This is a genomic window from Leisingera sp. ANG1 (assembly GCF_000203975.2).
Classification (GTDB): Bacteria; Pseudomonadota; Alphaproteobacteria; order Rhodobacterales; family Rhodobacteraceae; genus Leisingera.
In genome coordinates this window covers 1-111,253 of the sequence record NZ_AFCF02000006.1, presented here as the reverse complement: position 1 = coordinate 111,253, position 111,253 = coordinate 1, and the positions used below count along the sequence as shown (strand labels likewise).

At 62.6% G+C, this 111,253-nt stretch carries 113 protein-coding genes and 1 tRNA gene (1 of these 114 cut by a window edge); 30 read left to right on the top strand and 84 right to left on the bottom strand.

The annotated features are described in order from the left end of the window. On the bottom strand, window positions 1–3,034 hold the 5' portion of the coding sequence (locus tag GC1_RS09955) for a 2Fe-2S iron-sulfur cluster-binding protein (protein WP_019298070.1). Its footprint begins 164 nt before the window's first position; 3,034 of the gene's 3,198 nt are visible here — the first part of the coding sequence; it begins with the start codon at window positions 3,032–3,034; its stop codon lies beyond the left edge, outside the window. 16 nt (window positions 3,035–3,050) lie between these two features. Continuing rightward, window positions 3,051–3,503, bottom strand: coding sequence for a MarR family winged helix-turn-helix transcriptional regulator (locus GC1_RS09950; protein ID WP_019298069.1), 453 nt, complete (start codon window positions 3,501–3,503; stop codon window positions 3,051–3,053). A 168-nt stretch (window positions 3,504–3,671) separates the two neighbouring features. Between GC1_RS09950 and GC1_RS09945 the strand changes: the two genes are divergently transcribed. Continuing rightward, window positions 3,672–5,960, top strand: coding sequence for an arginine/lysine/ornithine decarboxylase (locus tag GC1_RS09945; protein WP_019298068.1), 2,289 nt, complete (start codon window positions 3,672–3,674; stop codon window positions 5,958–5,960). Window positions 5,961–6,033: 73 nt separating this feature from the next. Here the strand turns inward: GC1_RS09945 and GC1_RS09940 are convergent, their stop codons facing one another. After that, entirely contained in the window at window positions 6,034–8,418 is a 2,385-nt protein-coding gene (locus tag GC1_RS09940) for a transketolase (RefSeq protein ID WP_019298067.1), read from the bottom strand. 10 nt (window positions 8,419–8,428) lie between these two features. Beyond that, the gene (locus GC1_RS09935) at window positions 8,429–9,631 is read right to left on the bottom strand and encodes a methionine gamma-lyase (protein ID WP_019298066.1); all 1,203 of its coding nucleotides are present in this window, start codon (window positions 9,629–9,631) and stop codon (window positions 8,429–8,431) included. A 115-nt stretch (window positions 9,632–9,746) separates the two neighbouring features. Here GC1_RS09935 and GC1_RS09930 point away from each other — a divergent pair, with 115 nt between their 5' ends. Beyond that, window positions 9,747–10,205 carry an Lrp/AsnC family transcriptional regulator gene (locus GC1_RS09930; protein WP_029205017.1) on the top strand — a complete coding sequence of 153 codons (459 nt, stop codon included), beginning with the start codon at window positions 9,747–9,749 and terminating at the stop codon, window positions 10,203–10,205. A gap of 21 nt (window positions 10,206–10,226) precedes the next feature. On the opposite strand, the gene GC1_RS21925 is transcribed toward GC1_RS09930, so the two are convergent. From GC1_RS21925 to GC1_RS09870, 12 genes are all read right to left on the bottom strand, one after another. Further along, window positions 10,227–10,709, bottom strand: coding sequence for a prepilin peptidase (locus GC1_RS21925; protein WP_019298064.1), 483 nt, complete (start codon window positions 10,707–10,709; stop codon window positions 10,227–10,229). Further along, window positions 10,706–11,308: a helix-turn-helix transcriptional regulator gene (locus tag GC1_RS09920; protein ID WP_193748115.1), complete on the bottom strand. Its 603-nt coding sequence runs from the start codon at window positions 11,306–11,308 to the stop codon at window positions 10,706–10,708. Before GC1_RS09920 ends, GC1_RS21925 begins: the two co-directional genes overlap by 4 nt. Before the next feature lie 488 nt (window positions 11,309–11,796). Beyond that, a complete protein-coding gene (locus GC1_RS09915; protein ID WP_019298062.1) occupies window positions 11,797–12,798 on the bottom strand; it encodes a type II secretion system F family protein in 1,002 nt (333 codons plus the stop codon). A gap of 15 nt (window positions 12,799–12,813) precedes the next feature. Beyond that, window positions 12,814–13,806 carry a type II secretion system F family protein gene (locus tag GC1_RS21920; RefSeq protein WP_019298061.1) on the bottom strand — a complete coding sequence of 331 codons (993 nt, stop codon included), beginning with the start codon at window positions 13,804–13,806 and terminating at the stop codon, window positions 12,814–12,816. Then, a complete protein-coding gene (locus GC1_RS09905) occupies window positions 13,806–15,200 on the bottom strand; it encodes a CpaF family protein (RefSeq protein WP_152612417.1) in 1,395 nt (464 codons plus the stop codon). The genes GC1_RS21920 and GC1_RS09905 overlap by 1 nt, the downstream gene beginning before the upstream one ends. A 1-nt stretch (window position 15,201) precedes the next feature. Continuing rightward, window positions 15,202–16,431 carry an AAA family ATPase gene (locus GC1_RS09900; protein WP_019298059.1) on the bottom strand — a complete coding sequence of 410 codons (1,230 nt, stop codon included), beginning with the start codon at window positions 16,429–16,431 and terminating at the stop codon, window positions 15,202–15,204. A gap of 23 nt (window positions 16,432–16,454) precedes the next feature. After that, window positions 16,455–17,099, bottom strand: a complete 645-nt coding sequence (locus GC1_RS09895) for a TadE/TadG family type IV pilus assembly protein (protein WP_019298058.1) — start codon at window positions 17,097–17,099, stop codon at window positions 16,455–16,457. Beyond that, window positions 17,096–17,599, bottom strand: a complete 504-nt coding sequence (locus GC1_RS09890) for a TadE/TadG family type IV pilus assembly protein (RefSeq protein ID WP_019298057.1) — start codon at window positions 17,597–17,599, stop codon at window positions 17,096–17,098. Before GC1_RS09890 ends, GC1_RS09895 begins: the two co-directional genes overlap by 4 nt. Window positions 17,600–17,604: 5 nt before the next feature. After that, entirely contained in the window at window positions 17,605–19,059 is a 1,455-nt protein-coding gene (locus tag GC1_RS09885) for a TadE/TadG family type IV pilus assembly protein (protein ID WP_019298056.1), read from the bottom strand. A 30-nt stretch (window positions 19,060–19,089) separates the two neighbouring features. Then, the gene (gene cpaB / locus GC1_RS09880) at window positions 19,090–19,902 is read right to left on the bottom strand and encodes a Flp pilus assembly protein CpaB (protein ID WP_036762631.1); all 813 of its coding nucleotides are present in this window, start codon (window positions 19,900–19,902) and stop codon (window positions 19,090–19,092) included. Between the two features lie 181 nt (window positions 19,903–20,083). Next, window positions 20,084–20,281 (bottom strand): Flp family type IVb pilin, encoded by a 198-nt coding sequence (locus tag GC1_RS09875; RefSeq protein WP_019298054.1) that lies wholly within the window; start codon window positions 20,279–20,281, stop codon window positions 20,084–20,086. A gap of 229 nt (window positions 20,282–20,510) precedes the next feature. Further along, window positions 20,511–21,206: a GntR family transcriptional regulator gene (locus GC1_RS09870; RefSeq protein WP_019298053.1), complete on the bottom strand. Its 696-nt coding sequence runs from the start codon at window positions 21,204–21,206 to the stop codon at window positions 20,511–20,513. A 134-nt stretch (window positions 21,207–21,340) separates the two neighbouring features. On the opposite strand from GC1_RS09870, the gene GC1_RS09865 reads away from it, so the two are divergent. Both GC1_RS09865 and GC1_RS09860 read left to right on the top strand, forming a co-directional pair. Continuing rightward, entirely contained in the window at window positions 21,341–22,039 is a 699-nt protein-coding gene (locus GC1_RS09865) for an aspartate/glutamate racemase family protein (RefSeq protein WP_019298052.1), read from the top strand. A 22-nt stretch (window positions 22,040–22,061) separates the two neighbouring features. Next, on the top strand, window positions 22,062–23,429 hold the full coding sequence (locus GC1_RS09860; RefSeq protein WP_019298051.1) for an NCS1 family transporter: 1,368 nt from the start codon (window positions 22,062–22,064) through the stop codon (window positions 23,427–23,429). A gap of 69 nt (window positions 23,430–23,498) precedes the next feature. On the opposite strand, the gene pbfA is transcribed toward GC1_RS09860, so the two are convergent. The 4 genes from pbfA to GC1_RS09840 form a co-directional block, all read right to left on the bottom strand. Then, entirely contained in the window at window positions 23,499–24,845 is a 1,347-nt protein-coding gene (gene pbfA, locus GC1_RS09855; RefSeq protein WP_019298050.1) for a (R)-1-hydroxy-2-aminoethylphosphonate ammonia-lyase, read from the bottom strand. Window positions 24,846–24,924: 79 nt separating this feature from the next. Then, the gene (gene phnY / locus GC1_RS09850; protein WP_029205016.1) at window positions 24,925–26,373 is read right to left on the bottom strand and encodes a phosphonoacetaldehyde dehydrogenase; all 1,449 of its coding nucleotides are present in this window, start codon (window positions 26,371–26,373) and stop codon (window positions 24,925–24,927) included. Window positions 26,374–26,390: 17 nt separating this feature from the next. Beyond that, entirely contained in the window at window positions 26,391–27,635 is a 1,245-nt protein-coding gene (phnA, locus tag GC1_RS09845; RefSeq protein ID WP_019298048.1) for a phosphonoacetate hydrolase, read from the bottom strand. A 20-nt stretch (window positions 27,636–27,655) separates the two neighbouring features. Further along, a complete protein-coding gene (locus tag GC1_RS09840) occupies window positions 27,656–28,843 on the bottom strand; it encodes a 2-aminoethylphosphonate--pyruvate transaminase (RefSeq protein WP_019298047.1) in 1,188 nt (395 codons plus the stop codon). Window positions 28,844–28,959: 116 nt separating this feature from the next. Here GC1_RS09840 and GC1_RS09835 point away from each other — a divergent pair, with 116 nt between their 5' ends. Then, window positions 28,960–29,862, top strand: a complete 903-nt coding sequence (locus tag GC1_RS09835) for a LysR substrate-binding domain-containing protein (protein ID WP_029205015.1) — start codon at window positions 28,960–28,962, stop codon at window positions 29,860–29,862. Window positions 29,863–29,940: 78 nt separating this feature from the next. Here GC1_RS09835 and GC1_RS09830 read toward each other — a convergent pair. The 4 genes from GC1_RS09830 to GC1_RS09815 all read right to left on the bottom strand — a co-directional run bounded on the left by GC1_RS09830 (window position 29,941) and on the right by GC1_RS09815 (window position 33,716). Continuing rightward, window positions 29,941–30,017, bottom strand: a tRNA-Arg gene (locus tag GC1_RS09830). 91 nt (window positions 30,018–30,108) lie between these two features. Next, complete coding sequence (locus GC1_RS09825) at window positions 30,109–31,494, bottom strand: sensor histidine kinase (protein WP_019298045.1); 1,386 nt, start codon at window positions 31,492–31,494, stop codon at window positions 30,109–30,111. Window positions 31,495–31,509: 15 nt separating this feature from the next. After that, window positions 31,510–32,928: a dihydrolipoyl dehydrogenase family protein gene (locus GC1_RS09820; protein ID WP_019298044.1), complete on the bottom strand. Its 1,419-nt coding sequence runs from the start codon at window positions 32,926–32,928 to the stop codon at window positions 31,510–31,512. A 2-nt stretch (window positions 32,929–32,930) separates the two neighbouring features. After that, a complete protein-coding gene (locus GC1_RS09815; protein ID WP_019298043.1) occupies window positions 32,931–33,716 on the bottom strand; it encodes a TVP38/TMEM64 family protein in 786 nt (261 codons plus the stop codon). Between the two features lie 318 nt (window positions 33,717–34,034). Between GC1_RS09815 and rpmH the strand changes: the two genes are divergently transcribed. From rpmH to GC1_RS09765, 10 genes are all read left to right on the top strand, one after another. Further along, window positions 34,035–34,169, top strand: a complete 135-nt coding sequence (gene rpmH, locus GC1_RS09810) for a 50S ribosomal protein L34 (protein ID WP_008554144.1) — start codon at window positions 34,035–34,037, stop codon at window positions 34,167–34,169. Window positions 34,170–34,192: 23 nt separating this feature from the next. Beyond that, window positions 34,193–34,618, top strand: coding sequence for a ribonuclease P protein component (gene rnpA, locus GC1_RS09805; RefSeq protein WP_019298042.1), 426 nt, complete (start codon window positions 34,193–34,195; stop codon window positions 34,616–34,618). 56 nt (window positions 34,619–34,674) lie between these two features. Further along, a complete protein-coding gene (yidD, locus tag GC1_RS09800) occupies window positions 34,675–34,905 on the top strand; it encodes a membrane protein insertion efficiency factor YidD (protein ID WP_019298041.1) in 231 nt (76 codons plus the stop codon). Window positions 34,906–34,961: 56 nt separating this feature from the next. Beyond that, the gene (gene ttcA / locus GC1_RS09795) at window positions 34,962–35,849 is read left to right on the top strand and encodes a tRNA 2-thiocytidine(32) synthetase TtcA (RefSeq protein ID WP_019298040.1); all 888 of its coding nucleotides are present in this window, start codon (window positions 34,962–34,964) and stop codon (window positions 35,847–35,849) included. 66 nt (window positions 35,850–35,915) lie between these two features. Further along, window positions 35,916–37,457: a putative bifunctional diguanylate cyclase/phosphodiesterase gene (locus GC1_RS09790; RefSeq protein WP_019298039.1), complete on the top strand. Its 1,542-nt coding sequence runs from the start codon at window positions 35,916–35,918 to the stop codon at window positions 37,455–37,457. 145 nt (window positions 37,458–37,602) lie between these two features. Further along, a complete protein-coding gene (gene yidC / locus GC1_RS09785) occupies window positions 37,603–39,411 on the top strand; it encodes a membrane protein insertase YidC (RefSeq protein WP_019298038.1) in 1,809 nt (602 codons plus the stop codon). Beyond that, on the top strand, window positions 39,408–40,160 hold the full coding sequence (locus tag GC1_RS09780) for an MOSC domain-containing protein (protein ID WP_019298037.1): 753 nt from the start codon (window positions 39,408–39,410) through the stop codon (window positions 40,158–40,160). The genes yidC and GC1_RS09780 overlap by 4 nt, the downstream gene beginning before the upstream one ends. After that, the gene (gene yihA / locus GC1_RS09775) at window positions 40,160–40,807 is read left to right on the top strand and encodes a ribosome biogenesis GTP-binding protein YihA/YsxC (RefSeq protein WP_019298036.1); all 648 of its coding nucleotides are present in this window, start codon (window positions 40,160–40,162) and stop codon (window positions 40,805–40,807) included. Before GC1_RS09780 ends, yihA begins: the two co-directional genes overlap by 1 nt. A gap of 5 nt (window positions 40,808–40,812) precedes the next feature. Then, window positions 40,813–41,178: a DUF2946 family protein gene (locus tag GC1_RS09770; RefSeq protein WP_019298035.1), complete on the top strand. Its 366-nt coding sequence runs from the start codon at window positions 40,813–40,815 to the stop codon at window positions 41,176–41,178. Window positions 41,179–41,249: 71 nt separating this feature from the next. After that, a complete protein-coding gene (locus tag GC1_RS09765) occupies window positions 41,250–42,647 on the top strand; it encodes a PepSY-associated TM helix domain-containing protein (RefSeq protein ID WP_019298034.1) in 1,398 nt (465 codons plus the stop codon). A gap of 138 nt (window positions 42,648–42,785) precedes the next feature. Here GC1_RS09765 and GC1_RS09760 read toward each other — a convergent pair whose 3' ends face one another. After that, window positions 42,786–43,514 (bottom strand): SDR family NAD(P)-dependent oxidoreductase, encoded by a 729-nt coding sequence (locus GC1_RS09760; protein ID WP_019298033.1) that lies wholly within the window; start codon window positions 43,512–43,514, stop codon window positions 42,786–42,788. Between the two features lie 134 nt (window positions 43,515–43,648). Here GC1_RS09760 and argB point away from each other — a divergent pair, with 134 nt between their 5' ends. Further along, on the top strand, window positions 43,649–44,509 hold the full coding sequence (gene argB / locus GC1_RS09755) for an acetylglutamate kinase (RefSeq protein ID WP_019298032.1): 861 nt from the start codon (window positions 43,649–43,651) through the stop codon (window positions 44,507–44,509). Between the two features lie 101 nt (window positions 44,510–44,610). Here the strand turns inward: argB and GC1_RS09750 are convergent, their stop codons facing one another. Then, window positions 44,611–44,943 (bottom strand): GYD domain-containing protein, encoded by a 333-nt coding sequence (locus tag GC1_RS09750; RefSeq protein WP_029205014.1) that lies wholly within the window; start codon window positions 44,941–44,943, stop codon window positions 44,611–44,613. 238 nt (window positions 44,944–45,181) lie between these two features. Between GC1_RS09750 and GC1_RS09745 the strand changes: the two genes are divergently transcribed. The 3 genes from GC1_RS09745 to GC1_RS09735 all read left to right on the top strand — a co-directional run bounded on the left by GC1_RS09745 (window position 45,182) and on the right by GC1_RS09735 (window position 46,931). After that, on the top strand, window positions 45,182–45,883 hold the full coding sequence (locus tag GC1_RS09745; protein WP_019298030.1) for a hypothetical protein: 702 nt from the start codon (window positions 45,182–45,184) through the stop codon (window positions 45,881–45,883). After that, complete coding sequence (locus GC1_RS09740; protein ID WP_019298029.1) at window positions 45,880–46,377, top strand: SixA phosphatase family protein; 498 nt, start codon at window positions 45,880–45,882, stop codon at window positions 46,375–46,377. Before GC1_RS09745 ends, GC1_RS09740 begins: the two co-directional genes overlap by 4 nt. 101 nt (window positions 46,378–46,478) lie before the next feature. After that, the gene (locus GC1_RS09735) at window positions 46,479–46,931 is read left to right on the top strand and encodes a DUF411 domain-containing protein (RefSeq protein ID WP_019298028.1); all 453 of its coding nucleotides are present in this window, start codon (window positions 46,479–46,481) and stop codon (window positions 46,929–46,931) included. Between the two features lie 83 nt (window positions 46,932–47,014). On the opposite strand, the gene GC1_RS09730 is transcribed toward GC1_RS09735, so the two are convergent. The 39 genes from GC1_RS09730 to GC1_RS09540 form a co-directional block, all read right to left on the bottom strand. Then, a complete protein-coding gene (locus GC1_RS09730) occupies window positions 47,015–47,806 on the bottom strand; it encodes an amino acid ABC transporter ATP-binding protein (RefSeq protein ID WP_029205013.1) in 792 nt (263 codons plus the stop codon). A gap of 12 nt (window positions 47,807–47,818) precedes the next feature. Next, the gene (locus GC1_RS09725) at window positions 47,819–49,117 is read right to left on the bottom strand and encodes an amino acid ABC transporter permease (protein WP_019298026.1); all 1,299 of its coding nucleotides are present in this window, start codon (window positions 49,115–49,117) and stop codon (window positions 47,819–47,821) included. A 3-nt stretch (window positions 49,118–49,120) separates the two neighbouring features. Then, window positions 49,121–50,353, bottom strand: a complete 1,233-nt coding sequence (locus GC1_RS09720; protein WP_019298025.1) for an amino acid ABC transporter permease — start codon at window positions 50,351–50,353, stop codon at window positions 49,121–49,123. Between the two features lie 126 nt (window positions 50,354–50,479). Then, on the bottom strand, window positions 50,480–51,496 hold the full coding sequence (locus GC1_RS09715; protein WP_029205012.1) for an amino acid ABC transporter substrate-binding protein: 1,017 nt from the start codon (window positions 51,494–51,496) through the stop codon (window positions 50,480–50,482). A 231-nt stretch (window positions 51,497–51,727) separates the two neighbouring features. Beyond that, complete coding sequence (locus GC1_RS09710) at window positions 51,728–52,432, bottom strand: ATP12 family chaperone protein (protein ID WP_019298023.1); 705 nt, start codon at window positions 52,430–52,432, stop codon at window positions 51,728–51,730. Window positions 52,433–52,435: 3 nt separating this feature from the next. After that, a complete protein-coding gene (locus GC1_RS09705) occupies window positions 52,436–53,104 on the bottom strand; it encodes an HAD family hydrolase (protein ID WP_019298022.1) in 669 nt (222 codons plus the stop codon). After that, window positions 53,101–54,147, bottom strand: a complete 1,047-nt coding sequence (locus GC1_RS09700) for an RluA family pseudouridine synthase (RefSeq protein WP_019298021.1) — start codon at window positions 54,145–54,147, stop codon at window positions 53,101–53,103. The genes GC1_RS09705 and GC1_RS09700 overlap by 4 nt, the downstream gene beginning before the upstream one ends. Then, entirely contained in the window at window positions 54,144–54,524 is a 381-nt protein-coding gene (gene crcB / locus GC1_RS09695) for a fluoride efflux transporter CrcB (RefSeq protein WP_019298020.1), read from the bottom strand. Before crcB ends, GC1_RS09700 begins: the two co-directional genes overlap by 4 nt. Window positions 54,525–54,722: 198 nt before the next feature. Further along, a complete protein-coding gene (locus tag GC1_RS09690; protein WP_019298019.1) occupies window positions 54,723–56,045 on the bottom strand; it encodes a replication-associated recombination protein A in 1,323 nt (440 codons plus the stop codon). Beyond that, window positions 56,045–57,451 (bottom strand): trypsin-like peptidase domain-containing protein, encoded by a 1,407-nt coding sequence (locus GC1_RS09685; RefSeq protein ID WP_019298018.1) that lies wholly within the window; start codon window positions 57,449–57,451, stop codon window positions 56,045–56,047. The genes GC1_RS09690 and GC1_RS09685 overlap by 1 nt, the downstream gene beginning before the upstream one ends. A 233-nt stretch (window positions 57,452–57,684) precedes the next feature. Further along, entirely contained in the window at window positions 57,685–58,761 is a 1,077-nt protein-coding gene (locus GC1_RS09680) for a 3-deoxy-7-phosphoheptulonate synthase (protein WP_019298017.1), read from the bottom strand. Between the two features lie 296 nt (window positions 58,762–59,057). Then, entirely contained in the window at window positions 59,058–61,478 is a 2,421-nt protein-coding gene (locus GC1_RS09675) for a CHASE3 domain-containing protein (protein ID WP_019298016.1), read from the bottom strand. Window positions 61,479–61,649: 171 nt separating this feature from the next. Next, entirely contained in the window at window positions 61,650–62,078 is a 429-nt protein-coding gene (rplQ, locus tag GC1_RS09670) for a 50S ribosomal protein L17 (RefSeq protein WP_019298015.1), read from the bottom strand. Between the two features lie 136 nt (window positions 62,079–62,214). Then, the gene (locus GC1_RS09665; RefSeq protein ID WP_019298014.1) at window positions 62,215–63,231 is read right to left on the bottom strand and encodes a DNA-directed RNA polymerase subunit alpha; all 1,017 of its coding nucleotides are present in this window, start codon (window positions 63,229–63,231) and stop codon (window positions 62,215–62,217) included. 113 nt (window positions 63,232–63,344) lie between these two features. Next, window positions 63,345–63,734, bottom strand: coding sequence for a 30S ribosomal protein S11 (gene rpsK / locus GC1_RS09660; protein ID WP_019298013.1), 390 nt, complete (start codon window positions 63,732–63,734; stop codon window positions 63,345–63,347). Between the two features lie 14 nt (window positions 63,735–63,748). Next, the gene (gene rpsM / locus GC1_RS09655) at window positions 63,749–64,117 is read right to left on the bottom strand and encodes a 30S ribosomal protein S13 (RefSeq protein WP_019298012.1); all 369 of its coding nucleotides are present in this window, start codon (window positions 64,115–64,117) and stop codon (window positions 63,749–63,751) included. A gap of 225 nt (window positions 64,118–64,342) precedes the next feature. Next, window positions 64,343–64,738, bottom strand: a complete 396-nt coding sequence (locus GC1_RS09650) for a hypothetical protein (protein ID WP_019298011.1) — start codon at window positions 64,736–64,738, stop codon at window positions 64,343–64,345. Between the two features lie 71 nt (window positions 64,739–64,809). Further along, window positions 64,810–65,457: an adenylate kinase gene (locus tag GC1_RS09645; protein WP_019298010.1), complete on the bottom strand. Its 648-nt coding sequence runs from the start codon at window positions 65,455–65,457 to the stop codon at window positions 64,810–64,812. After that, a complete protein-coding gene (gene secY, locus GC1_RS09640) occupies window positions 65,454–66,818 on the bottom strand; it encodes a preprotein translocase subunit SecY (protein WP_019298009.1) in 1,365 nt (454 codons plus the stop codon). Before secY ends, GC1_RS09645 begins: the two co-directional genes overlap by 4 nt. Before the next feature lie 111 nt (window positions 66,819–66,929). Then, window positions 66,930–67,400, bottom strand: a complete 471-nt coding sequence (rplO, locus tag GC1_RS09635) for a 50S ribosomal protein L15 (protein ID WP_019298008.1) — start codon at window positions 67,398–67,400, stop codon at window positions 66,930–66,932. A 129-nt stretch (window positions 67,401–67,529) separates the two neighbouring features. Beyond that, complete coding sequence (locus tag GC1_RS09630; protein WP_019298007.1) at window positions 67,530–68,003, bottom strand: hypothetical protein; 474 nt, start codon at window positions 68,001–68,003, stop codon at window positions 67,530–67,532. Between the two features lie 552 nt (window positions 68,004–68,555). Beyond that, entirely contained in the window at window positions 68,556–68,771 is a 216-nt protein-coding gene (locus GC1_RS09625; protein ID WP_019298006.1) for a DUF1127 domain-containing protein, read from the bottom strand. A 265-nt stretch (window positions 68,772–69,036) separates the two neighbouring features. After that, window positions 69,037–69,249, bottom strand: a complete 213-nt coding sequence (locus GC1_RS09620; RefSeq protein ID WP_019298005.1) for a DUF1127 domain-containing protein — start codon at window positions 69,247–69,249, stop codon at window positions 69,037–69,039. A gap of 143 nt (window positions 69,250–69,392) precedes the next feature. After that, window positions 69,393–69,812: a hypothetical protein gene (locus tag GC1_RS09615; protein WP_019298004.1), complete on the bottom strand. Its 420-nt coding sequence runs from the start codon at window positions 69,810–69,812 to the stop codon at window positions 69,393–69,395. A 47-nt stretch (window positions 69,813–69,859) separates the two neighbouring features. Next, on the bottom strand, window positions 69,860–70,480 hold the full coding sequence (locus GC1_RS09610; protein ID WP_152612418.1) for a hypothetical protein: 621 nt from the start codon (window positions 70,478–70,480) through the stop codon (window positions 69,860–69,862). A gap of 103 nt (window positions 70,481–70,583) precedes the next feature. Then, a complete protein-coding gene (rpmD, locus tag GC1_RS09605; RefSeq protein ID WP_019298002.1) occupies window positions 70,584–70,772 on the bottom strand; it encodes a 50S ribosomal protein L30 in 189 nt (62 codons plus the stop codon). A 13-nt stretch (window positions 70,773–70,785) separates the two neighbouring features. Continuing rightward, complete coding sequence (rpsE, locus tag GC1_RS09600) at window positions 70,786–71,355, bottom strand: 30S ribosomal protein S5 (protein ID WP_019298001.1); 570 nt, start codon at window positions 71,353–71,355, stop codon at window positions 70,786–70,788. Window positions 71,356–71,469: 114 nt separating this feature from the next. After that, window positions 71,470–71,829, bottom strand: coding sequence for a 50S ribosomal protein L18 (rplR, locus tag GC1_RS09595; protein ID WP_019298000.1), 360 nt, complete (start codon window positions 71,827–71,829; stop codon window positions 71,470–71,472). 11 nt (window positions 71,830–71,840) lie between these two features. Then, the gene (gene rplF, locus GC1_RS09590; protein WP_019297999.1) at window positions 71,841–72,374 is read right to left on the bottom strand and encodes a 50S ribosomal protein L6; all 534 of its coding nucleotides are present in this window, start codon (window positions 72,372–72,374) and stop codon (window positions 71,841–71,843) included. Window positions 72,375–72,386: 12 nt separating this feature from the next. Continuing rightward, window positions 72,387–72,779 carry a 30S ribosomal protein S8 gene (rpsH, locus tag GC1_RS09585; protein WP_019297998.1) on the bottom strand — a complete coding sequence of 131 codons (393 nt, stop codon included), beginning with the start codon at window positions 72,777–72,779 and terminating at the stop codon, window positions 72,387–72,389. Between the two features lie 13 nt (window positions 72,780–72,792). Then, window positions 72,793–73,098 (bottom strand): 30S ribosomal protein S14, encoded by a 306-nt coding sequence (gene rpsN, locus GC1_RS09580; RefSeq protein WP_019297997.1) that lies wholly within the window; start codon window positions 73,096–73,098, stop codon window positions 72,793–72,795. A gap of 20 nt (window positions 73,099–73,118) precedes the next feature. Beyond that, complete coding sequence (gene rplE / locus GC1_RS09575; protein ID WP_019297996.1) at window positions 73,119–73,682, bottom strand: 50S ribosomal protein L5; 564 nt, start codon at window positions 73,680–73,682, stop codon at window positions 73,119–73,121. Then, window positions 73,682–73,987 carry a 50S ribosomal protein L24 gene (rplX, locus tag GC1_RS09570; protein WP_019297995.1) on the bottom strand — a complete coding sequence of 102 codons (306 nt, stop codon included), beginning with the start codon at window positions 73,985–73,987 and terminating at the stop codon, window positions 73,682–73,684. Before rplX ends, rplE begins: the two co-directional genes overlap by 1 nt. Before the next feature lie 2 nt (window positions 73,988–73,989). Then, window positions 73,990–74,358, bottom strand: coding sequence for a 50S ribosomal protein L14 (rplN, locus tag GC1_RS09565; protein WP_005621870.1), 369 nt, complete (start codon window positions 74,356–74,358; stop codon window positions 73,990–73,992). A 99-nt stretch (window positions 74,359–74,457) separates the two neighbouring features. After that, entirely contained in the window at window positions 74,458–74,688 is a 231-nt protein-coding gene (gene rpsQ / locus GC1_RS09560) for a 30S ribosomal protein S17 (protein WP_005621877.1), read from the bottom strand. Window positions 74,689–74,699: 11 nt separating this feature from the next. Further along, window positions 74,700–74,900 (bottom strand): 50S ribosomal protein L29, encoded by a 201-nt coding sequence (rpmC, locus tag GC1_RS09555; RefSeq protein WP_019297994.1) that lies wholly within the window; start codon window positions 74,898–74,900, stop codon window positions 74,700–74,702. 199 nt (window positions 74,901–75,099) lie between these two features. Then, the gene (locus GC1_RS09550; RefSeq protein ID WP_019297993.1) at window positions 75,100–76,143 is read right to left on the bottom strand and encodes a succinylglutamate desuccinylase/aspartoacylase family protein; all 1,044 of its coding nucleotides are present in this window, start codon (window positions 76,141–76,143) and stop codon (window positions 75,100–75,102) included. 50 nt (window positions 76,144–76,193) lie between these two features. Next, window positions 76,194–76,556: a hypothetical protein gene (locus GC1_RS09545; protein ID WP_019297992.1), complete on the bottom strand. Its 363-nt coding sequence runs from the start codon at window positions 76,554–76,556 to the stop codon at window positions 76,194–76,196. Window positions 76,557–76,598: 42 nt separating this feature from the next. Continuing rightward, window positions 76,599–77,219, bottom strand: coding sequence for a 2OG-Fe(II) oxygenase family protein (locus GC1_RS09540; protein ID WP_019297991.1), 621 nt, complete (start codon window positions 77,217–77,219; stop codon window positions 76,599–76,601). 207 nt (window positions 77,220–77,426) lie between these two features. Here GC1_RS09540 and GC1_RS09535 point away from each other — a divergent pair, with 207 nt between their 5' ends. Together GC1_RS09535 and GC1_RS21915 are read left to right on the top strand one after the other, a co-directional pair. After that, window positions 77,427–78,191: a hypothetical protein gene (locus GC1_RS09535; RefSeq protein ID WP_019297990.1), complete on the top strand. Its 765-nt coding sequence runs from the start codon at window positions 77,427–77,429 to the stop codon at window positions 78,189–78,191. Window positions 78,192–78,319: 128 nt separating this feature from the next. Next, entirely contained in the window at window positions 78,320–79,558 is a 1,239-nt protein-coding gene (locus tag GC1_RS21915; protein WP_082020127.1) for an adenylate/guanylate cyclase domain-containing protein, read from the top strand. Between the two features lie 88 nt (window positions 79,559–79,646). Here GC1_RS21915 and rplP read toward each other — a convergent pair whose 3' ends face one another. The 8 genes from rplP to GC1_RS09490 all read right to left on the bottom strand — a co-directional run bounded on the left by rplP (window position 79,647) and on the right by GC1_RS09490 (window position 85,689). Continuing rightward, window positions 79,647–80,060, bottom strand: a complete 414-nt coding sequence (rplP, locus tag GC1_RS09525; protein ID WP_019297988.1) for a 50S ribosomal protein L16 — start codon at window positions 80,058–80,060, stop codon at window positions 79,647–79,649. Between the two features lie 12 nt (window positions 80,061–80,072). Then, the gene (rpsC, locus tag GC1_RS09520; RefSeq protein WP_019297987.1) at window positions 80,073–80,783 is read right to left on the bottom strand and encodes a 30S ribosomal protein S3; all 711 of its coding nucleotides are present in this window, start codon (window positions 80,781–80,783) and stop codon (window positions 80,073–80,075) included. Further along, window positions 80,783–81,163: a 50S ribosomal protein L22 gene (rplV, locus tag GC1_RS09515; RefSeq protein WP_008557868.1), complete on the bottom strand. Its 381-nt coding sequence runs from the start codon at window positions 81,161–81,163 to the stop codon at window positions 80,783–80,785. The genes rpsC and rplV overlap by 1 nt, the downstream gene beginning before the upstream one ends. A 3-nt stretch (window positions 81,164–81,166) precedes the next feature. Further along, window positions 81,167–81,445: a 30S ribosomal protein S19 gene (gene rpsS / locus GC1_RS09510; protein ID WP_008554066.1), complete on the bottom strand. Its 279-nt coding sequence runs from the start codon at window positions 81,443–81,445 to the stop codon at window positions 81,167–81,169. 3 nt (window positions 81,446–81,448) lie between these two features. Then, window positions 81,449–82,291 carry a 50S ribosomal protein L2 gene (rplB, locus tag GC1_RS09505; protein WP_019297986.1) on the bottom strand — a complete coding sequence of 281 codons (843 nt, stop codon included), beginning with the start codon at window positions 82,289–82,291 and terminating at the stop codon, window positions 81,449–81,451. Between the two features lie 308 nt (window positions 82,292–82,599). After that, window positions 82,600–83,640, bottom strand: coding sequence for an ABC transporter substrate-binding protein (locus GC1_RS09500; protein WP_019297985.1), 1,041 nt, complete (start codon window positions 83,638–83,640; stop codon window positions 82,600–82,602). Further along, a complete protein-coding gene (locus GC1_RS09495) occupies window positions 83,637–85,025 on the bottom strand; it encodes a sensor histidine kinase (protein ID WP_019297984.1) in 1,389 nt (462 codons plus the stop codon). The genes GC1_RS09500 and GC1_RS09495 overlap by 4 nt, the downstream gene beginning before the upstream one ends. After that, entirely contained in the window at window positions 85,018–85,689 is a 672-nt protein-coding gene (locus GC1_RS09490) for a response regulator transcription factor (RefSeq protein WP_019297983.1), read from the bottom strand. Before GC1_RS09490 ends, GC1_RS09495 begins: the two co-directional genes overlap by 8 nt. A gap of 156 nt (window positions 85,690–85,845) precedes the next feature. On the opposite strand from GC1_RS09490, the gene GC1_RS09485 reads away from it, so the two are divergent. The 3 genes from GC1_RS09485 (at window position 85,846) to GC1_RS09475 (ending at window position 88,895) form a co-directional block, all read left to right on the top strand. Beyond that, window positions 85,846–86,823: a Bug family tripartite tricarboxylate transporter substrate binding protein gene (locus GC1_RS09485; protein WP_019297982.1), complete on the top strand. Its 978-nt coding sequence runs from the start codon at window positions 85,846–85,848 to the stop codon at window positions 86,821–86,823. Window positions 86,824–86,912: 89 nt separating this feature from the next. Beyond that, window positions 86,913–87,344 (top strand): tripartite tricarboxylate transporter TctB family protein, encoded by a 432-nt coding sequence (locus GC1_RS09480; RefSeq protein WP_019297981.1) that lies wholly within the window; start codon window positions 86,913–86,915, stop codon window positions 87,342–87,344. A 12-nt stretch (window positions 87,345–87,356) separates the two neighbouring features. Continuing rightward, window positions 87,357–88,895 carry a tripartite tricarboxylate transporter permease gene (locus GC1_RS09475; protein WP_019297980.1) on the top strand — a complete coding sequence of 513 codons (1,539 nt, stop codon included), beginning with the start codon at window positions 87,357–87,359 and terminating at the stop codon, window positions 88,893–88,895. Window positions 88,896–89,647: 752 nt separating this feature from the next. Here the strand turns inward: GC1_RS09475 and GC1_RS09470 are convergent. From GC1_RS09470 to GC1_RS09460, 3 genes are all read right to left on the bottom strand, one after another. After that, on the bottom strand, window positions 89,648–90,160 hold the full coding sequence (locus tag GC1_RS09470) for a nucleoside deaminase (protein WP_019297979.1): 513 nt from the start codon (window positions 90,158–90,160) through the stop codon (window positions 89,648–89,650). A gap of 115 nt (window positions 90,161–90,275) precedes the next feature. Next, window positions 90,276–91,349: a BMP family ABC transporter substrate-binding protein gene (locus tag GC1_RS09465; RefSeq protein WP_019297978.1), complete on the bottom strand. Its 1,074-nt coding sequence runs from the start codon at window positions 91,347–91,349 to the stop codon at window positions 90,276–90,278. Between the two features lie 71 nt (window positions 91,350–91,420). Beyond that, window positions 91,421–91,891, bottom strand: coding sequence for a nucleoside deaminase (locus GC1_RS09460; protein ID WP_019297977.1), 471 nt, complete (start codon window positions 91,889–91,891; stop codon window positions 91,421–91,423). 121 nt (window positions 91,892–92,012) lie between these two features. On the opposite strand from GC1_RS09460, the gene GC1_RS09455 reads away from it, so the two are divergent. Next, window positions 92,013–92,918: a LysR family transcriptional regulator gene (locus tag GC1_RS09455; RefSeq protein WP_019297976.1), complete on the top strand. Its 906-nt coding sequence runs from the start codon at window positions 92,013–92,015 to the stop codon at window positions 92,916–92,918. Between the two features lie 379 nt (window positions 92,919–93,297). On the opposite strand, the gene GC1_RS09450 is transcribed toward GC1_RS09455, so the two are convergent. The 4 genes from GC1_RS09450 to GC1_RS09435 all read right to left on the bottom strand — a co-directional run bounded on the left by GC1_RS09450 (window position 93,298) and on the right by GC1_RS09435 (window position 97,822). Then, a complete protein-coding gene (locus GC1_RS09450) occupies window positions 93,298–94,683 on the bottom strand; it encodes an aspartate aminotransferase family protein (protein WP_337589016.1) in 1,386 nt (461 codons plus the stop codon). Next, window positions 94,646–96,055 carry an aldehyde dehydrogenase family protein gene (locus GC1_RS09445; protein WP_019297974.1) on the bottom strand — a complete coding sequence of 470 codons (1,410 nt, stop codon included), beginning with the start codon at window positions 96,053–96,055 and terminating at the stop codon, window positions 94,646–94,648. Before GC1_RS09445 ends, GC1_RS09450 begins: the two co-directional genes overlap by 38 nt. Window positions 96,056–96,123: 68 nt before the next feature. Beyond that, on the bottom strand, window positions 96,124–96,738 hold the full coding sequence (locus GC1_RS09440) for a TetR/AcrR family transcriptional regulator (protein WP_019297973.1): 615 nt from the start codon (window positions 96,736–96,738) through the stop codon (window positions 96,124–96,126). 136 nt (window positions 96,739–96,874) lie between these two features. Then, entirely contained in the window at window positions 96,875–97,822 is a 948-nt protein-coding gene (locus GC1_RS09435; protein WP_019297972.1) for a phosphotransferase, read from the bottom strand. Window positions 97,823–98,095: 273 nt separating this feature from the next. On the opposite strand from GC1_RS09435, the gene GC1_RS09430 reads away from it, so the two are divergent. The 5 genes from GC1_RS09430 (at window position 98,096) to GC1_RS09410 (ending at window position 104,733) form a co-directional block, all read left to right on the top strand. Next, window positions 98,096–99,043 (top strand): tripartite tricarboxylate transporter substrate binding protein, encoded by a 948-nt coding sequence (locus GC1_RS09430; RefSeq protein WP_019297971.1) that lies wholly within the window; start codon window positions 98,096–98,098, stop codon window positions 99,041–99,043. 54 nt (window positions 99,044–99,097) lie between these two features. Then, window positions 99,098–99,658 (top strand): tripartite tricarboxylate transporter TctB family protein, encoded by a 561-nt coding sequence (locus GC1_RS09425; RefSeq protein ID WP_019297970.1) that lies wholly within the window; start codon window positions 99,098–99,100, stop codon window positions 99,656–99,658. 9 nt (window positions 99,659–99,667) lie between these two features. Next, window positions 99,668–101,155 (top strand): tripartite tricarboxylate transporter permease, encoded by a 1,488-nt coding sequence (locus GC1_RS09420; RefSeq protein WP_019297969.1) that lies wholly within the window; start codon window positions 99,668–99,670, stop codon window positions 101,153–101,155. 66 nt (window positions 101,156–101,221) lie between these two features. Next, window positions 101,222–103,672 (top strand): GcvT family protein, encoded by a 2,451-nt coding sequence (locus GC1_RS09415; protein ID WP_019297968.1) that lies wholly within the window; start codon window positions 101,222–101,224, stop codon window positions 103,670–103,672. 77 nt (window positions 103,673–103,749) lie between these two features. Continuing rightward, window positions 103,750–104,733, top strand: coding sequence for a GlxA family transcriptional regulator (locus GC1_RS09410; RefSeq protein ID WP_082009017.1), 984 nt, complete (start codon window positions 103,750–103,752; stop codon window positions 104,731–104,733). 4 nt (window positions 104,734–104,737) lie between these two features. Here GC1_RS09410 and GC1_RS09405 read toward each other — a convergent pair whose 3' ends face one another. The 4 genes from GC1_RS09405 to GC1_RS09390 all read right to left on the bottom strand — a co-directional run bounded on the left by GC1_RS09405 (window position 104,738) and on the right by GC1_RS09390 (window position 110,740). Beyond that, the gene (locus tag GC1_RS09405) at window positions 104,738–106,462 is read right to left on the bottom strand and encodes a Na/Pi cotransporter family protein (protein WP_019297966.1); all 1,725 of its coding nucleotides are present in this window, start codon (window positions 106,460–106,462) and stop codon (window positions 104,738–104,740) included. Window positions 106,463–106,493: 31 nt separating this feature from the next. Beyond that, window positions 106,494–108,500 (bottom strand): putative 2-aminoethylphosphonate ABC transporter permease subunit, encoded by a 2,007-nt coding sequence (locus GC1_RS09400; RefSeq protein WP_019297965.1) that lies wholly within the window; start codon window positions 108,498–108,500, stop codon window positions 106,494–106,496. Continuing rightward, window positions 108,497–109,594, bottom strand: coding sequence for a putative 2-aminoethylphosphonate ABC transporter ATP-binding protein (locus GC1_RS09395; protein ID WP_019297964.1), 1,098 nt, complete (start codon window positions 109,592–109,594; stop codon window positions 108,497–108,499). Before GC1_RS09395 ends, GC1_RS09400 begins: the two co-directional genes overlap by 4 nt. Before the next feature lie 123 nt (window positions 109,595–109,717). Beyond that, window positions 109,718–110,740, bottom strand: a complete 1,023-nt coding sequence (locus GC1_RS09390) for a putative 2-aminoethylphosphonate ABC transporter substrate-binding protein (RefSeq protein ID WP_019297963.1) — start codon at window positions 110,738–110,740, stop codon at window positions 109,718–109,720. Window positions 110,741–111,253: the final 513 nt, after the last annotated feature.

Sequence of the window (111,253 nt, the reverse complement as noted above, 5' to 3'; positions counted from 1 at the left end):
CATCCACGTGGATGCCGCTGTCTGCCAGCGCTTCTGTGGCAGTCTGCTCTGCCGGAACCAGGATTTCCCGGCCTGATTTAGCAAGCTTCAGAGTGAAGGGATGGTTTTCGTATTCGGGCTGTTCGGGAACCGAGAAGTATTCCATATGGCGGGCCTCTTCCGGGAAGCCATTGGCTTCTGCCGCCTCCAGCACCGCCTGCATATAGACCTCCGGCCCGCAGGCATAGACGTGGCTGCCGGGCACGTATTGCAGCACTTCGTTCAGGTCTGCGCGGGTGCCCTGATCGGAGAAATGCAGATGCACTTTGTCTGCCCAAGGGAAGTTCTGCAGGTCTTGCAGGAAGCCGGCATTCGTCATTTTCGAACAGGAATAGCGGAATTCGAAATTCCGCCCCAGCGCGTGCAGGCGGTGGGCCATGGCGATCATCGGCGTCACCCCGATACCGCCCCCCATCAGGTAGGATTTGGCGGCATCCTCCACCAGCCGGAAGTGGTTGATCGGCTTGGAGATGAAGACCATGCGCCCCTCCTCGAAGATGCGGTGCATCAGCTTGGAACCGCCGCGGCCCTGATCCTCGCGCAGCACTGCGATCTGGTATTTCGAGCGGTCCGCCGGGTCGCCCGACAGCGAGTACTGGCGGAAGAACTCCGGCGCGACGACCACGTCGATATGGGCACCGGCTGTTGCAGGCGGCAGCAGAGAACCGTCCGGGAGGGAGAACTCATACTTGGTGACGGCCTCCGTCACGTGCTCGACCTTCGACAGACGCACCCGCATGACCGGCGCAGCACCCTGATCGGCAGAATAGACATGCTCCGGCGGCAGGCCCTGCGCGCGGCGGCGCTTGTGCTCCGCTGCGGGTATCATCGCCTGATAAGCCGCGATCCCGGCCTCTCGGTCCATCGGGGCGGGCCAGGCATAGGGCGGCGGCGCCAGCGGTGCGGGATAGACCGCCAGGGTCTGATCCTCGAACTTCAAGTCCAGATTTTTGGAGAGCTTGCGGGCATTCACCGGATGCTGCGAAGGGGAATAAGGCCCCTCTTCCACCATCTCCAGATCCCACCACCATTTCTTGGCCGGGTTCACCTCGCCGTTGCCCAGCGCGTCGTCGAGTTTTGCCAAGAGCGGCGCACTGCCGGGCACATTCATCGCGGCCCAGCGGAACGGCGCCTCGGCAAACAGGCCCTCCAGGTTCCAGGGACAGGTCTTCATGCAGCGGCCGCACATGGCGCCGCCGGGCACGGTGACCCGGTAGGTGGTGCATTTCTGGCTGTCGGATTTCCAGATCTCGTAGCCGTTGAACATCAGCTTAGGGCCCGCAGTGATAGCGCCGGAAGGGCATTCGCGGGCGCATTTGTTGCAGGCCTCGCAGAAGCGCTGCAGGCCGAAGTCGACAGGTTTGTCATGGGTCATGGGCAGATTGGTGGTCACGGCACCGGATTTCAGGCGGGGGCCGAGGAAGGGGTTCAGGATCACCTCGCCGATGCGGGAGACCTCGCCAAGGCCGGACAGCAGCAACAGCGGCGGCTGCAGCACCTCGCCGTCCATCACCGAATGCACCCGGGCGGTATAGCCGAGGTTGCGGATTTGTTGCGCGATCACCCCGCCCAGCAGCGAAAACCGCAGGTAGGCGCGCATCGACTGGGCGCAGGCGATCCAGTCGTCGCCGGAGGCGCCCTCCATCGTCTCATGGCCTTGGTCGATGATGATGCTGATGGCGTTTTCGTGGTAGGGGGCCAGTGGTTCGCCTGCAGCGTCGTGGGAGTAGTAGGCCCAGTCAGGGCAGCGTGAGATCCCCACAGCGTCGCAACCGAGGAAATAGGCCGCAGCCTTGATGTTGGCGGCGTTGCGTTCAGCATCGGCGGCGCTGGGGTCAACCTGCGGCGCGGGCTCGCCGTCCTGCAGCAGCACGAAGGCCGCAAGCGAGGATCGGAAGGCAAAGGCGGAGGAGGACTTGCGGACGTAATTGCCGTTCTTCGCCGCTTCCTGCGGGCCTTTGCCAAGGTCGCCGAACAGGGAGCGTGCGAACATGTCGGCGCGCTTTGGCACGCGCGCCACGTTCACCTCGTCAATATAGGTGGTGGGGTCAGCCACCCGCTTCAGGGTCTCGAACGGGTGCGGGCCGTCCATGAAGCGGCGCTTGGCATAGGGGTCGCGGCTGGCAGCGCTTTTGGCGTGGCTACCAAGGCCCAGCCGGTATTTGAGGCCCGGCGCCTGCCCCGGCACCAGCGGCAGATCGGCGGCCAGTTCCAGGGTGGTGGTGACGGCGGCGATGCCGAAGCGATTGCCAAGGAACGGGTTTGTCAGCACGCCATCCTCGCAGGTGGCAAGCCCCGCCTGCACCGCCAGCTGGCCCAGATGCACATCACTGGCGGCACCGGTATGCGCGCGCGCCTCCCACCCCAGCAGGCGGATGTAATTGGCCAGCGTCACCACGGTTTCCGCCGCCCGCAAGCAGGCGCGCTGATCCTGTGCATCCGCCAGCCAGCCGGTGCCGTCTTCACCGGCTTCAGGATCACGCGGGAACTCGTAGATGCAGACCAGCGCATGCGTGTGGTGGCGGCAGTCCGCGGGCGGGGCCTGCATCGCCTCGCGCAAGGAAGCCATCACCACGTCGATGCCGGAGGCGAAGGTTTTGGTCTGCTTGCTGCGCAGGGTTTCCGAAAGCGCCGCCACATCCGGGTTCACCAGCGGCGCCTCCAGCCAGGCGCCGGAAGGCACCGCGCAGGCACCGGCCAGAGAGGCGTCGCAGAAGTAGCCGAAAGCCTTCAGATGATCGGTGCGCTCCTGCGGGTCCGAAGGGATTTCTGCGCGTTCCTTTTTCACCAGTCCTTCGCGGGTGGCGTCCAGCATCGCCTGGTAGTCGCGCATCGCATTGACGAGGGAGAGCGGTGCATCGGGGCGGCGGAAACTGACCTGCTCCTGTGGCGGCAGCGCGTCCAGCCCTTCCGGCCCGGCCTGCCGGTTCAGGGTCTCCATCGGGTACGGCCCCAGGTGCACGGGCCGGTTGCGGTAGGAAAACAGTTTGCCCATGGATGGCCCCTTTGAGTTACAGCTTGGCGACGATGCGCGGCTCGTCCTGCAGCAGCTTGACGGCGGACTGGCGCAGCTCGGAAAGCTCTTCGCCGCTCAGCTTGGCCTCGAAATGCGCGGCGTTCTCCTGCGCGATGGGCAGCACCGCCTGCAACGCCGACTGGCCTGCCGCGGTCAGCATCACCCGGATCGAGCGCCCGTCGCCCTCTCCGCTGCGGCGGGTGATCAGCCCGCCCGCCTCCATCTGCCGCAAGGCGCGGGAGGTGGCGGTGCGGTCGATGCCGATGAAATCCGCAATCTCCGAAGGCGTTGCCAGTCCCTCCTCCCCTGCAGCCAGCAGCACGCACCAAGTCACGCGTGTCAGCCCGTGTTCCGCGATGCGCTGTTCAAAGCGGCGTTCGATCACACGCGCCAGCATGGTGATCTGGTAGCCAAGGGAGTGATGCAGGTGAAAGCGTGTCTGGGTCATGATAATTGACAATGTCAACTATCTGCCCGTCAAATGCCAGCGAATTCTGCACATGCCCTCTTGGCGGGCTTTACGGTTGAGCGTAACGCGAACTGCGCCCTGCCGCGGGCGTTGCATCAGCGCGGACAGCCTGTATCGTCAAATCAGGCATGCTTCCAGGAGAACAGCATGAAATTCCGCTTTCCCATTGTCATCATTGACGAAGATTTCCGCTCCGAAAACTCCTCAGGCTCCGGCATCCGCGCCTTGGCGCAGGCCATCGAGGACGAAGGGTTCGAGGTGCAGGGCGTCACCGGCTACGGCGACTTGTCGCAATATGCGCAGCAACAGTCCCGCGCCAGCGCCTTTGTGCTGTCGATCGACGACGAGGAGTTCACACCCGGACCGGATCTGGACCCCGCGGTAGTCGCCCTGCGCACCTTCATTGAGGAAGTACGCTGGAAGAACGCCGATGTGCCGATCTATATCTACGGCGAGACCAAGACCAGCCGCCACCTGCCCAACGACATCCTGCGGGAGCTGCACGGCTTCATCCACATGTTCGAGGACACGCCGGAATTTGTCGCCCGCCACATCATCCGCGAGGCGAAGAGTTACCTGGAAAGCATCCAGCCGCCATTCTTCAAGAAGCTATTGGATTATGCCGAGGACGGCTCCTATTCCTGGCACTGCCCGGGGCATTCCGGCGGCGTGGCATTCCTGAAAAGCCCGGTCGGGCAGATGTACCACCAGTTCTACGGCGAAAACATGCTGCGGGCCGATGTCTGCAACGCGGTGGAGGAGTTGGGGCAGCTGCTGGACCACAACGGTGCGATTGGCGCCTCGGAACGCAACGCGGCACGGATCTTCAACGCCGATCACTGCTATTTCGTGACCAATGGCACCTCGACCTCCAACAAGATGGTCTGGCACCACACGGTGGCGCCGGGCGATGTGGTGGTGGTGGACCGCAACTGCCACAAGTCGATCCTGCATTCGATCATCATGACCGGCGCCATCCCGGTGTTCCTGAAGCCGACCCGCAACCACTGGGGGATCATCGGCCCGATCCCGCATTCAGAGTTCGAAATTGACAGCATCAAGGCCAAGATCCGCGCCAACCCGCTGCTGGAGGATGTGGATGCCGATGCGGTGAAACCGCGGATCCTGACCCTGACCCAGTCGACCTATGACGGGGTGCTGTACAACACCGAGGTGATCAAGGGGCAGCTGGACGGCTATACCGAGAACCTGCATTTCGACGAGGCCTGGCTGCCGCATGCGGCCTTCCACCCGTTTTACGGCAGCTATCACGCGATGGGCCGCAAGCGGGCGCGCACCAAGCATTCGGTGACCTATGCCACCCAGTCGATCCACAAGCTGCTGGCGGGCATCAGCCAGGCCAGCCATGTGCTGGTGCAGGACAGCGAGGAGACCAAGCTGGACCGGCATCTGTTCAACGAAGCCTATCTGATGCACACCTCCACCAGCCCGCAGTATTCGATCATCGCCAGCTGCGATGTGGCGGCAGCGATGATGGAGCCGCCGGGCGGCACCGCGCTGGTCGAGGAAAGCATCATGGAGGCCCTGGATTTCCGCCGCGCCATGCGCAAGGTCGACGAAGAGTACGGCGCCGATGACTGGTGGTTCCAAGTCTGGGGGCCGGAGGATCTGGCCGAGGACGGCATCGGCAGCACGAAAGACTGGGTGCTGAGGAAAACCGATGCCGACGGTGTGCAGGCAGGCGGCGAGGACAGCTGGCACGGCTTTGGCGACATGGCGCCGGGCTTCAACATGCTGGACCCGATCAAGGCCACCATCATCACCCCGGGCCTCAATTTGGACGGCCGGTTCGAAGACTGGGGCATCCCCGCCTCGATCGTGACCAAATACCTGGCCGAGCACGGCGTGGTGGTGGAAAAGACCGGACTCTATTCCTTCTTCATCATGTTCACCATCGGCATCACCAAGGGCCGCTGGAACTCGCTGCTGAGCGCGCTGCAGCAGTTCAAGGACGACTTTGCCCGCAACCTGGCCGTGCCGCGCGCGATGCCGGAATTCTGCGCCAGCCAGCCGCGGTATGAGCAGATGGGCCTGCGCGACCTGTGCGAACATGTGCATGCGCTGTACTCCAAAAACAACGTGGCACGGCTGTCGACCGAGATGTACCTGAGCGACCTGACCCCAGCGATGAAACCGAGCGATGCCTTCAGCCACATCGCCCGGCGCACCACCCAGCGGGTGCCGATTGATGATCTGGAGGGGCGCATCACCACCAGCCTGGTGACCCCCTACCCGCCCGGCATTCCGCTGTTGATCCCCGGCGAGGTGTTCAACAAGAAGATCGTGGAATACCTGAAATTCAACCGCGCTTTTGCGCGGGACTGTCCCGGTTTCGAGACCGACATTCACGGGCTGGTGCAGGAGACCGGCCCCGACGGGCTAACCCATTACTTCGCCGACTGCGTGGCGGAATAACGCAAAAGGGCGGCCGTGCTTCCGCGCGGCCGCCCCTGTACTTCAGTCTGATCCAGCAAGCTCAGACGGGTGATTACCCGGCCGGCACGGCGTTGCTGACCCGTTTGCCGGCGGTCAGGCCGTTCACCTTGGCCACGATGGCGGCAGCGTCCAGCCCGTGGTGGCGGTAGAGATCGCCGATGGTGCCGGTCTGGCCGAAATGCTCCACACCCAGGGGCACGGTCTGGTGGCCCGCAACCCCGCCCAGCCAGGCCAGCGTCGCCGGGTGGCCGTCAATCACGGTGATCACCTTGCAGTGCGGCGGCAGGTCCTGCATCAGCGTCTCAATATGGGACCTGGCGGCGGCGTTGCCGCGCGAGCGCGCCCGCTGCGCCGCGGTCCAGCCCGCATTCAGCCGGTCGGCAGAGGTCACCGCCAGCACGCCCACGTCGCGGCGGCTTTCGCCGATGATGCCCGCGGCCTTGATCGCCTCCGGCGCCACTGCGCCCTGATAGGCAATTACAACATCGCAGTTTGGCCCCGGCTTGCGCAGCCAGTAGCCGCCGTCGATGGCGCCCTGGCGGAAGTCCTCGTCGGCGCGCTTTCCGGGCTGCTCCATCGGGCTGGTGGTGAGGCGCAGGTAGACCGAGCCGCCGGTCTCGTCGCGCAGCCAGGTGCGCTCATCCGGATCGCCCTCGCCGTCGCGCTGCAGGTAGTCGAAGGCCCATTCCATGATCACCGCCAGTTCATCGGCAAAAGAAGGCTCAAACGACGCCAGCCCGTCCTGTGACATCCCGATGAGCGGCGTGCCGATGGACTGATGCGCGCCGCCTTCGGGCGCCAGCGTCACCCCGGAGGGGGTGCCGACGATCATGAAACGCGCATCCTGATAGCAGGCATAGTTCAGCGCATCGAGACCGCGGCAGACAAAGGGGTCGTAAACCGTGCCGATGGGGATCACCCGCTTGCCGAACAGCGAATGCGACAGCCCTGCGGCGCCCAGCAGCAGGAACAGGTTCATCTCTGCGATGCCCAACTCCAGGTGCTGGCCCTCGGGAGCAAAGTTCCACTTCGCGGTGGAGGGGATGCGGTGCTCGATGAAGGCGTCCTGCTGCACCTCACGGGCAAACAGCTTGCGCCGGTTGACCCACGGCCCCAGCCCGGTGGTGCCGGTCACATCGGGCGAGGTGGTGAGGATCCGAGCCGCCAGTTCGCTGTCCCCCTTGGACAGATCATCAAGGATCTTGCCGAACGCCATCTGGGTGGAGATTTCGCGGGAGGTGTCGATGGCAATCGCGGGCACCGGCAGCGGCGCGTCGAAATGGCGGCGCGGGCCTTCGGCAAAGAACGGCACCTGGCGAAGAAAGCCTTGCAGCGCGGCGGGGTCGGCGACGGTGGCGAAGGGCTCCCACTCCTCCCCTGCGGCGACGCCCATATGGGCCTGCCAGTCCGTCATCTGGGCCTTGGTCATCAGGCCGCCGTGGTTGTCCTTGTGGCCGGCAATCGGCGTACCCCAGCCCTTGACCGTATAGGCCAGGAAGCAGACCGGGCGGTCGTGGGTGATGGAAGCGAACACATCCGCCATCGTCTCGACGCAGTTGCCGCCGAGGTTTTCCATCAGCTCCGCCAGCTCATCATCGCTGCGTTTCTCAATCAGCGCGCTGACATCGCCCTGGTCGCCCAGATCATCCATCAGGTGCTGCCGCCAAACCGCGCCGCCCATGTAGGTGAGCGCGGAATACTGCTGGTTCGGGCAGGCGTCGATCCAGGCGCGCAAAGCTTCGCCGCCCGGCTCCTCGAACGCGGTCCGCTGCAGGGCGCCGTATTTCACCCGCACCACGTCCCAGCCGAAGGCGTCAAAGATCTTCTCGATCCGCTCGAACAGGCCTTCGCGGACAATGCCGTCCAGCGACTGGCGGTTGTAGTCGATGATCCACCAGGTGTTGCGCAGATCGTTCTTCCAGCCCTCCTGCAGCACTTCGTAGATGTTGCCCTCGTCCAGTTCTGCATCGCCCGCCAGTGCCACCATGCGGCCGGTGCGGGCATCCTTGCCCCAGTCCTTGGCGGTGATGAAGTCCTGCACCATGGAGGCCAGCGCGGTGATCCCGACACCCAGCCCGACAGAGCCGGTGGAAAAATCCACGTCATCCACGTCCTTGGTGCGGCTGGGATAGCTTTGCACACCGCCGAAGCCGCGGAAGTTCTCCATTTTCTCGCGCGTCTGATTGCCCATCAGGTACTGCATCGCGTGAAAGACGGGCGAGGCATGCGGTTTCACCGCCACCCGGTCGCCCGGTTTCAGCGCCGAGAAATAAAGCGCCGTCATGATCGACACCATCGACGCCGAAGAGGCCTGGTGCCCCCCGATCTTGATCCCGTCCGCCTTGGGGCGGATGTGGTTCGCGTTGTGGATCATCCAATGCGACAGCCACAAGAGCCGCTGTTCGATGGTCTTGAGGTGGGTCAGATCGGGGCGCATGGCTCTCTCCTTACTCGGCGGCGTGCTGCACGGGGGCGGGCAAGGCCTGTTCCAGATCGGCCAGAATGTCGGCCACATCCTCCAGCCCCACCGACAGGCGGATCAGCCCGTCGCTGATGCCGTGCTCGGCGCGCTCTTCCGGGGTGTAGGTCGAATGGGTCATCGAGGCCGGATGCTGGATCAGGGTTTCCGCATCGCCTAGCGATACCGCCCGTTGGATCATCTGCAGACCGTTCATGAAGGCAATGCCGCCCTGCAGGCCGCCCTCGACCTCAAAGGCGATCATGGCGCCGGGCTGTGCCATCTGGCGCTTGGCCACATCGGCCTGGGCAAAGCTCTCGTGCCCCGGGAAGGACACCGACTTCACTGCCGGGTGGGCGGCAAGATAATCGGCCACGGTGACGGCAGAGGCGCAGTGGCGGTCCATCCGCAGCGCCAGGGTCTTGAGGCCGCGCAGGATCAGCATGGCATTGAAGGGCGCCATCACTGCGCCGGTCATGTCTTTCATACCGACCAGGCGGATTTCAGCAATCTGCTCCGCGGTGCCCGCGACAAGGCCCGCCACCACATCGCCGTGGCCGCCCAGGTATTTGGTGGCGGAATGCAGCACGATATCAGCGCCCAGCTCAAGCGGGCGGGTCAGATAAGGGGTGGCATAGGTGTTGTCGACCACCACCTGCGCACCTGCGGCGTGGGCGATTTCAGATGCCGCCGCGATGTCCACCAGCCGCATGTTCGGGTTGGCCGGGGTCTCGAAATACACCACCCGGGTCTTGTCCGACACTGCTGCGCGCAGATTTTCCATGTCGGTCATGTCCACATGGGTGATGGTGACGCCCCATTTCGCCAGCCCGTGGCGCATGAAGGCAAAGGTGCAGCCATAAAGCGTCTTGTCCACGATCACCTCGTCACCGGGTGATAGCAGTGTCCACAGAACCGCAGTGATGGCGCCCATGCCGCTGCTGAGCGCTAGGCCCGCCTCGGCGCCTTCCAGCGTGGCTATGCGCTGCTCCAGCAAGTCGCAGGTCGGGTTGGAGATCCGGCTGTAGATATGGCCCTGGCGTTCGCCTGCGAACATCTCGCCACCGGCCTCGGCGGTCTCAAACGTGAAGGTCGAGGTCAGGTGCAACGGCGGCGTCAGCGCGCCTTCGTTGTCCTGCGGGTCATAGGCGTGGTGGATGGCACGGGTGGCAAAGCCGCCGGAGGTTTTCATGGGATGCTCCTGTCTGTTGTTACAGGCATCATCCGCCTGTTTCAGCGGCAATGGATTGCGAATTATTTCTGATTAGATATAATTTTTGGCAGATTATGCCAAACAGGACCTCAAAATGGACAGCAAGGACCGCCAGATCATCCGCGCCCTGCAGCGGGACGGCCGGATGACCAACCAGGACCTGGCGGAGGCAGTGAGTCTCTCCCCCTCCCCCTGCCTGCGGCGAGTGCGCAATCTGGAGGCCCAGGGCGTGATCCAGGGCTACAGCGCGGTGGTTGATGCCAAATCCTACGGGCTGCCAATCACCGTCTTTGTCCGCATCAAGCTGGAGCGGCACGGCGAGGCGGATGTGAAGAATTTCGAACGCAAGATGCAGCTGATCGACGAGGTGCTGGAATGCCACGTGCTGACCGGTGCGATGGATTACCAGTTGCGGGTGCTCGTGCCGGACCTGGAGGCCTATGAGGAGTTTATCCGCACCCGCATCCACCCGGTCGGCGGCATTGCCTCCATCGACACCAGTTTTGTGTATGGAACGGTCAAGCGGACGGCGGTGTTTCCGCCTGCCCGCTAAGTTGCCAGCCGCCATTCAGGATCAGACCCTGCCAGCCTGAAGAATAAGCAAGAGCATCAGAGCCAGGGAAATTGCCGCCCCCATCGGCATTTTCCCCGGCGTCTGAAGCGAGGCCCACTGCCGCCAGCCGGCGGCGGCCTCTGTCCGGCCCAGCAGCGTCAAAGCCAAGGGCACGGTGAGCATTGCAGCGCTGAAACTCCAGCCGAAGGCGGCAAGCGCAGAAGACGGCACAAACAGCATGGCCAGTGCCATCATCTTGACGTCGCCACCCGCCAGCACCCGCAAGCAGAACAGCGCGAAACACAGCGCAAAGACAGTGCCCGCTGCCAGCACCCGCAGCCCCGTTTCCGCCAGCGGCAGCAGCGGTGCTGTCAGCAGAAACACGGCTGCCAATCCCAGCATCTGGCGGTTGGAAATCCGCAGGCATCGCAGGTCCCCCAGCCCGGCACAGATCAGAACCGGCAGGGCTGCGGCCAGCGGCAGCAGCTCAACAAAGCCCGTCATGCAGCAGAGCTTCGCCGCGGTGTCTGGCCGGCGAAGGTGTCAACCGAGACCAGCTGATAGACCAGCTCGCTCATATTGCGGGTGTGTGTCTTGGCGTAGATGTTGCGCAGATGGGTGCGCAGCGTCGATTTCGAGATCCCCAGGTCCGACTGCACCCGCTTGGCCGGCTGGCCCTTGCTCAGCAGAACGCAGACCCGGTATTCGGCGCGGCTCAGCTGGGCCGGGTTTTCCATGCTTAGCAGATGCGCCGCGACTTCGGCATTCCGGGCTACGCGGCGTTCCTTCAGGCAGGCCTCAGCATAGAGGCCGGGAGAGCGGTTGGTCCATGTCCGCACCAAAGTGCCGGAAATGATGTTCAGCAGCGCTTGCTGCACCGCACCGGGCCGGGTTGCGAAATGCAACTCCAGGAAATCGGTGTGCTGCTCGCCGGAAGACAGCGGGATCACCGCCAGCTCCACCAGTTTGCGATCGCTGTGGAACCGGTCCAATGCCGGATCCGCCGCCTCATCGCTCATGGATTTGTACCAGATCAGCCCTGGTTTGGCCTTGTCCAGATAACTGCCCAGCACCGAGCAGGCAAAGGAGCGCTCCAATGGCAAGCCGTTTCCGCTGCCCGCGGCCCTGTCATAGATAACTGATCCTGAAGCCCGGCCCTTGCCAGCCGATACCCTGCAAATTGCAGCTGCTTCCCCCTTAATGGCCGCCGCCAGTCCGCTCAACGCGTCCCTGAAAGGCGCACAGCCGTGCAAACACTCACACCATCGCGCAATTGGCGCGATCATTCCGGCCTCAGCAGCCCGAATGGTGTGGGTGTCAAATAGCGCATTGGTCCCCATAACGCGCATCCCCCCACAGCAATACTAACTTTTAACATAGCGCTTTTAGTAACTTAGCAAGCGCCCGTACCAATCATCTCCTTATTGCGTCCCGCCATGCTGGCCGGTTCTTTCAATTGCGTCAAGAATTTGGCGCAAATTGCAGGTAAACGCGCATTTTTGCAATCATAAGGAGATTTATTCAGTACTCCGGAGCTGACCCGCCGAACCAATGGCTGCCGATTGCTGCAATTGTCCAAACGGAATTCGAATCAGCTTGCGATAAAGCGGATGTAGCGGATCACCACCGGGCCGATGGTGATCATGACCAATGCAGGAAGCATCAGAGAGGCCAGCACCGCCGACATCTTGACCGGAAGCTTGCTGGCCATTTCCTGCGCCCGCATCTCCCGCTGGCTGCGCAAATCCTCGGAATAGGTCGCCAGCGCCGAGGCCATGCTGGTGCCAAACTGCATCGACTGCAGGGCAACATTTGCAAACGACCGGACCGTGTCCACTCCGGTGCGGCCAGCCATGTCCAGCAGCGCATCACCGCGGGCGCGGCCCGCCTGAATCTGCCGCTGCACGCTAAGCAGCTCAAAGGCCAGATCCGGCGAAACCTGCCCCAGTTCGTTGCCGACGCGGGTCATCGCGGCGTCGAAACCCAGCCCGGAGTCCACTGAAATCCTCATCAGGTCCAGCGCATTGGGAAAGGCCTCCTCGATCCGGCGGCGGCGGGCGGCGGCGCGGGCGTTCAGCACATAAACCGGGCCGAAGTAACCTGTCCCAACCAGCCCGCTCAGGGCCTGAAAGACTTGCAGATTTGTCCATCCGGCCACCTGCGCCGTGAACGGGTTGGGCGGCAGCAGACCGGGCGTCTTGGCGGCGGCGATGACCAGAAGCAGCAGCCCCGGCACCGCCAGCCCGAGAAAAACCCGGATCAGAGTAAACCTGCGCAGCGCTCCCTCTTGCGAAAAACCGGCCTGCGACAGCTTGTTCTCCAGCTCCGACCGTTCGCTCCGGCTGGCAGGCACAAAGGCCTTCATCAGCCCGCCCGGCTGGGCACCGGGAGCCTTCAGCAGCGCCAGGTCGCCAGATTGGCGGCGGCGGGCCTCGCCCAGAGACGACAGCCGTGCCGCGGCGGGTGATTTCCGCGCCAGGCTGGCAGCAGCGCCGAAATACAGGAGCAGCACGGCAGCGGCAGCCCCAACCGCTGCCAATGCGCCGGGCGGAAGCCCGGTCTGGGTCAGGAGGCGTGTGGCAAACTCTTCCATGGCAAACCTCCCCTATCAGATCCGGAAATTGACAAGCTTGCGCAGCGTCAGCGCATTCAGCACCGTCAGCAGGACGATCGCGCCCATCATCGGCCGGAACATCGGGTCATCGGCCACCCCGGCGTAGTAGCTGGGTGTCAGAACCGACACGGTGGCAAAAATCACCAGCGGCAGCGCCGACAGCAGCCAGGCCGTCAGCCGTCCTTCCGAGGCCAGTGCATGCACCTTGCGGCGCAGGGCAATCCGGTTGCGGATGACCCGTGCCAGGGTTTCCAGCATCACCGACAGGTCGCTGCCGGTGCCATGCTGGATGCTGATGCTGGCGGCCAGGTATTGCGCATCCTCCAGGCCGGTCCTGTCTGCGAATTCCTGCACCGCATCCGGCAGGTCATCGCCATAGGTCACCTGATCATAGATAATGCCCAGTTCAGTGCCCGCCGGGTCCGGCATCTCCCGCGCTGCGATGCCGATGGAGTTGTTCAGCGGATGGCCTACCTTCAGCCCGCGCGCGAGCATTTCCAGCGCATCCGGCAGCTGGTGAACCAGCTTGTCCATCTGCTTGCGCTGACGCCCGATCAGCAGGGCAAATGGCAGCCCAAAGCCGCCCAGGACCGCAATCGCAGCGGCCTGCAACAGCCCCGCAAATCCCGCCGCGGCAAGAAAGATCAGCACCCCCAATGCGCCGCATGCGGTCCAGAACACGCCTGTGCTTAGCGGCACATCCGCCTGGCGCAGGATCTTCGGCAGCGCGCCCGCCACGGGAATGCGCTGCCAGCCGGTGCGGCGCGGCGGCGGCTTCAGGATGGCAAGGCGCTCGCTGCCGCTGCGCCCCTGATTGATCAGCCGCATCCGGCGGCTGCGGAAGACCACTGAACGGCTCTTGCGGCTGGTCAGCTGCCGCAGGCCGGACAGCAGCAGCAGAACGCCCACCGCCAGGCCGCAGTACACCGCATATCCGCCCAGATGGCCGTTCCATCCATGCAGTTCTTTCAACAGATCATTCAGCATCAGGCGCCCTCCGGCTGGAACAGAGTCTGGTCAAAGCCAACGCCCGCAGCTTCCAGCAGCGCAGCGCATTGCGGCCGGATGCCAGTTGGAATGAACTCGCCCGCGATGCCGCCCTCCGCGGTCTTACCCATCCGCCGGAACACAAAGATGTCCTGCATGGTGATCACCTCCCCCTCAAGGCCGGTGAGTTCGGAAATGCTCATCACCCGCCGCTGGCCGTCCGACAGCCGCGCCAGCTGCACGATGATCTGCAAGCCGGAGGCGATCTGCGCCCGGATTGCCGGCAGCGGCAGCTCCATCCCCATCATCGAAACCATCTGCTCGATCCGGCCCAGCGCGTCGCGGGCGGAATTGGCATGCACCGTGGTCATCGAACCGTCATGGCCGGTGTTCATCGCCTGCAGCATGTCAAAGGTCTCCGCGCCGCGCACCTCGCCGACGATGATCCGGTCCGGGCGCATCCGCAGCGCGTTGCGCACCAGGTCGCGCTGGCTGACGGCGCCGCCGCCGGAAGGGTTGGGAGGACGGGTTTCAAGCCGCACCACATGGGCCTGCTGCAACTGCAGCTCTGCCGCATCCTCGATGGTGACAATCCGCGCACGCGGGTCGATGCCGGCAGAAATCGCGTTCAGCATCGTGGTCTTGCCGGAGCCGGTGCCGCCGGAGATCAGGATATTCATCCGCGCCTCGACCAGCGCCTGCAGGAAGGCGGCTGCACGCCCGTTCAGCGCGTTGCCCGCCACCAGTTTCTCCAGCGTCAGCGGGTCCCGGGCAAACTTGCGTATCGACAGCGACGGGCCGTCGATGGCACAGGGCCGGATGATCGCATTGACCCGGCTGCCATCCTCCAGCCGGGCATCCACCCAGGGGTTGCTCTCATCCACCCGGCGCCCGACGCGCGAAACCACCTTGTCGATAATCCGCAGCAGATGCTTTTCGTCCCGGAACCGCACACCAGTCTGCTCCAGCACGCCGCTGCGTTCGACAAAAACCGTCTTGTGGCCATTGACCAGAATGTCGTTGATGCCCGGATCAGCCAGTAATGGCTCCAGCGGGCCCAGCCCCAGAACCTCGTCGATCAGCTCATCCACCAGGCGGCGGAATTCATCCGCGCGCAACGGGTTGTTCTCCTCTGCCAGAACATCGCCGACCAGCGCCGCCACCTCGCGGCGCAGCTCTTCCGGCTCAACCTTGTCGATCACCGCCAGATTCAGCCGGTCGATCACCGCTTCGTGCATCCGGCTTTTCAGCTCCAGAAAAGCTGTGAGCTTGCGGGTTTCCTCACTGATTTCCGGCTCGCCCCCCGGCGGCTGTGCCCCGGCCTCCGGCCACAGCGGCACCACCGTATCCGCAGGAGAGGTGTTTTCTGTTCGCTTGCCAAAATTCCTGAACATCTCAAACCGCCTTTCCGTGCTGGGGCTGCGCCGCACCGGCGCGGGCATTCTTAGTTTCAATCAGATCGCGGGACAGCCGCCGGATCGCCTTGGCCAGGCTGGAACGCCCAGCGGCTGCCGACAACGGCACGCCCCTGTCCGCCGCAGCAGAGGCCGCCGACGGATCATTGGGCAGCCAGTACTTGAACGGCTTCTGCAAAAGCTTGGCCGCTTCCTTGTGGTGGCTGGCAGCGATCAGCGGCTTGCGCTCGCGGCTGATCACGATGTCGGTCTGCAGGCTCATGCTGGCCTCGGCGTAGAAATCCAGCAGCCGCCGCGCCTGGCTGATTGCCGGCACTGAGCTGCCGGTCACCATCAGCAGCCGCTCGCTGGCCTCCAGAACCGGTGTCAGCCAGTCTGCCAAGGCGCGCGGCAGGCCGATCACCACAAAATCGAACTGCAGGCGCAGATGCGCAATCAGCGCCTGCACTTGTTCCGGCCGCAGCGCATGCAGCGGCGCGATCTCGGCCGGTGCGGCCAAGACCCACAGGCCCGGCGCCGCCTCGCTCAGCGACTGTTCCGCAAAAACCTGGTCAGGCACGAAACCTTCGCTTGCCAGTTCATAAAGGCAGCGGTTCGGCGGCAGATCGAGAAAGCTGCCGATGGCACCGAACTGCAGGTCGAAGTCAAGGAGAGCGACCTTGAATTCCGCCTCCTGCCGCCGCAGCCCGCGCCGGCAGGTCATGCAATCAGCCAGGTTCACCGCCAGCGTCGTCGCCCCGGCACCCCCGCAGGACTGGCTGACCGCAATCACCATCCCCTCACGGTTGCCCCGGGCACCGCCGGGGACGGGCTGCGGCTCATCTGCCCGCAGGCATTTGCGGATCGCCGCCGACATCTCATCGGCAGAGGCCGTATCAGGCAGCACGTCCTGCACCCCGGCCTCTGTCAATTGCCGCAAATCGGCAAACGGCATACTGGAACCCGCCAGAGCCAGGATCCGCGCCGCACCGCCAGTGTGGCGCATCATCTCTTGCACCGCAGCGGCATCGCGAGCCGCATCTGCCCCGGCACGGAAGATGATCAGGTCGTTTTCCTTGGCCAGCTGCAGCGCGGTGCCGTTAATTTCGCTGAGCGCCGAGGCGCATTTCCGCACCCCGGTGCCCGGCTGGAACTGCGCCACGCTGGCAACCAGCGCACAGACAGCCGGGTCTTCTGAGATGACCACGATGGATTGTGTCTCAGCCTGCATCGGCCTCTCCTTCCTCTATCGCTTCAGCCGCTCTGGCCCAGTGCCAGATCCTCGCCCGGCAATGACACACTCATCGACGGAAACGGCACCGAAGCGCCCAGCGCGCCTCCCCCGGCGGACCCCGCCAGCGCTGCCAGCCGCCCAAGCGGCGATACGAATTCAAACGTCTGGTTTTGCAGCTCCACCGTGACCACGGGAACATAGGGCCCGCCCAGGAAGCCGAGGCTGCCGTCGTAGCTGTAGCTGAACGACAGCGCGGCAATGGTGGCGTCGGGCGGCATCGCACCGCCTACCAGTGCCCAGATTTCATTCGCTGTGGCGTTGGCCGCGGAACCTGAGCAGGTCACCGTGCCCGCATTCAGGCAGATGTCCGGCCCTGCCCGGCAGGAGGTGCCGTAAATGGGCAGCGGGGCATTGGCAGACGGATCGCGCCGGTGGATCTCCGGCACCCCGGCACAGGCAGGCGGGCGCACCGCCGCCACCCGCGCGGCCACATTCATCGCCCGCTCCGCCACCACATAGTGAAACGCCATGCGGCCGTAATCGATGATGCCCATGAACAAGAGCAGGAACAGCGGGATCGCAACCCCCAGCTCCACCAGCGCGGCGCCGTTCTGGTCCCGGCGGAACCGGCGCAATGCGGCATATGCCCGGCCTGGCCCGCTCATGTCCCGAACACCCGGCTTTGATCGGTGATGACCGTGTTGATGGTGTTCAGGCTGCCGCCGTTCAGCGCAAAGATGCCGGCAAACGGAAAGGTCATGGTCAGATTGGCCTGCACCTCCACCACCGGAGCCGGTGAAATCCGGTAGCTTCCGGCTTGGCAGGTCAGGCTGGGGGTGACTGCGGTCACGTTCAGGCTGGGTGGAAACAGCGCATCGCCATCAATGCTCTCACGCACGATGTCCAGCAGCTGCGGCTGGTGCGCGGCGACGGAGCCGCCGGTGGAGCAGATGTCCTGCGGCGCCACCCGCGCCAGGTAGCGCGCAGCATCGCGCACACCGGAGATTGCCGCCTGGTAAGACCACATCATCCGCCCGCCTTCGATGATCACCGCAAAGACCAGCAGCATCAGCGGCAGCATCAGGGCAAACTCCACCAGCACCGCCCCCTCTTCTCCTTTGCGAAAGGCGGCCCAGCGGGCGGCGGTATGTTTTGCCTCCCCCATCCCGCTCACCTGTAGAGCTGCACGACGTCGCGGAAGATGCCCGCATCGCCGGTGCCCCCTGCCCCGCCGCCAGCGCTGCCGACAACCTCGCCCCAGATATTGAGCGTCGGAGGAGAGGTTGTGTGGGTGCCAACCGGCTCAGTCAGGAAGATCTTCACGAATTCCTCAACCGGAACACCGGTGACGGACCCGCTGACCGGATTTGCCGTGCAGTCGATCCCGGCTGCAATGACAACGCGGCGGTTAATGTCAGCGCTTTGATTGGGTGAGCACATAGGGCGGCCGGTTTCATCCAGACCCGAGAGAATAGGATTGCCGGACCCTGGCCCGCCTGCTGCGTTTATCTCTGCCACATAGTATTCAAACCGCGTGGCGGCGGCGGGGTGCGGATCCACACCACCATAGTTTGCGTCCACATATTTGGTCCGGCCCGCCGCCCAGTTCCCATCTCCAAAGCGGGCGCATCCGCCGCTCTCGAAACAGTTGTCCCTGGGCAGCGCCACTGAATCGGCGGCTTCCTCATTGTTGCCGATGCAGCTGCCACCTCCCTTTGGCTTGCGCCCCTTGATGACATTGGGTGCGGGCGGGTAGTCGGGGTCATTGCGCTTGCCGTTCATGATCGCGTGATACATGTCGAAGCGCACATTGAAGACCGCATCGCGGATGCCGACCTTCTGGCCCGGCTCGATATCGACGCCGCGCTGGCTGAAACACTGGGTAATGCTGCCCTCGGCGCCCAGCAGGCAGGCATCCAGCTGCGCGCCGCTGAGACCCGCACAGGGGCCATCCTCATCGACCAGCACCTTGCCCGGATCAAGAAAACCGAAATCCCCCGGCCCCCAGGCGGCCCCATTGCCGCCGGAGCGCAGCAGGATCATTTCGCCGATGCTGGCATCCGCCGAAAACCCCGGCGGCACGCAGAACATCAGCGGCGTGATATCACAGGCATATTGGGTGAAGCCGGCCACGGACGATGCCCGCGCCTGTTCGTTCGGGCGGGTTGTTCCGGTCAGCGCAGCAAAGGCCGCGCCGTAATAGGCGCCAACCGTGCTGGGCGTTGCCACGGCACGGACAAAAGCCGCCTCTGCCGGATCGGTGGTCACAGATGTCAGGGCAGCAGTATCGTCTGCGGGCAGCTCGGAAAAAAACGTCAGCGTGTAATCGGTATCGCCGCTCAGCACGCTGCCACCGCTGCCAAAGGTCTTGCGGTCGCTGATCAGATTGGCCGCTGCGGCGCGGGCGCGGGTGATGGCATCGTCCTTGCCGTCCAGTTCTCCGGCTGCGGCCAGCGCTACATTGTCCGTGAACGATTGCAGCTCGCTGCGGGTGATGCCGGTGCGCCCCAGATCGAAGGACATCGCGGCAATGCCCAGAAGCACCACGAAAGTCAGCCCCCAGGTGACCAGCATGGTGCCGCTGTCTTCCCGGGCAAACTGTCTTATGCGGGTATTCAGGCTCATGGTCTGGCAAGGCTCCCGGGGCCGCGGCCCTCAGCGGATTTCGGTTTCGGACACTTCGGTGCCGCGGCGGATCAAAACGGTCTTCCGAACCGGCTGTTCGGCCTCCTCCTGCTGCGGCCGCAGGTTGCGCAGCACGTCGTTCAGGCTGATCGAGTCCAGCGGCACTTCCTCTGCCGGTGCATCCAGATTGCGCAGGGTCAGGCTCAGCGTGCCGGCCCGCTGCGCCAGCGCCAGGCGCTGGCCTTCGTCCGGGGTCACCTCAACCGTGACGGTGCGGGCCACACCGGGCGTTTCGGATTCTTCGTTGGCATCCTGGTCCACCCCGATCACCCGGGCGTTCTGCAGAATTGTCACGGTCTTCAGGCCGGCACCGCGGCCCTGGGTCAGCAGGACATCAACGCTGTCACCCGGCGTCACAAAACCGCCCACCGCGGTTTCCGCGCTGACCTTGATGGCCATCGCCCGGTGGTCCGGGCTGAGCGTCTGCACGATGGTCACCTTCTCGCCGAACTTGGAAATCTTCGCAGCCCGGATCAGCTCCCCCTGCGCAATCGCGCGGCGGGCGCGGCGCGGCGGCTGGCCGGGATCCGGCAGCAGCACATCATAGCTGGTGAATGTGCCTGCGGGCCGCGCTTCGGCCGGCCAGGCGATGGTAGTCAGGGACTGCGCCGTCAGCGCTGTCCCGAAAGCAATATCCTGCGACGCAACGACGACCTCGACCAGCGCTGGGCCTTCTGAACCGCCCGTCACGGCCTGGCCGTCGATGTAATCCTTGGCGACATAGGCGGAACCGCCCGCCAGGGCCAGCCCGGAAATCATGCTGAGAAGTGATGAAATATTCATGCCAAACATCCTTTCGTCGCTGGCTGACGCAGCAGAAGGACGGTCCCGGCATGTGGTTGACGACTGAGTCCGCAGGCTTCTGCTTCCTGCCATGCTTGCCGCCGCCCTTCTGCCGGGCGGCCTTCAGGCGCACAGGCTCTGCTCCCCCTTGCAGAGCCTGTGCTGCCTTGCTGGCGAAACCCTACTGAGTTGCAGGGCGTTCGCCGGGCATTTCGTTGCCCGCGGCGATCATGCCGCCTTCGACATCCAGCGCCAGGTTGCTCAGGGCAGTCACGCCCAGCGCCACTGCCAGCGCAATGGCAATGCCGTATTCCACCAGCGTCACACCGCGCTCATCACGGCGCAGCTTGGACAGCATCTTTTTCACATATCCAGTCATGTCAGTCTCCCATCAGATAAACACCGGCACGCCGGCGGTTCATATGGCTGCAGCACCATCCGGCACCGGCCTGCATTGACTCTAGCGGGCGCGAAACGCGCAGCGCATCAGCCGGAAAGACCAGAAACACACGTCATGGATGTATTTGTCCCCGCGGACCTCACGGGCTTGGAAGGGGAGTCGTCAGGACAGGGAGTTTGACCGCAGCAGATGTGCTCTGCGCGCCGCCTTACTTGGCCGACGGTGTGCTGCGCGGCACCATCAGCTGCTCCTGCAGGCTCATCGGTGCGGCAGGCGGCTCGTCGAAGTTCAGCCCTGCCTCCAGATGGCGCAGGTGCTCGTCGGCCAGCCGGACCAGCTCATCGGTACTGCCGGCCTCCAGCGCATCGACAATCCGGTCGTGCTCATCCTCGGCGCAGGAGGAACTGCCGGTGGGGGAGTAAAGCCCCAGGATCAGCGTGCTGCGCATGGTCAGCTCCGACAGGAACCGCTCCAGCACCAGATTGCCGGCAATCTGCGCAATCCGCATATGAAACTGGCGCGAGGCGCGCAGCTCCGCCGGCTTGTCGCCCGCTCTGCGCGCCGCGGCTTCCTCCAGGATGTTGCCCCGCAGAAAGGCAATGTCGTCCGGCGAGGCCTGCCCGGAGGCGTGGCGCGCAATGGTGCGCTCGATCGCGCGGCGGGCCTGGAAAATGTCGCGCGCCTCCTTGGGCGAAGGCGTCATCACAAAGGCGCCGCGGTTCGGGCGCAGCTCCACCACCTGCTGCGCCGCCAAGGAGGCCAGCGCCCGGCGCACATTGGCGCGGTTGCAGGAAAACAGATCGCTCAGCGCCTGCTCGCCCAGCTTGGTGCCCGCTGGCAGCCGCTGTTCGGCAATCGCGTCGAGAATCGCATTCACGATCAGATCTTCGGGAGAATCCTTCATGGAGCCTCAAAAAAGTTTTCCTGCGCCGCCGCAACTTAAGGGCCGTTAGAGCGCTTGGCAATGGCGCCGCGGCGTGGCCGGCTTGACGTGTTATCAAATATTGTTAACAATAAATGACAACAAAGGAGGAGCGCATGAAAATCCTGGTCGTCAATCCCAACTCGACCGAGTCGATGACGCGGAAGATCGTCGCGGCCGCGGAGGCCGCTGCCAGCCCCGGTGTCACCATCATGGGTGCCACCGCAGCAGGTGCGCCCGCCAGCATCGAAGGCCATTTCGACGAGGCGATGTCGCTGCCCGGCCTGCTGGCCCAGGTGGCGGCGGGCGAGGAGCAGGGCGTGGACGGCATCGTTGTCGCCTGTTTCGACGATCCCGGCATCGGCGCCTGCCGCGAACTGGCCACCGGCCCGGTGCTGGGCATCTGCGAAGCGGCGGTAAAGGCGGCCAGCATGCTGGCCACCTCTTTCACCGTGGTCACCACTCTGCCTCGCGCAGTGCCGGTGATCGAACATTTGGTCCACGGCTACGGCCTCAGCCACCAGTGCCGCCGGGTGCGCTCTGCCGCGATCCCGGTGCTGGCGCTGGAGGAGGAAGGATCAGACGCGCGCCAGAAAATCCGCGCCGAGATCCTGCGCGCCATCGAGGAGGACCATTGCGAAGCGGTGGTGCTGGGCTGTGCCGGCATGGCCGACCTCACCCAATGGCTCAGCCAGGAGACAGGCATTCCCGTCATCGACGGGGTCAGCGCGGCAACGCGGATGATCGAGGCGCTGGCGGGCTGCGGCCTGAAGACCAGCAAGATCAACGCCTATGCGCGCCCCAACCGGAAATAATGGTATCGTCAGGGAGGACAACATGACCATGAACGCAGAACTGGAAGCCGCCAGCCCCGGCGGCGTCACCGAGGACCACAGCAGCAAGGGCATCGGGGAGGAGAGCCTTGCACCGCAGGAAACGCGGATCATGGATCCGTGGTCCTATCTCTTTGCCTGGCTGGGCGGCTGCGTGTCGATCGGCACCTTCACCATCGGCTCCGGCCTGGTGGGCACACTGAACCTGCTGCAGACCTTTGTTGCCATCGCCATCGGCTGCACCGTGATCGGCCTCGCGCTGATGATCAACGGCCAGGCCGGGCACAAATACGGCATTCCCTTCATGGTGCAGGCACGCTCTGCCTTCGGCTTTGCCGGAACCCGCCTGCCGGCGCTGGTGCGTTCCGTTCCCGCCATCGTCTGGTTCGGTTTCCAGAGCTGGATCGGCGCAGGCGCCCTGAACCTCGTCTCCGACACGCTGTTCGGCTACGACAACATCGTGGTGTTCTTCATCGGCTTCCAGCTGCTGCAGATCGGCCTGTCGGTGCTGGGCTTCCACGGCATCAAGTGGCTGGAGAACATCGGCTCCGTCTTCATCATCGGCTCGCTGGTCTACATGTTCTTCAGCGTGATCAGCAAATACGGCGAGGAAATCTCCGCCAATCTGGTCAATGTTGAAGGCACCTGGGGCGCGCCCTTCTGGGGAGCCACCATGCTGTTCCTGGGCATCTACAGCACCATGATGCTGAACGTCTCCGACTACTCGCGCGAGCTGCGCCGCAACGTCGGCCCGTTCCGCCAGGTCGCAATTTATGCCAACTCGATCCTGCCCGCGACACTGTTTATGGGGCTGATCGGCCTGATGGTCTCCGGCGCCACCGGCGAGGTCGACCCGATCAAGGTGTTCTCCAGCGCCGTCGACAACAAGCCGCTGCTGGTCATCACCCTGCTGTTCATCGCCTTCGCGCAGGTCACCACCAACATCCTGAACAACGTGGTGCCGCCGGCCTACGCACTGATGGATATCTTCAAGATCAAGTTCAAGACCTCCGCCGTTATCGTCGGCCTCTTGGCCTTCGCCACCTTCCCCTGGGAGCTGGTCAAGGATGAATCCGCCGCTGGCCTCAGCCTGTTCATCCAGACCTATTCCGCCTTCCTGGGCCCGATCTTTGCGATCCTGGTGGTGGACTACTTTATCCTGCGCAAGCAGAAGCTGGATCTGGACAAGCTTTACGATGAAACCGGCCCCTACCAGGGCGTGAACTGGGCCGCGGTCATCGCCATGGGCATCGGGGTTGCAGCAGCGCTGATCTTCTCCGGCATCTCCTGGTACGCCAGCTTGCTGCCCGCCGGTGTCTCCTACTACCTGCTGATGCAGCACCTGCCGGCCGCCAAGCGGTTCCTGGACTGACCGCAAGGCACCAGGCAAATGGAAAGCCCCGCCGATGGCGGGGCTTTTCCTGTGCGCCGGAGAGCCAAATCAGGCTGCGGCTTTCACTGCGGCAATCACGATGTCCAATGCCCGGTCCAGGTCCTCGCGGGAAATGGTCAGCGGCGGTGACAGGGTCAGCACGCTGCCCTGGCTGATCTTGTAGCTGAGGCCGGCCTCAAGGCAGGCGTAATAGATCTGCTCTGCCTTGGTGATGCCGGGCGTCATGGTCTGGCGGTCCTCGACAATCTCCACCCCGAACATCAGCCCGCGGCCGCGGATGTCGCCGACGATGGCCACCTGGCCCAGCGCATCGCGCAGCCGCTCCAGCGCGTGGCGTCCCAAATCGGCAGAACGCTCCACCAACCCTTCCTCTTCAATGATCTGCAGCGTGGTCAGGGCGGCGCGGGCAGTCACCGGGTTTTTCTCATGCGTGTAATGGCCGATGGCAAAATCTCCGCAGACATCCAGATCGCGCCGCGCCACGCAGGCAGCGATGGGCAGAATGCCGCCACCCAGCGATTTGCCCAGCGTCACGATGTCCGGCACGATTCCGTCATGCTGGAAGGAGAACATCTGCCCGGTCTTGCCCAGCCCGGTGGGGATTTCATCCAGGATCAGCAGCACGCCATGCTTGTCGCAGATCTCGCGCACCGATTTCCAGAACCCCGGCGGCGGCACATTCGGGACCGCACGCATCGCCTCGGCGATGAAGGCGCAATAGTCGCCGTCGCGGCCCAGCACATAGTCGATCATCCGCGCGCAGGCCTCGGCGCTGGCCTCCAGCGACTTGTGGCCATAGGCGCAGTTTGACGGGCTGAACGGCGCCACATGCTCCGTTCCAGGCAGCAAGGGCCCTGCGATATGGCTGCGGAAAGTGGCCTCTCCCCCGACCGAGGCAGCGCCAAACCCCGCGCCATGGAACGCATCCCAGAAGCTGAGCGTCTTGAACCGACCGGTGGCGGCGCGGGCGATTTTCAGCGCCACCTCGTTGGCGTCGGATCCGCCGGTGGTGAACAGGGTCTTGCCCAGATCGCCGGGGGTGATTGCCGTCAGCTTCTCTGCCAATTCCACTGCGGGTTCATTGGTGAAGCGGCGCGGTGCAAAGGGCAGGTCGTCCAGTTGCTGCTTGATCGCGGCGACCAGCTTGGGGTGGCCATAGCCCAGATGGTGCACAGAGTTGCCGTGGAAATCCATGTAGCGGCGGCCGTCCATATCCTCGATCCAGATACCCTCGGCCTTGGCGATGGTGCTGACGCAGGGGCTGGATAGGCTCTGGTGCAGGAAGGCATCCGCATCCCGCTCCAGCAGCGGTGCGGAATGGGGGCCGATGGATGTTTTCAGCCAGGCCTTGCGGGCCTCGGACGTGTTGGATTCACCTTCCGTATGGACGAGCATGTGGTGCCTCCGTGCAGGGGGTCAAAGGAGAAAGCTAAAAAGGCCGGGGCCAGGTGGAGCCAGCCCCGGCGGGCCGGTGTTATTCCGGCCAGGGGAGTGAGTAGGTCTTCACGTTGGTGAAGAATTTCATCGCCTCAATAACGCCTTCCTTGACCCCGTTGCCGGAATCCTTGATGCCGCCGAAAGGGGACATCTCGATCCGGTAGCCGGGCTGCTCCCAGATGTTGCAGGTGCCCACGTCCAGACCGTTGATATAGGCAATCGCCCGGTTCAGATCATTGGTGCAGACACCCGACGACAGCCCGAACTCGGTGGAGTTGGAGATCCGCATCACCTCAGCGTCGTCATCCGGCACCCGGACGATGGGCACGATGGGGCCAAAGGTCTCCTCCATCACCAACTCGCTGTTGTGCGGCACCTTGTCGACCACGATCGGCGGCAGCAGCGCGCCCTGGCGGCCAGGGTGGTAGAGGATCTCGGCCCCCTCGGCCTCGGCCATGTAGACACGTTTCTCGAACAGCTCCGCCGCCTTGTCGTGGATGACGCAGCCGAGTTCCGTCTCGGGATCCTGCGGATCGCCGAACTTGATCTTCTTGGCTTTTTCCAGAACCAGCGGCACGAAGCGCTCCGCGACACTTTCCTGCACCAGGATGCGCTTGATCGCGGTGCAGCGCTGGCCGGAGTTGCCGGTGGCGCCCGCCACGGCAATGGTGGCCGCCTTTTCCAGATCGGCATCGGACAGATCATTCAGCACGATCAACGGATCGTTGCCACCCAGTTCCAGCGCCTGGCGCTTGTAGACGCCCTTTTCGGCAATCATCTTGCCCACCGGCACACCACCGGTGAAGGTGATGATGTCGATGTTTTCATTGGTGATCATCTCGTCGCCAATGTCCTTGGGCCAGCCCGTGACCACCTGGAACATCTCCGGCGGCAGCCCCGCTTCATAGAGGATATCGGCCAGCGCGATGCAGGTCAGCGGCGTCAGTTCCGTCGGTTTGCAGACCATGCAGTTGTTGGTCGCAATCGCGGGCGCAATCTTGTGGCTCACCATGTTCAAAGGGTGGTTGAACGGAGTGATCGCCGAGATCGCCTTGACCGGCTCGCGCTTGGTGAAGATCTTGCGCGCCTTGCCGTTGTGCGTCAGATCGCAGGAGAAGATCTCACCATCATCCTTCAGCGCCTCGGCCGCGGCAAACTGATAGACGTCCTGGGCGCGCTTGGTCTCATAGATCGCGTGCTGGTGGCAGATGCCCAGCTCCAGCGTCAGCCATTTGGCCAGCCACTCGCGCTTCTCGCCGATCAGCTCCCCTGCCCGCTGCAGGATCTGACTGCGCTCATAGCGGGTCAGCTTGGGCGTATAGTTCGCGGCAATCTCAAACGCCTTGCGGGCGTGCTCGGCCTGACCGGCCGGCACATGGCCCACCACCTCGTTGGTATAAGGGTAGAGAACCGGCACGGTTTCCTCGGTAAAGACCACCTCGCCGCCGATGCGCATGCCCTCGTTGCGGATTTCGGTATCGCTCATCGCCTGATCCTTCATGGTTACAGCGCCGCCGCCTGCGCGGCATAGAAAAACGCATCAAAGTTGCGCAGCACCGGGCGCTCCGGCAGCGGCAGAACGCGGTTGCAGATGAAGGGTACCTCCTGTTCGGTCAGCCCGCCATGGCTGCGCAGCGGTTCATTGAGCGCGGCCAGATCGTGGCGGTGCTCAGACGTGCCGATGCAGATGTTCTCGCCGGACACCAGAATGATGTCGCCGATCCGGTCGGCGGGCAGCTCGAACCGGGCCACCGCCTCCTCGCGGGTCAGCACATCGGTAATCGCGTCATAACCCGCGAGCCGCTCCATGATCTCCGCCCGGTCCGCGCCCTCTGGCAAGTAGCAGGTGGCAAAGGAGCCGAGCGCGCCGTGATGCACCACATAAGGGTCGGTGATCGGCAGGATCACCCGGGCCTGGCCCTCGCCCAGCCAGTCGTCCATCAGGTCCTGCACATAGATCACGCTGGGGGAGCCATCGGCGTGGTGCTTGGGCTTCATGCCGTGGTCGGCGGTTACCACGATGGCAGCGCCCAGCGCGTCAAGCTCCGTCAGGTACTTGTCGAACATCTCATAGAAGGCCTTGGCCTCTGCCTGATCGGGGCTGTACTTGTGCTGCACATAGTCGGTGGTGGTCAAATACATCACATCCGGCGCCCATTCCTTCAGCAGTTTTACACCGGCGGCAAAGACAAACTCGCTGAGTTCAGCCGAGTAGACCTCGGGCTGCGCCATGCCCAGCCACTCGGATGCCTTCTCCTGACCATGCTCGGCTGCGGTCGATGTGTCGGATTTCTCCGCCGAGAAGCACTTGGCTCGGTCGTCGCCGCACTCCAGGCCTGCCCCCAAGAGCGCCCGCAGCTTGTCCTTGGCAGTGACCACGGCCACCCGCGCGCCAGCGTCATAGAACGCCTTGAACACCGTCGGCGCCCGCAAAAAGCGCACGTCGTTCATCATCACCTCTTCGCCGGTGTCCGGGTCGATCAGGTAGTTGCCGCAGATCCCGTGCACCACCGGCGGACGGCCTGTCGCAATCGACAGGTTGTTGGGGTTGGTGAACGAGGGCACCACCGAATGCGCCAGCCGGTCGGTGCCTTCCGTGCGCATCCGCTTGAGCGTGGGCATCAGACCGTCAGCAATTGCCTTGTCCAGATACTCCGGCTCGCAGCCGTCCAGACAGATGGCAATCGCGCAGGTCTTGGGCACATCATAGGCGCGGCCGTTTGCCACGACGGGGGATTGAATGGTCATATGTCGAAGTCCTTTGTGTCTCAGGCAGCCAGTTTGGCGCGTTCTTCCAGCGCCGCGGCGGGCGGGGCCGCGCTGGCGACGCCCATTTCGGCAAGTGTTTCCTTGGCGGCAGACACGACCTGCCGCATCACGTGTTCATCCATCTGCCCAATGCAGCCGACGCGGAAACTGTCCACAACTGTCAGTTTGCCCGGGTAGATGATAAAGCCCTTTTCCTTCATCAGATCGTAGAAGCGGTCGAAGACGAAATTCGCATCCGCAGGGCAAAAGAATGTGACGATGATGGGCGACAGCCAGCGGTTCTGCAGCAGCGTCTCGAACCCCAGATCGCGCATGCCAGCAACCATCACATCGCGGTTGCGGGTATAGCGGCCGCCGCGCCCCGCGACGCCGCCTTCAGCCTCATGCGCCTTGAGCGCCTCAAGGAAAGCCGCAACCACATGGGTCGGCGGGGTGAACCGCCATTGGCCGGTCTTTTCCATATGCGCCCATTGCGCATGCACATCCAGCGACAGCGAATGGCTGTTGCCCCTGGCGGCTTCCAGCTCCGCCTTGCGGGCAATGACAAAGCCGAAGCCCGGCACGCCCTCTATGCATTTGTTGGCCGAGGACACCATCGCTTCATAGCGGATCTGCGACGGCTGCAGTTCAATGGCGCCAAACGCTGACATCGAGTCGATCAGCAGCTTGCGGCCCGCGGCGTAAACAGCCTCGGAAATCTCCTCCACCGGGTTCAGAATGCCCGAGGAGGTTTCGCAGTGGATCGCCACCACATGGGTGATCGACGGATCATTTGCCAGGATCTGCGCCACTTCATCGCCGCGCGGTGGCAGGTAATCGCCCTTGTCCAGCAGCTGATAGGCGCGGCCCAGGTATTGCAGCGTCTGCGCCGAGCGCAGCCCGTAGGCGCCATTGGCCAGCACCAGCGCCTTACCGTCCCGCGGCACAAAGGACGCCAGCATCGCCTCCACCGCAAAGCTGCCGGAGCCCTGCATCGGCACGCAGTCATATTCGCCAGCCCCCTCCCCCAACAGCGCCAGCAGGCGGCTGCGCATGTCGCGGGTCATGGCGCGGAAGTCGTCGTCCCAGCTGCCCCAGTCCCGCAGCATGGCTTGTTTCACCTCATAGGATGTGGTCAGCGGCCCAGGGGTCAGGAGGTAAGGTTCGCCTAGAAAAGGCGGGTCAATCTGCGGTGCGGAAGCGGTCATTGCCTGTCTCCAATGCATGGTTCGAGAGCATGATTGCGCCAGCCTCAATCATATGTAAAATTGCAAAAAACAATTCAATGATAGGCCATGCCTATACAAAGTCACAGGGACGGATCATGCGCCATTCACAGCTCAAGGCCTTTCACCACGTGGCCCTCCTGGGCGGCTTTTCCCGCGCTGCAGAGGCGCTGCGCCTGACCCAGCCCGCGGTCTCCGAACAGGTGCGCAAGCTGGAGCAGGACCACGATCTGCTGCTGTTCCGGCGCGAGAAGAAGCGGGTGTTCCTGACAGAAGCGGGCGAGGAGCTGCTGCATCTGACCAAGCAGTATTTCGAGGTCGAAACCCAGATCGGGGACTATCTGTCAGCCACCCGCGCCGCGGTGGAAGGGGAACTGCGCATCATCGCGGACTCCGCCCAGCACATGACCGGTTTCCTGGGCCCGTTCCAGAAACGCTATCCGAATGTCGTGATCTCTCTGCGGGCCGGAAACACTGGTGAAATCATTGACGAGCTGCGCGCCTATAATGCCGAAATCGGCGTGGCCGGCAGCCTGTCTCCGGGCAAGGACATGAGCGTGCTGAACCTCGGCGCCACCGGCATCGTCGCCTTTGCCGCCCGCGGACTGCTGATGGCTTCGCAAACGGCTCTCTCGTTCCAGGAACTGGCGCAGCTTCCGCTGGTCTTCCGCGAGGAAGGCTCAAAGACCCGTGAGAAAGTGGAGATGGCCGCCCGCGAACACGGCATCCGCCTGAAGCCCGCGATCGTCGCCGAAGGCCGCGAGGCCGTGCGTGAGCTTGTGGCCTCCGGTGCTGGCATCGGGTTTGTCTCCGAGGCCGAGTTCGGCCATGACAACCGCCTGGTCAAATACGGCCTGCGCGATGCGGATCTGGAGATGAGCGAAAGCATCATCTACCTGACCCAGCGCCGCGACGTCCGGGTGATCCGCGCCTTTATGGAGTTTGCCAAAAGTGTTCAGGCCGATAGGGATACCCTGCAAAACACTGTGCACCCAGGCTGATCGCAAGGACATCGGCCGTTCACCCCGGGCAGCGCATCAGCCGAGGAATCATGAGGCATCGCCTGAAAATTTAGGAAGTGGCGGACCGAGGAGGATTCGAACCCCCGACCCCTTGATTCGTAGTCAAGTACTCTATCCAGCTGAGCTATCGGTCCACTGCGGCGGGGTTTAATCTTAGCATCAGGGAGTCGCAACCCCAAAAAGAAAAATTTTCTGCTGCCCTGCCGCACACCGCGGCCGCAGAGGTCAGAGGGTGCCGTCACCCTTGGGCAGGCAGATTTCGAAAACGGTGCCTTCAGGGCCGGTTTGCGTCAGCTTCACGCTGCCGCCATGGCCGCGGGCCAGCTCGCCGGCAATCGCCAGCCCCAGGCCGGTGCCGCCCTTGCGGATGCCGCCCTGAAACGGCGTGAACAGATTGTCCTGCGCCTTCTTCGGCAGACCCGGCCCGGTGTCGGCAACCGTGATGTACCAGGCCTCGTCCTCTTCGCGCGCGTCCACCGTGATACGGCCCGGCTTGCCGCTGGCTGCAATCGCCTGGCGGGCATTGCGCACCAGGTTCAGCACGATGCGGAACAACTGCTCCGGGTCGGCGCGCAGCATCATCGGCTTGGCCACCGCATTGATGATCTCCACATTGCCGCTGTCCGCTGCCAGCAGTTCGCTTTCGGCGATGTCGGCGGTGATCTCATGCAGGCAGACCACGCCGAATGTGGGCGACGGTTCCTCTGCCTTGCCAAAGGCCAATGTGCCTTCGCACAGCGACACCGCGCGGGTGATCGAGTTCACCAGCTTCGGCGCCAGGCGGCGCACCAGCGGGTCTTCGCTCATCTCGATGCGGTCGGTGAACAGCTGCGCCGAGGTCAGGATGTTGCGCAAATCATGGCTGACTTTGGCGACCGCGCCGCCCAGCTGCGCCAGCCGCTCGCGCTGCTTCAGCGCCTGGGTCAGCTCGGTCTGCAGCTGCATCAGCGCTTCCTCGGCCTCGCGCAGCTCCACCACGCTGGAGCTCGGGTGGATGATGCCGCGCGCATCCTCCGGCGCCGCCGCATAGCGCTGCATGTAGCCCACGACGCCCTTGATCGGCTTCACCAGCACGATCCGCACCGCGATGAACAGCAGCACCGCGGTAAAGACAGAGATCACGGCGGACAGGATCAGGATCCGCACCCCGTAGTCGATCATTGCAGTGCGCAGCGGCGCGGTCTCCATCGTGACCTCGATCAGCAGCCCCGCCTCGCGCACTGGCGCGCCGATCACCCGGATGATCTCATTCTCCGGGCGGGCCAGCCGCATCACCGCATCGCGGATCAGGGTCATGGCACCGGCCATGCGCAGGTCATAGGTGCCGGTGATCTCCCGCGGGATCGGCGAGGCCAGCATCAGCTGGCGAATCTCATCGCGGCGCAGCACCACGTTGTAGACGCCCGCGTTCTCCAGCAGTTCCGCTTCCAGCTCTGTCTCCAGCATGTCATCGGCCAAAAGCGCCAGCGAGGCGATCTGCGCCCGCTCCAGCCGGTCGGCCAGATAATCCTCGCGGAACCGCGCGATCGACGGCACAAAGATCAGCACCTCGGCCAGCATCACGAAGACCGTGGTCAGGATCAGGAATCGGCCCGAGAGCGTGTTGAGCATGAAGCGGCCTTCAGTTCATGAAATCCAGCGCTGAACAAAGCGCACGGCGCGTTTAACAAAGCTACTCTCAAACAGCCGCGGGGAGAAATAGGCCCCCGCCACCCGTTTGTTAATCTCGCTCATACTGGGATAAGGCGCAACCATTGCAGCCACTTGGCTCATTTTCAGGGTGTTGGCGATGGCCATCGACCAAAAGGCGATGTGCTCCCCCGCCTGATGGCCCGCGATGGTCGCGCCCACGGGACGGCCCTTGACCACCATCACCTTGATAAATCCTTTGGTCTTGCGCTCGGCAATGGCGCGGTCGTTGTGATGGTAGTCGAACCGTGCCACCTCAAGCTTCACCCCGTAACGATCACGCGCCTGCATTTCGGTCAGCCCCACCTGTGCCAGCTCCGGATCGGTATATGTGGCCCAGGGGATATGGCTGGTCTTCGCCTTGGACGGCAGGCCGAACAGGGCAGAGCGGATGATGACGCTGGCATGATAACCCGCTACATGAGTGAACTGCATCCCGCCCGCCACATCGCCAATGGCATAGACGCGGCGGTTGGTGGTCAGCAGGCTCTCGTCCACCTTGATGCCGTTGCCTTCTGTTTCGATCCCGGCGGCGGCGAGGTTCAGCCGTTCCATGTTGGCCTTGCGCCCCACCGCCATCAGCAGGTGGCTGCCCTTGAAGGTGCTGCCGTCCTTGGTCTCAACCTCAATCGCCCCGGCCTGGCCGCCAATGCGGGAGACCATGGCGCCCTCGGCAATCTCGACGCCTTCCTCCCGCAGCGCATCCAGCACCAGCGCCGCCGCTTCCGGATCATCCTTGCCCAGCGCCTTGAAGCCTTCGATCACCGTGACCTTGCAGCCCAGACGGATATGCGCCTGCGCCATTTCCATGCCAATTGGACCGCCGCCGATGATCAGCAGATGCTCTGGCTTCTCGCGCAGGTCGAACAGTGTCTCGTTGGTTTCATAGGGAACCTTGTCTAGTCCCGGAATAGGCGGCACCAGCGGCGCCGAACCGGTGGCAATCACCATCCGCCGCGCTGTGATGCGGTAGTCTCCGGCGGCCACCTCGGTTTCCGAGACGAAATGCCCGAATTCGCGGATCACCCGCACGCCGAAGCCCTCAAACCGCTCCTGGCTGTCCACCGGGGCGATGGTTTCGATGACGTCGCGCACATGATCCTTGGCCGCTGCATAATCTGCCTGCGGCACCTGATCCGCCACGCCGAACGCCGCCGTATGCGCCTGGCCATGGGCCGCCTTGGCACTGGCCAGCAGCGCCTTGGAGGGCACACAGCCGTAGTTCAGGCAGTCGCCGCCCATCTTGTGGCCTTCCAGCAGCACCACGTCAGCCCCCATCTGGCTGGCGCCCGCCGCCACCGACAGCCCGCCGGAACCAGCCCCGATCACCAGAAGATCGCATGTGATGCTTTGCATGTTCAGCTGTCCTTCTTCGCTTGGCCGCGCAGGTTCCCGCGCACCGCTTTCACAATGATCGGCATCGCCGCCAGCACACAGAGGCCCAGAATCGGCCCGATCACATGCGGCTCCCACAGCAGGCTCAGGTCCGGATCGCCGCCGCGGTCAAAGACAGAGCCGACGCCAACGCCGATCCAGGTAAACACGATGGCACCGGGAATGATGCCCGCCGCGGTGGTCCACAGGAAGTTGCGGAATTTCACCCCCACCAGCGCGGGCAGCAGATTGGCGACAAAAAACGGCACCGCCGGCACCAGCCGCAGCAGCAGCAGAACCTCGACCTCATTTTCGCGCAGCGCCTGTTTCAGCATCTGCACCCGGCCCTCTGCCGCTTCGATCTTGGCAGTGAGCCAGGCCCCCAGCCCCATGCGCGCCGCCAGAAAGATACCCGCCGCGCCGATGGTGGCTGAGATCACGTTGAACGCCGTGCCTGCCGCCAGCCCGAACAGGAACCCGCCGGTGACCGACGCCACCGCCGCACCGGGCAGCGAGAACACCACGATCACGATGTAGATCCCCATGAACAGCGCAACCAGCCCCAGGTAGTTCTGATCCCGGAACGCCATCAGCGCCTCGCGGTTGTCGCGCAGCGTGTCAAAGGTCAGGTAATCCTTCAGCACCACAGCGCCGGTCAGCGCCACCGCCACCACCGCAATCAGCGGCAGATGCCGCGCCAGGCCCGGCTTGGCGCCGTCCTGTTCCTTGGGCTGGGGGCCTGTTTCCGGTGTCTCTGTCATGTCACTCATCGGTCCGTCTCAAATGAAGCTCTTTGTTGCTACGCATAAAATGGCCCCTGCGCGAGGTCCGGCAGCCCCGGATCACAGGCGCTTGATCGCCTGCCCCGGATTCGTGAGCTTTGTGGCAGAATCACTGCCCCGATGTTACATCCGCCCTGCCCGGAGGCCGCTCCGGCGCGGTTTTTGGCAGAAATGTTGCATATCTCCCCGAAAACCCGCCTTGCAGGGTTTGACTTACCCGCCATTCCCTCCTAAAGACCGGGCTTCGAGATAGACCCCGGGCGGGCGATTCCGCGCACCCGAAGAAAAAATGTGGAGACCGGAGCGATGAAACGCACCTATCAGCCTTCGAACCTGGTTCGCAAACGCCGCCACGGCTTCCGTGCGCGCATGGCCACCAAGGCAGGCCGCAAGATCCTGAACGCACGCCGCGCCCGCGGCCGTAAAGAACTGAGCGCATAAGCTCAGTTCCTGTTCTGACGGACATGACACCGCCGGAGGCCCCCAAGGACGGCAACGCTGCCCGTGGGGACACACCTCCGGCGGTGTCCGTTTGTCCGCCTGACACCCAAAAGATCGAGGTCATGGCCAAGCGCCGTGATTTCCTCGCCTGCGCCCGCCCCCCTGCCCGCAAGCAGGGCACCAAGGCGATGATGGTGCAGGGCCGCAACCGCCACGATGACTGTGGCATCCGCATGGGATTCACCTGCTCCAAGAAAGTCGGCAATGCGGTGGCCCGCAACCGCGCCAAGCGCCGCCTGCGCGAGGCCGCCCGGATGATTCTGCCCACCCATGGCCGCCCGGGCTGGGACTATGTCCTGATTGGCCGCGCGATTGAGACCGCCCAGCGCCCGTTCGAGGAGCTGAAGCGCGACCTGATCTATGCATTGAAGAAGATCCACGGCCAGTAAACGCTCCGGCTTTTGGCCGCATTGCCACCGGGCCGCCCTGCCCCTATCTATCCGCCATGACCCCGCTGGCCCATCTCTTTGCCCTGCCTGTGCGCGCCTACCGGCTGCTGTTCTCGCCTTGGGTCGGCTTCAACTGCCGCTACCAGCCCACCTGCTCGGCTTATGCTTTGGAAGCGCTGGAGAAACACGGCGCCATCAAAGGCGCCTGGCTGACCGCGCGGCGCATCGGACGCTGCCACCCGTTCGGCGGCGATGGCTATGACCCGGTGCCGGAGAAAAGGGACTGATCCCTCGCACGCCTTTTTTCCTTGGCAAAACGCCCGTCCTCGGCTAGGGCGCGCGCATGCTTGATGATGATCTGGACGAAATCCACCCGCTGTTTGCCGGCGCCCCCTCGACCACTGAGTTCAAGAAACTCAGGAAGCGCATCGTGCGCTACGCGCGCGAGGCGATTGAGCAATACGGCATGGTGGAGCGCCGCGAGGACGGCAGCACGCCCAAGTGGCTGGTCTGCCTGTCGGGCGGCAAGGACAGCTATACCCTGCTGGCCGTTCTCTATGAGCTGAAATGGCGCGGGTTGCTGCCGGTGGACCTCTTGGCCTGCAACCTGGATCAGGGCCAGCCCGGCTTTCCGGCGACGGTGCTGCCGGAGTTCCTGGAAAAGATGGGCGTGCCGCACCGGATCGAATATCAGGACACCTATTCCATCGTCGTCGACAAAGTGCCGCAGGGGCGCACCTACTGCGCGCTCTGCTCGCGTCTGCGCCGCGGCAACCTCTACCGCATCGCGCGGGAGGAAGGCTGCTCCGCCGTGGTGCTGGGCCATCACCGCGACGACATCCTGGAAACCTTCTTCATGAACCTGTTTCACGGCGGGCGCCTGGCGACGATGCCGCCCAAACTGGTCAATGAGGAAGGCGACCTGTTCGTGTTCCGCCCGCTGGCCCATGTGGCAGAGGCCGACTGCGAGAAATTTGCCCGCTCCATGAACTATCCGATCATCCCCTGCGACCTCTGCGGCAGCCAGGACGGATTGCAGCGCCAGCAGGTGAAACAGATCCTGGACCAGTGGGAATCAAACTCGCCGGGCCGCCGCCAGGTAATGTTCCGGGCACTGATGAATGCACGGCCCTCGCATCTTCTGGACCCGAAACTGTTCGATTTCACGGGCCTTGAGCTGAAGATTGCCGATTCCGCGGACGAAAATCCGGAAATTCCCCAGCTGCGTTAACTCCCGGGTTATATCAGCACCTTAGTCTCAGGGCCGAACGAACGGCTGCAGACGAAAGGTCTGGGAATGACAAATACGGGTTCAGGCATTTTGGCACGCCTCAGGCAGACCCTTGCCCCCGCTCTTGCGGGACCTGCGATGCTGGCCTTTCTGCCCGCCCTGACGCTTGCCACTTTCTGGCTTGGCGGCGAAACCGCGCTGCTGGCAGTTGCCCTGGGCCTGCCCGTGCTGATTGCCGCTGCCGGCGGCTTCAGCAAGCGCGGCAACACTGTGCCGCGCGACGCTGTCACTGGCATGATCCTGCGCGACGGGTTTGAGCAGGAGGCCGCCCGGATCCACACGGAATGCAGCGAGGGCGGCCTGCGCTCTGCCATCTTCGTGCTGGAGCTTGACGACTACAAGGAGCTGACCGACCGCCACGGGCAGGAGGCCGGCGACCGGATCATGCAGCATTGCGGCGCGCAAATCGTGTCGGCGCTGCGCCAGAACGACATCATCGCCCGGATCGGCGACAGCCGCTTTGCGGTCTGCCTGGCACCGACCCTGCAACTGGATCTGGAGCTGTGCATTCAGCTGGCCGGGCGGATGCAATCCGCGACGGAGGAGCCGGTGGCGCTGGACGGCACCACTCTCTACATGACCTCCTCGCTTGGCTTCTGCCAGCATAACCGGGCGCCCGGCAGCACCAGCGCCGAATGGAACAGCGCCGCCATCGCCGCCCTGTCGGAGGCGCAAAGCAACGGCCCCGGCGGCATCCGCGCCTATTCCGCCGATATGCCCGGCCACGCCAGCAGCCGCTCCAGCCTGCGCGACGAAGCCGCAGCGGCACTGGAGACCGGCCAGATCCAGGCCTGGTTCCAGCCGCAGATCTGCACCGACACCGGCCGGGTTTCGGGGTTTGAGGCGCTGGCCCGCTGGCTGCACCCGGTGCAGGGGCTGATCCCGCCCTCTACCTTCCTGCCCGCGCTGGAGGAGGCCGGGCTGATGGACCGGCTGAGCCAGGTGATGCTCTATAACGCGCTGGTCGCCATCAGGGCCTGGGACGAGGCCGGGGTGAAAGTGCCTTGCGTCGGCGTCAACTTCGCCACCCAGGAGCTGCGCAACCCGGGCCTTGCAGGCCGCGTCAAATGGGAGCTGGAGCGTTTCGGCCTGCCCGCGGACCGGCTCTGCGTGGAAATCCTGGAAACCGTGATGACCGATCAGCCCGACGATGTGGTCACCCGCAATATCCTCTCCCTCAGCGAGATGGGCTGCCCGATCGACCTCGACGATTTCGGCACCGGCCATGCCTCGATCTCCGCGGTGCGCCGCTTCAATATCTCCCGCATCAAGATCGACCGGTCCTTTGTGATGAAGGCCGATCAGGACCCGGAGCAGCAGAAACTGATCTCTGCCATTCTGACCATGGCCGAGCGGCTGGAGCTGGAGACCCTGGCCGAAGGGGTGGAAACCGCAGGCGAACACGCGCTGCTGGCACAGCTGGGCTGCGGCCATGTGCAGGGCTTTGGCATCGGCCGCCCGATGCCGTTCGACCAGACGCTTGATTGGATCGCCGCGCATGAGGCCAAGCTGCAGGATGCGCCCGCGATTGGCCGCCAAACGCCCTGACAGCCCCCCTGAACGCTCAATTCCTTTGATTTTCTGCCGCAGCGGTGCCCTTTGACGCGCCGCTGCACCGCGATTCTGCTTGACCTTTGCGGCCCACCTCTGTTGAACCCCACGTGTCCTTCCCTACACGAGGTGGCAGTCCCCAATGGACGATCAGAACAAAAATCTTATTCTCGCAACCGTACTCAGCTTTCTGGTGATCCTCGGGTGGTATACTTTCTTCCCGCCGCCGGAACCGGAACAGGCGCCGGAAACCGCGGTCACTGAAACCGCCCCGGCCGGCGACACCGCCGCAGCGCCCAGCGCCGCTGGTGCCGATGCCGTGGCCGAGGCTGCCCCGGAAGACGCCGCCGCCCCGGATGCGCCGCGCGTCGCCATCGACACGCCCCGCGTCACCGGCAGCATCTCGCTGCAGGGCGGCCGGATCGACGACCTGTCGCTGAAGGACTACCGCGAGACGCTGGATGAAGGCTCCCCGATCGTCAAACTGCTGAAACCGGTGGGCGAGGCCGGCGCCTATTACGCGCTCTACGGCTGGGCCCCGGGTGCGGGCCTGACCCTGAACGACGTGCCGGGCGCCAACACCATCTGGTCTGCCCCGGACGGCGCCACCCTGTCCGCGGACAGCCCGGTGACGCTCACCTGGGACAACGGCAAGGGCCTGACCTTCTCCCGCACCATCGCGGTGGATGAGGACTACATGTTCTCGGTCACCCAGTCGGTTGCCAATGCCTCCGGCGGCACCGTGTCGCTGGCGCCCTACGGCACCTTGGCCCGCCACGGCCAGCCCGAGGGGCTGAAGAACTTCTTCATCCTGCACGAGGGCCTGGTCGGCATGACCGATGGCGAGCTGGCCGAGACCGATTATGACGACATGGCCGATTTCGAGCCCGATCCGCGCGACGGTTCCAAGTCCAGCGTCAAGCAGGTCGAAGCCAACGGCTGGATCGGCTTCACCGATCACTACTGGATGTCCACCCTGGTGCCCGCACCGGGCCAGGGCTTCCGCTCCATCGCCAAATTCGACGAGCGCCGCGAGATCTATCAGACCGACATCGTGCTGCCGACCGTCACCGTGGCAGAGGGCCAGTCCTCTGAAGTCACCACCCAGCTGTTTGCCGGCGCCAAGGAATGGGACGCCATCCGCGGCTACGAGAAAGCGGGCATAGAGGGCTTCCTGGACGTGATCGACTGGGGCTGGTTCTTCTTCCTGACCAAGCCGATGTTCTGGCTGCTGCACAACCTGAACGTCCTGATCGGCAACATGGGCTGGGCTATCATCGGCCTCACGGTGGTGATCAAGATCCTGGTGTTCCCGCTGGCCTATAAATCCTATGCCTCCATGGCGAAGATGAAAGAGCTTCAGCCGGAGATGGAGAAGCTCAAGGAGCGCGCCGGCGACGACCGCCAGAAGATGCAAAAGGAGATGATGGAGCTCTACAAAAAGGAGAAGGTGAACCCCGCCGCGGGCTGTCTGCCGATCCTGATCCAGATCCCGATCTTCTTCTCGCTCTACAAGGTGATCTTCGTCACCCTGGAACTGCGCCACGCCCCGTTCTTCGGCCCGTTCCAGGACCTCAGCGCGCCGGACCCGACCTCGATCATGAACCTGTTCGGCCTGCTGCCCTTCGCCTCCCCGGCACCGGAAAGCATCCTGGCCCTGGTCTTCATCGGTATCCTGCCGATCCTGCTCGGCATCTCGATGTGGCTGCAGCAGAAGCTGAACCCGGCGCCCACCGACCCGACCCAGCAGATGATCTTTGCCTGGATGCCTTGGGTGTTCATGTTCATGCTCGGCGGCTTCGCCTCCGGCCTGGTGGTCTACTGGATCGCCAACAACACGATCACCTTCAGCCAGCAGTACCTGATCATGCGCAGCCACGGCTACAAACCGGACGTGTTCGGCAACATCAAGTCGAGCTTCAAGAAGAAGCCGAAGGCTGAGAAGGAATGACCGCAAAGGTCACAGACATCTGGCGCCACCCGCTCAAATCCCATGGGCGGGAGGCACTGGAAAGCGTCACCATGATCGCCGGGCAGACCATGCCCGGCGACCGCGTTTGGGCGGTTGCAAACGAACAGTCCAAGGCCGACGGCAGCAAATGGGTGGTCTGCGGCAACTTCTCCCGCGGGTCGCAGTCCCCTGCCCTGATGGCCATCAACGCGCGGCTGGACGATGCCACCGGGCTTCTCACGCTGACCCACCCGCAGCGGCCCGACTTTACCTTTGATCCCGAAAATCCGGCGGACCTGCAGCGCTTTCTTGATTGGGAAAAGCCGCTGCTGCCCGCTACCGCCCGCGCCTCAGCCCGCATCATCCGGGTGCCGGGCCGCGGCATGACTGACACTGACTTCCCCTCGATCACCCTGTGCAATTGGGCTTCCCACCGCGCGGTAGAGCAGGCCATTGGGCACGAACTCTCTCCCCTGCGCTGGCGCGGCAACATCTGGTTCGACCTGGATGATCCTTGGGCCGAGAACGATTGGCTGGGCCGCGAGGTGCAGATCGGCGCGGCCGTCTTTGCGGTGCGCGAGCGGGTGGTGCGCTGCCTGGCGACCACCGCCAACCCCGAAACCGGCGAACGCGACGCCGATACGCTCAAGACCCTCAAGGACAACTGGGGCCACCAGGATTTCTCGGTCTACGCCGAGGTGGTGCGCGGCGGCGAAATCCGCCTGGGCGACGCGGTAAAGGTGCTGTGATGCAGATGCAATTTTCCCTGGCCGAAGCGCCGGACGACATTTCCGCTGAAAAGGGCCGCAAGCTGTTTGCGGGCGAGACCGAGTTCCTGAAAGGCGTGGTCGCGATGAACGGCCTGCCGGATGCCGACCGGGTGGAGGTCTGCTTTGCCGGCCGTTCCAACGTCGGCAAGTCGAGCCTGATCAACGCGCTGACCGGCACCAAGGGCATCGCCCGCGCCTCCAACACACCGGGCCGCACCCAGGAGATCAACTTCTTCACCCAGGGGCCTGAGCTCTATCTGGTCGACCTGCCCGGCTATGGCTATGCCAACGCGCCGCTCAAGGTGGTGGAGCAATGGCAGAAACTCTTGAAACGCTATCTGTCAGGCCGCCAGAACCTGCGCCGCGCCTTTGTGCTGATCGACAGCCGCCATGGCGTGAAGGCGGTGGATGACGAGATCATGAAGCTCTTGGACAGCTCCGCCGTTACCTTCCAATGCGTGATGACCAAGGCCGACAAGGTCAAGGAAAAGGACCGCGCCAAGGTGCTGGAACAGGTCAAGGGCGCGCTGGCGAAACACCCCGCCGCCTACCCTGAGATCGTGCTGACCTCGTCTGAGAAGGGCGACGGCATCGCCACCCTGCGCTCCATCATCGCGGGGCTGTAACACCCGTGCTCAGCCGCCTGCCCTCCCTGCTGGTTGTGATCGCCCTGGCCGTGGCCGGGCTGATCCCCTCCGGCTGGATGCCGGCCTCGGCGCAGGACGGCAAGGTGCTGCTGGTGATCTGTACCGGCCACGGGCCGGTGGAAACCTGGGTTGACCTGGACAGCGGCGAACCCCATGCGCCCGCCGAGCAGATGGAAGACCGCAGCTGTCCCTTCGCCGCGCTTGGCGCGGTGGCGCTGCTGCCGGACAGCCTGATTGATCTGAACCTGGACACACCTCTCAGCGACCGCTGGTCGCGCGAGGCTTTCACCCATCACACCGCCGGTTTCCACTGGCGCTATGACGCCCGCGGCCCGCCCGCGCTCTCCTGACTTTCTGAACACACCTGACATTTCCGCCGGCGCCCCGCGCGCCCGGCCCTGTTCCGATATGGAGAGACCCAATGGCAACCAGCCAACCGCAATCCGCGGGCCAATCGCGCCCGCTTTCCCAAAAATTCTACGCCGCCGTCTGGCGCTGGCATTTCTATGCCGGCCTGTTTGTTATCCCCTTCCTGATCATGCTGGCCGTGACCGGCCTGATGATGATGTTCATCACCCAATTCGACGGGCGCGACGGCGAGAAAATCACCGTCACCCAAGGCGCGGCTGAGCTGAGCCTGCCGGAGCAAGAGGCCGCCGTGCTGGCCGCCCAGCCCGGCACCATCGCCGAATGGATCGGCCCCAAGGCGCCTGATCTGGCCGCCGTGTTCCGCGTCAAAACCGATGAAGGCCAACGGCTGGTCGCCCTGGACCAGTACAGCGGCGAGGTGATCCAGGTTTGGGACCGCCGCGCCGGCTGGTACGACTTTGCCGACAACATCCACTCCACCCTTCTGATTGGCGACACCGGCGACCGGCTGATCGAAATCGCCGCAGGCCTCGGTATCGTTCTGGTGCTGACCGGCCTCTACCTGTGGTGGCCGCGCGGCAACGCCATCAGCGCCTTTGTCCCCAACCTCCGCGCCCGTGGCCGCGCTTTGTGGAAGAACCTGCACGCCGTGACCGGCTTCTGGATGTCGGCCCTGCTGGTGATCTTCCTGATCTCGGGCTTGTCCTGGACCGGCATCTGGGGCGGCCAGTTGATGCAGGCCTGGAGCACCTTCCCGGCAGCCAAATGGGACAACGTGCCCCTGTCGGATGACATCCACGCCAGCATGAACCATGGGCATACCAACGATGTCCCCTGGGCGCTGGAGCAGACCCCGATGCCCGCCTCCGGCTCTGACGCCGGGATCACCGGCGTCGCTGAAGGCGCAGCCGTCGATGCCGCCAGCCTGATCGCCCTGGGCCGCACCCTGGGTATGGAGGGCCGCTTCCGCCTCGCCTACCCCGGCGGCGAAACAGGCGTCTGGACCCTCAACCGCGACAGCATGAGCGGCGACGGCGACAGCCCCTTCATCGACCGCACCGTGCATGTGGACCAGTACAGCGGCAAGATCCTCGCCGATGTGAAATACGACGACTACTCCTGGGCCGGCAAAGCCATGGCGGTCAGCATCCCCTTCCACATGGGGCTGATGGGCACCTGGAGCTTTATGCTGAACGTGGTGTTCTGCCTCGCGGTGATCTTTGTCTGCGTCTCCGGCCTGGTGATGTGGGTCAAGCGCCGCCCCGCCGGTGCCGCCCGCCTCGCCGCCCCGCCGGAACCGGCAGATATGCCGTTCTGGAAAGGTGCTGCGCTGATCGCGGTGCTGGTCTCGCTGGCCTTCCCGCTGACCGGCCTGGCGCTGCTGGCAGTGCTGGCGTTCGACGTGCTGCTGCTGGGCAACCTGCCGGTGCTGAAACGCGCGGTGAGTTGAAGAAAAACGGAGGGCAGCGCCCGTCCCGGCGGGGTGGGATGCGAAGCGCCCGCCCCGTCGTGCTGGAAGCACGCCTCCGGCATGACGGAGGGCGGGACGGGCGCTGCCCGGCCTCACGGCCAGGCGGTAGATCTGCAACTACACGTGCTGCGCGCCGTTCACCTCGATCTCGGCGCCGGAGATGTAGGAACTGCCCTCCGAGCACAGGAAATAGATCGCTGAGGCGACCTCCTCCGGCTGGCCCAGCCGCTGCATCGGCAGCTTCTCGACGATCTTCTCGGTGCCGGGCGACAGGATCGAGGTCTCCACCTCCCCCGGCGCAATCGCGTTGACCCGCACCCCCATCGGCCCGAAATCATGCGCCATCTCCCGCGTCAGCGCCGCCAGTGCCGCCTTTGACGTGGCATAGGCCGCGCCAGCAAAGGGATGCACCCGGCTGCCCGCGATCGAGGTCACGTTGACCACAGAGCCCTTGGCTGCCGCCAGTTCGTCCTTCAGGCCGCGCGCCAGAACCACCGAGGCAAAGAAGTTCACGTGAAACACCTTGCCCCAATCCATCAGGTCGGTGTTGAGCGTGCTGAGCCGCTCCCCCTCCGGCCCCTTGGGCGAGATGCCCGCGTTGTTGACCAGGGCATCCAGCTGCCCGTCCAGCATCTCCTGGATCCGGCCCACCGCGTTGATGGTGTCCGACGGGTCCGACAGGTCCAGCTGCACATGGTTTTCCTGACCGCCGCCCCAGGGGCATTCCTGCGGGAACGGCTGGCGCGAGCAGGTGATGACCCGCCAGCCCTCGGCATTGAAGCGGCGCACGGTGGCATGGCCGATGCCGCGGCTGGCCCCCGTCAGCAGTAGTGTCTTCTGGCGCATGGCGCCCTCCTGATGAGAGAATCTGCGCCGAGCCTAGCATCCGCGCCGCCATCTGCAACGGGCTGCGCCAAACCCTCCCCTTGGCAGCAGCGCCGGAACCCCGTAACACATCCTGACCAAGGGATGATGCAGCAATGAAGAAACAAGACATGAACCGCGATTGGATTGCCACCGCCGAAACCCTCTCCAGCGCGCTGCCGTATTTCCAGCGCTTTGCCGGGGCGATTGTCGTCATCAAGCTGGGTGGCCACGCCATGGGCAGCGACGAGGCGATGGAGACCTTTGCCCGCGACATCGTGCTGATGCGCCAAGTGGGGGTAAACCCGGTTATCGTGCATGGCGGCGGACCGATGATCAACGCGATGCTGGAAAAGCTGCAGATCAAGTCGGAGTTCGTGAACGGCAAGCGGGTCACTGATGCCGCCACCATGGAAGTGGTGGAGATGGTGCTGTCCGGCGTCGTCAACAAGCGTATCGTGCAGGCGATCAACAGCCAGGGCGGCCGCGCCGTCGGCCTGTCGGGCAAGGACGCGAACCTGATCACCTGCGATCAGGCCGACCCGGATCTGGGCTTTGTCGGCGCGCCAGCCGAAATGGACCCCAAGGTGCTGCACGGGCTGTTTGAGAAGAACATGATCCCGGTCATTGCCCCTATCGGCGCAGGCCGGAATGGCGAGACCTACAACATCAACGGCGACACGGCTGCCGGCGCCATCGCAAAGGCGCTGCAGGCCGACCGCCTGCTGCTGCTGACGGATGTGGCCGGCGTCAAAAACGCCGAGGGTGAAGTGGTGACCGAGCTGAAGGCCGCGGACGTCGAGGAGATGACCGCCAGCGGCGTCATCGCCGGCGGCATGATCCCCAAGACCGAAACCGCGCTGGACGCGGTCCGCGGCGGCGTGCGCGCCTGCATTATCGTCGACGGACGGGTGCAGAACGCGGTGCTGCTGGAGCTTTACACCGACCACGGCGCAGGCTCGATGATCCGCGCCTGATGGCGTCAGGAGATCAGGTCAAGAGGGGCGCTGCCCCTCTTGGCTCTCCCGGGCCAATCCGCCCCGGGATATTTTCAGTCAGATGAACGGAGGGCTGGGCCTCAGCTTCCCGGCGCCTTGTAGGCACCTGCAATCGATCCCGCCTTCTTCTGAATTTCCGTAAATTCATCCGAGGTGAAGGCACGCACGGTCCTGAGGTTGCTGACCGCGCCGCTGGCGCCGGTTGCCAACAGGCCCGCCAGCAGACCGCTGATGTCGTCAATCGTGACCTTGATCGCAAAATCGCGGTCCCCCGTGGTCAGATAGAAGGTCTCCAGCTTGCCGCCCGCTGCCTCGACAAGGGCCCGCGCCGCGGCCTCGCGGTCGCTGGGGTTCTCGATCATCGCCTTCATTGCGGAAGACGTGTAGTTCCCGGTCACGATAAATCTCGGCATTTGGTCACTCCCTGGGGTGGAAAATGCACGCCGCTGCTAGGCAGGATGCCGAACTTTGCGGCCTGCATGCCCCCGGGGCGGAGGATACCACAAATCCGCTTTTCAGCATATGTGCCCGGCCGCGGCGGCAGCGGACGGCGGGAAGACGCCGGCAGGCGATTGCGGGACGTTTTTTGCCCTCCGGCCAGGCTCCGGGCGCTGCTAGGCTCATCCCAAGCCCGCCGGAAGGACACCGCCAATGACCCTGACAGACCAGCCTGCCCCCGCCCCCCGCAGCCTGCCGACCTGGTGCAGCATCGAAACGGCCGCCGCTGCGGCCGGGCTGGAGGTCTGCGCGGCCCTGCATCCGGCGCGCCAGCCGGTTCAGGCGCTGGCGGGCGGCACCCTGATCCTTCTGGGCACCGGCACCGCCTTCTGGCCGCTGTTCAAGACCAGCCCCGAATACCAGGACAGCGTGCCCGACCCGGTCGACAGCTGGTCCGGGCGGGTGGTTGGCGCGCTGGCAAGGGATTTGGGCGGCACCGCCTATTTCCCTTTTGGCGGCCCGCCCTACACGCCTTTCATCAACTGGGCGCTGGCGTCGGGGCGGTTCTTCACATCACCGTCACAGATGCTGGTGCATGATACTGCCGGCATGATGATTTCCTTGCGGGGGGCCATTCATTTTGAACAGGAATTTGACATCCCCCCTGCACCTTTGGCACAGTCTCCCTGCGACAGCTGCCCCTCGCGTCCCTGCCTTGCCGCCTGCCCCGTCAGCGCCCTGGCCGACGGAGGCCCCTACGATCTGGCGGCCTGCCACGCGTATCTCGACACCAGCGCAGGCGCCGGCTGCATGTCCGGCGGCTGCCTTGCCCGGCGGGCCTGCCCGCTGAGCCGCAGCGCCGGCCGCGACCCAGAACAAACCGCACATCACATGAGGCATTTTCACCCGCAATGACCTGCACCCTGATCCTGACCCGCCACGCCAAATCCGCCTGGGACACCAATGTGCCCAGCGACCACGCCCGCCCGCTGAACAAGCGCGGACGCCGCTCAGCCCCGGCCATTGCCGCCTGGATGCGCGAATGCGGCTACCTGCCGGATCAGATCATCTCCTCCTCTGCCCAGCGCACCCGCGAGACCTGCGAGCTGATGGAGCTGGGGGTGCCAGCAACTTTCACCGAGCGGCTGTATCACGCCAATTCGGACATCCTGTTCAAGGTGCTGAGCCAGGCGGAGAAACCGCGGGTCATGCTGGTCGGCCACAATCCCGGCATTGCCGCCTTTGCCCATACCATCGTGTCCAGCCCGCCGGACCATGCGCGGTTCGACGACTACCCGACGGGTGCGACGCTGGTGGCGGAGTTCGATATCGGCAGCTGGAAAGAGCTGAGCTGGAGCAGCGGCAAGGTGATCGACTTTGCGGTGCCGCGGGGGCTTTTGGGCGAGTGAGACCTGCGGCAAGCTGGCGCATCCCGCGCGGGAGGGCTCTGGCACAGGTGCGGCTGCGTGCCTAGGTTGCCTGACAGACCTTTCCCGGACTGGAGACCGTCATGCACCGCCGTTCCCTGCTGCTGGCCGCAGCCGCCCTCCCCCTCGCATCCCTGCCCGGTTTTGCCGCGGCGGCAGAGACCATTCGCATCATGAAGTCGCCCAGCTGCGGCTGCTGCACCGCCTGGGCCGATCATGTGACCGCCGCCGGTTTTCAGACCGAGGTGCGCAATGTCGCGGATGAGGAGCTGTGGGCAATGAAGGAGCGGCTGGGTGTCAGCGGCGATCTCGCCTCCTGCCACACCGCGATGGCCGGGCCTTATGTGATCGAGGGCCATGTGCCTGCCGAAGACATCCAGCGGCTGCTGGCGGAACAGCCGGCCGCGCTGGGGCTCTCCGTGCCGGGGATGCCGATCGGCTCGCCGGGGATGGAAATGGGCGATGAGCGCGAGGCGTTTGACACCCTGCTGATCCTGGCGGACGGCACCACCGAAGTGTTTGCCAGCCATTCCTGATCTCACCCATTCCTGAAGGCAGGTTCCGAAACAAAAAAGGCCGGGCGCATTGCCCGGCCTTTCTGTTTGGTGAAGCGGTTGCCTCAGTGACCCAGGATCTGGCTGAGGAACAGCTTGGTGCGGTCGCTCTTCGGGTTGTTGAAGAACTCTTCCGGCTCGTTCTGTTCGACGATCTGGCCCGCATCCATGAAGATCACCCGGTTCGCCACCTGACGGGCAAAGCCCATCTCGTGGGTCACGCACAGCATGGTCATGCCTTCTTCGGCCAGTTCGATCATGGTGTCGAGCACCTCTTTGATCATCTCCGGGTCGAGCGCCGATGTCGGTTCATCGAACAGCATGATGCGCGGCATCATGCAGAGCGAGCGCGCGATGGCCACACGCTGCTGCTGGCCGCCCGACAGCATGCCCGGGTACTTATGCGCTTGCTCCGGGATCTTCACCTTCTCCAGGAAGTGCATCGCCCGCTCTTCGGCTTCCTTCTTGGGGGTCTTGCGGACCCAGATCGGCGCCAGGGTGCAGTTCTCCAGGATGGTCAGATGCGGGAACAGGTTGAAGTGCTGGAACACCATCCCGACCTCGGACCGGATCTTGTCGATGTTCTTGAGGTCGTTGGACAGCTCGGTGCCATCCACCACGATCTTGCCCTGCTGATGCTCTTCCAGCGCGTTCAGGCAGCGGATCAGGGTGGATTTGCCGGAACCCGACGGCCCCGCGATCACGATCCGCTCGCCCTGATTGACGGTCAGATTGATGTCGCGCAGCACGTGGAAGGACCCGTACCACTTGTTCATCCCATTGATTTCAATAGCAACCTCGTCGCTCACCTGCATTTTGGAGCGGTCGATTGCGCGGTCGGACATAAGTTCAGACATATGTTGAACTCCTTAACGGTGGTCGGTGGCGAGACGGCGCTCGAGCCACTGTGAGTATTGAGAAATGCCGTAGCAGACGACGAAGAACAGAAGCGCAGCAAAGCCCAGAAGCTCCCAGTAAACCCCGTTCCACTCGGTGGAGGCGAGGATCGGGCCGCGGATCATGCCAACCAGGTCGAACATCGAGATGACCGAGACCAGGGTGGTGTCCTTGAACAGGCCGACGGCCACGTTCACGATGCCCGGGATGGAGATCTTCAGCGCCTGCGGCAGGATGATCAGACGCATCGCCTGGGGGTAGTCCAGGCCAAGGCTGTCCGCCGCTTCGTACTGTCCCTTCGGCAGGGCTGCCAAGCCGCCGCGGATCACCTCGGCGATATAGGCTGCCGAGAACATGGTAATCATGATCACCACACGCAGGAACAGGTCGACGGTGCTTTCCGGCGGGAAGAAGTAGGCCAGCATCACCGATGCCACGAACAGCAGGGTGATCAGCGGCACGCCGCGGACGAACTCGATGAAGACAACGCAGATCCACTTGATCAGCGGCATGTCCGACTGACGGCCCAGCGCCAGCGCGATGCCCAAGGGCAGCGACAGCGACACACAGGTCACGCCCAGCATCAGGTTCAGCATGAAGCCGCCCAGATCGCGCGACGGCACGGCCTGCAGCATGGCGTTGTCGGACGCCCCGTCCGGGATCAGCATTCCGCCGATGATCCAGACAGCAAAGGCTGCGGCAATCGCTCCGAAGAAGCCGACCGCAAAGCTGCTCTTACCGTAGGTCTGGAATACAAAGGCGCCTGCTACAAAGCCCACCAGCGCAACAATCGGCGCCAGGATGGTGCCACCCCAGATCAGCCAGAAGGCCAGGAAGGGGTAGACGGCGGTGAAAGCCAGCAGCTTGCGCGGCAGGTCAAAGAACAGCACCGGCGCAATGGCAAACAACAGCAGCACAAGGGCCAGGTTCGGGCGCCAGTACTGATCGGAGGGGTATTTGAAACCATACAGAAGCTGGTTCCAGCGCTCGGTCAGGACCGAGAAACAGGCGCCTGTCTTGCCTTGCAGAACCTCGCGGCATTCCGCCAGAGAGCTGGTGGTCCAGACCCCGTTCAGCAGCCACGGCAGGGTCTTGCTGAGCAGCAAATAGATGACCAGCAGCGCCGCGATGGTCAGGGCGGAGTTCACCGCGTTGGAGAACAGGTTCTCGCGCAGCCATTTGACCGGGCCGGTTTCCCCTGCCGGCGGCGGGGCCGGCGGGATTTCGGTTTCGCGGACAAAGGCGATGGAGTGTGCGTGTGTATCGCTCATGTCTCAGCGCTCCTTCAACTTAACAGATGCGTTGTAGACGTTCATCACCATCGAAATGGTCAGAGAAGCGGTCAGATAGAACAGCATCAGGAGGAGAACGCATTCAATGGCGCGGCCGGTCTGGTTCAGGGTGATCCCGCCCAGAGTTGCGGTGATATCCGCATAGCCCACGGCAATCGCCAGCGAGGAGTTCTTGGTAATGTTGAGGAAGTTGGAGATCAGCGGCGGGATGATCACCCGCAGCGCCTGCGGCAGAACCACCAGGTTCATCACCCGGCGCGGACGCAGGCCCAGCGCGGATGCGGCCTCGGTCTGGCCCTTGGACACCGCCTGGATGCCCGCCCGGACGTTCTCCGCGATGAAGGCACCGGTGTAGATCGACAGTGCGAACCACAGCGCGATCAGCGGGCCGCCGACCTTGATGCCGCCGCTGAAGTTGAAGCCCTTCAGCTCAGGATATTCCCAGGTCAGACCCATGATCAGCATCAGCGCCAGGAACGGCACCAGCCACGCGGCGAGGATCATTGCCGTGGTCTTGGGCCGCACACCGGTGGCTTCCTGCTTGGCGTTGGCCCAGACATTGATCTGATGGGCCGCAATCCAGGAGCCTGCAAAGCCACCCAGCACCAGCAGCCAGTTCATCGCTGTGCTGGCAAACAGGCCGTTCTCGAACCAGGGCATCGGGACGTAGATACCGCGGTTGGTGAAGGCAAAAGCGTCAAGCACCATGCTGGCTGTGGCATTGTCGCCGCGGAACGCCCGCGGGCCAGGCAGCACCGCCGTCATGATGGTGAAGATGATGATGATCCAGATCAGCACCGGAATGTTGCGGAAGATCTCAACGTAGACCGCCATCAGCTTGGAGACGAGCCAGTTGTTGGACAGTCGCAGAACCCCGGCAACAACGCCGAACACGGTGGCGGTGATACAGGCCAGGAAGGCCACCAGCAGCGTGTTCAAGAGGCCGACCAGGGCCGCCTTGGCATGGCTCGACTGGCTGTCGTATTCAACCAGGCGCTGGTTGATGTCGTAACCGGCCGGATCGCCAAGGAAGGTATAGGAAATGTTAAGCCCGGCAGCGCGGAGGTTCTGGATCAGGTTGTTTCCAAGATACCAGATGCACAGGGCAAGGACGATAGCCGCGATCACCTGAAAGGTCAGTGACCGGTAGCGGGTATCGTTGATGAGCATAGACAGCCGAAAGCCTTCGTTCGGCGGGTCAGTCAACGTTGACATATATTGTGATCCCCTGACTCCGGCGTCGTGATCCTGGCGGGGTTGTCCCCGCTCCGCAGCTGGCCAGAGCATTTTCATGATAGGAAAAGGGCGCAGGAAAATCCTGCGCCCCTCCCGGTGGTGTGTTTAGCGGAACGGCGGAGCGTACAGCAGGCCGCCTTCGGTCCACTGTGCGTTCAGGCCGCGGGCCAGGCCAACCGGAGTGTCTTCGCCGATGTTCTTGGCAAAGATCTCGCCGTAGTTGCCCTGAGCGGCAATCGCGTTCTTGCCCCAGTCAGCCGACAGGCCGAGCATCTCGCCCAGAGTGCCTTCGGTGCCCAGCAGGCGGTTGATTTCCGGGTTCTCGGTGCCAGCTGCCATTTCGCTCAGGTTGGCCGAGGTCACGCCCAGCTCTTCTGCCGCGATCAGCGCCATCAGGCTCCAGCGGACCACATCGCCCCACTCATGGTCGCCATGGCGGACCAGCGGGCCCAGCGGCTCCTTGGAGATGATTTCCGGCAGGATCACGTGGCCGGCCGGATCGTCGAAGGTGGCGCGGGTTGCGGCCAGGCCGGAGGCGTCGGTGGTGTAGACGTCACAGGCGCCTGCCAGGTACTGCTGCTGCGCTTCGGCGTTGGTTTCGATCGGAACCGGCTCGTAGCTGATGTTGTTGGAGCGGAAGAAGTCCGCCAGGTTCAGCTCGGTGGTGGTGCCGGTCTGGATACACACGGTGGCGCCGTCCAGTTCCTTGGCGGAGGACACGCCCAGCTCTTTCGGGACCATGAAGCCCTGGCCGTCATAGTAGTTGACGCCCACGAATTCGAACTTCAGGTCAACGTCGCGGCTGAAGGTCCAGGTGGTGTTGCGGGCCAGCATGTCGATTTCGCCAGACGCCAGCGCGGTAAAGCGGGTCTTGCCGGTGGTCGGCACGAATTCGACAGCGCTCGAGTCGCCCAGCACGGCTGCAGCCACAGCACGGCACACGGCAACGTCAAAGCCTTCCCATTCACCGTTTGCATTCGGGGCCGCAAAGCCGACCAGGCCGGTGGTGACGCCGCAGTTCAGCTTGCCGCGGGCCTTCACGTCGTCCAGCGTGCCGGCAGATGCTGCGCCAGCCGCAAGACCGGCAAAGGTCATTGCGCCCAAAATAACGGATTTTTTCATATTTACCTCTTCCTGATAGCCCGCCATTCGGCGGTTCTTATTTTCCGGCGATCCCCCGCCGGATATGAGACTGAAGAAGGGTTTGCCCCTAATTCGTGGCTGAGTTTGGGCGCATTCATCAGCAAACGTCAAGGGCGGTATCAGGAATTTCGATGTACGAATTCCGCACGAACGGCGTCCGCGCGGAATTTTGTTTCCGGTTCGGCTGTGGATAAGTAATTTCTTATCCGGTCAGGAAAAATCGAAGAATCGCTTGGCGTGCAGGAATTCCTGCCGTTTCACTTCGGCTGCAGCCTGGGCTTCTTCGTCCTCACCCCACTGCTCTTCCTGCCAGCGCTCGTCCAGGCGCGACAGCAGCCAGATCTCCTCGGCACTGCGCCAGCCCGAAGCGGCTGCAAAGCCAAGGATCAAAGAGCCTGAAATGCCTACAAGATCGTGAAATGCAGCCAGCTGGAAGGGAGTCATGGCGCGGGTTTTCTCCGCCAGAACCGCCAGGACTGCGGGTTCCTGCGGCTGGTGCAGAACCCCGGTCCGGGGCAGCAGACGCACCCCCAGTTCCGCCTCGGCCCAGTCCAGCACCGGGTCCCATTCCGCGGCCTGACGGGCCGCCAGTTCAACCGGAGAGTCCGCCCGGTAGCACAAGAGATCACTGTCGCCGTATTCGGCCAGCATCGCCGCAACTTCGCTGTGCTGATGTGTCACCTTGTCAATTGCAGCGTTGGCCGACCGGGTGCAAGGCATGGAATTGGGGTTAACTGATTCGGTTTGGGCGTCCCATTCCGCGGCAATCGCCTCGGCCATTTCCCGCGTCGGCACCATCAGCGGTGCCTTGGCCGGGGTCTTGACCCGGCGCCCGTCCAGCTCCACCTCGAAACCCTCCGCAGCTTCCGCCACGGTGACCGCTTTCCAGAACCGTTTCTGTGCCCAGCCGCTCATATCCTAGCCCTTCCAGATTTCTGCCAGCAGCGGGCGCAGCTCCGCGAAATCGCGGATCAGGTAATCGGCGCCCAAGGTTTCTGCCGGGTGATAGCCCCAGGGAACGGCGATGGTGGTGACCCCCGCTGCGCGCCCCATTTCGATGTCAAACCGCGTGTCGCCGATCATCACGGTGCTTGCCTGCTCCACCCCGGTCTCCGCCATTGCCGTCAGCACCATCGACGGATGCGGTTTCGACGGGTGATGATCAGCCACCTGCCGGGTCACAAAGCAATTCAGCCCATGCGCCGCAATCAGCGCATCCACGCCGCGTTGGGATTTTCCGGTGGCAACCCCCAGCAGGTATTCCGGCACCTCGTTCAGCTCTGCCAGCATCTCCCGCGTGCCGGGGTAAAGCGGCGAATGCGCCGCGCCCGCCGCCTCGCGCGCCAGCATGTAGGAGGACTTGTAGCCCTCCACCAGCGCCTCCTGCGTTGCCGCGTCCTGCTCCGGCGCCAGCTCCGCCATGGCCAGGGGCAGCGACAGGCCGACGATGGACAGGATCCTCTCGCGCGGCGGAACGTCCAGGCCAACCCCTTGAAACGCCTCTGCCATTGCGCCAGTGATCGCGCCCTGGCTGTCCACCAGAGTGCCGTCAACGTCAAACAGGATCAGCCGCAGGTCCGCGCTCACTTCAGATCCTCAAACGGGTCGTCCGCCGCCAGGTCTTCACTCCAGCCGAAGGTGTCCCAGCTTTCCTTCATGTGATCCGGCAGCGGTGCCACCACCGAGACCTGCTTGTGCGTGACCGGGTGCTCAAACACCATCCGGCGCGCGTGCAGGTGCAGCTTCTTGGAGATCACGCCGCCGATCGAGGCGCCCCAGCCGTCGCCCAGGTTCTCCTGCCCCGAACCGCCGTATTTGCCGTCGCCTGCGATGGGATGGCCCATGCCGGACATATGCGCCCGCAGCTGGTGGGTACGCCCTGTAATGGGCTCCATCGCCACCCAGGCGGCGCGGCTGGCAACGCGGTAGAGCGTGGCATAAAGCGTGTGCGCCCGCTTGGCGCCGGGCGTGTCGTCGATGTCGTGCGGATGCACGTTGATCATCTTCTCGCCCTCGCCGGACTTGCCATGCCCCGGCGCCTTCACCAAGCCATTCTTGATCTCGCCCAGGTACGGCGTCGGCACCCCGGCCACCAAGGCCCAATAGATCTTGCGGGTGTTCTTGTGGCGGAACGCGGCCGTCAGCCCCTGCGCCGCCTTGCGGTTGCGCGCCAGCACCAGAACGCCAGAGGTGTCCTTGTCGATCCGGTGCACCAGCTTGGGCTTGTCCTCCAGCCCGAACTTCAGCGCCTCGGCCAAGCCGTCCACGTGCTTGGTGGTGCCGGAGCCGCCCTGCACCGCCAGCCCGGCGGGCTTGTTCAGCACGATCACGTCATCGTCGCGGTAGATCACGCAATCGCGGATCATCTTGGCATCGGCATCCGAGACCTTCATCTCGCGCGGTGCGGCCGGTTTCAGGTCGCTGTCCGCCAGCGGCGGCACCCGCACCACCTGCCCCGCCTCGACGCGGGTATTGGCCTTCACCCGGGCGCCGTCCAGCCGCAGCTCGCCCTTGCGGCACATCTTCTCGATGCGGCCCTGGTTCACATGCGGAAACAGCCGCCGCAGCCAGCGGTCGATGCGCTGGCCGCTGTCGTCTTCGCTGACGGTAATCATCTGAACGCCGCTCATGCGAACACTCCTCTTGCGGCCACCAGGCCGAGAAACAATCCGCCGACCGACAGGCCCACGGACAAAGCTACATACAGCGCCGCCTGCCCGAAGGCGCCGCGCTCGATCAGGTTGGCGGTCTCCAGCGAGAACGCCGAGAAGGTGGTGAACCCGCCCAGCAGCCCGGTCATCACCAGCGGGCTGAGCCAGGTCAGGTCCCGCAGCGCCGCCGCCACCACGAACATCCCCATCAGGAAGGAGCCGAGGATATTCACCGTCAGGATCGCCACCGGGAAATCGTGATGCCCCAGCAGCCGGATGATGCCCAGCCCGGCCAGATAGCGGCACACCGCCCCGATTGCGCCGCCAAGGGCCACCATGGAAACCGAAGAAATCATCCCCGTCCTGTCGCCGGCACAGGCAGGGATGTCAAGTTTTGCCCGTATTGCACAGCGCGCAGGGCTGCCTCAGGCACGCGCCCGCCCTTTCATCTTTCCCAGGGCTCCGCCCGTTCGTGATTGAAACCGTCCCCCAGACGGTTTCCGGGACATCACTCACCCCCCGCCGGAGGCCGCGGCTTTGCCGGCAAAGCCGCTTTACTTGTTTCGCTTCAGCCTGAGGTTGGCGAAATAATCCGTGCGCCGCTTCAGCTCGCGCTCAAACCCGCGCTCCACCGGCTGATAAAGCACCGGCCGCTTCACCCCGTCGGGAAAGTAGTTCTGGCCTGAAAAACCGTCCTCGGCGTCGTGGTCATAGGCATAGCCGTCGCCATAGCCCTGCTCCGACATGAGCTTGGTCGGCGCGTTGAGGATGTGCTTGGGCGGCGGCGCGCTGCCGGTCTGCTTGGCCAGCCGGCGGGCGGCCTTGATGCCCACGTAAACCGCGTTGGATTTCGGCGCCAGCGCCAAGTAGACGGCGGCGTTGGCCAGCGCCAGCTCGCCCTCCGGGCTGCCAAGGCGCTCATAGGTCTGCCAGGCATTCAGGCAAACCGTGTTGGCCTGCGGGTCGGCCATGCCGATGTCCTCGGTGGACATCATTGTCAGCCGCCGGGCCAGGAACCGCGGATCCTCGCCGCCCTCCAGCATCCGCGCCAGCCAGTAAAGCGCCGCATCCGCGTCGGAGCCGCGGATCGACTTGTGCAGGGCGGAAATGAGGTTGTAATGCTCGTCACCGGACTTGTCGAACTTGGCCGCCCGGCGCATCAGCCGCGCCGACAGCGCCTCCCGCCCCAGCGGCGCCTCCACCTTCCAGGCGGCAACCTGTTCAATGAGGTTCAAAAGCGCCCGCCCGTCACCGTCGGCCATCTCATGCAGCGCATCGCGAGCATCCCCCGACAGCGGCAGGGCGCGGCCCAGCTCCTTTTCGGCGCGCTGGGTCAGGCGTTCGAGATCGGCAAGCGACAGCCGTTCCAGCACCAGCACCTGCGAACGGCTCAGCACAGCGGCGTTCAGCTCGAACGAGGGGTTTTCCGTCGTCGCCCCCACCAGGAGGATGGTTCCATCCTCCATATGCGGCAGGAAGCCGTCCTGCTGGGCCTTGTTGAAGCGGTGGATCTCATCCACGAACAGCAGCGTCCCCTGCCCGTTCTGGCGGCGGATCTTGGCGGCTTCGAACACCTTGCGCAGCTCCGGCACGCCGGTGAAGATCGCCGAGATCTGCACGAAATGCAGGTCGGTCTCCTGCGCCAGCAGCCGCGCGATTGTGGTCTTGCCCACCCCCGGCGGCCCCCAAAAGATCAGCGAAGAGAGCGAGCCCGAGGCCAGCATCACGCCCAAGGGCGCCTCCGGCCCCAGCACCTGTTCCTGGCCGATCACATCCGCCAGCGACTGCGGCCGCAGCCGGTCTGCCAGCGGCCGGTTCTTGCTGGCCTGCTGTGCCTCGCCGTCCGATGGCGCCGGGGTGCCGAACAGGTCCGCCATCAGGTACGGAACCGCAGGGTGACGCGCTGGCCGCGGCGGTTCAGGTCCAGCTGAATCCAGCGGCCGCTGTTGGCGAGGATGGCATAGACGTCCTCGGTGCCGGTGACCGCCTGGCCGTTCACCGCCAAGAGCGCATCGCCCGGCTGCACCCCGCCGCGGCCCGCATAGGGGCCGGGATCGGTGACCACCACGCCCTCCGCCGACAGCGGTAGGCCGAGGCGGGCAATCACCTGGGGATTGATCTGCGCCACGGTCAGGCCGGGCAGCGCGGTCTTTTCATCCAGCTGCACCGGGTTGGCGGGCGGCTGGTCCGGCGCGGTGATCATCGGCACCGCGATCACCTCGCGCTCCGCCCCGCGCAGGCGGGTGATCTCAGCTGTGCCGCCCAGGCCGGAGACCGACATCCGGAACACCATTTCGGAGGGCGAGTTCACCACCTCTCCATCCACATGGGTGATCACATCTCCCACCTTGAAGCCTTCCTTGGCAAAGGGGCTTTCCCGGTGCAGGTCGGAAACCACCATGCCCTCCGGCACTTCCATGCCCATCGAGGCGGCGAGGTCCGCATCCACCGGCTGCCCGGCCATGCCGGCCCAGGGGCGTTGGAATTCCTCGGCGCCGGTCCGGGCTTGTTCCACGAACTGCTTGACCAGGTTGGCGGGAATGGCAAAGCCGATGCCGTTGGAGCCGCCGGAGCGGGACAGGATGCGGGTGTTGATGCCGATGAGGTCGCCATTGACGTCAATCAGCGCGCCGCCGGAATTGCCCGGATTGATCGGCGCGTCGGTCTGAATGTAGTAGCCAAAGCCGTCACCAGCCCCCATGCCGGTGCGCGCCAGGCCCGAGATGATGCCGCTGCTGACGGTCTGGCCGACCCCGAACGGGTTGCCGATCGCCAGCGCCAGCTCACCCACCTGCACCCCGTCGCTGTCGCGCAGGTCCAGATGCGGCAGGTCCGCGGCCTCCTCCAGCTGCAGGATCGCCAGATCGCTGGCCTTGTCGCCCAGGATCACCCGCGCATTGTATTCGCGCCGGTCATTGGTCACCACGCGGATTTCTGTGGCGCTGCCGACAACGTGGTAGTTGGAGACCACGATGCCGTCCGCCGACAGGATCACCCCCGACCCCAGCGAGTTCTCCACCCGCGGCTGCGGCTTGGCAAAGCCGCGGAAGAAATCATCGAAGAACGGATCATTCATGAACGGCGAGCGGCGGCGCTGCTGCACCTGGCGCACCACCTTGGCATAGATGTTGACCACCGCAGGCGAGGCTTCCTGAACCAGCGGCGCAAACCCCAGCGCAATCTCCGCCTGGCTCTGCGGCACCTTGGTTTCAGCCGCCGCGGGCAAGGCCAGCGCAGGCAGGGCAAGACACAGGGCAAGGGCGGTCAGGGCTGGGCGGATCATGGGGACTCCCGTTTGTTGCTGCGTGAAGGATATGCGGAGCGCGCGCCCGGATTGCAAGACGGCAGCGTCCCAGAGGGCGGAGGGGCGCTGCCCCTCTTGGCCTTGCGGCCAATTCACCCCGGAGTACTTTTCGCAAAGAAGAAGCGGCGGCAATCCAAAGCAGGCTCTTCTTCTTTGCCCAAATACTCAGTGCCGAAGGCACGCGCCCGAAGGCGCGCACCCCTCGGCGGGCCTCAGGCTTCTGCCAGATCCGCCTGCGCGGCTGCGCGGCGCTTGGCAACCGCCTCGGCCAGATGCTCCAACGCGGCCACGGTGTCTTCCCAGCCGAGGCAGCCGTCGGTGATCGACTGGCCGTAGGTCAGTTCCCCGTTGCCCAGATCCTGGCGGCCCGCCACCAGATGGCTTTCCACCATCACCCCGGTGATGCGGCTGTCGCCGCCTGCGATCTGTGCCGCCACATCGCGCAGCACCGCGGGCTGTTTCATGGGATCCTTGCCGCTGTTGGCGTGGCTGGCGTCGATCATCACATGGCCGCGGATGCCGTCCTTTTCCGCCAGCTTGCAGGCCGCATCGACCGAGGCCGCGTCATAGTTGGTGCCGCCGCCGCCGCGCAGGATCAGGTGGCAGTCCGGGTTGCCGCTGGTGGCCGCAATCGCCGCGCGGCCCGATTTGGCCAGCGCCATGAAATGATGCGGATGGGCGGCCGAGCGCACCGCGTCCACCGCGATCTGCACATTGCCGCGGGTGCCGTTCTTGAAGCCGACCGGGCAGCTGAGGCCGGAGGCCATCTCGCGGTGGATCTGGCTTTCGGTGGTGCGGGCGCCAATGGCGGCCCAGGCCACCAGGTCAGAGATGTACTGCGGCACCGCGGTATCGAGGAACTCGGTCCCGACCGGCAGGCCAAGCGCGTTGATGTCGAGGCACAGGCGGCGCGCCAGCCCCAGGCCCTCGTTGATGCGGAAGGAATTGTCGAGACCGGGATCGTTGATCAGCCCCTTCCAGCCGGAGATGGTGCGGGGTTTCTCGAAGTAGACCCGCATCACGATTTCCAGCTCTCCGGCAAGACGCGCGCGCAGCGGGGCCAGCCGTTCGGCATACTCCATTGCCGCCTTGGGGTCGTGGATGGAACAGGGGCCGACCACGGCGACGACGCGGCCGTCGCGGCCGTGCAGCACGTCCTGAATGGCGGTGCGGCTGGCCAGCACGGTATCGGTGGCCTCAGCCGTCGTGGGCAGCTGTGCGGCGAGGTCTTCGGGAGAGATCAGTTCCTGCATGCCGGTGATGCGGAGGTTTTCGGTCTGGGGTGTCATGTTTCAGCTTCCTTGGCGGGTGGCCCTTGGCGCTGCGGCGGATACAAAAAAACCGCCTGCGGGCTGCGGGCGGTTGGTGGTATCCTGGTGCGTTTCCTGTCTGTCTTCAGAACGCGCTGACCCCTCCGTCCGCCATGTGGCGCGGATAAAAGAAATACCAGAATGCGGCATAGCTACGGGTCATGGGCCGGACGCTAGCGGAGATTCGCGGGGCTGTCACCCCGGAAATGCGCCCGCAGCACAGCAAAAGGCCCTCCCGCGTGGGAGGGCCCTTGGCATTTTCCTGGCGGCAGCGGTCAGAAGTCCTGCCACAGATCGCGGGCGGCATTGCCATCGCTGGCGGCGGCGGCAACCGGCGCCGGGCTGGGCTCGGCCGACCAATCCTCATCGCCCCAATCATCATCGCCATGGGCGGAGGGCTGCGCCGCGGGCGCTTCCGGCGCCGCAAGCGCCGCGCTGCTGCCGTCCACCTGGAAGCGCGTCACCAGATCGGCGAGCTTCATTGCGTCGCTGTTCAGCATGTGGCCTGCGGCAGTTGCCTCCTCCACCATGGCGGCGTTCTGCTGGGTCACCTGATCCAGCTGGGTGACGCCGGTGTTGATCTCATGCAGGCCGGTGGACTGTTCCTCGGCGCCTTCGGCGATTTCGGAGACCAGCTGCGAGATATGGCTGACGCGGCCCACGATGGACTGCAGCGCCTGCCCTGCACGGCCGACCAGATCAACGCCCTGATCCACCTGGCGGGAGCTGTCGGAGATCAGCGTTTTGATTTCCATCGCCGCGTCAGAGGATCGCTGCGCCAGCGCCCGCACCTCGGACGCAACCACCGCAAAGCCGCGGCCTGCTTCGCCTGCGCGGGCGGCCTCCACCCCGGCGTTCAGCGCCAGCAGGTTGGTCTGGAAGGAAATGTCGTCGATTACGCCGATGATCTGGCTGATCTTCTTGGAGCTGTCCTCGATCCCGCCCATGGCAGCAACCGCCTCCTGCACCACCTCGCCGCTGGTTTCGGCTTCCTGGCGGGCTTCGCGCACGGTGTTTTCCACGTTGCGGGCGCCCTCGGCTGCCGATTTCACCGATGCTGTCAGCTCATCTATGGCAGCGGCAGTTTCTTCCAAAGTTGCCGCCTGGCTTTCAGTCCGGTGCGACAGGTCGTCAGAGGCCTGGCTGATCTCGGCCGCTCCGCTGCGGATGCTAGTGGAGGCCTCGATCACCTGCTGCACAGTTGCATTCAGATTGTCGACCGAACCGTTGAAATCGGCGCGCAGCTGTTCGTATTCCTCGGGGAATTCCTCGGCAATGCGGATGGTGAGATCGCCATGCGCCAGTCGCGACAGACGTTCGCTCAGCTCGCGCACAACACCCGCCAGTTCGGCGTCCTTGCTCTCTGCCTTTTGCGCTTCCGCCTCTTGCATCCGCACCAGCTCGTCGCGGAATTTCTCCAGCGCGCGGGCCATGTCGCCGACCTCATCGCCGCGGGTCTGGCCCTGGATCTCAACCGCGTTGTTGCCCTCTGCCAGGCCGCGCATCGACACGACGATGCGGCGGATGCCCGACGCGATGCCTGAGGCGATCACAAGTGCCAGGATGCCGCCGATCAGGGTCGCGCCGCCGATGGCTGCGGGGATCATGGTGCGGGTCTGGGCGCCCAGTTCCTCATTGGCGGCACGGCGTTCCGCCATGGCCGCGGTGCCAGCGGCCTGCAGCGTCTCCATAGTCGCGCGGAAGCTGTCAAAATACTCCTTGCCGCGGCCCTCGGCCACCATGTCGGCCATGTCGTCCATGGTGGCGGCGCTGCCGATCACCCGGCGCAGCTGCAGCATCGGCACGACAACTTCATTGCGCCATTCGTCAATGATCCCCGCCACCTTGTTCAGGCGGTTTGCCTGCATCAGGTTGTCTGCCAGCGCCAGCCGGAGATCGGCCAGAACCTCGTTGAAGCGGCCGTTTCCTTCCATATAGGGTTCCAGAAACTCCCGGTCGCCCGCTAGAAGAAAGCCGCGCATACCGGTTTCCATGTCTACAGCGGCGGCCAGAAGGTCCTTGGCCCGGCTGATGATCTTGTGAGTCTGCTCCACCGCCTCAAGCGAGGTGTTCAGGTAATCCGGATCGGCGATGCCCGCGTTCACTAGCGACATGAAGGTGTTGCGGCGGTTGTTGAGCTCGACTTCCTCCTCCTCGATGACATTGGTCATCTCGGTGCGGAACTGCTCGAAATAGACCCGGCCCTTGGATTTCTTCACCTCGGCGGCCATGTCGTTCATGGTCATGGCGTCGCCGATTTCCTGGCGCAGCGCGATGGCGCCGGCGGCCACGTTTTCCTGCCAGCCCGCCAGTGTCTGCTCCGCCTCGTCCAGAGTGGCAAGAATCTCTGCGTCGCCTGCTGCCAGAGTGCGCAGGCTGGCGAGGGTTTCAGCGACCTGCGCCTTACCGTCCTCAAAGGGGACCAGATATTCCTCCCGGCCCGCCAGCAGGTAGCCGCGCAGGCCTGCCTCCATCTGCGAGGCAGCCTCAGCCAGGGTCTGCGAGCCGGTCAGGATTTCCTGGGTGTGATCCACGGCCTTGGCCGATTGATCCATCCGGCCCAGGTTGAAGACGGCAAGCACCCCCACCCCAAGCACCAAAAGAAGCGGCAGCAGCGCAACGGATACGATTTTCACCTTGGTACTGAGATTTGCCAGTGAAAACCGCCTGGCCGCGGATGTCTTCTTCTTTGCCATCACATCTGTCCCGGAAATTTCGGATGGCAGAGTTAAGCCAGAAGAAAATTACGATTCCCTTTCACCTGAAAAGTGAATCTTAAACGCCCGGGAAGTGCCGTGGCGTAAAGAAAAACCCCCGCTCCGGATGGAGCGGGGGCCAGACAGTGAACCCGGAAGGTTCAGCGCGTCTTATTCGTCTGCTTCAGCAGCTGCTTCTTCTGCTTCCAGGCGGGCCTTGTCGGCAGCACCTTTGGCGGAAACGTCGCGGTCGACGAACTCGATGATGGCCATCGGAGCCATGTCGCCGTAACGGAAGCCGGCCTTCAGAACACGGACATAGCCGCCCTGACGGTCCTTGTAGCGCGGGCCCAGAACCTCGAACAGTTTCGCGACGTCCTTGTCCTCTTTCAGCTTGGAAGCTGCCTGACGGCGGGCGTGCAGGTCGCCGCGTTTCGCCAGAGTGATCAGTTTTTCAATGATCGGGCGCAGTTCTTTTGCTTTGGGCAGGGTGGTCTTGATCTGCTCGTGCTCGATCAGCGAGCCGGCCATGTTGGAGAACAGGGCCTTGCGGTGCTCATGAGTACGGTTCAGGCGGCGGTAACCACGTGCGTGACGCATTTTTCAATTCCTTATCTTGCGTTTTGCTTTGTCAGGCGGCTGATGCGTGTCAGCCGCTCACCTTGGGGCGGGTGCCCATGTTGTCCCCGGCAGTCCCGGGCATTGAAGAGGAGGGCCGGAGCCCTCCTCGAAACCTTTAGAAGCTGTCTTCGAACTTCTTGGCCAGATCTTCGATGTTGTCCGGCGGCCAATCCTCGACGTCCATGCCAAGGTGCAGGCCCATGCCCGACAGCACTTCTTTGATCTCGTTCAGCGACTTGCGGCCGAAGTTCGGGGTGCGCAGCATCTCGGCTTCGGTTTTCTGGATCAGGTCGCCGATGTAGACGATGTTGTCGTTCTTCAGGCAGTTTGCCGAACGGACAGACAGTTCCAGCTCGTCCACTTTCTTCAAGAGAAGCGGGTTGAACTCCAGACCATCGTCCTCGTCCTGGCGGCCAGCCGATTCCGGCTCGTCGAAGTTGACGAAGATCGACAGCTGGTCCTGCAGGATGCGGGCGGCATAAGCCACGGCATCGTCAGGGGAGATGGAGCCGTCGGTTTCCACCTTCATGGTCAGCTTGTCATAGTCCAGCACCTGGCCCTCACGGGTCGGCTGAACGTCATAGGAGACCTTCTTGACCGGCGAGTAGATCGCGTCGATCGGGATCAGGCCGATCGGAGCGTCTTCCGGCTTGTTCTTGTCTGCCGAGACATAGCCTTTGCCGGTGTTCACGGTCAGTTCCATGAACAGGTCGGCGCCGTCGTCCAGGTGGCAGATCACGTGGTCGCGGTTCAGAACCTCGATGCCTGCGGTTTCAGCAATGTCGCCAGCGGTGACAACTGCCGGACCCTTGGCATTGATCGACAGGCGCTTGGGGCCTTCGACTTCCATGCGCAGGGACACGCCCTTGAGGTTCAGGATGATGTCGGTGACGTCTTCACGGACACCGGCCACGGACGAAAACTCGTGCAGGACGTTGTCGATCTGCACGCTGGTGATGGCCGCGCCTTGCAGCGAGCTCATCAGGACGCGGCGCAGCGCGTTGCCCAGGGTCAGGCCGAAACCGCGTTCCAGCGGCTCTGCGACGACAGTTGCCTGGCGTGCAGGATCGTTGCCCGGCTTCACTTCCAGCTGTGCCGGCTTGATCAGCTCTGCCCAGTTCTTATGGATCATGCGTTCCCTCCATTCCTGTCCCTGCCCCATGTCCGGAAGGCCAAGGACGCCCGAGGTTTAAATGACGCACTGGGGCCCTGCGAATCAAGCGGGGCCCCAGCAAAAAATTCGAATTAGACGCGGCGGCGCTTCGGCGGGCGGCAGCCGTTGTGCGCGATCGGGGTCACATCACGGATCGAGGTGATGTTGAAGCCGACAGCGGCCAGTGCGCGCAGAGCCGATTCACGGCCAGAGCCGGGGCCCTGAACTTCGACTTCCAGGGTCTTCACACCGTGTTCCTGGGCTTTCTTGCCCGCGTCCTCAGCAGCCATCTGAGCCGCGTATGGAGTGGATTTCCGGGAGCCTTTGAAGCCCATGGTGCCGGCGGACGACCAGGAGATCGCGTTGCCCTGCACGTCGGAGATCAGGATCTTGGTGTTGTTGAACGAAGAGTTCACGTGAGCAACGCCGGAGGCGATGTTCTTGCGCTCTTTACGCTTAATGCGGGTTTTATCGCGTGCCATTGATCAAGCCCCCCTTACTTCTTCTTGCCGGCGATCGGCTTGGCCGGGCCCTTGCGGGTACGGGCGTTGGTGTGGGTACGCTGACCGCGGACCGGCAGGTTGCGGCGGTGGCGCAGGCCACGGTAGCAGCCCAGGTCCATCAGGCGTTTGATGTTCATGGTCACTTCACGGCGCAGGTCGCCTTCGACGGTGTAGTTGGCGTCGATGTGCTCGCGCACAGCCAGAACTTCAGCGTCGGACAGTTCGTTCACACGACGGGTTGCGTCGATGCCAACAGCCTCACAGATGGCTTTCGCCGAGGTGTTGCCGATACCGGTGATGTAGGTGAGGGCGATGGGAACCCGCTTTGCAGTCGGGATGTTAACGCCGGCAATACGTGCCACGTGTCACTTTCCTTTTCGTTGCGGTTCCGTAACGCCGGAACCTTTTTTCACAACACTTGACCGTGGCAGTGTGGCCAGAGGGTCCAGCATTTCGAGGTGGTAAGGCAGACAGACGAATCCATCCGCCGGGAATCATTCCCAGAAGGGATGGGGTTGCCTATGTGGAATTGCCGCGGGGGTCAACCCGTGATCTGCGAAAACGCCGCGGGCTGTTCCCCTGCCCTGTCAGCTGCTGCAGGCGAAGAAGCGCAAGGGTTCCGCCTCGCCCATCCAGATGGATACCGTGCCGGGCTCCTCCGGGTCCAGAACTACCGTGAACAGCTGCGGGAAATACTGCGGGCCCGGCAGCTCGCAGCGGCCGGTGTGGTCGCTCACCCGGTAGCTGCCCCATCCCAGGCTGAGCGCAGGCTGGAAGTTGCAGAAATACTCCATCGAGCTGAAGCCGCTCTGATGCAGGATCAGCCCGCCCTCATTGGCATAATCCGAAATGCCGTTCTCGCTGATCAGCACCCGGTCGCAGGCAGCCGCGTCATCCAGGTAAAGCTGATCGGCCTGAAGCGGGCCGGACAGGGCAATGATCGCGGCAAGTGTGGCGGGCAGTTGCAGGCGGGGTGCGGGCATCGGGGCCTCCGGAAATGAAAATGCCCCGCAGCTTTGCAGCACGGGGCACTTCGATCCGGTAAACGGGCGGCTTATTCGCCCATGATCCAGGCCATGCTCTTGCGGACTTCCTCAATCGAGGCGAGGCCGTCCAGGCGCTGGAGGTTGCCCTTGGCGTAATAGTAGCCAATCAGCGGCGAGGTCTTCTTGTAGTATTCCATCAGGCGGGTCTTGAGGCTGTCCTCATTGTCGTCCGCCCGGCGCTGCACGTTGTCGCTGCCGCAGTTGGCGCATTTACCGTCTGCCGGCCAGGGTTTGGTCTGGTCGTGGTAGACCTCGCCGCAGCCACCGCAGGTGGAGCGGCCGGTGATGCGGGCGACCAGCGCGTCGTCGTCGACCTGCATCTCGATCACGGCGTCGAGTTTCAGATCCATTTCATCCAGCAGCTTGGCCAGTGCATCGGCCTGGGCCAGGGTGCGCGGGAAACCGTCGAAGATGAAGCCGCCCTCGGCGCCGCCCTGCAGTTTTTCGCGGATCAGGCCGATCACGATCTGGTCGGTGACCAGCTTGCCCTCGGCCATGATGGCAGCAACTTTCTTGCCCATTTCAGTGCCAGAGGTCTGGGCCTCCCGCAGCATGTCGCCGGTGCTGAGCTGCACCATGCCGCGGGATTCAACCAGGTAACGCGCTTGCGTACCTTTGCCCGCACCAGGCGGGCCAAGGAGAATAATATTGGTCATCGGCGAGAGGGTCCCCGTTTTGTCCGTTTCTTGTTGCGCCCGCGCAGCTGGCTCTTCTCGATAAGGCCCTCATACTGATGCGCGAGGAGGTGGCTTTGCACCTGCTGAATGGTGTCCATGGTGACGGATACCACAATCAGAACGGACGTGCCGCCAAAATATACAGGGATGGCGAATTGGCCGCGGAGGACCTCCGGCAGGAGGCAGACCAGGGCCAGGTAGCCGGAGCCCAGAACCAGGATGCGGTTGACCACGTATTCGATGTATTCAGCGGTCTTCTTGCCGGGGCGGACACCGGGGACAAAGCCGTTCTGGTTCTTCAGGTTGTTCGCCACGTCTTCCGGTTTGAAGGAGACGTTGAAGGTGTAGAAATAGGCAAAGAACACGATCATCGCGACGAAGAACAGCAGGTAGAGCGGCTGGCCGGGGCCGAAGTTCGCGAGCAGCCAGGACATCACCGGGCCGGTCGCCGCGCCCGAGGAGAACGCCGAGATGGTGGTCGGCAGCAGCAGCAGCGAGGAGGCGAAGATCGCCGGGATCACGCCCGCCGGGTTCACCTTGACCGGCAGATGCGAGGAGCCGCCGTCATAGACCTTCATGCCGACCTGGCGGCGCGGGTACTGGATGTGGATTTTGCGCAGCGCGCGCTCCATGAACACCACGAACATGATCACCGCGATCACCATCAGGATCACGCCGATGATCACGGCGGGGCTGATCGCGCCGGAGCGGCCGGAGGCGAAGAACTGGGCAATCGCTGCCGGAACCTCGGCGATGATGCCGACGAAGATGATCAGCGAGATGCCGTTGCCGATGCCGCGCTGGGTGATCTGCTCGCCCAGCCACATCAGGAACATGGTGCCGCCGACCAGGGTGATCATGCAGGCCATGCGGAAATACATGCCCGGATCGGTCGCCAGATCGCCCTGTTCCAGCGACACGGCGAGGCCATAGGCCTGCGCAGTCGCCAGCGCCACGGTGCCGTAGCGGGTGTACTGGTTGATCTTCTTGCGGCCCTGCTCGCCCTCTTTCTTGAGCTGCTCAAGCGAAGGCACCATCGAGGTCAGAAGCTGAACGATAATGGAGGCGGAGATATAAGGCATAATGCCGAGGGCAAAGATCCCCATGCGGCCAAGCGCGCCGCCGGTGAACATCGACACCATGCCGCCGATGCCCTGGCCTGCCTGCTCCATGAACTGGCGCAGGGCGGCTGCGTCGATGCCGGGAACCGGAATGAAGGTGCCCAGGCGGTAGACGATCAAAAGGCCGATGGTGAACAGGATGCGGTTGCGCAGATCCGTAGCTTTGCCAAGGGCAGCCCAGCTGGTGTTTGCCGCCATTTGTTCTGCTGCTGATACCATGAAAAGGTCTCTTCTTTAGCGAAACGCCGCCCGGAACCGTTTTCCGGCTCGGGCGGCGTTCTAGGAAAACTCGGAGACTATGTAAGCGGCATTGGCGCCGCTCACAAGCCGTTACTCTGCGGCGGCGGGGGCTGCCACAGTCAGAGTGCCGCCAGCTTTTGCAACAGCATCAACCGCAGCAGCGGATGCGCCGGTGACTGCGATGGTTGCTTTGGCAGTGATTTCGCCTTTGGCCAGGATGCGGACGCCGTCCAGTTTGCGGCGGACCAGGCCGGAGGCAACCAGCGAATCCTCGGTGATGGAGGCCGCGTCCAGTTTGCCGGCGTCGATGAATTTCTGGATCAGGCCCAGGTTCACAACGGCGTATGCCTTGCGGTTCGGCTTGTTGAAGCCGCGCTTGGGCAGACGCTGGTACAAGGGCATCTGGCCGCCTTCGTAGCCGTTGATCGAGACGCCCGAACGGGATTTCTGGCCTTTGATGCCGCGGCCGCCCATTTTGCCTTTGCCGGAACCCGGGCCACGGGCCACACGGGTGCGTTTCTTGGCGGCGCCTGCATTGTCGCGCAGTTCGTGAAGTTTCATGTCGCTTCTCCTTGCCGGATGTGGCCCCCGAAGCGTGATGGGCCAACCGCGGCGTTTCTTGATTGGTGATTCCGTGGCGCGGAACGCCACCGGGTGCCTATAGACGGGTTGGGAGATGGGATCAAGGCTTCACTTCCGCTTGGAAACCGCGCGCAGCGCCTGATCCGCGCCCTGCTCGTCCAGATATGCCTTGGAGGTTTTGATAGCTGTTACCCCGAACTGCAATGGCTCTCGTAATCGCTTTGGCAGCAACTCGTAGTTTGCTAACACCCCCTTGGACATACGACAGCCCATGTAGTCGACACTGCCAGTCCGCAAGTCGTCGATAATCAAGAGAGCGGTTGCCACTGCAAAGGCTTCCGAACGGTCAGCGACAAATACGTGCGAGCAAAGCTCGATGGCCTCCAGAGGGTACCAGCTCAATTCCTGATGATTTGTTATTTCACAATTCTGCCTGTGAATAAGCTCATTTAGCGCTTCGAAATGCTGCCGGCGCTCGTATTCACTGCCATGGCCATCTGATCGCGCGATGTCCCAGAGAGACTGCTCCGATGCGGATCGGGCTAACGCCTTCAGGTCAGAAATTACTTTCTCGTCACTCATCGCCGACTTTAATTTCTATGAATTCCTGAGAAGCTGCCACAAAGAACATCCCTCGCCAAGGCCCCTGCCCTGCCGGTTGTGCATCCTGCCGTCTGTCTTTCTGCATCCGTTCTGCTGCTGGCCGTCCGTTTAAGGGTGGCGGCGCCGCCGGGGTGGAGAGGGGATGGGGTTGCCCCCATGCGAAAACGCGTCTGCGCGCTCCGGGTGCCAGACCGGAGCCCTGTTCCTGGTGCCGGGGGTGTCAGGCCCGGCGGGTGATCATGACCGGGGATGATACTGCCACTGCCGGGTTAAAACCCCGTAGGCGGTGCGTACGGTGGGTGCGCAACGGGCCAGTACACCCCGGTTGTGTAGGACCAAGAGGGCAGCGACCGGGCCTCGGGGCGGGTGCTGAAAGCGCCCTCCCCGTGGGGGAGGTCCGGGCGCTGCCCGGCCTGCCGGCCGGGCGGTGTTTTCAGCTAACGAAGAAAAAACGCCCCCGCCGGGATGGCAGGGGCGCTTTTGGGCCGGGCGTTCGGAGAGGGAGGAGGATCCGTCAGCCGGCCGGGGAGATCACTTGCCGTAGACGTGCTCGCGCGCGGCGCCGGGGATGGCGCAGCGGCAGAGGCCGATGTCGGCCAGGTCGCGGGCCGAAAGCGCGCGCAGCGCGTGAACGGTCTGCCGGTATTCGCGGCGCAGCTGCCAGTTCCGGTAGAGGCCGGAGGCTACGCTCAGGAAACGGGTGAAGAGACCGGCGGAGACCGGTGCGGATAGAGTTGTAAAGGCCATTGTTCTTGTTCCTTGCTGCGCTGCCAGAGCGTGCCTCCGGCGCGTCGCTTGATCTGTTCGTCTGAAGTGACAGGGAAATAAGGATGGCCCCGCAAGCCCGCAACGGCTGCTTTGGTCTGGCGGCTATGCGGCGGGCGCATAGCACAAATGCGTGAGGCACCTTGAATGCCCGCAATAGAAAACGCCCCCGCCCCGCGAGGGGCAGAGGCGCTTTGGCCCGGGCATGAAGAGGAGGAGGAGAGGAGCGCCCGGGAAAAGGGAATTCTTAGCCGTAGACGTGCTGATGCGCGATATCGGCGATGTCGCTGCGGCGGACACCGATGTCCGAGAGCTCGTGATCGGACAGCGCGTCCAGCTCGTTGTAGGTGCGCTGGAATTCGCGGGCTTTGGTCCAGGAGTCCACCAGGCCCTCAACGGTTGCGCGGATGCGGGCGGTCAGGCTGTGGCCGGTGTGTGCAGCGGAGATAACATGTGCCATCGTTCAGGTCCTTGTCTCTGATGCCGGGCCTATTCCCGGCGGTCCGTGTTTGGTCGTTTGCTGTGACACCGAGATAGGACCGGGGGATGAGTCGAACAACTGACGGATCGGACTGCCCGCTATGCACGCGCTGCAAGGTGCCGCTAAACACCGCATCCTTGCCGATAGAGGCCAGGATCAACAGTCCCCCGCCCGAATCTGCCCGTACCGTCGCATTTCGACCGCCGGTAGGGCACAGTTCCCGCCGAAAGATTGAAGACATCTCCCTCAGCGGCAGCAACCGTCAATCCATCATGCAAGAAATTAGGGATACAGTTCCAGTTCCCCCCAACTGCCTTTGTGACCGGGTTGAAAGACTCCGCGGGATATTTGAAACAGATCCGGTCCGCTTCCTGCCGCACCGAAGCCGGCAGGCTAATCCGGTTGCCCGGATACCAAAGCCAGCTTTGCTCTTCGCTGGCAAAATAGACGATTTGAAACCCGTGCTGCGGATCAAACAGCATCAGTGTCTGATCCGCTGCAGTCTGCGCAACCTTTTGGCGGCCACTGCTTTCAGCAGACATACATCCTGAGAGCAATGCTGCCGCGCTAATAACTGCCAAGCACCGCGTCAGCACTTCAGGTTCACCTGAGCCCAGGCATTCCCGGTATGATGCACCTTACGGTCCACAACTGGAATTCGCTCGCGCTTGATATTCAGATGGCTGATGTTTTTACCCAGAACATCGCCGCCGGTGGCTGCGATCACTTTTGCAATCGACGCAGGGTCCGTTACCCGGGTCCCCTTCAGATCGTAGTTACCTACTGTTCGCCCGACGCAGTAGGTACGCTTGGCCACTTCCTTGGCCAGCCTGTGGATCCTGTCAGTTCCCCGGCCGCTGGCAATCTGGACACTTGCCTCTGCTAGCAAGCTGTTCGGAATATCTTCAAGGATTTGGTCGGGAATTCTGTAATCCCTCGAGATCCCTTCAGGCCTTTGCGACACCGGCCGCAGATCCACCTGGAAATAGGCCTCCGGAAGGGAGCGCTGCTGGCTGACCGTTACATGGAACCCGCTGTAAGGTTCGCCTTTCTGGCTGATCTGCATCGTTCCGATCTTATGGTAACCCTGCCGCTCAGCTGCTGACGGCCCCGCCCGGAAAGCGGCAATGGTCTGCTCGCGGGACGGTCCTGAAGATCCACAAGCCGAAAGCAGCACCGCAACGGCCGAAACAATTGATATCAAACGCATTTCATCTCCTGGAAAACACTTTCATGAACTTTCCGGCACCAAAATATAAAAACGCCCCGGTGGCAACCACCGGAGCGTTTTTTGTCTAACAACCGAGAGGGGCTTAGCCGCGCTCTTCGATGATCTGAACCAGGTGCGGGATCGAGTTGACCATGCCGCGGACCGAAGGAGTATCCTCCAGCTCACGGGTCTTGTGCATCTTGTTCAGGCCCAGGCCAACCAGGGTTGCGCGCTGTTTGGCGGGGCGGCGGATCGGCGAGCCGATCTGCTTGACGACGATGGTTTTTGCCATGTCTCTCTACTCCTTACGCTTCAGCTTCGGCAGCTGCCGGTGCTTCATCCCGCTTGGGCAGGATGTCGGCGACCTTTTTGCCGCGGCGCTGAGCCACCGAACGCGGGCTCTGCTCTTTTTGCAGGCCGTTCAGGGTGGCGCGGATCATGTTGTAGGGGTTCTGCGAACCGATCGACTTGGAGACCACGTCCTTGATGCCCAGCATCTCGAACACGGCACGCATCGGGCCGCCCGCGATGATACCGGTACCTTCCGGTGCGGTCCGCATCACAACTTTGCCTGCGCCGTGACGGCCGGACATGTCGTGGTGCAGGGTGCGGCCTTCTTTCAGCGGCACGCGGATCATCTGGCGCTTCGCCTGCTCGGTCGCCTTGCGGATCGCCTCGGGCACTTCTTTCGCCTTGCCCTTGCCAAAGCCGACGCGGCCTTTCTGGTCGCCAACGACAACCAGGGCTGCGAAGCCAAAGCGCTTACCGCCTTTTACGGTTTTCGACACGCGGTTGATCGCGACCAGGCGATCTGCAAATTCCGGTGCCTCTTCACGCTCGCGGCGGGGGCCGCGGCGGTTTTCACGTTCTGCCATCAGGCATTCCTTTCATAGGGCGCTAGGCGCCTGTTCTATCAATCCTTGGTGAACCCGGAACGGGTCCGGGTTCCCGGATCATCGGGGCGGCCCCGAGAGGCCGCCCGCATGGGATTAGATCTTCAGGCCGCCTTCACGCGCAGCGTCGGCCAGAGCCTTCACTTTGCCGTGGAACAGGAAGCCGCCGCGGTCGAAGTAGGCTTCGGTCACGCCAGCCGCTTTTGCGCGCTCGGCGATCGCTGCACCAACTTTGGACGCTGCGTCGATGTTGTTCTTGCCGACAACACCGAGATCTTTTTCCAGGGTCGACGCTGCTGCCAGGGTCACACCGCGCAGGTCGTCGATCAGCTGAACAGAGATGTTCTTGTTCGAACGGTGCACGGACAGACGCGGACGGCCTGCGTTCACTTTGCGAAGCTTGTTCCGGACGCGCAGCCGGCGCTTCAGAAACAGGGTACGTTTGCTGTTTGCCATTTTGCTGGTCCTTACTTCTTCTTGCCTTCCTTGCGGAAGATGAATTCGCCCTTGTAGCGGATGCCCTTGCCTTTGTACGGCTCGGGACGGCGCCAGTCGCGGATTTTCGCCGCCACTTCGCCCACCTGCTGCTGGTCGATACCTTCCACAACGATTTCAGTCTGCTTCGGTGCGGTGATGGTGATGCCATCGGGTGCAACGAAGTCGACGTCGTGGCTGTAGCCCAGGTTCAGCTTCAGGGTGTTGCCCTGCATCTGAGCCCGGTAACCCACACCCTGGATCTCCAGCTCTTTTTTGAAGCCCTGGGTCACGCCGGTCACGAGGTTGGCCACCTGAGTGCGGGACATGCCCCACTGCTGACGGGCACGCTTGGACTTGCCGCGCGGCTCGATGGTGACAACGTTGTCGTTCACGGAGAGGGTGACGTCGTCGGTTGCGGTGAAGCTGCGGGCGCCTTTCGGGCCTTTCACTTCGATGGTCTGGCCGGACACAGAGGCGGAAACGCCGCTGGGAAGTTCGACCGGTTTCTTACCAATACGGGACATTGCGAGGCCTCCTTAGAAGACGGTGCAAAGCACTTCGCCGCCAACGTTGGCTGCGCGTGCGTTTGCGTCCGACATCACACCCTTGGGGGTGGAGACAATCGACACGCCCAGGCCCTGACGGACCGACGGGATGTCATTGACGCCCATGTAAACGCGGCGGCCGGGCTTGGAGACCCGCTTGAGCTCGCGAATGACAGGTTCGCCGTCGAAGTACTTGAGGCTGATTTCGATGGCCGGGTGGCCATTTTCACCAGTCATCTTCTCATAACCGCGGATGTAGCCCTCGTCTGCCAGCACGTCCAGCACCCATGCCCGCAGCTTGGAAGCCGGGGTCATGACGGTGGATTTGCCACGCATCTGAGAGTTACGGATACGGGTGAGCATATCGCCGATAGGATCGTTCATATCAGTCTCTCCCTTACCAGCTCGATTTCACCAGGCCGGGGATCTGACCAGCAGAACCCAGCTCGCGCAGCGCAATACGGCTGACCTTCAGCTTACGGTAGTAAGCGTGCGGACGGCCGGTGAGCTGGCAACGGTTGTGAAGACGGGTTGCCGACGAGTTGCGCGGCAGTTTCGCCAGTTTCAGACGCGCCTTGAAGCGCTCTTCCATCGGGCGAGATTCGTCGTTTGCGATTTCTTTCAGCTCGGCACGCTTTGCGGCGTATTTTGCCACCAGGCGCTCGCGCTTCTTCTCGCGTTCGATCATGCTTTTCTTAGCCATGGTCTCTATCCTTCCCGCGCTTAGCTGTTGAAGGGCATGTTGAAAGCTTTCAACAGCGCCTTTGCTTCCGCGTCGGTTTTCGCGGTGGTGGCGATCACGATGTCCATGCCCCAGGCTTCGTCGATCTTGTCAAAGTCGATTTCCGGGAACACGATGTGCTCTTTCAGGCCCATGGCATAGTTGCCGCGGCCGTCGAAGGAGGTGCCCGAAACACCGCGGAAGTCGCGGATACGGGGCATCGCAATGGTGATCAGACGGTCGAGGAATTCGTACATCCGGTCACCGCGCAGGGTCACCTTGGCGCCCATCGGCATGCCTTCGCGAACGCGGAAGCCGGCGATGGAATTCTTTGCCACGGTGGTCAGAGCCTTCTGGCCCGCAATCGCGGTCAGGTCGGCCTGGGCGGATTTGGCTTTCTTGCTGTCTTTGACAGCAGCACGGCCGCAGCCGATGTTAAGAACGATTTTCTCCAGCTTGGGGAGCATCATCTCGTTCTTGTAGCCAAACTCTTCTTTCAGGGCGCCACGGATGGTGTCCTTGTAGAGAGTTTTCAGGCGCGGGGTGTAGGTTGCAGCGTCAAGCATCAGACAGTCTCCCCGGTGGTCTTGGCGAAGCGCACCTTCTTGCCGTCTTCCTCGCGGAAGCCGACGCGGGTTGCTTTGCCGTTGCTGTCCAGCAGTGCCAGGTTCGACAGGTCGATCGGCAGTGCCTTGGGCAGACGGCCGCCCTGGCTGTTTTGGGTCTGGCGGGTGTGGCGGATTGCCATGTTCACGCCTTCGACGACGGCTTTGCCGGCTTTCGGGTCAACGGAGGCGATGGTGCCTTCCTTGCCCTTATCGCGGCCTGCCAGCACGACGACCTTGTCGCCTTTACGGAGTTTCGCAGCCATGATTACAGCACCTCCGGAGCCAGCGAGATGATCTTCATGAAGTTCTTCGCGCGCAGTTCACGAACAACCGGGCCAAAGATACGGGTACCGACCGGCTCGTTGTTGTTGTTCAGGATGACAGCTGCGTTCCGGTCAAAACGGATCGCGGTGCCGTCTTCGCGGCGGACTTCTTTGGCGGTGCGCACGACAACGGCCTTACGGACGTCGCCTTTTTTCACGCGGCCGCGCGGGATGGCTTCTTTAACCGAGACGACGATGATGTCGCCAACGGAAGCGTATTTACGCTTGGAGCCACCCAGAACCTTGATGCACTGAACTCGGCGGGCGCCGGAGTTGTCAGCAACATCCAGATTTGTTTGCATCTGGATCATGTGGTTTCTCCCGACCTATGGGGCAGCGATGCGTGCTGGTATCCCCCAGGGTTTCGACTGACTGTTAAGTCTAGCCGCCAGGAGCCTCGAGTGAGACTCTTAGGCTTCCAGAACTTCCCAGCGTTTCGTTTTCGATTTCGGCGCGCATTCGATGATGCGTACGGAGTCGCCGACCTTGAAAGCGTTCTTTTCATCGTGAGCCCGGTATTTCTTGGACTTACGGATGGTTTTCTTCAGAACCGGGTGCGTGAAGCGGCGTTCAACCGAGACGGTGACGGTCTGGGCGTTTGCGTCGCTGGTCACAACGCCTTGCAGGATACGTTTGGGCATTGTGTCGCTCCTTATTCGGCTGCTGCTGCAGCTTTTTCGTTCAGGATGGTCTTGACGCGGGCAGCGTTGCGGCGGGCCGCTTTGATGCCGGAGGTCGATTCCAACTGACCGGTTGCCTGCTGAAAGCGCAGGTTGAAGCTCTCTTTTTTCAGGGATGCGAGCATATCGCGGAGTTCATCCACGGTCTTCTCGCGCAGATCATTGGCGTTCATCGCCTTTGTTCCTTGTCCAAAGCACCAGAAGGCCCCGAGGGTCACCTTTTTACCTGGTGGGTTATGTCAACCGCCCGGAACGGGCAGCAAAAAAGAATCACCTGACCCGGATCTAAGACGGATTGGGTTCAAGCGATGGGTCCCTATAGAGGAGACGGGGGTGAGGGGCAAGGGAAAGATTGGCGGGCCGCCGGGGCGGTCAGATAATCTCATCCTCATCAAACATCGCAGCCCCGTCCAGCTGGGCGTTCAGGCTTTCGATGCGGTCTTCGGCCTCTTCCGGCGCGGACACCTTGGCGATGTGGAACAGCGCGTCGCCCTCGTTGACGATGGGCATGTTGGCGCGGCCGATGATCAGGCCGGGCTGGCTGGCGGTCAGCTCCACCTCCTCCTCCCCGAAGGGGTCGGCGACGATGCCCAGCACGTCGCCCTCCTCCACCATTTCGCCGGTGGTCTTGTAGCCCCGCAAGAGCCCGCCTGCGGGGGCACGCTCCCAGCTGCTGTCGCTGGCCTTGACCGGCACCGCCTCGGCCAGCGGCACGCCGTCGTCGGGGATCATGCCCAGCGCATGCATCACCCGCAGGATGCCGGCAACGCCGACGCGGGCGGACTGCTCGTCGAACCGCAGCCCCTCCCCCGCCTCATAAAGCAGGATATCGACGCCCGCCTTCTGTGCCTCCTTGCGCAAGCTGCCGTCGCGCAGCGAGGAGCGGATCACCACCGGCGCGCCGAAGGCATCGGCATAGGCCAGTGTCTCCGGCGACTTGGGCGACACCCGGATCTGCGGCATGTTGGTGCGGTGGATCGCGGCGGAATGCAGGTCGATGCCGAGGTCACAGCGCGCCACCACCTCTGTCATGAAAAGATGCGCCAGGCGGCTGGCCAGTGAGCCCCCTTCGCTGCCTGGGAAGGACCGGTTCAGATCGCGCCGGTCCGGCAGGTAGCGGGAGTGGTTGAGGAAGCCGAAGGTGTTGACGATCGGCACCACAATCAGCGTGCCCTTCAGGCGCGAGAACTGGCGGCTGCGCAGCAGGCGGCGGGCGATTTCCACCCCGATCACCTCGTCGCCGTGGATGGCGGCAGAGACAAACAGCGCCGGCCCCTCCTCCGCGCCGTGGATCACATGGGCGGACATGGTGACCGGCGTGTGGTCCGACAGCACGCTGACCGGCATATCCACGGTGCGGCGGGTGCCGGGCGGAATGTGGAAGCCGCCGATTTCAAAAGGGGAACGCCGCGCCATCTATACCTCCCGCAGAGCTGCTTCGGGAAGCTAGGCGAGTTCCGGGGCTTTTACAATTGCCGCACCCTGTTGAGGATGGTTTCGAACTGCCAGCCGTCCGGGAGCCGGGGGAGCCAGAGGCGGGTCTCTGCCGCATGGATCATCATGGCGCCGCGGAACGTCCTGAGACGCTGGATGTCTTTGATGGCGACCTCACTGCAAGCGCCCCGCCTTTCCACCACCAGCACACGCTGCGTGGTGATCACGTAGGTGGCTGAGCGAAAAGCCCGGTGAACGAACAGCCAGATCACCAGAGCAACCGGGGCGCAAAGAACGATGATAACAACCTCGGTCAGCGTGGGTGCGATGCGCGCATGGACAGCGTGAACAATCTGCTCACCCTCCCGGACCGGGATCGGCGCATGGTCATACATTGGCAATGCCCAGTCTGCAGGTGAACCGCGAGGGAGCGTAAATCACTCCCACTTGTAATTGAAGCTCACCGATATCCGTTCGTCCTCGGCCATATTCATCGGCACCTCGTGGCGCAGCCAGCTTTCCCACAAGAGGACGTCGCCGACCTCCGGCTTCATGTAGATGAAGGGCTGCAGCTCGCGCCGGGCCTGTTTGGTGCGGGTGGGCGCCGCCATCATCCGGGCCGAGCGCGGGTCCTCCAGCTTGAGAGCCGAGGCGCCGTCGGGCATCGACACATAGGTGGTGCCGGAGATCACCGAATGCGGGTGCAGGTGGCTGGAGTGGGTGCCGCCCTCGGGCAAGATATTGATCCAGAGATCCTCCAGCTTCAGCGCGCGCCCGTCCAGATCGAACTCCAGATCCTGGACAAAGGCCGCCACATGCTGGTCCAGCGACTTCACCAGATCGGCAAAGATCGGGAACCGCCAGGGCAGATCGGTGAGCGATGCATAGGAGGTATAGCCGGGATAGCCGTTGTCCTCGCACCAGTCCTGTCCGGCATCATCATCGCCGGCGATGACAAGGCAGGAGTTTTCCAGTTCCTGCGCGTCAATCGATGGTCCGTATTCGGACAGTTGCGCGCGGTAGAGGCGGGTCACGAAGAGCGATTCAATCTGGGCCATGCCAGCGTCTTAGCGCAGCCTGCCGGCCAGTGCGAGAGCCCGAAGCAGGACGCCACTGCAATTTTGCGCCCGCAGGTCCCTGCAACAAGCCTGCGCGGACCTGTCCGGTTTGCGGGCCTCACGCACATCCTCAGGTTCGGCTTACCGCAAGTTAACCCGCCCTGGTGCAAGATCCCCGCAAAACCGCAGAAGCGAAGGCACCGGCATATGCACATCATCTACGAAAACAAGTTCCTGCGGGTCGAAGCCCTGAAGCCGCAGCCTGCCCCTGCCGGCAGCCGCGTGCTGCTGTCGTTTCCGGGCATTGGCCAAAAGATGGACCTGATTGACGTGCAAACACCGGAGTTTGCCGGCATCGGCCGCGAATTCGGCAATACGGTCTTTTGCTATGACAAGACCCGGTCGTGGGGGAACCGGCTGGATTGGGATGTGCTGACTGCTGCGGTCAGGCAGGCGGCTGAGGGCAGCACGCTGTATTCGATCGGCAACAGCATGGGCGGTTATCTGGCTATCGTAGCGGGCGCATATTTGCCGATCTCCCGGTCAGTCTCCTTTGTGCCGCAGCTGACGGTCGACCCGGAGGCCGAGCCACATGACACGCGCTGGCGGATGTACTCGAACTCAATCAAGAGTTTTCCGATGAAGCCCGCCAGCCACTATTTCGCGCCGGAAACCGAATATTTCATCTTCTCCGCCGGCAAGGGAGTGGACGGCAAGCACGCGCAGCTGTTCCCGAAAGCCAGCAACATTCACCACTGGGTCTTCCCTGATGCCGGCCACAGGCTGGCAGCGAACCTCAAGGAACAGGGCGAGCTGCACCGCTGCATTCAAAGCTGCTTCGAAGGGGAAACCGAGGCCGTATTCTCGCAGGAAACACAAAGGCTGAGCCCCGCTGCAGACGCCGGCCTTGAACCGCCTGCCGCGGCTTGCCGGGCCGCTACCGGGCCGCTGAATTCTGCCGCCCCGGCCTGAGCGGCGGCGCTGCGGTGGAATTGCTTTCCACCGCCTAACACAGCGGAGAGGGCGCATAGTCAACAGCCGGTAAAGTTGACAGGCCGGCCCCCCGCGCCCGAATATGGAACCCGGCGGGGGTTCCGGAAATGGTGAGCCAGACACGGCGAGCGGCATTAATTGGCTGGATAAACAGGGCACCGCCCGGTTCTTCCAGCGAAATGCGGCGCGCATACGGGCTGGCCAGAGCCGGATTTCCGATTGGCCTGTTTTCCCACGGATCGTTCATTTTTCTGTTCTGGTATGCAGACCAGCCGGTGATGGCCGTTTTCAACATATTCTCTACCGTGCTCATTGGGTTCGGGTGCTGGGCTGCCCTGACCCTGCGGGACATCAAATGGCCGACCCTGCTGACGTTCCTGTGCGAAATCCCCGCTCATGCAGCATTTTGCACCTACTACATGGGGCTGGCGCCGTTTTTCCTGAGCTACTTATTCATACCCATACTGCTGTTTCCCATGCTGCCTTACGGACAACCGCTCACGCGGCTGCTTTTGAGCGCACTCTGCGCCATGGCCTTTGTTGCAATGGGGGTTTATGGCACCTTGTCAGCCCCGGTGCGGCCGCTCACGCACGGGTGGACCCTGTTCTTTTTTGTCTTCAACACAGCGCCGATCATTCCAATGCTTGGCGTGTTTGCCGCCCTCTACGCAACTGCCGCCACCCGGGCAGAAAGGGAAATGGAAAAGGAATACCAGCGCGCCGAAAATCTCTTGCTGAACATTCTGCCCGAGCCGATAGCCGCGCGCCTGAAGGACGACCCGCATCTGATTGCCGATGAACACCCAAGCGTATCAGTGCTGTTTGCCGATATCGTGAACTTCACGGAAACCTCCGGCAGGCTGACTCCGCCCGAGATTGTGCAAACCCTGAATGCAGCGTTTTCGCGTTTCGATACACTGGTCGAGAAGCACGGCTGCGAGAAGATCAAGACGATCGGGGACGCCTATATGGTGGTTGCAGGCCTGCCCGAACCGCGCGAAGATCACGCCCAGGCCATGGTGTCACTGGCGCTGGACATGATTGACGCGGCGCAAGAGATAAACGAGTCCGGCCAGTTCCCGTTCAGCATGCGCATCGGCATCAGTTCGGGGCCAGTCGTGGCCGGCGTGATCGGGGAACGGAAGTTCGCCTATGATCTGTGGGGGGACACCGTGAACGTGGCCTCGCGCATGGAGTCGCATGGCCGGCCGGGCATCGTCCAGATCACCGAAGCAACCCGGGGCCATCTTGGGGATGAGGTGCAGATCGACCCGCTGGGCGATGTGGAGATCAAGGGCAAGGGCCGGATGCGGACATATACAGTGTCCAGAGGCTTTGCGCCCTGACTGGCAGTGCAGGCGCACAACAAAGGAAAACCCCCGCCGGTGTCCCGGCGGGGGTCAAACGTTCACGAACGGGGTTTCCCCCAGCCGCTTACCAGTCTTCGCGGACCACGACGCGGGTCTTGACCGGCAGCTTCATCGCCGCCAGGCGCAGGGCCTCGCGTGCGATTTCATCGCTGACGCCGTCGATCTCGAACATCACGCGGCCAGGCTTAACCTTGGCTGCCCAGTAGTCCACGGAGCCTTTACCTTTACCCATACGGACTTCGGTCGGCTTCGAGGTCACCGGAGTGTCCGGGAAGATACGGATCCAAACACGGCCCTGACGCTTCATGTGGCGGGTCATGGCACGGCGGGCAGCTTCGATCTGGCGTGCAGTCACACGCTCAGGCTGGGTTGCCTTCAGGCCATAGGTGCCGAAGTTCAGGTCGGAACCGCCTTTTGCCAGGCCGTGGATCCGGCCCTTGTGCATTTTGCGGAATTTAGTGCGCTTTGGCTGAAGCATCTCAAATCCTCCTTAGCGACGGCCGCCACCAGCACCACGGGGTGCAGGGCCGTCCTGGATTTCTTGTGCTTTACGGTCACGCGCCGAAGGATCGTGCTCCATGATCTCGCCTTTGAAGATCCAGACCTTGATCCCGATGATCCCGTAGGGGGTCATCGCTTCGGAGTGTGCGTAATCGATGTCGGCACGCAGGGTGTGCAGCGGCACGCGGCCCTCACGGTACCATTCGGTACGCGCGATTTCCGCACCGCCCAGACGGCCAGCGACGTTCACCCGGATACCCAGGGCGCCCATGCGCATAGCGTTCTGCACGGCCCGTTTCATGGCACGGCGGAAGGACACACGGCGCTCCAGCTGCTGAGCGATGGACTCGCCGACCAGCTGAGCGTCCAGTTCCGGCTTGCGCACTTCAACGATGTTGAGGTGCAGCTCGGAGTCGGTCATCTTGGCAATCTTCTTGCGCAGGACTTCGATGTCCGCGCCTTTCTTGCCGATGATGACGCCCGGACGGGCGGTGTGAATGGTCACGCGGCATTTCTTGTGCGGGCGCTCGATGATGACGCGCGCAATGCCAGCCTGCTTGCATTCTTCCTTGATGAACTCGCGGATTTTCAGGTCCTCGAGCAGCAGATCACCGTAGTCTTTGGTGTCGGCGTACCAGCGGCTGTCCCAGGTGCGGTTGACCTGAAGGCGCATGCCGATCGGATTGACTTTCTGACCCATTAGGCTTGCTCCTCAACTTGACGCACCTTGATGGTGATCTCCGCGAACGGCTTCAGGATTTTGCCGAACCGGCCACGGGCACGCGGACGGCCGCGCTTCATGGTCAGGTTCTTGCCAACCCATGCCTCGGCGACGATCAGTTCATCGACGTCCAGGTTGTGGTTGTTTTCAGCATTCGCGATGGCGGACTGAAGGCATTTCTTCACGTCCTGCGCGATCCGCTTGTTGGAGAAAGTCAGGTCGGTCAGGGCCTTCTCAACTTTCTTGCCGCGGATCATCTGAGCCACCAGGTTCAGTTTCTGCGGGGAGGTACGGAGCATGCGCAGTTTTGCCATTGCTTCGTTGTCTGCCACGCGGCGGGGGTTCTTTTCCTTGCCCATGACTTACTTCCGCTTCGCTTTTTTGTCTGCGGCGTGGCCATAATAGGTGCGGGTCGGCGAGTATTCACCGAACTTCTGACCGATCATGTCTTCCGAGACGTTGACGGGGATATGCTTCTGGCCGTTGTACACACCAAAGGTCAGGCCGACGAACTGCGGCAGGATGGTGGAACGGCGCGACCAGATCTTGATCACTTCATTGCGGCCCGATTCACGCGCTGCTTCGGCCTTTTTCAGGACGTAAGCATCAACGAAGGGGCCTTTCCATACGGAACGTGCCATGGATTAGCGGCCTTTCTTCTTGGCGTGGCGCGAGCGGACGATGAGCTTCTGCGACGCCTTGTTTTTGTTGCGGGTCCGTTTGCCCTTGGTCGGTTTGCCCCAGGGGGTCACCGGGTGGCGGCCACCGGAGGTCCGGCCTTCACCACCGCCGTGGGGGTGGTCGATCGGGTTCATGACGACACCACGCACGGAAGGACGCTTGCCCTTGTGGCGCATACGGCCGGCTTTACCGAAGTTCTGGTTCGAGTTGTCCGGATTCGACACGGCACCGACGGTGGCCATGCATTCCTGACGGACCAGGCGCAGTTCGCCCGAGGACAGGCGGATCTGAGCGTAACCGCCGTCACGGCCAACGAACTGAGCGTAGGTACCGGCTGCACGGGCGATCTGGCCGCCTTTGCCGGGCTTCATTTCGATGTTGTGAACGATGGTACCGATCGGCATGCCCGAGAACGGCATTGCGTTGCCCGGCTTGATGTCGGCTTTTGCAGACGCGACAACCTTGTCGCCAACAGCCAGACGCTGAGGCGCCAGGATGTAAGCTTGTTCGCCGTCTTCGTATTTGATCAGCGCGATGAATGCGGTCCGGTTCGGGTCGTATTCGATCCGCTCAACGGTGGCCGCTACATCAAATTTGTTCCGTTTGAAGTCAACGATCCGGTAGAGGCGCTTTGCGCCGCCGCCACGGCGGCGTGCAGTGATCCGTCCGGTGTTGTTCCGGCCGCCCGATTTGGTCAGACCCTCAGTGAGAGACTTGACCGGACGCCCTTTCCAAAGCTCCGAACGGTCGATCAGAACCAGCCCACGCTGGCCCGGCGTCGTCGGTTTATACGACTTGAGTGCCATGCTTTCTGTCTTCCGTTTAGCGTGCCAGGCCTTAGGTTCTTGTCTTTGGCCCAGCTATGTTGAAGGCCCCCGTAGGTGCCTGTGTTATAGGGCCCCGAAGGTCCCCGAGTTCGTGTGTCCTGACAAACATAACGACCCCGGAAACGAATCCGGGGTCTTCAGGATGGATGGCGTTTAGCAGAGTCGCCGGGAGGTGGCAATGACAGAGTTTCAGCCAGCTGGCAAATGCCCCGGTGGCACCGGTTGCAGCGTTGGCGGGCCTCCAGGAACCCGCCTGAAAGCACCGCGCTGGCAGCAAAGGGGCGCGCTCAGGGCCCGCCGCCGCTACCAAAGGTGTCGCTCCAGAATTTGAGCAGCAGCGCCCGCCTGTTGGGATCAAGCGCAACCAGCAGCGAAGGCGCAAGAGGAATGGACCGCCTGGCACTGGGAGCCAGGCCGGAGTCCGCTGCGGCAATCTCGGTGACGAGGCCCGCCTCGGCCAGCAGCTCTTGCGCTTCCGGGCTGAGGAGGAAATCAAGAAGATCCGCTGCGGCTGCTTTTTGCCGCGCCTCTGCCGGGATCATGTAGGCGCGGGACAGCACAAGGGTGTAGTCCTCCGGCAGGATGGTTCCAACCTCGGGCGCGGAGGCATTTGCAACGTAGGAGCCCAGCACGTTGTAAGCGATCAGGAAACGGCCCTCTGCCACGCCGGCGATGATTTCGGCAGAGCAGCAGGTGGCAACGGCATCGACCCTGGCAAAACCTTCCAGCAAAGCGCCGAATGTTGTTGCCTCCAGGCTGTCGCTGTAGGCGAACAGGTAGCCAAGTCCGGAGGCGGCGATGTCATAGGTGGCGATCCTGCCGCGGTAGAGACCGGGTTTGGCCCGCAGCGCATCCAGCAGCGCAAAGCGGCTGCGCGGCACATCAGCGCCGTCCAGCATCTGCTTGTTATAGACGATCACCGCGGGTTCGGTGGTGACCCCCCACAGTTCATTGCGCCAGCGCCGCGACGGCGGCAACGCCAGCGCCGCGGGCGAGCGGTGCGGATGGGCACAGGCGGCATTGACCAGCCAGACCATCTGCTGCACCGCCGAGGACAGCACCGCGTCGGCAGGCGGGCTGCCGACCCGGCAATCGGCGCGGCTTTGGGCAAAGAGCGCGTTGGAGCCCCATTGCTCGTAGGTGATCGCCAGCTGCGGATGCCGCTCGGCAAAGCGCTCCATCACGGGCTGGATAATGCTGTTGTCAGTGGTGGAGCGCAGCAGGAAGGGCACCGGGCCGCTGCCGTACCGATGGGTTGCCTCCTGCGCGGCGGCGGCGGCAGGAAGCAGGGTGGCAAGTATCAGCAGCAGGTGCCGGATCCGCATCATGCCCCCTCCTGCGCGGCGGGCAGGACCAAGGCGGCACGGAAGCCCTCCTCCTCCTGCGTCATCTCCACCCGGCCGCGAAAGGCCGCTGCCACGGAGGCCACAATCGACAGGCCGATGCCAGTGCTGTTCTCCTGGGTTCCGGCACTGCGGTTGAAGCGGCTGCCGAGCTGCGCCATCACCGCAGGCACCGGGCCGGGGCCTGCATCGCGCACCCACAGGATGGCATCGCCGCCGCGCCGTTCTGCGCCGATGGCCACGGGGGGTGTGCCGTGCCTGAGTGCATTGCCAAGAAGGTTGCCGGCCGCCTCGCCAAGAGAGAATGCATCGGCGCGCACCATCACGGGATCCTCGCCGATTTCCAGCCGCAGGTCGGTGCCGGGCGCCAGCAGTGCGTGGTCGTCACGCTCCATGATTTCCAGTGCCACCTCGCGCAGGTCGACGGGCAGGCGCGGGGCGCTGTCAGTGCGGTGGACCACAAGCGCACGGCTGAGAAGCTGATCCAGCAGGGTGCCCAGCGAGCGGGTGCGGGCCAGCAGCCGGTCAAGGGCGCGGCGGCTGGCATCCCCGCCGGGTTCTGCAATGGCGGTTTCCGCCTGCACGCGGATTGCAGCAACCGGAGTGCGCAGCTGATGCGCGGTGTCGGAAATCAGGTTGCGCATCGCCTCAACCTGGCCGTCCAGCCGGCCCATGAAGCGGTTCATGGCGCCCAGCACAACCTGCAGTTCCCGCGGCAGGCGGCCGGTTGCAATCGGGGTCAGGTCGTAGGGGTCACGGCGGGCGAGATCCGCGGTGATGGCATCGAGCGGGCGCAGGGCAGTCCGGATGACCACCCAGGCCATCACCAGAAGCACCAGACCTGCCGCCGCCATCGGCCATAAGGCATCCAGCATCAGATCCGCGGTCATCGCTCTGCGCGCCCGCAGGGTCTGGCCAACCACAACCTCAACCGGACCGGAGAAGTCACGTTCCGCAAAACGGCGGGTGACGCGGACAAACCGCGCGGGTTCATCATTCAGCAGGGCCTCGAAGTACCCTGCCCCGCCGCCGCCCTCCGGCGCATGTATTTCTGTCTGGGGATCGACACCGGTGATGAAAACCTGCCCGGGTCCATGCACCGCGTAATAGATGCGGTCCTCGGGTGCCTGGGCAAGCAGCTGGAAGGCAGAGACCGGCAGATCCGCGATGGGGGTGCCTGCCTGGATGCGGACAGATTCCGCGATGTCGTTTGCCGCGCCCAGCAGAATCCGGTCATAGGCCTGCCGCGCGGCCTGCTGGCCATTCAGCCAGGCGGAACCGGAGACCAGCACCCCGCCGAGCAGCAGGATCAGCAGCACCGCCCCCAGCACCCTGGCCGCCAGAGTCAGCGGCGGGCGCGGCTCAGCCATTGAGATGCAGCCGGTAACCGACCCCCCGCTGGGTTGCGATGCTGACATCGCTGCCCGCAATCTTCTTGCGCAGGCGGGCGATGTAGAGCTCAATCGCGTTTTCGCCGACATCGGCATCATCAAAGCCGTAGAGCGAGTCATAAAGCCGGGACTTGGACAAGTACCGGTCCTGGTGGCGGATCAGCATGTCCAAGAGCGCCGCCTCGCGCCGGGTCAGCTCCAGCAGACGCCCGTCGAGCCGGGCGCTGCGGTCGCTCGGGGCAAAAACCAGCGAGCCGAGGGTGATCTGCTCATCCTTGCGCTCCATCTGCCGCCGCACCAGCGCCCGAAGCCGCGCCTCCAGCTCGCGCTGGTCGAAGGGTTTGCCCAGATAGTCATCCGCCCCCTGGTCCAGTGCCGCCACCCGATCGTCGACTGAGGTCAGCGCGGTCAGCATCAGCACTGGCGCCGGATCACCCGCCAGGCGCATCTCGCGCAGCAATGACAGGCCGGAGCCATCCGGCAGGTTGATGTCCAGGATCACCGCGTCATAGGCCTGCACGGCCCGGCAGTCGCGGGCGCTTTCGATGTCCGGCGCCAGATCACAGGCAATTCCCGAACGGGCCAGGTGGGCGGTCACCCCCTCGGCCAGATCCTCTGCATCCTCGACCATCAAGACCCGCATTCAATGGCGCTCCGCTTTGCTGAAACCGGCGACAGGTTGGTGACAGCTTTAATGGGTAAACATGTCTAACCCGCAGAAACAGAGCTGCCAAAGCGAATTGTTGCGGGTGATCTCCGGCGCTTGGGAGTGCGCCGGCCACGACCTGAGGAGGAACGCATGAAATTCACTGTCACCCGCGGCCTGTTTGCCGCTGCCGCCCTGTCGCTGTCCGCTTTTGCGGCCCAGGCACAGGAAAACCCCGAATGTATCGCCCCAGCCAACCCTGGCGGCGGCTGGGACTTCACCTGCCGCCAGGTTGGAAAATCGCTGCAGGATTTGGGGCTGATCGATAAGACCATGCAGGTCGTGAACCTGGCCGGCGGCGGCGGCGGCGTGGCCTTTGCCGAGGTGGTCAACAAGCGCGCGGACGACAACAGCCTGATTGTTGCCGCCTCCAGCGCCACCGCAACCCGCCTGGCACAGGGCGCCTATCCGGGCAACAGCATGGACCAGGTGCGCTGGCTGGCGGCCATCGGGGCGGACTACGGCGTGATCGCAGTGTCCGCTGACAGTGAGGTCGAAACGCTGCCGCAGCTGTTGGACACCATCAAGGCCGATCCGTCCTCGGTCTCCGTCGCGGGCGGCTCCGCGGTTGGCGGCTGGGACCACCTGAAGGTCCTGATCGCGGCCAGCGCCTATGGCATCGAGGACGTGCGCAGCGTCAAGTACATTGCCTTTGACGGCGGCGGAGAGGCTGTGACCCAGCTGCTGGCAGGCTCCGTGCAGGCCTTCACCGGCGACATCTCCGAAGCCAAGGGCTTTGTGGATTCTGGCGATATCAAGGTGATCGCGGTGCTGTCGCCGGAGCGGCTGCCGGGCGAATTCGCGGACTTCCCGACCGCCAAGGAACAGGGGGTGGATGCCATTGGCGCCAACTGGCGCGGTTTCTATGCGCCGGGCGGCATGTCGGACGAGGCCTATGACGCCTGGGTGTCGAAGATCGGCGACCTATATGCCTCCGACGAGTGGAAAGAGGTAATGGCCGCCAACGGCCTGGCGCCGCTGGACCTGCAAGGGGCTGCGTTCCAGGAATTCGTGGCTGGTTCGGTCGCGCAGATCCAGTCGATTTCCAAGGACATCGGCATCATCAAGTAACCTTTTCGGGGTTAGTCCCGGGGGAGGCCGCGCAATCCTGCGGTTCCCTCTGCGGGCGGCCCCGCCAAACACCTGAACTGGAGACCGCCATGAGCGATCGTATCTTCGGGGTCTTCGGCATGATCCTTGCTGCCGGCTATGTCTTTGCCGCGCTTGCGATCGAGGAAAGCTTTCTCTCCGATGCCGTCGGCCCCAAGGCCTTTCCCCTGATCATTGCTGCCATCCTCGGCCTCTCGGGCGCGGTGATTGCGCTGCGCCCGGACCCGGAGCCGCATTGGCCCGCACTGGGACGGCTGGCGGAACTGGCCGCCGCTGTTGTGGTGCTGATCCTTTACGCCGAAATGCTGCCGGTTGCCGGCTTTGTCATCGCTACCGCCTTCGCCGCCGCCTATCTGGCCTGGCGGCTGGGGTCGGGACCGCTGGAAACAGTGGCCGTGGGCGCCGGCACTTCCATCGGCATCTATGTCACCTTTCACCTGATCCTCGGCCTGTCGCTGGCCAAGGGTCCCTTTGGCTTCTGAGGAGGGCGCAGCATGGAGCTTCTCGCAAATCTTGGCGACGGTTTTGCCATCGCGCTCAGCTGGCAGAACATCGGCCTGGCGCTGCTGGGCTGCTTCCTGGGCACCATCATGGGCGCGCTGCCCGGGCTGGGACCGTCGAACGGGGTCGCCATCCTGATCCCGCTGGCCTTTACCATGGGGCTGGGGGCGACGCCCTCGCTGATCTTGCTGACCAGTGTCTATTACGGCGCCATGTACGGCGGGCGCATCAGTTCGATTCTGCTGAACATTCCCGGGGACGAACCCGCCATGATGACCTGCCTGGACGGCCACCCGATGGCCAAGAAGGGTCTGGCGGGCGAGGCTCTGTCGCTATCGGGCATCGCGTCCTTTGTCGGCGCCTTCCTAGCCACCTGGGGTCTGATCCTGCTGGCGCCGCAGCTGGTCAAGATCGCCCTGCTGTTCGGCCCCGCGGAATATTTCGCCCTGTTTGCGCTGGCCTTCATGACGCTGGGCGGCGTGTCGTCGACCAACCAGGCGAAATCCGCCTTTGCCGCGGCGCTGGGCCTTGGACTAGCGACCATTGGTGTTGATACCCAGACCGGCGTGCCGCGCTTCACTTTCGGTGAGGTGCATCTCTATGACGGGCTGGATTTCCTGGTCGCCATCGTCGGCCTGTTTGCCCTGTCCGAGGTCTTCATCTTTTTGGAAACCCGGCACGGCGGCTCCGATGCCGCGGGGCGCAAGCTGACCATCGGCAAGCTTTATCCGCCGGTGTCGATGATCCGCCAGACCACTCCGACCATGCTGCGGACCTCCTTTTTGGGATTTATCGCAGGCGTATTGCCGGGTGCCGGAGCCTCGCTGGGGTCGTTCATCTCCTATTCGATGGAGAAAAAGCTGGTCGACAAGGAAGGCACCTTCGGCACCGGCGACCCGCGCGGCGTGGCGGCGCCCGAAGCCGGCAACAATGCCGCGGCTGGCGGTGCCCTGGTGCCGATGCTGGCACTGGGGGTGCCGGGATCGGGCACAACCGCGGTGCTGCTGGCGGTGCTGCTGGCGCTCAATATCACGCCGGGCCCGCTGCTGTTCAGCCAGAACCCGGACGTGGTCTGGGGCCTGATCGCAGCACTGTTCATCGCCAACTTCATGCTTCTGGCGATGAATATCCCGATGGTCGGCCTGTTCACCCGCGTGCTGATGATCCCCTCGCGCATCCTGATGCCGATCGTGGCGATGGTCAGCTTTGTCGGCATCTACGGCATTTCCGGCAGCACCTTCGACCTCTTGGTGATGATCGGCTTCGGGGTCATGGGCTGGGCACTGCGCAAGCTGGACGTGCCGCTTGTGCCGGTCATTCTGGGGACGCTCTTGGGCAACGCGATGGAGAACAACCTGCGCCGTGCAGTCACAATCGACAACGGCAACTGGTGGACCCTTGCTGACAGCCCGCTGTCCATCGCGCTTTGGACGGTTGCCATAATCGGCTTCGTGCTGCCGGTGATTGTCGGCGCCAGGTTGAAGGCCAGGATGCATCAGCGCCGCGACGAGAAAGGGGCAGTCAGCGACTGACTGCCTCCGCTGCCAGTCCGGGCACAGGTCCGGACTGGCGGGTTTCAGCGGTGTTTTTGCCGCTAGGCTGGAATGCCCCACCTAAACTGGTCCGCGGTTATGTTTAGGAAAACGGAGGACCGAGAATGGGAACGAAACGGCACAAGCCTGAGGAAACAGTTCAGAAACCGCGGCAGGTTGATGCGGTCAAACGCCCCCATGACGATTAGCTTGGCGCCAACTGTATCTGAAACAGAAAGGATTGCCCCTGCGCACCAGCGCGTTTTACGTTCTTCTGCTTTCACAGTGCTTCCAGCGCGGCATGTGCCAATGCAGAAAGCCCCGCGTATTCGGGGCGTAAGGCGTTGATCTTGCTTGACGTTTTTGACTGCAGGAGCAGACAACCGCCGTATCCTACCTGCTCTCTCGGCAAGTGTGTAGTCGTAAAAAAACACGCAAATAGCGGCAGCATTGCGTGACCGCACTAAATGAAAAGAGTTTGCCGGGGCTTCGGGCTGAAAAGCCCTGCGCCTTAACTGGCCCCCTACGATCAATATGAAATACAGCGCTGCCGCCACTAGAAGAAGGCGCTGCAAAGCCGGTGCAGTAGGACAAAGCGATCCTTCAGAGGCCAGTGGTTTCTCAAATTCGTGAAAGCTGGGGTAGTAGATTCAACAAAACGCAGTTTGATATTCCTGATACTTCCCTGCCCTACGTGCGATTGGATCCGCGTCTTGCAAGGTGTCCCTGCTTCAGGAGATTTTCAGCCACACTCAGTACCCGGCAGTCCAGAAGCCTTCATGCGGTTTGCGGGCTTCGTCTTCCAGAAGCGGGCCAATGACCACTGTTGGGTGGTTCGGGGAGCTTTCGAACACCCGGCGGCACGGCAGGTTGAGAACCTCGGGGTGCGGCGAGGCTTCACTTGTACACATCTCAACCAATGCGAGCTCGGACAGACCATAAACAACAGCCCTCACACCGACCCAGAAAGTTGCACCGGCACACATCGCGCAGGGTTCCGTGCTGGTAACCATGACGAGTTCAGCAAGCTCTTCGCGGGTAAACTTGCGAGAAGCAGCGCTCATCAGGTTCTGTTCGGCGTGGCACGTTGAATCGTTCAGATCGCCAACGGTGTTTTCGATTTCGAGGGCGATATTGCCATCGAAGTCGCACAGCAGCGCGCCGAATGGGTGGTTGCCTTTAGAGCGGGCGGATTGCGCCAGTTCAAACGTGCGGCGCAACAGCGATTCCACGTCGAGGTTTTCGAGGTTCGGCGGTGTTTTCATGACATTCTCTATTGCATTATGAGGCGTTTCAGGGGCCGGGTGCCCTGGTTTTGCGGGCCAATAAAGAGCGGACCGCCGCAGGCAAACAAAATCGCATGCACGCGGCGGCCTAAGCTCAGTTGGGGATCAGAGCGTCGAGACCTTCAACAAAGAAGTCCATGCCAGCCAGCGTCCCGTCGTCAGAGGTTTCACCTTCCGCAAGCCAGACGCTGCCGTCCTGCTTGTTTAGAGGACCGGTGAAAGGATGATAGGTGCCAGTTGCGATCTGCTCTTTCATCGCGAGGGCTTCGGCCTGTACGGCGGCAGGGATCTTGTCGGTCATTTCCCCGATTTCCACCATGCCTGCGCCGATGCCGTCCCAGGTGTTCACCGGTTCCCAGGTGCCATCGATCACGGCTCGCACGCGGCTGATGTAATAAGGTGCCCAATTGTCGATGATCGACGAGACCCGCGGGCCGTCCTTGTATTCGGCCATGTCAGATGCCTGGCCGAAACCGATGACGTTTCCGGCGCTTTCCGCCGCTGCCATCGGGGCGGTTGAATCGGTGTGCTGCAGGATCACATCAGCGCCCTGTTCGATCAGCGCCTTTGCGGCATCGGCCTCTTTGGCCGGATTGAACCAGGTAGAGACCCAGACAACTTTGAACTCTACATCCGGATTTGCCTTCTTGGCGTGGATGTAGGCGGAATTGATGCCGCGGATGACCTCAGGGATCGGGAAAGATGCAATGTATCCAATCACGTTGGACTTGGTCATCTTGCCCGCGATATGGCCCTGGATGGCACGGCCTTCATAGAACCTGGCAGAATAAACCGACACGTTCGGAGCGGTCTTGTACCCGGTTGCGTGTTCGATTTTCAGATCGGGAAACTTGCTGGCAACTTCAATCGCAGGATCCATGTAGCCAAAGGATGTGGCGAAAATCAGATCTGCGCCTTCCAGCGCCATCTGGGTCATCACACGTGCGGAGTCCGGTCCGTCAGGCACACTTTCGACAAAGACGGTTTCGATCTGATCTCCGAACTCTTCGACAACTTTCTTGCGCGCCTGTTCATGTTCGTAGGTCCATCCGCCATCTCCAACCGGGCCGACATAGACAAAGCCGACTTTGGTCTTGTCCGCAAATGCCGCGCTTGCGGTCAAACCAAGCGCCACAGCAGCGCCCCCCAGCAAAGATCTGAGTTTCATGGGTTTTCTCCTCGTTGAAAGTACTCTCGCCTAGGGGCGCGGAAAGCGGTAGGCCGTTCGCGCCTTTGCCGCTACCAGAAGTCCTTGTGCCCCAAAGCGACTTCCTCCTCGATCTCGGGGAAAGGGCCGCGGACCTCCATCTTCCGGCGTCCAGCAGCAAAGACCGTTTTGCAAGCCAGATCGAGCGTCAGGTTTTCGGGGTTGTCCCCGGTCAATTCGGCCAGGCGTTTCTCTGTCATGCCGTAGACGACTGCGCCGATGCCGGCCCAGTAGCAGGCACCCGCGCACATGCAACAGGGTTCCACAGATGTATAGAGCGTGCATTCGCTCAGAAACTCAGGGGAGAATTTCTGGCTGGCTTCCCGGGCCACGTTGAGCTCTGCGTGGCCGACGCCCTTGTCGCTGGAGTAGGTGTTCCCGCCTCTGAGAAGGACACTGCCATCCGGGCCGATCAGGATTGCTCCGAAGGGGTGGTTTCCTTCGGCGCGGCAGTCATGCGCGATCTTCACGGTGGTGCGCAGGTGATCGATATCATTTTGCATAATGCGTGACCTGTTTTGAAGGTTTCCCGCATAGCCTAGGCTGTCTCGTCCGTGATAAAAATCAGAATGAATCGCGCATAGCGCGCGAAAAATTTGAACACGGTCTTGGCAGGAGGGTAGGATGTCTGAGTTCTCGCGGGAGCTGCATTCCTTTGTCGAAGTGGCGCGTGAATGCTCGATCCGAAAGGCAGCAGACAAGCTGAATATTTCCTCATCTGCGCTGAGCCGGCAGATGCGCTTGCTGGAGGAAGACCTCGGGACAGCACTGTTTGCCCGCCACGCCAAGGGAATGCAGCTGACCGCGGACGGGCTCAAACTGCTGAGTCAGGCCGAACGCTGGCTGAACGAGAGCACCCATTTGCGCGCCAGTCTCGCGCGCAAGGACAGGGGAAATGAAAAGAAGCTCCGCATCGGCGCAGCAGAGTGTTTTGCACAGACATTGCTGCCTGCTCTTTATGACCGGCAGACGGCCGCGGAACGCCTGGATGTCCTGCAGGTCAGGACCGGCGATACCAATACGCTGATCCATGCCTTGTCCGAAGGCGAAATCGATCTGGCCCTGGCATTCAATGCGCGGCCCAGCCAGCCTGTCCGGGTGCTGTCAGAGACTTCGTGCCGGATCGGTCTCGTCTATAGTCCAATCCATTTCACTGTCGACCAGCACGAAATATCGATTGCGGAGTGTCTGGATTGGCCCGTCAGTTTGCCCAGCGAAAACCTGTCCGTACATTCCCGGCTGCTGGCGGAAATCCACCGGCAGCGGAAACGGCCCCGGATTGTTTCATCCAGCAACTCGGTCCTCTTCACCAGCGAAATGGTTCGGAATGGGCATGCGGTGGCCTTTATGACACGTTTCGATGTCCGTCCGGAATTGCTGGCCGGCGGCATCCGGTTTGTGCCTTTGAAAGACCAGCGGATGGAGGAAAGCGTTTGCGTCTGTGTCAACGCCAACGCTGAGCTGACGACTGACCTGCAGGACCATGCAAAAACGGCTGCCGCACTGATCAACGCCATAGCGCAAATCTGAAGCACAGCTTGGCCCGAATGATCACACCTCCCCCTTTTTCCTCCGCTAACCCTTTGTATTTGCATGGAAGCACACAGGGAAATGAGGCACAGCAAGACCGCTCAAAATCCTGCCGGGATGCCTCATTTCAGCACCCACCGCACAACTATGGGGGGGAGAACCGCGGCGCTATCGACCACACTGAGCGAGCCTGGCTTTGCTTTGTCATTGTTAGCAACCAGCAGTCGGCCGAACCAAAGCCCATAGGCGCTTTTAGCCATATCACCTTGTCTCGAAGCGTTTGCAAACCGCCAGTTGCACGAAGCAGAAAGCGGCGGTTTTCCAGAGGAACTCCGAGGGACGGCAGATGAGGAAAGTTGCGCAGCCAACCTTACTGTCTCTAAAGTCGGCTCAGGACATGATCCATCACTTCAAAAAGGTGGTCAGCATTTGCCTTGGAAAACGGCATTGGTGGGCGGATTTTGAACAAGTTTTCCTTCCGCCCTAGCAGCCCCATGACCACACCGTTTTCGCGCATCAGGTTCACCGCCCTCTTAGCCAGCTTCTTGTCTGCAGTGATCTGCTCACCTGGATGAACAATCTCTGCACCGAAGAACAAGCCTGCCCCTCTGACGTCACCAAAAAAGCCAAACTTTTCCGCCATCTTTTCCAGACGCTCTTTGGCGTAGGCCCCAACCTCCGCCGCGTTCTCGATCAGGCTTTCATTTTCAATCACATCCAGAACAGCCAAGCCGGCAGCGCAGGAGACCGGATTGCTGCCGAATGTGTTGAAATAGACGTTCTTGGTCCGGAAGGCATGCATGATGTCATGAGTGGTTGCCACGCCGCCAATGGGATGGCCGTTGCCCATGGGTTTGCCCATTGTCACGATGTCCGGGGTGAATCCGGAGTACTGATGGCCCCACATCGCCGCACCGGTCCGCCCGAACCCCGGCTGGACTTCATCTGCGATGACAACACCGCCAGCCTTGCGCACACGTTTGGCTACGCGATCCAGGAACCCCGGAGGCAAATCCGGGAACCCTTCATTGGCAAAAATCGGACACAACATGATTGCGGACACCCCGTGCCCCGCTTCTTCCAAGGATGAAATTGCCGCATCAAGGTGCGCCAAAACCCGGGCTGCCATATCGGTTTCATCCTTCTCACCCGGCTCAAGGTGATAACTGTCTGGCGCCGGGATGGTCCGCAGATGCGTGCTGAACCCGTCCTCGCGCGGGATCAGCGTGGCCAGTTCCATGACCGCACTGGTGTTTCCGTGATAGGTGAAGTCGGTGACGATCACCCCGTGCTTGCCGGTTATGGCCCGCGCCATGCGCAGCGCCACGTCATTGGCTTCACTGCCGGTGCAGGTCAGCAGGACCGTTGACAGGCTGCGGTGGAAAGTGGCTGTCAGGCGTTCGGCATAGTCCAGGACATTGTCATGCAGATACCGGCTGTGAGTGTTCAACAGGCCGGCCTGCCGCGAGATCGCCTCGACCACATGCGGGTGGCAGTGCCCCACATGGGGCACGTTGTTGTAGGCATCCAGATAGCGCCGGCCGTCCGCGTCGAACAGCCAGACACCTTCACCCCGCACAAAATGCACCGGATCATCGTAGAAGGTCGGATTGTTCGGCCCCAGGAGCCGTTCCCTTCTGGCCATCATCAACCGCGCCCTCGCCGACATTTTTGGCTTTTCATAAGCATTTTTCATGCAAACCCCCTCTCCAGAGAAGTCTCGGCTCTCACGAGAACACGACCTGGATATCGGTGTATTCTTCAAGGCCTTCCTTGGCGAATTCGACACCGATCCCCGAGGCTTTCACGCCGCCAAACGGGGCATTGGGCTGAATGGCGCCATGCTTGTTGATCCAGACAGACCCGCACTCCAACTGGCAGGCGACCTCCTTGGCCTTGCTGCTGTCGCGGCTCCAAACGGACCCGCCCAGGCCGTTCGGGTTGTCATTTGCCCGCTTGATGACCTCATCCACGTCGCTGTAGCGGATGATCGGCAGCACCGGACCAAACTGTTCCTCGTCAACAAGCCGAGTGCCGTTGTCCAGATCCGCAATAAGAGTCAGCGGGTAGAAATGCCCCGGCCCCTTGTGCTGTGCCTTTCCGCCCAGCAGCACTTTGCCGCCAACCTTCTTGGCATCCTCAACCAGTTCGGACACTTTGTCGTACTGCGCCTTGTTCTGAACCGGACCAATGATGCTCTCTTCGAGCATCCCGTCACCGACTTCGATGTTCCTGGCGAACTCCGCCAGTTCATTGCAGACATCCTCATAAACGCTGTCATGCACATAAAGGCGCTTCAGGGCTGCGCAGGTCTGGCCGCCATTGATGAACGCCCCCCAGAAAAGCCCCTCGGCGATCTGTTTGGGATCCACGTCCGGCAGCACGATACCAGCATCGTTACCGCCAAGCTCCAGTGTCAGGCGTTTCATGGTCTCCGCCGCGCTTCGCATGATCTTTTGGCCGGTGGCGCAGGAGCCGGTGAACACGATCTTGCGGATCTTGGGGTGCGACGACATTTCGGCGCCCAGGAAATCCTCGCCGGTTATGCAATTCACGACACCTTGCGGCAGAACTTCATTCATCAGCTCCACCAGCCGGATCGTGGCCAAGGGCGTGAAGGGCGACGGCTTGATGACAACCGTGTTGCCTGCGCGGATTGCCGGGATGATGTGCCAGATTGCAATCATGACCGGGAAGTTCCACGGGGTGATCGAACCAACAACACCCAGCGGCTTGCGGTACATCTCCACCTTGCCTTCATTGGTATCCTGCAGCACTTCGACGGGGGTATCCAGCGTGGCGGTATAGCCAGTCCAGGCCACGGCCCCGCCAACTTCCCAGCGGGATCCGAGGCCATTGAGCGGCTTCCCCTGCTCGCGGGTGATCAGCTGCGCCAGCTCCTCGGCGTTTTCTTGAATTTTCTGGGCAATCTTCTCACAGGCCGCAGCGCGGTCCTTGCTCGACCTTTTGCGCCATTTCTCAAAGGCTTTTTCAGCCGCATCGACCGCCTGGTCCAGCTGCTCCTTGGTGGCGCAGGGCGCGCTTCCGACCACACCGCCGTTTGCCGGGTTGCGGACTTCGAAATGCTTGGGTGTGGGGACGGATTTCCCGCCGATGATCAGGGAGTAAGTTTTCATTATGCGCCTCCGGCATTGTCTGTTCAGGCTCATGCGGCCAGACAGGCAATGCCGGACGGGCCACGGTGTTAAGCGGTTCGGTCGGGGCTGCGCGCCAGACCGGCGGCAAGGGCTTCCAGCCCGGCGAGCAGCGATTTCTTTTTGCGCGGCGCGTCGCTCACGATCTTTGCGGCCTCACGCATGGCACCAACCAGCAGCTCCGCAAAAACGGTGGCGTCCGCAGCACTGTCATTGTTGCGCAGCGCCTGGACATCCTCAGCCACCATGACGGTGAACTCACTCGAGGCCTGGCCCAGAACCGGTGCAAGAACCGGCCGCAACGTTGGGCTGAGCAAACTGTAGAACCGCCCAGTTTCCGGCTGCGCACACAACTCCAAAAGGGCTGCGGCCAAGGCCATGATGCGCTGCACGGGATCTGTTTCAGCGTCACGAGCGTTACATCCGGCGTTCAGGATCTTTTTACTCAGGTCGGCGTAAATCTCGCGGTAGATGTCGTTGAGCCCATCGGGGAAATAGACGTAGATCGTCCCTTTCGATGTGCCTGCCGTCTTTGCGATCTTGTCAACCGAACTGCCCGCGAAGCCTTCCTCCTGGAACACCTCCAGCGCCGCAGCGTGGATTTCCCTGCGTGTCCGCAGCTTGTTGCGCTCGCGCAGAGAAAGTTGTTTTTCTCCTTCGGCCATGCGTCGGGCCTCCTTCCGAATTTGTCGGATTTGAGTTTAACCGCGCGTTTCAAAAACTAACAGGCATTCAATCACTGAACACCGGGTTTGAGATCTGCCAGACGGCAGAGCCTAGCCGCTGGCAGCCCCTGACTGATCAAACTTCTGCGAGGAAGGCACCAAAGCCCGCGCCGCTGGTCCGCTTCTGGATGTTACTCCAGTTCTGCGTCATGAAACCCGCATAGTCGTAGTCGTCATTCATGTCGGCCACCGCGAGGGCTGTGGCAAACAGCGCGAACTGGCAATAATCCGATGCGATGGCAAACATCTCGACACGCGCCCGCATCCGTCTGTCGAAGGTGCCAAAGTAGCTTTCAGTGAGGCGGCTGACCTGATCGGAATCGAGATCCTCGAAAGTGGTCATGAGACCCAGATCATAGCAGCGGTCGCTGTTGCCCGAGAGGTCATAGTCGATCAGCCGGATTGTCCCGTCCGGCTGCTCCAGCAGGTTGGCACTGTACAGATCATTATGGCTGGGGACGAAATCGCGCGGCCGCAAGTCCAGCGCCTGCTCGATCCTCTGCAAAACAGGCAGGATTTCGTTGTAGTCGTCCGGCAAGGCGACATCGGCACGCTGAGCCGATGCCAGGATCACACGCGCCTCGGCAAACGGGTTGAAATCGCGGCGGAAGTTGAGGCCGCTGTCATGCAACTGACGCGCCTTTGCTGCGACGCGGGGCAGAACGTCAGGATCCTTGAGATTCACGGGCTTGCCGGGCAGAAACTCAATCATCAGGGCCAGCGGATCGTCGACAATGGCGACAACCGGCGCGCCGATGCCCGCCCGCCCGGCATCAACGGTATTCAGCATCGGCACCGCACTGGGCGGCACAATTCCAAGCGTTTCCCAGTCCCGGTTCCACAGCTTGACGACGGACTGTGCAGTCCCGTCCCCATTGTCTACTAGGAAATTCTTGTGAGCCCCGCCGCCTGAAAGCCACTTCCATGTGGCCTTGCCATCGTCCCATCCGGGAACCTGAGCCACGATGCGGGCAATGCGCTCATCGAATTCGGCGGTGTCCTGAACAACTGCTGATTCGGTCAAACTCTCTCTCCCATTTGGCTGTTTTCCGCACCTCCCCGCGCAGAAATCAGACGGCCCCAGAACCCTGCCTCAGGACTTTAGTGCGATTCCGGCGTTTTAGCCTGAATTTGCACTGTTGGACGCCGAGCCAGGCAAGAAGCGTTTACAGATTGGGAATTTTATGTCAGAAAATATCCTATTCGTCAATAATCGAACTTTTAGTTCAGTTTTTGAACGAGCCGGCTCGGCCGGGAGGGAAACCGCAAACCTCAGCGTCCTTAAGGGAGGAGACCAATGAAACTTGCGAAGATGACTGCAGTGACCGTGGCGGCAGCCATGGCGACATTCACAGCTGTGCCCGGCTGGGCGGAGTATCCGGAGAAACCCGTGCAATTCGTGGTGCCCTGGCCGCCAGGCGACATGGAAGACGTGTTGACTCGCATGATTGCCGAAGACTTCCAGGCTGAATACGGAGTGCCGGCCGCAGTGGTGAACAAACCCGGCGGCGGCGGCGGCCCGTTTCCCGGCGCGGTGGAAGTCGCCTCTGCACCGGCTGACGGATATACAATCGGCTCCTTTGTGATCGGCGTTCCGGTGGTTGGCCCTTCTCTGGGGATCCCCGAGCTGTCCCCGGACCCGTTTGACCCCCTCGGCATTTTCCTGACCTACCCGTTTGTCATCGTGACGTCGAAGGACAAGCCCTACAGCACAATGCAGGAACTGGCCGCTCACGCGCAGGACAATCCTGTCACTCTGGCCCATTTCGGCGCGCCCTTGACCCCGACCAAGGTGACCCTGTCGCTGGCGCAGGAGCTGGGGTTTCAATATGCCTCTGACGCCGCTTTTGACCTGGTCGACTGCAACACCTTCGCCTCTGGCGACGCGGATGTCGGAAACACCACGATCCAGCTGATGCTGCCCTGTCTCGACGATATTCAGGTCCTGGCAGCCATCACGCCTGAGCGCCTGCCCCACGCGCCGGATGCGCCGACCGTTGCGGAAATCGTTCCTGCACTGGACCTGACCCTGTGGAACGGCCTGTTCGTGCACAAGGACACCCCGGCGGATGTGCGCGAGAAGATCGCTTCCGTGGCAGAGAAGACCATCGCCGGCGAACGCGCCCGCAAGTTTGGCGAAGAGACCGGCGCCCAGCTCTATTGGCTGGATGCCGACGGATCGAAAGACCTGATCGGCAAGAACATCGACGCAATCGCCAAAATCAACGCAAGCCTGGGTCTCTGATCCCATAGGCGGGGCCTCTCCCAGGGCCCTGCCGCTGCAAGCAGGGAGGCAGCCATGCCGCAAGAACCGGAACATCAAGATGCCATCGGCATTATCGAACCGCCGCATGTGCGTGCTGAACTGGCCTTCTCGGTGGCGGCCTTCCTGTTTGCAGTTTTTCTTTGGTTCAACACAGGTGCTGAACTGAAAACGGCAAAGGGTGCAAGCGCGCTCAACCAGCCCGGCTTCTGGTCGCTTCTGTCGATTTACGGAATGCTGGGGTTTGGCGTGATGAACCTGGGCATCTGCATCCGCCGCAACCTGTCCACACGCCAGGGAGCGCCAATGGGGCCGGAACTGTTGTTTTGGCTGCGCTCGGCGGAGTTTACCGGCTGGTTTCTGGCCTATGTACTGATCGTGCCCCGCCTTGGCTACCTGCCGTCCACCTTGCTGTTCAGCACCGCGCTCACACTGCGGCTGGGCTACCGCAGCGCCAGGTTCCTATGGGTGTCCGTGGGCCTGTCACTGGCTGTGGTGCTGTTCTTCCGCAGCTTTCTGCAGGTGAAGATACCTGCCGGTGCCGCCTATGAGCTGCTGCCCGCCGGTCTCCGCAACCTGTTCCTGATCTATCTGTAAGAGGCTGTCATGGATCTGCTTTTCTCCGCGCTCGAGATGCTGGCCCGCTGGGACATCCTGATTGCCCTGGTTGCCGGATCACTGGGCGGCATCATTATTGGCGCCATCCCCGGCGTGGGACCAGCGGTTGCCATCGCCATCCTGCTTCCCGCGACCTACGCCATGGAGCCGCTTACCGGCCTGACCCTGCTTTTGGGCATCTACGGCTCCTCGATGTTCGGCGGCGCGCTGCCTGCGATTCTGCTGAACACCCCCGGCACCGCGGTCAACGCCCTGACAACCTATGATGGCTACCCGATGACCCGACGGGGTGAAGCCACCCGTGCCATTTCGCTTGCCTATGGCGCGTCCTTCTGCGGCGGGGTCATTTCGGTGCTGGCCCTGATTGCCCTGTCGCCGCTCCTGGCCAGTATCGCTCCGAACTTCGGCGCCAAGGAGATCTTTCTTGCCGCCCTCCTGGGCATGGTTCTGGTCGTCATTGTCCACCGCGGCCAGAACATGGCCGCCGGGGCGCTGTTGTGCTTTGGCATCTTCATTAACACCATCGGTCTGGAACCGATCCGCTATTCGAAACGCTTCACCTTCGATCAGACCTGGCTGGCCTCAGGCATAGACGTCATCGTCGTGGTGCTGGGGCTTTTCGCCCTCAGCCAGGCCTTTGTCCTGCTGCTTGGCGAGGATCAGGATGCGGCAGAGCCGAAAATCGGCCGCGGAGTGTTTCAGCACCTGTTCGAAGTGCTGCGGTTTCCCAAGACCGTGCTGTCCTCCTCCGGCTTTGGGGTGATCTTCGGCATCATTCCCGGTGTTGGAGAGTTCCTGGCCCAGTTCTTCTCGTACTCTCTGGCGCAGAAAACCTCGAAGACGCCTGAAGAATTCGGCAATGGCTCTCCCGAAGGGATCATTGCCTCGGAAGCCGCGAACAATGCGGTGCCCGCCGCCGCAATGATCCCGCTGCTGGCCCTCGGCATCCCGGGCGAAGCCCTGACCGCGATGATGCTGACCGTGTTCTACGTCCACAACGTGATCCCTGGCCCAGGCCTGTTCGAGCAGCGGCCGGAGTTCATTCTCGGCCTCTACCTGTGCCTGCTGGCGCTGAACGTGCTGGCGCTGGTTTTCCTGATTCTGTTCTCGCGCCAGCTGACCCGGGTCATCATCATTCCCAACCGATACCTCGGCATGATCATCCTCACGCTTTCTTTCGTCGGCGTCTACGCGCTGCGAAACTCGGTGACGGACTGCGCCATCGCCGCCGGTTTCGGTGTGCTGGGCATGGTGCTGAAACGGCTGAACCTTCCGATCGTGCCGATCATCCTCGGCATGGTTCTGGGCGGCATCATGGAAGTGAAGCTGCGCATCGCACTCGCCAACGTGCAAACGCCGCTGGACATGATCAACCGCCCCATCGCCGCCACCATTTTCGGCCTGATCGTCCTGGCGGTCACCCTGCACCTGATTTCGGTCTTCCGGCTCCGCAAGGCGCTGTCAAACCCCGTCTAACCCCTTCAATCCCGGCGCGCGTCCCCTCCGCATGCCGTCGGCCAACCATCTGCAAAGGAATGAACAATGGCAAATCAAGTCCCTGACCGTGCTCAAGTCGTCATCATCGGCGGCGGCGTGCATGGCTGTTCTGTCGCTTATCACCTGGCCAAACAGGGCTGGACCGATGTGGTGCTGCTGGAACGCAAGCAGCTCACCTGCGGCACCACCTGGCACGCCGCCGGACTGGTCGGGCGGCTGCGCGGCGACACGCTGTCGACCGAGTTCGCCTCCTACGGCACCGAAATCATCGAGGAACTTGAAGCCGAGACCGGCCAGACCACCGGCTTCCGCCAAACGGGTTCCGTCACGGTGGCCCGCTTCCCCGACCGGATGCGCCAGCTGCGCCGCCAGATCGACTTTGCGCGGCTGTTCGATATCGAAGCCCGTGAAATCGGTCACGACGAGATCAAGGAACGTTATCCGCTGGTCAATCTGGACGGCGTCGCAGGCGGCGTCTGGATCCCCAGCAACGGCTCCATCAACCCTGTGGACCTGACCACAGCCTTGATCAAGGGCGCCCGCGGACGCGGCGTCCAGGTGTTCGAAGACACCAAGGTCGAGGAGGTCGTGGTGGAGAACGGCCGTGTGACAGGGGTCCGCACCGACAAGGGCCACATTCAGGCCGACGTCGTGGTCAACACCGCCGGCATGTGGGCGCGCGAACTGGGCCGTCAGAACGGGGTCGAAATCCCGCTGCACGCCTGCGCGCATTACTACCTGGTTACCGAAGCGATCCCGGACCTGCCCAAGGACCTGCCGGTTCTGCGGTCCTATGACGATGCCACCTATTTCAAGGAAGACGCGGGCAAGCTCCTGGTCGGCTTTGGCCACCGCATCGTGGTTCCCTACGGCGAAGACGGCATCCCGGAGGACTTCAGTTTCGACTCGCTGCCTTTTGTCGAGGAACACGTCATGGATGTGATGGAGGAGGCGCTGGAACGGGTTCCGGTGCTTCAGGAAACCGGCATCCGGACCTTCTTTAACGGCCCCGAAAGCTTCACCCACGACGGGCGCGCTACCATCGGCGAAGCACCTGACATCAAGGGGTATTTCATTCTCGCAGGCGTTAACTCCACCGGCATCCAATGCGGTGCAGGCGCGGGCCGCGCTCTGGCGGAATGGATCATCAACGGCAAGCCCATGCGCGACCTCAGCGGTGTTGACCCGGCCCGTCTGGAGAGCTTCCAGGCAGGCGATGCCTACCTGCAGCAGCGCGCGCCTGAAACCCTCGCCTTGTCCTATGCTTTGCACTATCCGCATCACCAGCGGCACACTGCGCGCGGCATCCGCAAGACACCGTTCCATCACCTGCTCAAGGACCGCGGCGCCTATTTCGGTGAATCCATGGGCTGGGAGCGCCCGGCCTGGTACGCGCCTGCCGGGACCGAGGCGAAGGCAGAGTACTCCTTTGGCCGTGCCAACTGGTTCGAATACGCCCAGGCCGAACAGCAGGCGGCGCGTGAGGCCGTGGCCATCATCGACTACTCCCCGATGGGAAAGACCGAAGTCGAAGGTAAAGACGCCGAAAGCTTCTTGCAGCGCATGTGCACCAACAATATGGCAATTGCCCCGGGGCGGCTGGCCTACACCCTGATGCTGAACGAGGACGGCGGCATCGAAACCGACATGACGGTCGCCCGCCATGCCGAAGACCGCTTCATCGTCACCAGCTCAACCGGACGCCGCCGCCGCGACCTGAACCGGCTGCGCGATCATGTCAAACCCGGCGAGGACGTGCGGATCCGCGACGTGACCACCGCCTTTGCCGCGTTGTCGGTGATGGGGCCGAAAAGCCGCGCACTGCTGTCCTTTCTGACAGATGCCGATCTGTCGAATGAGGCCTTCCCCTTCAACTCCGGCAAGACCATCCGCATTGGTTATGCAGAGGTTTGGGTCCAGCGCCTTTCCTACAGCGGCGAGCTTGGCTTCGAACTCTACATGACGCCGGATCTGGCCGAGCACGTGTTCGATACCATCATGGCGAAGCAGGACGAATACGGCATCCGCCTGCTGGGCACGGATGCGCTCAACGCCCTGCGTATCGACAAGGGATACCTGCATTGGGGCACTGACATGGCCTATATGGAAGCCCCGCATCAGCTGGGTGTCGAATTCCTGTGCAAAACCAAAAAGGACATCCCGTTCATCGGGCGCGATGCCTACTTGGACCGCAAGGAAAAGGCACAGGGACCCTTCCTGTGCGCGATCAAACTGAACAATGCCGAACCGCTCTTATTCGGGCGCGAGCCTGTTCTGCGCAATGGCGAGGTGCTCGGCTCCATCAACAGTGCGGCCTACAGCTACATTCAAGGCACCGCCACCGGCCTGTGCCTTCTTGACCTGCCGGAAGGCGCGTCAGGTAAGGCTGACCTTGAATACGGCCACTATCAGGTTCTGATCGAAGGCGAGGCCGTGGATGCCACTGTGCGCTTGCGCGGATTCTACGACCCCCAAAGCAAGAAGCTTCTGTCGTAGTAAGAGCGCATGCGCCGGTTTTTGTCCCCCCTTGGCCGGCGCATGCCACCCACCTTGTTCAAAACAAGAATTCTGCCATGATCCCTGAACACCCAGTTTCTGCAGATGCAACAACCTTGGCTCTGCTTCTGGTTCCTGGGTTCGACCTGTTATCCCTCGGTGCAGTGACCGAACCGCTTAGAGAAGCCAACCTTCTGGCTGGAAACGAGCTGTACCGTTGGACACTGCACAGCCCGGACGGAAAGCCAGTCACAGACACAAACAGGGCAGCACTCGGCGTGGCATCCGGGTTTGATGATTTTCGCAGTGCAGACATCATGCTGGTGTTCGGCCCTGCTGCGGACCACCCGGTTTCCAAACAGCTGGGAGGCGATCTGCGCGCCGCTTGGCGGCGCGGCGCACGTATTGGCGCGGTTGGCACCGCGGTGCAGCTTCTTGCCAATGCCGGTATTCTCGCAGAGAGGGAGTTCACCCTGCACTGGCAATCCCGCGCGTCATTCTTGGAAAGCCATTGGCATCTCTGCCCTTCCGATCACAGGTTCTGCATCGACCAGCGGATTTTAACATGCGGCGGCGGCATCTCGGCGAGCGACCTGATCCTGCAAGTGATTGAACGCGATCATGGGTTCAATTTTGCCCAGGAGATTGCCGACCTTTGCCTGCACAACGGCCCGCGCAACAGCGGCGTAGCGCAGAAGATGCCTCTGAACCAGCGGTTTGCAACCCGGAACAAAACGCTACTTTCGGTTCTCAACGACATACGCGCCAACCTCAGCAGCGACATTTCCATCGAAACCCTGTGCCTGCGCCACAGCATTTCAAGACGCCAGCTTGAGAGGCTCTTCTCCAGTGAACTCGGGATGACACCCGCCCGGTTCGTTAAGGATGCCCGCCTCTGCCGTGGCCGACTTCTGCTGATGCAGACCGACTTGACCGTAGGCGAGGTCGCAGCCTGTGTCGGATTTTATTCGGCTTCCAACTTCCGCAATTCCTTCAGGCAAAAATACGGAATTTCTCCATACCAGTTTGCACAGCGAGTCGAAAACGATCCCGCCGCTTGATCATTCATGCCTTAGCGTTTGCTCGCGCTGGCTCCGGTTTGCGGATCAATCGAGTCTCAAGCAGCTGTCCTTCGCGCTGCAAGATCGGGTGAGCCACTGTAACGATCCACGAATGGAATTCCTTAAAAGAATAAGCGGTCTCCAAATGAAGGTCGCTTGTGCGAAAGCTGTTTAGCTCCCCCTCTGCCAATCTCTTGAGATGCTTTTTGCGGCTGTTCCTTTCTATGCGGGCTATTTCGGCCTTCTCTTCAAGCAGAAGGCGGGCGCCCTCCAAGTCAGATCCAATAAGAACATTTGTAGCTTTGTCTAAGTTAGACATTGCCTTTGCATGAAGCGTAAGCAGCTCGGAAAAACCAGCCGGACTGAACTCCAAGCTGCTGCGGTGTTTTTCCTGTGTCAAAGGAACCAGCCGTTTAACCACGATATCCCCTGCGGCCTCCAGTGCGATTGCGTAGTCTACCAGAGCTCGCAATTCCGCGCGAAGTTCCCGACCAATCACAGTTTGATCAATCTCGGCGGAATAGTTGCGCACCTCATTCAAGGCAGAATTAAGCGCGTCCTCGCACCCCCGCTGCCGTTCCAGTGTGTCTTCATCAGCCCGCCTGTACAAATCCATAACCGGGGCAGTCATCTCCTCCACCAACCCTGCCATGCGCAATACTTCCCTCCTCAGCCCGGCCAATGCTAGCGAAGGGCTGGCCAAGTCTGCGCGGTTTAAAACCGACCGGTAGCGCCATGAAAGTTCCTCACCCCGCACTTCATTTTTGGGAAAGATGGCAGCAACTGGTGCTTCCAGTTGAACAGCAAAAGGCACAGTCAATAGCAGTGCTGCATTGAAGGCGATGTGAACAGTAATCAGGGTTTGGGCCGGATCTCCACTCGCCAGGAACACATCAGCACCAGCACTGCTGTTTAAAAGAGAAACAGCCAAGATAGCGCCGCTTCCGCGCAGCAGCATGTTTGCCACTGGCACGCGCCGCGCTACTGGCTCCATACCGCGTGACAACCAGACAGGTATCAAAGCAGAGCCCGCATTGGCGCCTAGCACTAGGGACAGGCCAGTCGCTAGCGAGATTGCGCCGATATCGACGACCGCAACGATCATGAGGATGGCGGCCACAGATGAGTGCATGACAAATGCCAAAATCACCCCAACTAGGAATGCCGTCACAAAGTCTTGTGCCAGGTATCCTGCGACAGCTGGCAGAAACGCACTTTCGCGGAACGGTTCCATTGTTTGCCGGAGGTAACTCAGCGAGACCAGAATGAAGGCAATACCGAGTAGAATCCGGCCGGCTTGTTTCAAACTGCGCTGGTCGGTCTTTAGGAACAGGAAACCACCCGTGGTGAGAAGCACAGGTATGAGCCAGTCCAACCGAAGCGACAAGACCTGGATCAGCATGGCTGAGCCCAGATCTCCACCCAGGACAATTGCAATGCCAGGCACAAAGGAAAGTGCCCCAGCCCCTGAGAAGCCCGCTACCAGGAGGGTAACTGCGGCCGAGCTTTGCAGGACGCAGGCCAGCAATATCCCAAGCGGTGCCAGCATCAGCGGATTTCGCGGCGCAGTCAGCAATCTCTGGAATGCCGAACCAAAGGCCCGTTCAATGCCGGTTCGTACCATACGGACTGCGAACAAAAGCATCATGACCGACCCGGCCAATTGAAAGATAAAACTCAGGATCTGCACAGAGTAACCTTTCCCTGAATTTTCAACGATGGCGAGCATAGACAGTTTGGCCCGTCGCCGGTGGTGAAACTCAGCGCGTCCGCCAGGCTTGCGACCGCTTCAGGACAACGCGGGACACCCAAAGATGGAACAGCCGCGCCGCCAGGTTGGTGTAGAAAATCATCATGCCCATGGCAGCTGCTGGGGCGATATCGCCCGCATCATCCATGTTCAGGATCGCGATCGAAGCAAGGGGCGTATTGTGTGAATACAGGAACACCACCACCGACACCGTGGTCATCGCATTGACGAACAGGTAGATACCGATTTCCAGCAAGGCCGGTGCGCACATCGGCACCGTCACCGTCGAAAACAGCCGGAACACCGGTTGCTTCAGTGACGCGGCCACCGGTTCAAACTCTGCATCAACCTGTTTCAGGGCCGTGGCCGATGTCAGGTAGGCAACCGTGAAAAAGTGAGTCACCGTACTGACCACAAGAATGGCCATGGTTCCATACAGCCAGTTGAAAGGGTTGGCAGCATCGTTGAAGAAGAAGATGTAGGCCAGTCCCAGCACCATGCCTGGGATTGCCATCGGCAGCATAGCGATCCCCTGCAGCAGCCCCCGCCCCGCCGAAAAAGCATTGCCCTTCTCCACGAAGTAGGCGGCCAGGAACACCACGGCGGTTCCGAAGACGGCCGACAGAAGCGCTAGCTTGATCGAGTTGAAATAGGACGCCCAGCCGCCGTCCAACAGGTCGAAGCGGTAGTTGCTCAGGCTGAGGCTCAGGTCATAGGGGTAGAATTTGACCAGCGCCGCGTACTGGCAGACGCCGATGATCCCCAGCAGAAAGACGCACATGGCTGCACAGAAGGCAAAGCACAGCTTGTCCGTCAGAGGCCGCGGCGCAGGCTCATATGGCACAGAGCGCGCAGACAGCAGAGACTGCTGTTTGCCCTGCACCAGCCGGTCCACGGCAAACGCCATAAGCGCCGGGATGATCAGCAGGAAGGATACAACCGCACCCATCTCAAAGTTCTGCTGCCCGATCACCTGCTGATAGATGTCGACTGCCAGCATGGAGTACTGCCCGCCGATCACCTTGGGCAGGCCGAAGTCTGTCATCACCAGGCTGAAAACCACAAAGCTTGCGGAAATCAGGCCGAACCGCGCGCCGGGAAGCGTCACCGTCATGAAGGTCTTGAACGGACTCGTGCGCAGCGAGGCGGCGGCCTCATACAGCCGTGCGTCCGACAGGGTCAGCGCCGTTGCGATAATGATGAACGCATGGGGAAAGGAAAAGAAGATCGACCCCAGCAAGATCCCGATGGGTCCGTAGATGGTTTCCCCCATCAGCATCCATTTCAGCATGCCCTGGTTGCCGAACAGATAGACCAGCGCAATACCGGGCAGCAGCGACGGCACCAGGATCGGCGCCATGGCTGCCAGGCGGAACACCCCCTTGAGCGCCATGCAGGAGCGGTTCAGCGCATAGGCAAAAGCAAAAGCCAGCGAAACCGTAACCGCGGTACTGATTGCCGAGATCAGCAAGGAGTTGCGGATGGACTTGAACAGAACCGGTGTCGAGAAATAAGTCGCGAAGTTGCCGAGCCCGTAACTACGCGACGGTTTCAGCAGTACCTGCCGGAACTCGTTAGAGCTCATTTCAACCCAATTCGGTCCGGAATGGAGCTGGGCGCCCTTCAAGAAAGCCGCATCTTCAGACGCGGTCCGGATCCGGTAGCGCTCCGGGCTGCGGAAGCTGAACTCAGGAAAAAACGCCGTGGCCGAAATGCTGCTGGTCGACTTTGCTGTCAGCTTTTCCTGCGGAAGCGTCTCATTTGCGGCATTCAAGACTGCAGCCGTAAGGACCGTATCATCAAATGTGCCGGCTTCATCGCTGACCTGGAATTCGTACTGCTCCAGCTGGAATGCATAGGTCGAGAACGCCTTTGCCAGCATGGCCCCCATCGGGAAGACCAAAGCGACCAGCAAATACATGAAAATGACAATGATGCCGCCGCGTATGACCAGGTCGTCGCGGGACATCCTGGCCTTCACGCCGGTTTTGGGCAGCGGGTGTGCAGCATCCGTCATTGTGCCGCCTCCTGCAGCGGCTCAAACGCCATCAGGCGATCAACCGGCAGCTCAACCGTCAGGTTTGCCCCCTGGGTCAGCCCCAGCCGGCGCACCGCATTGATTGAGAAATCCGCATAAAAATGCGCGCCTCCAAAGGCCGCACTGTCAAGGGCGCAGCGCCAGAAGGAGCCGAGAAATTCCATCTCCCGGATCATCACCTCAATCCGGCTGGCGCCTTGCGACGGTGCCGCGCCGGCTTCAACCGGCACAACATCCTCCGGCCGGATAACTGCCACCAGATCCTTGCCTGCGGCATGGCCGTGATTGCGGCAGCGGAACGCCGAAATGCCGTTCGATACTGAATCAGGACCCGCAGACGCGACGGGCAGCTGGTTGGTATCCCCCACAAAATCGGCCACAAACAGGCTTTCCGGTTCCCGGTAGACTTCGGTTGGAGTCCCGATCTGCTCGATCACACCGTGGTTCATCACCACGATCCGGTCCGCCATCGACAGGGCTTCCTCCTGGTCGTGCGTCACCAGAATTGTCGTGACACCGGTGTCCCGCTGCAGTTCCTTGATCTCGTGGCGCAGGTGGGTCCGCACCTTGGCATCCAGGGCCGACAGCGGCTCATCCAGCAGCAGCAGGCCCGGCGAAACCGCCATGGCCCGGGCCAGGGCCACGCGCTGCTGCTGCCCGCCGGAAAGCTGAGACGGATACTTCCCGCCCTGGTCAGGCAGGCCGACCAGCGCCAGCAATTCGTTAACACGGGCCTGAATCTCGGACTTTCCAAGCCCCCGGTTTTCAAGCCCGAACCCGATGTTTCGGGAGATGGTGAGATTGGGGAACAGCGCGTAAGACTGGAACACGATCCCGTAGTCACGGGACGAGGCCGGCAGGCTGGTGATATCGTCCCCGCCCTGCCGGATCTGCCCGGAACTGGGTAGGTCGAGCCCGGCAATCGCACGCAGCAATGTGGTCTTGCCGCATCCCGACGGGCCAAGAAAACAGACGAGTTCGGATTCCAGAATGGTCAGCGACACGCCCTTCAGAGCGCAGAAACTGCCATAAAATTTTTCGAGATCGGAGATCTCAACATATGGGTTTGCCATGGGATTTCTCCGCTGCCGGACGACCGGGGGTTGGTTCATTGCGCGATCATTTGCCGCCGCACTTTTGGTGAAGAAAGAAAAACCCCGGGCCAGGGAGCAGCAGCCCGGGGTGAATGCCGCCCCTCAGTTCTGAGGGTCGGACTTATGGCCGAAACGGCTTTGCCAATCGCTCAGAATGGTGTCGCGGTTCTTGGCAATGTTCGCAAAGTCGCTGGGGATCATCGCGTCCACAACATTGGACGGGTAATGCTCGTTCGGATTGGACACGCCAGGTTTGGCAACGACGGCATATACTTTTGCATAAACCTCATTGGCGTCCTCTGTCGCCGTCCAGTCCATCAGCGCCTGGGCGGCCTCCAGCTTCGGCGTGCCCGCGACGATGGCGGTTGCCTCCATATCCCAGCCAACACCTTCCGTCGGGATAATGATGTCGATCGGGGCGCCGCTGCCCTTCAGCTTGGTTGCCGCCAGCGCATAGGAGATGCCGATCAGGTTTTCACCCGATGCGGCCAGCTTGCAGGGCTTCGACCCCGAGTGCGTGTAGCGCGCGATGTTCTCATGCAATCCGGCCATGTAGCCCCAGCCGTCCTCGCTCCCTTTCAGCGACAGCCAGCTGGTGACGTTCAGCAGCCCCGCACCCGAAGAGTTGGGGTTCGGCATCACAATATGGCCTGCATATTCTGGTTTCAGCAGGTCATCCCAAGATTGCGGCGCTGCGATGCCCAGTTTCTCGCCTTCGACGGTGTTGAAGCAGATCGCGGAAAACAGTGCATTCATGCCAACCCAGCTAGGGGCATCACCATTGTCCACGAACTGGGCATTCAGCGTATCGGCGCCTAAGGGGGTGTAGGGCTCCAGCATGCCTTCCAGCTTCAGGGCCATCACTGAGTTGACAGACAGCCCCAGCACCGCATCTGCCTGCGGGTTGTTTTTCTCGGCCAGCAGCTTCGCTGTGATGATCCCAGTGGAATCCCTGACCCAGTTGATCTTGATGTCCGGGTTAGTTTCATTGAAGGACGCAGCATAGCGGTCCAGATCATCTGCGTTCAGAGCAGTATAAACCGTCAGTTCAGTCTCGGCCGACGCGGTTGCTGCGGCACATGCCAGAGCAACTGTCTGAACCAGGGTGTAAAATTTCGACACCATAATCTCCTCCCTATGGGTCTGAGGGTGCGACCGAGCCGTCCAAAAGCTGTTTGACCAGACTTTCGAACTGTAAAAACAGCAATTTCTGTCGCGCCTCCCTCCTCCGGTTGATGTTGCGACTAGCAACCTCCATGCGGCAGCTTTGACATTTCGTCAAAATCTGAACGCTTAGTTCGATTTATGATCATCGCGTCATAGAGTCAATTAAAACTTCACTATGACAACACTCCAAACGGCAAGCAGCCGAGGCCGGTACCCTGCGGCTGCACCCGAGCCTGTCGGCGCGGTACCGGGAACTGATCGAGGACCTGGCTGGCGCCCTGAATGCACCAGAGGTGCGGCGGGAGGCGACGGCGGCGCTGCGGGCGCTGATTTCGGAGGCTCGGATGGTTCCGGACGGTGCTGCGCCGGGCGGTCATCAGCTTGAACTTGTTGGGGAATTGGCTGGGCTGATGGCTTTGGGCAGCCGGAATCGAAAAAGCCCCCGCTGTTTGCGGAGGCTTGGTCGGAAAC

Excerpts from the sequence above, each read along its gene's own strand:
- GC1_RS09950 (WP_019298069.1), bottom strand. The coding sequence starts at position 3,503 with ATGACCCAGACACGCTTTCACCTGCATCACTCCCTTGGCTACCAGATC.
- GC1_RS09945 (WP_019298068.1), top strand. The coding sequence starts at position 3,672 with ATGAAATTCCGCTTTCCCATTGTCATCATTGACGAAGATTTCCGCTCC.
- GC1_RS09940 (WP_019298067.1), bottom strand. The coding sequence starts at position 8,418 with ATGCGCCCCGATCTGACCCACCTCAAGACCATCGAACAGCGGCTCTTG.
- GC1_RS09935 (WP_019298066.1), bottom strand. The coding sequence starts at position 9,631 with ATGAAAACCTCCGGCGGCTTTGCCACCCGTGCCATCCACCACGCCTAT.
- GC1_RS09930 (WP_029205017.1), top strand. The coding sequence starts at position 9,747 with ATGGACAGCAAGGACCGCCAGATCATCCGCGCCCTGCAGCGGGACGGC.
- GC1_RS21925 (WP_019298064.1), bottom strand. The coding sequence starts at position 10,709 with ATGACGGGCTTTGTTGAGCTGCTGCCGCTGGCCGCAGCCCTGCCGGTT.
- GC1_RS09915 (WP_019298062.1), bottom strand. The coding sequence starts at position 12,798 with ATGGAAGAGTTTGCCACACGCCTCCTGACCCAGACCGGGCTTCCGCCC.
- GC1_RS21920 (WP_019298061.1), bottom strand. The coding sequence starts at position 13,806 with ATGCTGAATGATCTGTTGAAAGAACTGCATGGATGGAACGGCCATCTG.
- GC1_RS09905 (WP_152612417.1), bottom strand. The coding sequence starts at position 15,200 with ATGTTCAGGAATTTTGGCAAGCGAACAGAAAACACCTCTCCTGCGGAT.
- GC1_RS09900 (WP_019298059.1), bottom strand. The coding sequence starts at position 16,431 with ATGCAGGCTGAGACACAATCCATCGTGGTCATCTCAGAAGACCCGGCT.
- GC1_RS09895 (WP_019298058.1), bottom strand. The coding sequence starts at position 17,099 with ATGAGCGGGCCAGGCCGGGCATATGCCGCATTGCGCCGGTTCCGCCGG.
- GC1_RS09890 (WP_019298057.1), bottom strand. The coding sequence starts at position 17,599 with ATGGGGGAGGCAAAACATACCGCCGCCCGCTGGGCCGCCTTTCGCAAA.
- GC1_RS09885 (WP_019298056.1), bottom strand. The coding sequence starts at position 19,059 with ATGAGCCTGAATACCCGCATAAGACAGTTTGCCCGGGAAGACAGCGGC.
- cpaB (WP_036762631.1), bottom strand. The coding sequence starts at position 19,902 with ATGAATATTTCATCACTTCTCAGCATGATTTCCGGGCTGGCCCTGGCG.
- GC1_RS09875 (WP_019298054.1), bottom strand. The coding sequence starts at position 20,281 with ATGACTGGATATGTGAAAAAGATGCTGTCCAAGCTGCGCCGTGATGAG.
- GC1_RS09870 (WP_019298053.1), bottom strand. The coding sequence starts at position 21,206 with ATGAAGGATTCTCCCGAAGATCTGATCGTGAATGCGATTCTCGACGCG.
- GC1_RS09865 (WP_019298052.1), top strand. The coding sequence starts at position 21,341 with ATGAAAATCCTGGTCGTCAATCCCAACTCGACCGAGTCGATGACGCGG.
- GC1_RS09860 (WP_019298051.1), top strand. The coding sequence starts at position 22,062 with ATGACCATGAACGCAGAACTGGAAGCCGCCAGCCCCGGCGGCGTCACC.
- pbfA (WP_019298050.1), bottom strand. The coding sequence starts at position 24,845 with ATGCTCGTCCATACGGAAGGTGAATCCAACACGTCCGAGGCCCGCAAG.
- phnY (WP_029205016.1), bottom strand. The coding sequence starts at position 26,373 with ATGAGCGATACCGAAATCCGCAACGAGGGCATGCGCATCGGCGGCGAG.
- phnA (WP_019298048.1), bottom strand. The coding sequence starts at position 27,635 with ATGACCATTCAATCCCCCGTCGTGGCAAACGGCCGCGCCTATGATGTG.
- GC1_RS09840 (WP_019298047.1), bottom strand. The coding sequence starts at position 28,843 with ATGACCGCTTCCGCACCGCAGATTGACCCGCCTTTTCTAGGCGAACCT.
- GC1_RS09835 (WP_029205015.1), top strand. The coding sequence starts at position 28,960 with ATGCGCCATTCACAGCTCAAGGCCTTTCACCACGTGGCCCTCCTGGGC.
- GC1_RS09825 (WP_019298045.1), bottom strand. The coding sequence starts at position 31,494 with ATGCTCAACACGCTCTCGGGCCGATTCCTGATCCTGACCACGGTCTTC.
- GC1_RS09820 (WP_019298044.1), bottom strand. The coding sequence starts at position 32,928 with ATGCAAAGCATCACATGCGATCTTCTGGTGATCGGGGCTGGTTCCGGC.
- GC1_RS09815 (WP_019298043.1), bottom strand. The coding sequence starts at position 33,716 with ATGAGTGACATGACAGAGACACCGGAAACAGGCCCCCAGCCCAAGGAA.
- rpmH (WP_008554144.1), top strand. The coding sequence starts at position 34,035 with ATGAAACGCACCTATCAGCCTTCGAACCTGGTTCGCAAACGCCGCCAC.
- rnpA (WP_019298042.1), top strand. The coding sequence starts at position 34,193 with ATGACACCGCCGGAGGCCCCCAAGGACGGCAACGCTGCCCGTGGGGAC.
- yidD (WP_019298041.1), top strand. The coding sequence starts at position 34,675 with ATGACCCCGCTGGCCCATCTCTTTGCCCTGCCTGTGCGCGCCTACCGG.
- ttcA (WP_019298040.1), top strand. The coding sequence starts at position 34,962 with ATGCTTGATGATGATCTGGACGAAATCCACCCGCTGTTTGCCGGCGCC.
- GC1_RS09790 (WP_019298039.1), top strand. The coding sequence starts at position 35,916 with ATGACAAATACGGGTTCAGGCATTTTGGCACGCCTCAGGCAGACCCTT.
- yidC (WP_019298038.1), top strand. The coding sequence starts at position 37,603 with ATGGACGATCAGAACAAAAATCTTATTCTCGCAACCGTACTCAGCTTT.
- GC1_RS09780 (WP_019298037.1), top strand. The coding sequence starts at position 39,408 with ATGACCGCAAAGGTCACAGACATCTGGCGCCACCCGCTCAAATCCCAT.
- yihA (WP_019298036.1), top strand. The coding sequence starts at position 40,160 with ATGCAGATGCAATTTTCCCTGGCCGAAGCGCCGGACGACATTTCCGCT.
- GC1_RS09765 (WP_019298034.1), top strand. The coding sequence starts at position 41,250 with ATGGCAACCAGCCAACCGCAATCCGCGGGCCAATCGCGCCCGCTTTCC.
- GC1_RS09760 (WP_019298033.1), bottom strand. The coding sequence starts at position 43,514 with ATGCGCCAGAAGACACTACTGCTGACGGGGGCCAGCCGCGGCATCGGC.
- argB (WP_019298032.1), top strand. The coding sequence starts at position 43,649 with ATGAAGAAACAAGACATGAACCGCGATTGGATTGCCACCGCCGAAACC.
- GC1_RS09750 (WP_029205014.1), bottom strand. The coding sequence starts at position 44,943 with ATGCCGAGATTTATCGTGACCGGGAACTACACGTCTTCCGCAATGAAG.
- GC1_RS09745 (WP_019298030.1), top strand. The coding sequence starts at position 45,182 with ATGACCCTGACAGACCAGCCTGCCCCCGCCCCCCGCAGCCTGCCGACC.
- GC1_RS09740 (WP_019298029.1), top strand. The coding sequence starts at position 45,880 with ATGACCTGCACCCTGATCCTGACCCGCCACGCCAAATCCGCCTGGGAC.
- GC1_RS09735 (WP_019298028.1), top strand. The coding sequence starts at position 46,479 with ATGCACCGCCGTTCCCTGCTGCTGGCCGCAGCCGCCCTCCCCCTCGCA.
- GC1_RS09730 (WP_029205013.1), bottom strand. The coding sequence starts at position 47,806 with ATGTCTGAACTTATGTCCGACCGCGCAATCGACCGCTCCAAAATGCAG.
- GC1_RS09725 (WP_019298026.1), bottom strand. The coding sequence starts at position 49,117 with ATGAGCGATACACACGCACACTCCATCGCCTTTGTCCGCGAAACCGAA.
- GC1_RS09720 (WP_019298025.1), bottom strand. The coding sequence starts at position 50,353 with ATGTCAACGTTGACTGACCCGCCGAACGAAGGCTTTCGGCTGTCTATG.
- GC1_RS09715 (WP_029205012.1), bottom strand. The coding sequence starts at position 51,496 with ATGAAAAAATCCGTTATTTTGGGCGCAATGACCTTTGCCGGTCTTGCG.
- GC1_RS09710 (WP_019298023.1), bottom strand. The coding sequence starts at position 52,432 with ATGAGCGGCTGGGCACAGAAACGGTTCTGGAAAGCGGTCACCGTGGCG.
- GC1_RS09700 (WP_019298021.1), bottom strand. The coding sequence starts at position 54,147 with ATGAGCGGCGTTCAGATGATTACCGTCAGCGAAGACGACAGCGGCCAG.
- crcB (WP_019298020.1), bottom strand. The coding sequence starts at position 54,524 with ATGATTTCTTCGGTTTCCATGGTGGCCCTTGGCGGCGCAATCGGGGCG.
- GC1_RS09690 (WP_019298019.1), bottom strand. The coding sequence starts at position 56,045 with ATGGCGGACCTGTTCGGCACCCCGGCGCCATCGGACGGCGAGGCACAG.
- GC1_RS09685 (WP_019298018.1), bottom strand. The coding sequence starts at position 57,451 with ATGATCCGCCCAGCCCTGACCGCCCTTGCCCTGTGTCTTGCCCTGCCT.
- GC1_RS09680 (WP_019298017.1), bottom strand. The coding sequence starts at position 58,761 with ATGACACCCCAGACCGAAAACCTCCGCATCACCGGCATGCAGGAACTG.
- GC1_RS09675 (WP_019298016.1), bottom strand. The coding sequence starts at position 61,478 with ATGGCAAAGAAGAAGACATCCGCGGCCAGGCGGTTTTCACTGGCAAAT.
- rplQ (WP_019298015.1), bottom strand. The coding sequence starts at position 62,078 with ATGCGTCACGCACGTGGTTACCGCCGCCTGAACCGTACTCATGAGCAC.
- GC1_RS09665 (WP_019298014.1), bottom strand. The coding sequence starts at position 63,231 with ATGATCCATAAGAACTGGGCAGAGCTGATCAAGCCGGCACAGCTGGAA.
- rpsK (WP_019298013.1), bottom strand. The coding sequence starts at position 63,734 with ATGGCACGCGATAAAACCCGCATTAAGCGTAAAGAGCGCAAGAACATC.
- GC1_RS09650 (WP_019298011.1), bottom strand. The coding sequence starts at position 64,738 with ATGCCCGCACCCCGCCTGCAACTGCCCGCCACACTTGCCGCGATCATT.
- GC1_RS09645 (WP_019298010.1), bottom strand. The coding sequence starts at position 65,457 with ATGACCAATATTATTCTCCTTGGCCCGCCTGGTGCGGGCAAAGGTACG.
- secY (WP_019298009.1), bottom strand. The coding sequence starts at position 66,818 with ATGGTATCAGCAGCAGAACAAATGGCGGCAAACACCAGCTGGGCTGCC.
- rplO (WP_019298008.1), bottom strand. The coding sequence starts at position 67,400 with ATGAAACTTCACGAACTGCGCGACAATGCAGGCGCCGCCAAGAAACGC.
- GC1_RS09630 (WP_019298007.1), bottom strand. The coding sequence starts at position 68,003 with ATGAGTGACGAGAAAGTAATTTCTGACCTGAAGGCGTTAGCCCGATCC.
- GC1_RS09625 (WP_019298006.1), bottom strand. The coding sequence starts at position 68,771 with ATGGCCTTTACAACTCTATCCGCACCGGTCTCCGCCGGTCTCTTCACC.
- GC1_RS09620 (WP_019298005.1), bottom strand. The coding sequence starts at position 69,249 with ATGGCACATGTTATCTCCGCTGCACACACCGGCCACAGCCTGACCGCC.
- GC1_RS09615 (WP_019298004.1), bottom strand. The coding sequence starts at position 69,812 with ATGTCTGCTGAAAGCAGTGGCCGCCAAAAGGTTGCGCAGACTGCAGCG.
- GC1_RS09610 (WP_152612418.1), bottom strand. The coding sequence starts at position 70,480 with ATGCGTTTGATATCAATTGTTTCGGCCGTTGCGGTGCTGCTTTCGGCT.
- rpmD (WP_019298002.1), bottom strand. The coding sequence starts at position 70,772 with ATGGCAAAAACCATCGTCGTCAAGCAGATCGGCTCGCCGATCCGCCGC.
- rpsE (WP_019298001.1), bottom strand. The coding sequence starts at position 71,355 with ATGGCAGAACGTGAAAACCGCCGCGGCCCCCGCCGCGAGCGTGAAGAG.
- rplR (WP_019298000.1), bottom strand. The coding sequence starts at position 71,829 with ATGGCAAACAGCAAACGTACCCTGTTTCTGAAGCGCCGGCTGCGCGTC.
- rplF (WP_019297999.1), bottom strand. The coding sequence starts at position 72,374 with ATGTCCCGTATTGGTAAGAAACCGGTCGAACTTCCCAGCGGCGTTTCC.
- rpsH (WP_019297998.1), bottom strand. The coding sequence starts at position 72,779 with ATGAACGATCCTATCGGCGATATGCTCACCCGTATCCGTAACTCTCAG.
- rpsN (WP_019297997.1), bottom strand. The coding sequence starts at position 73,098 with ATGGCTAAGAAAAGCATGATCGAACGCGAGAAGAAGCGCGAGCGCCTG.
- rplE (WP_019297996.1), bottom strand. The coding sequence starts at position 73,682 with ATGCTTGACGCTGCAACCTACACCCCGCGCCTGAAAACTCTCTACAAG.
- rplX (WP_019297995.1), bottom strand. The coding sequence starts at position 73,987 with ATGGCTGCGAAACTCCGTAAAGGCGACAAGGTCGTCGTGCTGGCAGGC.
- rplN (WP_005621870.1), bottom strand. The coding sequence starts at position 74,358 with ATGATCCAGATGCAAACAAATCTGGATGTTGCTGACAACTCCGGCGCC.
- rpsQ (WP_005621877.1), bottom strand. The coding sequence starts at position 74,688 with ATGCCCAAACGTATCCTGCAAGGCGTTGTGACCAGCGACGCAAACGCC.
- rpmC (WP_019297994.1), bottom strand. The coding sequence starts at position 74,900 with ATGAACGCCAATGATCTGCGCGAGAAGACCGTGGATGAACTCCGCGAT.
- GC1_RS09550 (WP_019297993.1), bottom strand. The coding sequence starts at position 76,143 with ATGGCGCGGCGTTCCCCTTTTGAAATCGGCGGCTTCCACATTCCGCCC.
- GC1_RS09545 (WP_019297992.1), bottom strand. The coding sequence starts at position 76,556 with ATGTATGACCATGCGCCGATCCCGGTCCGGGAGGGTGAGCAGATTGTT.
- GC1_RS09540 (WP_019297991.1), bottom strand. The coding sequence starts at position 77,219 with ATGGCCCAGATTGAATCGCTCTTCGTGACCCGCCTCTACCGCGCGCAA.
- GC1_RS09535 (WP_019297990.1), top strand. The coding sequence starts at position 77,427 with ATGCACATCATCTACGAAAACAAGTTCCTGCGGGTCGAAGCCCTGAAG.
- GC1_RS21915 (WP_082020127.1), top strand. The coding sequence starts at position 78,320 with ATGGTGAGCCAGACACGGCGAGCGGCATTAATTGGCTGGATAAACAGG.
- rplP (WP_019297988.1), bottom strand. The coding sequence starts at position 80,060 with ATGCTTCAGCCAAAGCGCACTAAATTCCGCAAAATGCACAAGGGCCGG.
- rpsC (WP_019297987.1), bottom strand. The coding sequence starts at position 80,783 with ATGGGTCAGAAAGTCAATCCGATCGGCATGCGCCTTCAGGTCAACCGC.
- rplV (WP_008557868.1), bottom strand. The coding sequence starts at position 81,163 with ATGGGCAAGGAAAAGAACCCCCGCCGCGTGGCAGACAACGAAGCAATG.
- rpsS (WP_008554066.1), bottom strand. The coding sequence starts at position 81,445 with ATGGCACGTTCCGTATGGAAAGGCCCCTTCGTTGATGCTTACGTCCTG.
- rplB (WP_019297986.1), bottom strand. The coding sequence starts at position 82,291 with ATGGCACTCAAGTCGTATAAACCGACGACGCCGGGCCAGCGTGGGCTG.
- GC1_RS09500 (WP_019297985.1), bottom strand. The coding sequence starts at position 83,640 with ATGATGCGGATCCGGCACCTGCTGCTGATACTTGCCACCCTGCTTCCT.
- GC1_RS09495 (WP_019297984.1), bottom strand. The coding sequence starts at position 85,025 with ATGGCTGAGCCGCGCCCGCCGCTGACTCTGGCGGCCAGGGTGCTGGGG.
- GC1_RS09490 (WP_019297983.1), bottom strand. The coding sequence starts at position 85,689 with ATGCGGGTCTTGATGGTCGAGGATGCAGAGGATCTGGCCGAGGGGGTG.
- GC1_RS09485 (WP_019297982.1), top strand. The coding sequence starts at position 85,846 with ATGAAATTCACTGTCACCCGCGGCCTGTTTGCCGCTGCCGCCCTGTCG.
- GC1_RS09480 (WP_019297981.1), top strand. The coding sequence starts at position 86,913 with ATGAGCGATCGTATCTTCGGGGTCTTCGGCATGATCCTTGCTGCCGGC.
- GC1_RS09475 (WP_019297980.1), top strand. The coding sequence starts at position 87,357 with ATGGAGCTTCTCGCAAATCTTGGCGACGGTTTTGCCATCGCGCTCAGC.
- GC1_RS09470 (WP_019297979.1), bottom strand. The coding sequence starts at position 90,160 with ATGAAAACACCGCCGAACCTCGAAAACCTCGACGTGGAATCGCTGTTG.
- GC1_RS09465 (WP_019297978.1), bottom strand. The coding sequence starts at position 91,349 with ATGAAACTCAGATCTTTGCTGGGGGGCGCTGCTGTGGCGCTTGGTTTG.
- GC1_RS09460 (WP_019297977.1), bottom strand. The coding sequence starts at position 91,891 with ATGCAAAATGATATCGATCACCTGCGCACCACCGTGAAGATCGCGCAT.
- GC1_RS09455 (WP_019297976.1), top strand. The coding sequence starts at position 92,013 with ATGTCTGAGTTCTCGCGGGAGCTGCATTCCTTTGTCGAAGTGGCGCGT.
- GC1_RS09445 (WP_019297974.1), bottom strand. The coding sequence starts at position 96,055 with ATGAAAACTTACTCCCTGATCATCGGCGGGAAATCCGTCCCCACACCC.
- GC1_RS09440 (WP_019297973.1), bottom strand. The coding sequence starts at position 96,738 with ATGGCCGAAGGAGAAAAACAACTTTCTCTGCGCGAGCGCAACAAGCTG.
- GC1_RS09430 (WP_019297971.1), top strand. The coding sequence starts at position 98,096 with ATGAAACTTGCGAAGATGACTGCAGTGACCGTGGCGGCAGCCATGGCG.
- GC1_RS09425 (WP_019297970.1), top strand. The coding sequence starts at position 99,098 with ATGCCGCAAGAACCGGAACATCAAGATGCCATCGGCATTATCGAACCG.
- GC1_RS09420 (WP_019297969.1), top strand. The coding sequence starts at position 99,668 with ATGGATCTGCTTTTCTCCGCGCTCGAGATGCTGGCCCGCTGGGACATC.
- GC1_RS09415 (WP_019297968.1), top strand. The coding sequence starts at position 101,222 with ATGGCAAATCAAGTCCCTGACCGTGCTCAAGTCGTCATCATCGGCGGC.
- GC1_RS09410 (WP_082009017.1), top strand. The coding sequence starts at position 103,750 with ATGATCCCTGAACACCCAGTTTCTGCAGATGCAACAACCTTGGCTCTG.
- GC1_RS09405 (WP_019297966.1), bottom strand. The coding sequence starts at position 106,462 with ATGCTCGCCATCGTTGAAAATTCAGGGAAAGGTTACTCTGTGCAGATC.
- GC1_RS09400 (WP_019297965.1), bottom strand. The coding sequence starts at position 108,500 with ATGACGGATGCTGCACACCCGCTGCCCAAAACCGGCGTGAAGGCCAGG.
- GC1_RS09395 (WP_019297964.1), bottom strand. The coding sequence starts at position 109,594 with ATGGCAAACCCATATGTTGAGATCTCCGATCTCGAAAAATTTTATGGC.
- GC1_RS09390 (WP_019297963.1), bottom strand. The coding sequence starts at position 110,740 with ATGGTGTCGAAATTTTACACCCTGGTTCAGACAGTTGCTCTGGCATGT.